Annotated in this window: 106 protein-coding genes, 3 tRNA genes and 3 pseudogenes (2 of these 112 running past the window's edge); 50 read left to right on the top strand and 62 right to left on the bottom strand. The window is 72.3% G+C overall.

The features are described from left to right. Both AB0C87_RS03985 and AB0C87_RS03990 read right to left on the bottom strand, forming a co-directional pair. On the bottom strand, positions 1-582 hold the 5' portion of the coding sequence (locus tag AB0C87_RS03985; protein WP_345171468.1) for an SDR family oxidoreductase. It extends 168 nt beyond the left edge of the window; 582 of the gene's 750 nt are visible here — the first part of the coding sequence; its start codon is at positions 580-582; its stop codon lies off the left edge, out of view. Between the two features lie 20 nt (positions 583-602). Further along, positions 603-1,517 carry an alcohol dehydrogenase catalytic domain-containing protein gene (locus AB0C87_RS03990; protein ID WP_360576428.1) on the bottom strand — a complete coding sequence of 305 codons (915 nt, stop codon included), beginning with the start codon at positions 1,515-1,517 and terminating at the stop codon, positions 603-605. Between the two features lie 120 nt (positions 1,518-1,637). On the opposite strand from AB0C87_RS03990, the gene AB0C87_RS03995 reads away from it, so the two are divergent. Beyond that, positions 1,638-2,183, top strand: coding sequence for a MarR family transcriptional regulator (locus AB0C87_RS03995; RefSeq protein ID WP_353831582.1), 546 nt, complete (start codon positions 1,638-1,640; stop codon positions 2,181-2,183). Positions 2,184-2,268: 85 nt separating this feature from the next. Here the strand turns inward: AB0C87_RS03995 and AB0C87_RS04000 are convergent. After that, positions 2,269-2,341 (bottom strand) — tRNA-Arg (locus tag AB0C87_RS04000). 188 nt (positions 2,342-2,529) lie between these two features. Here AB0C87_RS04000 and AB0C87_RS04005 point away from each other — a divergent pair. Both AB0C87_RS04005 and AB0C87_RS04010 read left to right on the top strand, forming a co-directional pair. Then, positions 2,530-2,961: a hypothetical protein gene (locus tag AB0C87_RS04005; RefSeq protein ID WP_345171474.1), complete on the top strand. Its 432-nt coding sequence runs from the start codon at positions 2,530-2,532 to the stop codon at positions 2,959-2,961. Positions 2,962-3,098: 137 nt separating this feature from the next. Further along, positions 3,099-3,190: transfer RNA gene (locus AB0C87_RS04010), tRNA-Ser, on the top strand. Positions 3,191-3,302: 112 nt separating this feature from the next. Here the strand turns inward: AB0C87_RS04010 and AB0C87_RS04015 are convergent. Further along, a complete protein-coding gene (locus AB0C87_RS04015; RefSeq protein WP_360576430.1) occupies positions 3,303-3,620 on the bottom strand; it encodes a hypothetical protein in 318 nt (105 codons plus the stop codon). 120 nt (positions 3,621-3,740) lie between these two features. Here AB0C87_RS04015 and AB0C87_RS04020 point away from each other — a divergent pair, with 120 nt between their 5' ends. After that, a complete protein-coding gene (locus AB0C87_RS04020) occupies positions 3,741-4,937 on the top strand; it encodes an MFS transporter (protein WP_360576432.1) in 1,197 nt (398 codons plus the stop codon). Here AB0C87_RS04020 and AB0C87_RS04025 read toward each other — a convergent pair. From AB0C87_RS04025 to AB0C87_RS04035, 3 genes are all read right to left on the bottom strand, one after another. Continuing rightward, on the bottom strand, positions 4,824-5,735 hold the full coding sequence (locus AB0C87_RS04025; RefSeq protein WP_360576434.1) for an AraC family transcriptional regulator: 912 nt from the start codon (positions 5,733-5,735) through the stop codon (positions 4,824-4,826). The two genes, AB0C87_RS04020 and AB0C87_RS04025, sit on opposite strands and share 114 nt — an antisense overlap. Positions 5,736-6,214: 479 nt before the next feature. Then, complete coding sequence (locus AB0C87_RS04030; protein ID WP_360576436.1) at positions 6,215-6,889, bottom strand: hypothetical protein; 675 nt, start codon at positions 6,887-6,889, stop codon at positions 6,215-6,217. Positions 6,890-7,077: 188 nt separating this feature from the next. Continuing rightward, positions 7,078-7,647 (bottom strand): hypothetical protein, encoded by a 570-nt coding sequence (locus AB0C87_RS04035; protein WP_353831612.1) that lies wholly within the window; start codon positions 7,645-7,647, stop codon positions 7,078-7,080. A 786-nt stretch (positions 7,648-8,433) separates the two neighbouring features. Between AB0C87_RS04035 and AB0C87_RS04040 the strand changes: the two genes are divergently transcribed. Beyond that, positions 8,434-9,783, top strand: a complete 1,350-nt coding sequence (locus tag AB0C87_RS04040; RefSeq protein ID WP_360576438.1) for a pentapeptide repeat-containing protein — start codon at positions 8,434-8,436, stop codon at positions 9,781-9,783. 263 nt (positions 9,784-10,046) lie between these two features. Then, entirely contained in the window at positions 10,047-11,246 is a 1,200-nt protein-coding gene (locus AB0C87_RS04045; RefSeq protein WP_360576440.1) for a glycoside hydrolase family 6 protein, read from the top strand. 96 nt (positions 11,247-11,342) lie between these two features. Here the strand turns inward: AB0C87_RS04045 and AB0C87_RS04050 are convergent, their stop codons facing one another. After that, positions 11,343-11,675, bottom strand: coding sequence for an alkyl sulfatase C-terminal domain-containing protein (locus AB0C87_RS04050; RefSeq protein ID WP_353831615.1), 333 nt, complete (start codon positions 11,673-11,675; stop codon positions 11,343-11,345). Between the two features lie 42 nt (positions 11,676-11,717). Further along, on the bottom strand, positions 11,718-12,077 hold the full coding sequence (locus tag AB0C87_RS04055) for a hypothetical protein (protein ID WP_360576443.1): 360 nt from the start codon (positions 12,075-12,077) through the stop codon (positions 11,718-11,720). A gap of 317 nt (positions 12,078-12,394) precedes the next feature. On the opposite strand from AB0C87_RS04055, the gene AB0C87_RS04060 reads away from it, so the two are divergent. The 4 genes from AB0C87_RS04060 to AB0C87_RS04075 all read left to right on the top strand — a co-directional run bounded on the left by AB0C87_RS04060 (position 12,395) and on the right by AB0C87_RS04075 (position 15,565). Beyond that, complete coding sequence (locus tag AB0C87_RS04060; protein ID WP_360576445.1) at positions 12,395-12,988, top strand: hypothetical protein; 594 nt, start codon at positions 12,395-12,397, stop codon at positions 12,986-12,988. A 164-nt stretch (positions 12,989-13,152) separates the two neighbouring features. After that, positions 13,153-13,635, top strand: coding sequence for a hypothetical protein (locus AB0C87_RS04065; protein ID WP_360576447.1), 483 nt, complete (start codon positions 13,153-13,155; stop codon positions 13,633-13,635). After that, positions 13,632-14,912: a sensor domain-containing protein gene (locus tag AB0C87_RS04070; RefSeq protein ID WP_360576449.1), complete on the top strand. Its 1,281-nt coding sequence runs from the start codon at positions 13,632-13,634 to the stop codon at positions 14,910-14,912. The genes AB0C87_RS04065 and AB0C87_RS04070 overlap by 4 nt, the downstream gene beginning before the upstream one ends. Positions 14,913-14,917: 5 nt before the next feature. Beyond that, positions 14,918-15,565 carry a response regulator transcription factor gene (locus AB0C87_RS04075; protein WP_258940348.1) on the top strand — a complete coding sequence of 216 codons (648 nt, stop codon included), beginning with the start codon at positions 14,918-14,920 and terminating at the stop codon, positions 15,563-15,565. Between the two features lie 79 nt (positions 15,566-15,644). On the opposite strand, the gene AB0C87_RS04080 is transcribed toward AB0C87_RS04075, so the two are convergent. Beyond that, the gene (locus AB0C87_RS04080; protein WP_360576451.1) at positions 15,645-17,087 is read right to left on the bottom strand and encodes a non-reducing end alpha-L-arabinofuranosidase family hydrolase; all 1,443 of its coding nucleotides are present in this window, start codon (positions 17,085-17,087) and stop codon (positions 15,645-15,647) included. A 344-nt stretch (positions 17,088-17,431) separates the two neighbouring features. Here AB0C87_RS04080 and AB0C87_RS04085 point away from each other — a divergent pair, with 344 nt between their 5' ends. Further along, positions 17,432-18,841: an endo-1,4-beta-xylanase gene (locus tag AB0C87_RS04085; protein WP_360576453.1), complete on the top strand. Its 1,410-nt coding sequence runs from the start codon at positions 17,432-17,434 to the stop codon at positions 18,839-18,841. Positions 18,842-18,902: 61 nt separating this feature from the next. Here the strand turns inward: AB0C87_RS04085 and AB0C87_RS04090 are convergent, their stop codons facing one another. The 4 genes and pseudogenes from AB0C87_RS04090 to AB0C87_RS04105 form a co-directional block, all read right to left on the bottom strand. Then, on the bottom strand, positions 18,903-19,667 hold the full coding sequence (locus tag AB0C87_RS04090) for an alpha/beta hydrolase (protein WP_360576455.1): 765 nt from the start codon (positions 19,665-19,667) through the stop codon (positions 18,903-18,905). Positions 19,668-19,670: 3 nt separating this feature from the next. Continuing rightward, positions 19,671-20,615 (bottom strand): annotated as a pseudogene (locus AB0C87_RS04095) (RNA polymerase subunit sigma-70); the annotation flags it as partial. A gap of 30 nt (positions 20,616-20,645) precedes the next feature. Then, positions 20,646-21,392, bottom strand: a complete 747-nt coding sequence (locus AB0C87_RS04100) for a phosphotransferase (RefSeq protein ID WP_353831621.1) — start codon at positions 21,390-21,392, stop codon at positions 20,646-20,648. A 94-nt stretch (positions 21,393-21,486) separates the two neighbouring features. After that, positions 21,487-22,314 carry a maleylpyruvate isomerase family mycothiol-dependent enzyme gene (locus AB0C87_RS04105; protein WP_360576457.1) on the bottom strand — a complete coding sequence of 276 codons (828 nt, stop codon included), beginning with the start codon at positions 22,312-22,314 and terminating at the stop codon, positions 21,487-21,489. 513 nt (positions 22,315-22,827) lie between these two features. Between AB0C87_RS04105 and AB0C87_RS04110 the strand changes: the two genes are divergently transcribed. After that, positions 22,828-23,100, top strand: a complete 273-nt coding sequence (locus AB0C87_RS04110; RefSeq protein ID WP_345171509.1) for a hypothetical protein — start codon at positions 22,828-22,830, stop codon at positions 23,098-23,100. Between the two features lie 47 nt (positions 23,101-23,147). Here the strand turns inward: AB0C87_RS04110 and AB0C87_RS04115 are convergent, their stop codons facing one another. Continuing rightward, on the bottom strand, positions 23,148-25,007 hold the full coding sequence (locus AB0C87_RS04115) for an ABC transporter ATP-binding protein (RefSeq protein ID WP_360576459.1): 1,860 nt from the start codon (positions 25,005-25,007) through the stop codon (positions 23,148-23,150). A gap of 318 nt (positions 25,008-25,325) precedes the next feature. Between AB0C87_RS04115 and AB0C87_RS04120 the strand changes: the two genes are divergently transcribed. The 6 genes from AB0C87_RS04120 (at position 25,326) to AB0C87_RS04145 (ending at position 30,784) form a co-directional block, all read left to right on the top strand. Continuing rightward, on the top strand, positions 25,326-26,159 hold the full coding sequence (locus AB0C87_RS04120; RefSeq protein ID WP_345171513.1) for a CPBP family intramembrane glutamic endopeptidase: 834 nt from the start codon (positions 25,326-25,328) through the stop codon (positions 26,157-26,159). After that, positions 26,156-27,310, top strand: a complete 1,155-nt coding sequence (locus tag AB0C87_RS04125; protein WP_360576461.1) for a histidine kinase — start codon at positions 26,156-26,158, stop codon at positions 27,308-27,310. The genes AB0C87_RS04120 and AB0C87_RS04125 overlap by 4 nt, the downstream gene beginning before the upstream one ends. Continuing rightward, a complete protein-coding gene (locus AB0C87_RS04130) occupies positions 27,307-27,966 on the top strand; it encodes a response regulator transcription factor (protein ID WP_345171517.1) in 660 nt (219 codons plus the stop codon). The genes AB0C87_RS04125 and AB0C87_RS04130 overlap by 4 nt, the downstream gene beginning before the upstream one ends. 235 nt (positions 27,967-28,201) lie before the next feature. Further along, positions 28,202-28,834 carry a hypothetical protein gene (locus AB0C87_RS04135; RefSeq protein ID WP_360576463.1) on the top strand — a complete coding sequence of 211 codons (633 nt, stop codon included), beginning with the start codon at positions 28,202-28,204 and terminating at the stop codon, positions 28,832-28,834. A gap of 16 nt (positions 28,835-28,850) precedes the next feature. Continuing rightward, positions 28,851-30,056: a histidine kinase gene (locus tag AB0C87_RS04140; protein WP_360352186.1), complete on the top strand. Its 1,206-nt coding sequence runs from the start codon at positions 28,851-28,853 to the stop codon at positions 30,054-30,056. Then, positions 30,053-30,784, top strand: coding sequence for a response regulator transcription factor (locus AB0C87_RS04145; RefSeq protein WP_360576465.1), 732 nt, complete (start codon positions 30,053-30,055; stop codon positions 30,782-30,784). The genes AB0C87_RS04140 and AB0C87_RS04145 overlap by 4 nt, the downstream gene beginning before the upstream one ends. Here AB0C87_RS04145 and AB0C87_RS04150 read toward each other — a convergent pair. Then, positions 30,700-31,659 (bottom strand): AraC family transcriptional regulator, encoded by a 960-nt coding sequence (locus AB0C87_RS04150; RefSeq protein WP_360576467.1) that lies wholly within the window; start codon positions 31,657-31,659, stop codon positions 30,700-30,702. The two genes, AB0C87_RS04145 and AB0C87_RS04150, sit on opposite strands and share 85 nt — an antisense overlap. Before the next feature lie 220 nt (positions 31,660-31,879). On the opposite strand from AB0C87_RS04150, the gene AB0C87_RS04155 reads away from it, so the two are divergent. The 13 genes and pseudogenes from AB0C87_RS04155 to AB0C87_RS04215 all read left to right on the top strand — a co-directional run bounded on the left by AB0C87_RS04155 (position 31,880) and on the right by AB0C87_RS04215 (position 46,426). Then, positions 31,880-33,094, top strand: a complete 1,215-nt coding sequence (locus AB0C87_RS04155) for a cytochrome P450 (RefSeq protein ID WP_360576469.1) — start codon at positions 31,880-31,882, stop codon at positions 33,092-33,094. A gap of 157 nt (positions 33,095-33,251) precedes the next feature. Further along, positions 33,252-34,277, top strand: coding sequence for a hypothetical protein (locus AB0C87_RS04160; RefSeq protein WP_360576471.1), 1,026 nt, complete (start codon positions 33,252-33,254; stop codon positions 34,275-34,277). A gap of 151 nt (positions 34,278-34,428) precedes the next feature. Further along, positions 34,429-35,037 carry a M15 family metallopeptidase gene (locus AB0C87_RS04165; protein WP_360576473.1) on the top strand — a complete coding sequence of 203 codons (609 nt, stop codon included), beginning with the start codon at positions 34,429-34,431 and terminating at the stop codon, positions 35,035-35,037. A gap of 87 nt (positions 35,038-35,124) precedes the next feature. Beyond that, positions 35,125-35,658: a PadR family transcriptional regulator gene (locus tag AB0C87_RS04170; protein ID WP_345171531.1), complete on the top strand. Its 534-nt coding sequence runs from the start codon at positions 35,125-35,127 to the stop codon at positions 35,656-35,658. Then, positions 35,655-36,391: pseudogene (locus AB0C87_RS04175) on the top strand (ABC transporter ATP-binding protein). Before AB0C87_RS04170 ends, AB0C87_RS04175 begins: the two are co-directional and overlap by 4 nt. 5 nt (positions 36,392-36,396) lie before the next feature. Continuing rightward, a complete protein-coding gene (locus AB0C87_RS04180; RefSeq protein WP_345171535.1) occupies positions 36,397-38,190 on the top strand; it encodes an FtsX-like permease family protein in 1,794 nt (597 codons plus the stop codon). A 73-nt stretch (positions 38,191-38,263) separates the two neighbouring features. Then, a complete protein-coding gene (locus AB0C87_RS04185; RefSeq protein WP_360576475.1) occupies positions 38,264-38,956 on the top strand; it encodes a methyltransferase domain-containing protein in 693 nt (230 codons plus the stop codon). 31 nt (positions 38,957-38,987) lie between these two features. Then, positions 38,988-39,323 (top strand): MmcQ/YjbR family DNA-binding protein, encoded by a 336-nt coding sequence (locus AB0C87_RS04190; RefSeq protein ID WP_353831630.1) that lies wholly within the window; start codon positions 38,988-38,990, stop codon positions 39,321-39,323. Positions 39,324-39,453: 130 nt separating this feature from the next. Next, positions 39,454-40,314: an SGNH/GDSL hydrolase family protein gene (locus tag AB0C87_RS04195; protein ID WP_360576477.1), complete on the top strand. Its 861-nt coding sequence runs from the start codon at positions 39,454-39,456 to the stop codon at positions 40,312-40,314. 88 nt (positions 40,315-40,402) lie between these two features. Beyond that, on the top strand, positions 40,403-41,128 hold the full coding sequence (locus AB0C87_RS04200) for a WHG domain-containing protein (protein ID WP_353831632.1): 726 nt from the start codon (positions 40,403-40,405) through the stop codon (positions 41,126-41,128). 86 nt (positions 41,129-41,214) lie between these two features. Beyond that, positions 41,215-43,176, top strand: coding sequence for a BTAD domain-containing putative transcriptional regulator (locus AB0C87_RS04205; protein WP_360576478.1), 1,962 nt, complete (start codon positions 41,215-41,217; stop codon positions 43,174-43,176). Between the two features lie 194 nt (positions 43,177-43,370). Next, positions 43,371-44,543 (top strand): serine hydrolase domain-containing protein, encoded by a 1,173-nt coding sequence (locus AB0C87_RS04210; RefSeq protein ID WP_345171542.1) that lies wholly within the window; start codon positions 43,371-43,373, stop codon positions 44,541-44,543. Further along, the gene (locus tag AB0C87_RS04215; protein ID WP_360576480.1) at positions 44,540-46,426 is read left to right on the top strand and encodes a cutinase family protein; all 1,887 of its coding nucleotides are present in this window, start codon (positions 44,540-44,542) and stop codon (positions 46,424-46,426) included. The genes AB0C87_RS04210 and AB0C87_RS04215 overlap by 4 nt, the downstream gene beginning before the upstream one ends. Before the next feature lie 164 nt (positions 46,427-46,590). Here the strand turns inward: AB0C87_RS04215 and AB0C87_RS04220 are convergent, their stop codons facing one another. Continuing rightward, complete coding sequence (locus AB0C87_RS04220) at positions 46,591-47,757, bottom strand: DUF4185 domain-containing protein (protein WP_353831635.1); 1,167 nt, start codon at positions 47,755-47,757, stop codon at positions 46,591-46,593. 255 nt (positions 47,758-48,012) lie between these two features. Next, on the bottom strand, positions 48,013-49,068 hold the full coding sequence (locus AB0C87_RS04225; protein ID WP_360576482.1) for a hypothetical protein: 1,056 nt from the start codon (positions 49,066-49,068) through the stop codon (positions 48,013-48,015). 81 nt (positions 49,069-49,149) lie between these two features. Between AB0C87_RS04225 and AB0C87_RS04230 the strand changes: the two genes are divergently transcribed. Then, positions 49,150-49,740: a TetR/AcrR family transcriptional regulator gene (locus AB0C87_RS04230; RefSeq protein WP_345171550.1), complete on the top strand. Its 591-nt coding sequence runs from the start codon at positions 49,150-49,152 to the stop codon at positions 49,738-49,740. Between the two features lie 36 nt (positions 49,741-49,776). Here AB0C87_RS04230 and AB0C87_RS04235 read toward each other — a convergent pair whose 3' ends face one another. Beyond that, positions 49,777-50,778 carry an ATP-dependent DNA ligase gene (locus tag AB0C87_RS04235; protein WP_360576484.1) on the bottom strand — a complete coding sequence of 334 codons (1,002 nt, stop codon included), beginning with the start codon at positions 50,776-50,778 and terminating at the stop codon, positions 49,777-49,779. A gap of 197 nt (positions 50,779-50,975) precedes the next feature. Between AB0C87_RS04235 and AB0C87_RS04240 the strand changes: the two genes are divergently transcribed. The 6 genes from AB0C87_RS04240 (at position 50,976) to AB0C87_RS04265 (ending at position 56,936) form a co-directional block, all read left to right on the top strand. Beyond that, complete coding sequence (locus tag AB0C87_RS04240) at positions 50,976-53,075, top strand: N-acetylmuramoyl-L-alanine amidase (protein WP_353831638.1); 2,100 nt, start codon at positions 50,976-50,978, stop codon at positions 53,073-53,075. 49 nt (positions 53,076-53,124) lie between these two features. Continuing rightward, positions 53,125-53,484 (top strand): MmcQ/YjbR family DNA-binding protein, encoded by a 360-nt coding sequence (locus AB0C87_RS04245; RefSeq protein WP_360576486.1) that lies wholly within the window; start codon positions 53,125-53,127, stop codon positions 53,482-53,484. 224 nt (positions 53,485-53,708) lie between these two features. Continuing rightward, positions 53,709-54,950: an amidohydrolase gene (locus AB0C87_RS04250; protein WP_360576488.1), complete on the top strand. Its 1,242-nt coding sequence runs from the start codon at positions 53,709-53,711 to the stop codon at positions 54,948-54,950. A 166-nt stretch (positions 54,951-55,116) separates the two neighbouring features. Continuing rightward, the gene (locus AB0C87_RS04255; protein WP_345171560.1) at positions 55,117-55,500 is read left to right on the top strand and encodes an SgcJ/EcaC family oxidoreductase; all 384 of its coding nucleotides are present in this window, start codon (positions 55,117-55,119) and stop codon (positions 55,498-55,500) included. Positions 55,501-55,513: 13 nt separating this feature from the next. Next, a complete protein-coding gene (locus AB0C87_RS04260; RefSeq protein ID WP_345171562.1) occupies positions 55,514-56,446 on the top strand; it encodes a sigma-70 family RNA polymerase sigma factor in 933 nt (310 codons plus the stop codon). 58 nt (positions 56,447-56,504) lie between these two features. Then, a complete protein-coding gene (locus AB0C87_RS04265) occupies positions 56,505-56,936 on the top strand; it encodes a DUF6069 family protein (protein ID WP_360361892.1) in 432 nt (143 codons plus the stop codon). Between the two features lie 320 nt (positions 56,937-57,256). On the opposite strand, the gene AB0C87_RS04270 is transcribed toward AB0C87_RS04265, so the two are convergent. The 14 genes from AB0C87_RS04270 to AB0C87_RS04335 form a co-directional block, all read right to left on the bottom strand. Beyond that, entirely contained in the window at positions 57,257-58,408 is a 1,152-nt protein-coding gene (locus AB0C87_RS04270; protein WP_360576491.1) for a hypothetical protein, read from the bottom strand. Further along, a complete protein-coding gene (locus AB0C87_RS04275) occupies positions 58,408-58,791 on the bottom strand; it encodes a Rid family detoxifying hydrolase (protein WP_258940161.1) in 384 nt (127 codons plus the stop codon). Before AB0C87_RS04275 ends, AB0C87_RS04270 begins: the two co-directional genes overlap by 1 nt. 10 nt (positions 58,792-58,801) lie before the next feature. Continuing rightward, positions 58,802-59,752, bottom strand: coding sequence for a sugar kinase (locus tag AB0C87_RS04280; protein WP_360576493.1), 951 nt, complete (start codon positions 59,750-59,752; stop codon positions 58,802-58,804). Next, a complete protein-coding gene (locus AB0C87_RS04285) occupies positions 59,749-60,414 on the bottom strand; it encodes a bifunctional 4-hydroxy-2-oxoglutarate aldolase/2-dehydro-3-deoxy-phosphogluconate aldolase (RefSeq protein ID WP_345171572.1) in 666 nt (221 codons plus the stop codon). Before AB0C87_RS04285 ends, AB0C87_RS04280 begins: the two co-directional genes overlap by 4 nt. Positions 60,415-60,440: 26 nt before the next feature. Continuing rightward, positions 60,441-61,655: an alanine racemase gene (locus AB0C87_RS04290; RefSeq protein ID WP_360576495.1), complete on the bottom strand. Its 1,215-nt coding sequence runs from the start codon at positions 61,653-61,655 to the stop codon at positions 60,441-60,443. Further along, positions 61,652-62,494 carry an IclR family transcriptional regulator gene (locus tag AB0C87_RS04295; protein WP_345171576.1) on the bottom strand — a complete coding sequence of 281 codons (843 nt, stop codon included), beginning with the start codon at positions 62,492-62,494 and terminating at the stop codon, positions 61,652-61,654. The genes AB0C87_RS04290 and AB0C87_RS04295 overlap by 4 nt, the downstream gene beginning before the upstream one ends. Then, complete coding sequence (locus tag AB0C87_RS04300) at positions 62,491-63,234, bottom strand: MBL fold metallo-hydrolase (protein ID WP_360576497.1); 744 nt, start codon at positions 63,232-63,234, stop codon at positions 62,491-62,493. The genes AB0C87_RS04295 and AB0C87_RS04300 overlap by 4 nt, the downstream gene beginning before the upstream one ends. Beyond that, complete coding sequence (locus AB0C87_RS04305) at positions 63,231-64,370, bottom strand: M20 family metallopeptidase (protein WP_360576499.1); 1,140 nt, start codon at positions 64,368-64,370, stop codon at positions 63,231-63,233. Before AB0C87_RS04305 ends, AB0C87_RS04300 begins: the two co-directional genes overlap by 4 nt. After that, complete coding sequence (locus tag AB0C87_RS04310) at positions 64,370-65,335, bottom strand: ABC transporter permease (RefSeq protein ID WP_345171582.1); 966 nt, start codon at positions 65,333-65,335, stop codon at positions 64,370-64,372. The genes AB0C87_RS04305 and AB0C87_RS04310 overlap by 1 nt, the downstream gene beginning before the upstream one ends. After that, positions 65,335-66,279, bottom strand: coding sequence for an ABC transporter permease (locus AB0C87_RS04315; RefSeq protein ID WP_345171584.1), 945 nt, complete (start codon positions 66,277-66,279; stop codon positions 65,335-65,337). The genes AB0C87_RS04310 and AB0C87_RS04315 overlap by 1 nt, the downstream gene beginning before the upstream one ends. After that, the gene (locus AB0C87_RS04320) at positions 66,272-67,882 is read right to left on the bottom strand and encodes a sugar ABC transporter ATP-binding protein (protein ID WP_360576501.1); all 1,611 of its coding nucleotides are present in this window, start codon (positions 67,880-67,882) and stop codon (positions 66,272-66,274) included. Before AB0C87_RS04320 ends, AB0C87_RS04315 begins: the two co-directional genes overlap by 8 nt. 2 nt (positions 67,883-67,884) lie before the next feature. Then, positions 67,885-68,937 carry an ABC transporter substrate-binding protein gene (locus tag AB0C87_RS04325; protein ID WP_360576503.1) on the bottom strand — a complete coding sequence of 351 codons (1,053 nt, stop codon included), beginning with the start codon at positions 68,935-68,937 and terminating at the stop codon, positions 67,885-67,887. Positions 68,938-69,009: 72 nt separating this feature from the next. Then, on the bottom strand, positions 69,010-70,572 hold the full coding sequence (locus tag AB0C87_RS04330; RefSeq protein ID WP_360576505.1) for an amidohydrolase family protein: 1,563 nt from the start codon (positions 70,570-70,572) through the stop codon (positions 69,010-69,012). Positions 70,573-70,760: 188 nt separating this feature from the next. Next, on the bottom strand, positions 70,761-71,753 hold the full coding sequence (locus AB0C87_RS04335; RefSeq protein ID WP_345171593.1) for an adenylate/guanylate cyclase domain-containing protein: 993 nt from the start codon (positions 71,751-71,753) through the stop codon (positions 70,761-70,763). A gap of 88 nt (positions 71,754-71,841) precedes the next feature. Between AB0C87_RS04335 and AB0C87_RS04340 the strand changes: the two genes are divergently transcribed. Beyond that, complete coding sequence (locus AB0C87_RS04340; RefSeq protein WP_345171595.1) at positions 71,842-72,612, top strand: MerR family transcriptional regulator; 771 nt, start codon at positions 71,842-71,844, stop codon at positions 72,610-72,612. Positions 72,613-72,616: 4 nt separating this feature from the next. On the opposite strand, the gene AB0C87_RS04345 is transcribed toward AB0C87_RS04340, so the two are convergent. The 3 genes from AB0C87_RS04345 to AB0C87_RS04355 all read right to left on the bottom strand — a co-directional run bounded on the left by AB0C87_RS04345 (position 72,617) and on the right by AB0C87_RS04355 (position 76,597). Continuing rightward, entirely contained in the window at positions 72,617-74,221 is a 1,605-nt protein-coding gene (locus AB0C87_RS04345; protein ID WP_360576507.1) for a sigma-70 family RNA polymerase sigma factor, read from the bottom strand. Between the two features lie 203 nt (positions 74,222-74,424). Continuing rightward, positions 74,425-76,035, bottom strand: coding sequence for a long-chain fatty acid--CoA ligase (locus AB0C87_RS04350; RefSeq protein WP_345171599.1), 1,611 nt, complete (start codon positions 76,033-76,035; stop codon positions 74,425-74,427). Between the two features lie 82 nt (positions 76,036-76,117). Beyond that, on the bottom strand, positions 76,118-76,597 hold the full coding sequence (locus AB0C87_RS04355) for a SigE family RNA polymerase sigma factor (protein WP_345171601.1): 480 nt from the start codon (positions 76,595-76,597) through the stop codon (positions 76,118-76,120). A 263-nt stretch (positions 76,598-76,860) separates the two neighbouring features. On the opposite strand from AB0C87_RS04355, the gene AB0C87_RS04360 reads away from it, so the two are divergent. Together AB0C87_RS04360 and AB0C87_RS04365 are read left to right on the top strand one after the other, a co-directional pair. Beyond that, positions 76,861-77,817 carry a hypothetical protein gene (locus AB0C87_RS04360; protein ID WP_360576510.1) on the top strand — a complete coding sequence of 319 codons (957 nt, stop codon included), beginning with the start codon at positions 76,861-76,863 and terminating at the stop codon, positions 77,815-77,817. Then, positions 77,811-78,629 (top strand): MauE/DoxX family redox-associated membrane protein, encoded by an 819-nt coding sequence (locus tag AB0C87_RS04365; protein WP_360576512.1) that lies wholly within the window; start codon positions 77,811-77,813, stop codon positions 78,627-78,629. Before AB0C87_RS04360 ends, AB0C87_RS04365 begins: the two co-directional genes overlap by 7 nt. 35 nt (positions 78,630-78,664) lie before the next feature. On the opposite strand, the gene AB0C87_RS04370 is transcribed toward AB0C87_RS04365, so the two are convergent. The 3 genes from AB0C87_RS04370 to AB0C87_RS04380 form a co-directional block, all read right to left on the bottom strand. Further along, positions 78,665-78,901 carry a hypothetical protein gene (locus AB0C87_RS04370; protein ID WP_345171607.1) on the bottom strand — a complete coding sequence of 79 codons (237 nt, stop codon included), beginning with the start codon at positions 78,899-78,901 and terminating at the stop codon, positions 78,665-78,667. Positions 78,902-79,228: 327 nt separating this feature from the next. After that, on the bottom strand, positions 79,229-80,422 hold the full coding sequence (locus AB0C87_RS04375; RefSeq protein WP_345171610.1) for an ATP-binding protein: 1,194 nt from the start codon (positions 80,420-80,422) through the stop codon (positions 79,229-79,231). A gap of 327 nt (positions 80,423-80,749) precedes the next feature. Next, entirely contained in the window at positions 80,750-81,760 is a 1,011-nt protein-coding gene (locus AB0C87_RS04380; RefSeq protein ID WP_360357760.1) for a pirin family protein, read from the bottom strand. A 162-nt stretch (positions 81,761-81,922) separates the two neighbouring features. Between AB0C87_RS04380 and AB0C87_RS04385 the strand changes: the two genes are divergently transcribed. After that, a complete protein-coding gene (locus tag AB0C87_RS04385; protein WP_345171614.1) occupies positions 81,923-82,384 on the top strand; it encodes a MarR family transcriptional regulator in 462 nt (153 codons plus the stop codon). On the opposite strand, the gene AB0C87_RS04390 is transcribed toward AB0C87_RS04385, so the two are convergent. Then, positions 82,381-82,803, bottom strand: coding sequence for a hypothetical protein (locus tag AB0C87_RS04390; protein ID WP_345171616.1), 423 nt, complete (start codon positions 82,801-82,803; stop codon positions 82,381-82,383). The genes AB0C87_RS04385 and AB0C87_RS04390 overlap by 4 nt on opposite strands. Before the next feature lie 162 nt (positions 82,804-82,965). Between AB0C87_RS04390 and AB0C87_RS04395 the strand changes: the two genes are divergently transcribed. Further along, a complete protein-coding gene (locus AB0C87_RS04395) occupies positions 82,966-83,706 on the top strand; it encodes a M15 family metallopeptidase (RefSeq protein ID WP_360576514.1) in 741 nt (246 codons plus the stop codon). 3 nt (positions 83,707-83,709) lie between these two features. On the opposite strand, the gene AB0C87_RS04400 is transcribed toward AB0C87_RS04395, so the two are convergent. The 4 genes from AB0C87_RS04400 to AB0C87_RS04415 all read right to left on the bottom strand — a co-directional run bounded on the left by AB0C87_RS04400 (position 83,710) and on the right by AB0C87_RS04415 (position 86,939). Further along, positions 83,710-83,874 (bottom strand): hypothetical protein, encoded by a 165-nt coding sequence (locus AB0C87_RS04400; protein ID WP_345171619.1) that lies wholly within the window; start codon positions 83,872-83,874, stop codon positions 83,710-83,712. Between the two features lie 90 nt (positions 83,875-83,964). After that, positions 83,965-84,053, bottom strand: a tRNA-Ser gene (locus AB0C87_RS04405). Positions 84,054-84,131: 78 nt separating this feature from the next. Further along, a complete protein-coding gene (locus tag AB0C87_RS04410; RefSeq protein WP_360576516.1) occupies positions 84,132-84,500 on the bottom strand; it encodes a signal peptidase I in 369 nt (122 codons plus the stop codon). Positions 84,501-84,521: 21 nt separating this feature from the next. Further along, positions 84,522-86,939, bottom strand: a complete 2,418-nt coding sequence (locus AB0C87_RS04415; RefSeq protein WP_360576518.1) for an AAA family ATPase — start codon at positions 86,937-86,939, stop codon at positions 84,522-84,524. 172 nt (positions 86,940-87,111) lie between these two features. On the opposite strand from AB0C87_RS04415, the gene AB0C87_RS04420 reads away from it, so the two are divergent. Together AB0C87_RS04420 and AB0C87_RS04425 are read left to right on the top strand one after the other, a co-directional pair. Continuing rightward, complete coding sequence (locus tag AB0C87_RS04420) at positions 87,112-88,068, top strand: NAD(P)H-quinone oxidoreductase (RefSeq protein WP_345171625.1); 957 nt, start codon at positions 87,112-87,114, stop codon at positions 88,066-88,068. 13 nt (positions 88,069-88,081) lie between these two features. Then, complete coding sequence (locus AB0C87_RS04425) at positions 88,082-88,621, top strand: bacterial proteasome activator family protein (RefSeq protein WP_345171627.1); 540 nt, start codon at positions 88,082-88,084, stop codon at positions 88,619-88,621. A gap of 42 nt (positions 88,622-88,663) precedes the next feature. Here the strand turns inward: AB0C87_RS04425 and AB0C87_RS04430 are convergent, their stop codons facing one another. From AB0C87_RS04430 to AB0C87_RS04470, 9 genes are all read right to left on the bottom strand, one after another. Beyond that, a complete protein-coding gene (locus AB0C87_RS04430) occupies positions 88,664-89,467 on the bottom strand; it encodes a Cof-type HAD-IIB family hydrolase (protein ID WP_345171629.1) in 804 nt (267 codons plus the stop codon). Between the two features lie 133 nt (positions 89,468-89,600). Then, a complete protein-coding gene (serS, locus tag AB0C87_RS04435) occupies positions 89,601-90,860 on the bottom strand; it encodes a serine--tRNA ligase (protein ID WP_353833011.1) in 1,260 nt (419 codons plus the stop codon). Positions 90,861-90,960: 100 nt separating this feature from the next. Then, a complete protein-coding gene (locus tag AB0C87_RS04440; protein WP_360576521.1) occupies positions 90,961-91,767 on the bottom strand; it encodes a methyltransferase domain-containing protein in 807 nt (268 codons plus the stop codon). A 15-nt stretch (positions 91,768-91,782) separates the two neighbouring features. Then, positions 91,783-92,847 carry a hypothetical protein gene (locus tag AB0C87_RS04445; protein WP_360576523.1) on the bottom strand — a complete coding sequence of 355 codons (1,065 nt, stop codon included), beginning with the start codon at positions 92,845-92,847 and terminating at the stop codon, positions 91,783-91,785. An 87-nt stretch (positions 92,848-92,934) separates the two neighbouring features. After that, positions 92,935-94,041, bottom strand: a complete 1,107-nt coding sequence (locus tag AB0C87_RS04450) for a hypothetical protein (protein ID WP_360576525.1) — start codon at positions 94,039-94,041, stop codon at positions 92,935-92,937. A gap of 116 nt (positions 94,042-94,157) precedes the next feature. Beyond that, positions 94,158-94,799 (bottom strand): DsbA family oxidoreductase, encoded by a 642-nt coding sequence (locus AB0C87_RS04455; protein WP_360576527.1) that lies wholly within the window; start codon positions 94,797-94,799, stop codon positions 94,158-94,160. 71 nt (positions 94,800-94,870) lie between these two features. Further along, positions 94,871-95,809, bottom strand: a complete 939-nt coding sequence (gene pheA / locus AB0C87_RS04460) for a prephenate dehydratase (protein WP_345171641.1) — start codon at positions 95,807-95,809, stop codon at positions 94,871-94,873. 110 nt (positions 95,810-95,919) lie between these two features. Then, positions 95,920-96,378, bottom strand: coding sequence for a DUF4446 family protein (locus AB0C87_RS04465; RefSeq protein ID WP_345171835.1), 459 nt, complete (start codon positions 96,376-96,378; stop codon positions 95,920-95,922). After that, complete coding sequence (locus AB0C87_RS04470; protein ID WP_360576529.1) at positions 96,378-97,709, bottom strand: glycosyltransferase 87 family protein; 1,332 nt, start codon at positions 97,707-97,709, stop codon at positions 96,378-96,380. The genes AB0C87_RS04465 and AB0C87_RS04470 overlap by 1 nt, the downstream gene beginning before the upstream one ends. Before the next feature lie 54 nt (positions 97,710-97,763). Between AB0C87_RS04470 and AB0C87_RS04475 the strand changes: the two genes are divergently transcribed. Next, positions 97,764-100,004: a hypothetical protein gene (locus tag AB0C87_RS04475; protein WP_360576531.1), complete on the top strand. Its 2,241-nt coding sequence runs from the start codon at positions 97,764-97,766 to the stop codon at positions 100,002-100,004. 658 nt (positions 100,005-100,662) lie between these two features. Here the strand turns inward: AB0C87_RS04475 and mptB are convergent. The 3 genes and pseudogenes from mptB to AB0C87_RS04490 form a co-directional block, all read right to left on the bottom strand. After that, positions 100,663-101,370: pseudogene (mptB, locus tag AB0C87_RS04480) on the bottom strand (polyprenol phosphomannose-dependent alpha 1,6 mannosyltransferase MptB); the annotation flags it as partial. Further along, the gene (locus tag AB0C87_RS04485) at positions 101,367-102,098 is read right to left on the bottom strand and encodes a glycosyltransferase family 2 protein (protein ID WP_345171647.1); all 732 of its coding nucleotides are present in this window, start codon (positions 102,096-102,098) and stop codon (positions 101,367-101,369) included. The pseudogene mptB and the gene AB0C87_RS04485, both read right to left, overlap by 4 nt. 139 nt (positions 102,099-102,237) lie before the next feature. Next, a complete protein-coding gene (locus tag AB0C87_RS04490; protein WP_179831569.1) occupies positions 102,238-102,573 on the bottom strand; it encodes an STAS domain-containing protein in 336 nt (111 codons plus the stop codon). Between the two features lie 220 nt (positions 102,574-102,793). On the opposite strand from AB0C87_RS04490, the gene AB0C87_RS04495 reads away from it, so the two are divergent. Beyond that, positions 102,794-103,147 (top strand): hypothetical protein, encoded by a 354-nt coding sequence (locus AB0C87_RS04495; RefSeq protein ID WP_345171650.1) that lies wholly within the window; start codon positions 102,794-102,796, stop codon positions 103,145-103,147. Positions 103,148-103,504: 357 nt separating this feature from the next. Here AB0C87_RS04495 and AB0C87_RS04500 read toward each other — a convergent pair whose 3' ends face one another. Both AB0C87_RS04500 and AB0C87_RS04505 read right to left on the bottom strand, forming a co-directional pair. Then, a complete protein-coding gene (locus AB0C87_RS04500; protein ID WP_345171652.1) occupies positions 103,505-104,614 on the bottom strand; it encodes a HAMP domain-containing sensor histidine kinase in 1,110 nt (369 codons plus the stop codon). Further along, a complete protein-coding gene (locus tag AB0C87_RS04505) occupies positions 104,611-105,327 on the bottom strand; it encodes a response regulator (protein WP_353833018.1) in 717 nt (238 codons plus the stop codon). Before AB0C87_RS04505 ends, AB0C87_RS04500 begins: the two co-directional genes overlap by 4 nt. A 120-nt stretch (positions 105,328-105,447) precedes the next feature. Here AB0C87_RS04505 and AB0C87_RS04510 point away from each other — a divergent pair, with 120 nt between their 5' ends. From AB0C87_RS04510 to AB0C87_RS04520, 3 genes are all read left to right on the top strand, one after another. Then, positions 105,448-106,074: a hypothetical protein gene (locus AB0C87_RS04510; protein ID WP_345171656.1), complete on the top strand. Its 627-nt coding sequence runs from the start codon at positions 105,448-105,450 to the stop codon at positions 106,072-106,074. A 51-nt stretch (positions 106,075-106,125) separates the two neighbouring features. Further along, a complete protein-coding gene (locus AB0C87_RS04515) occupies positions 106,126-106,296 on the top strand; it encodes a hypothetical protein (RefSeq protein WP_345171658.1) in 171 nt (56 codons plus the stop codon). A gap of 87 nt (positions 106,297-106,383) precedes the next feature. Beyond that, entirely contained in the window at positions 106,384-107,940 is a 1,557-nt protein-coding gene (locus AB0C87_RS04520; protein WP_360576534.1) for a long-chain-fatty-acid--CoA ligase, read from the top strand. A gap of 178 nt (positions 107,941-108,118) precedes the next feature. Here the strand turns inward: AB0C87_RS04520 and AB0C87_RS04525 are convergent, their stop codons facing one another. The 4 genes from AB0C87_RS04525 to AB0C87_RS04540 all read right to left on the bottom strand — a co-directional run. Next, positions 108,119-108,991 carry an endonuclease/exonuclease/phosphatase family protein gene (locus AB0C87_RS04525; RefSeq protein WP_345171661.1) on the bottom strand — a complete coding sequence of 291 codons (873 nt, stop codon included), beginning with the start codon at positions 108,989-108,991 and terminating at the stop codon, positions 108,119-108,121. A gap of 155 nt (positions 108,992-109,146) precedes the next feature. After that, positions 109,147-110,328, bottom strand: coding sequence for an elongation factor Tu (gene tuf / locus AB0C87_RS04530; protein WP_360576537.1), 1,182 nt, complete (start codon positions 110,326-110,328; stop codon positions 109,147-109,149). A 328-nt stretch (positions 110,329-110,656) separates the two neighbouring features. Next, on the bottom strand, positions 110,657-111,577 hold the full coding sequence (locus AB0C87_RS04535; protein ID WP_345171665.1) for a CU044_5270 family protein: 921 nt from the start codon (positions 111,575-111,577) through the stop codon (positions 110,657-110,659). Further along, positions 111,570-111,876 carry the 3' portion of an RNA polymerase sigma factor gene (locus AB0C87_RS04540; RefSeq protein ID WP_345171667.1) on the bottom strand. 299 nt of this gene lie beyond the right edge of the window, so 307 of the gene's 606 nt are visible here — the last part of the coding sequence; its start codon lies off the right edge, out of view; its stop codon occupies positions 111,570-111,572. The genes AB0C87_RS04535 and AB0C87_RS04540 overlap by 8 nt, the downstream gene beginning before the upstream one ends.

Here is a 111,876-nt window from a genome sequence, read left to right on the forward strand (position 1 = left end):
GTCGGGCGCCAGGCCGCGCAGCCCCTCGGTGTCGATCGGCCCCGGCACGATCGCGTTCACCCGGACGCCCCGGTCGGCGAGCTCGACCGCCCAGGTGCGGGCGAACGACCGGATCGCGGCCTTGCTCGCCGCGTAGACCCCGAACGCCGCGGTGCCGCTGGTGGCCGCGGTCGAGCCGGCCAGGATGACCGACGCGCCCGGGTTGAGCAGCGGAAGAGCCTTCTGCACCGTGAACAGCGTGCCGCGCACGTTGATCGAGAACGTCTCGTCGAAATGCTCCGGGGTGACGTCGGCCAGGGTCGCGAACGTCCCGCCGCCGGCATTGGCGAACAGCACGTCGAGACCGCGCCCCTCCCCGCGGATCTGCGCATAGAGCTCGTCGAGGTCCTCGGCGCTCGACACATCCGCGCGAACTCCCCGGCCTCGATCACCGAGTGCCTTGACCGTCGCATCGAGTTCCGCCTGCCTGCGGCCGGTGACGAAGACGAACGCGCCCTCGTCCGCGAACCGCTGCGCCGTCGCCCTTCCGATGCCCGACGTGCCCCCGGTGACCAGGGCCACCTTGTTGTCCAGCTGTCCCATGACTACTCCTGTTCCAGATATCAGACCTGCGTGGAAAGCAGGACCTTGGTCCGCAGCCCACCGTTTTCCATGCCGCGGTGGACCTGCGCGGCGTCCATCAGCGGGGCGACGCTCTGCGAGCGCAGCGTCAGCCGCCCGGCGGCCAGCAGTTCCATGACGGCTTCCAACCGCGACGTGATGCGTGGCCCGTCCGGCCCGGACAGCCGGACGGCGAAGTCGGCGGCGTGCGGATCCGAAAGAGTGACCACCCGGCCAGGTCCGCCGGCCAGCTCGACCGCGGCACCGAGGACACCTGCACCGGAGACGTCGATGACCGCGTCCACCGACGGCACGACGGCCCGGACGTTCGCCACCAGCTCGGGCCCGTAAGCCACCGGAGCGGCGCCCACACTCGCCACGAGGTCGAAGTCCCCGGGACGGACCGCGGCGATCACCTCCGCCCCGCGCGCGACGGCGAGTTGGCTTGCGATCAGCCCGACCGACCCCGCCGCGCCGACGATCAGCACGGTCTCGCCCGCCGCGACGCCGACCTCGTCCACGACCCGCGCCGCCGCCTCCCCAGAGGCCAGCAGCGCCGCGGCCGCCTGCGCGCCGACCGACCGCGGAACCCGCACCCAGTAACGGGCCAGCACCTGCCCGGCGTAACCGCCGAGTTCGGGCAGGAAGACCGCGACCGCATCACCTGCCCGCACGTCGATCACCGAGGAGCCGACCGCGTCCACCACACCGGCCGCCTCGAACCCGAGCACCGAACCCGGACGGGCACCGAACGCGCCCTTCAGGCGGCCCGACCTGATGGCCAGGTCCGTCGGCCCGACCCCGGCGAACTCGACGTTCACGCGGATCTGCTCCGCCCCCGGCGGACCGATCTCGACCTCACCCGGAACCAGCCCGTCCGGGGAGCCGTAGTCGCTGAGCACGACTGCCTTAGTCACATCTACCTCCTTGATTTACGTGACATGTCACGCATCGCGGTTAACACGGCTCGTCACGCACTTGTTCCTGGAGATGCGGCATCGGCTAGCCTGAGCGCCGCGCCACGTAGAGGAGCCCGCATGCCGAACGACCTGGGGGACAGCGCGGACGAGCCGGCCCACAGCGGACTGACCGCCGAGCAGGAGGCGACCTGGTTCGCCTACATGCGGGTGGCGCTCCGGCTCAACTACGAGATCAATCGCGAGCTGCAGGCCGACGGCGGCCTCTCCCACCAGGACTTCCACGTCCTGAACGCCCTGGCCGACTCCGCCGACCAGCGGCTGCAGCTCAGCGACCTGGCGGTCCGCATCGGCTGGGAGCGGAGCCGGCTCTCCCACCAGGTGCTGCGCATGGAAGCACGCGGCCTGGTCGCGCGCCGCCCGTCGAGCACCGACGCCCGAGGGACCGACGCGGTCCTCACCTCACAGGGCCGGGACGCGCTGCGCCGGGCCACCCCGGGCCACGCCGCCCTGGTGAAGCAGATGTTCTTCGACGGACTCGACCCGACCCTGCTCGGACCGCTCCACACCGCCCTGGACCAGATCCACGAACAGATCCTCGCCCACGGCACACTCCCGCGCCCCTCAGGCCACCAAACCCGCTGGACCACCACCAACAAGGCCTGACCCACACAGAGACGACCACACGCCCCCTACCAGGCACAGCACACAAAAGGCCCCTTCCGAAACCGGAAGGGGCCTCTAAGCCATGTGCACCCGAAGGGATTCGAACCCCTAACCTTCTGATCCGTAGTCAGATGCTCTATCCGTTGAGCTACGGGTGCCTGCCGGAAGTACTGTACCGGCTCTGGGGACCTGACCGCGAATCGGTTCACGGATGCACGGAGCCCGCAGTGTGACTTGAGTCACGGAACCCTTGGTGGGGTAGCTACGCCAAAGGGGTGATTAGGGCGGGTGTGACCTGGGAGGGTGTAGCCCGTTCGCAAGCCCAACCCCCTGAAGGAGAATCCCCATGCGCATGTCCGCCACCAAGCTGGTCGGCGTCCTCGCCGTCGGTGGACTGATGCTCGGTTCCACGGGCTGTGGCGCGGTCGACGCCATCGCCGGCGGGAAGAAGAAGACTGCCTGCAAGAACATCGAGACCGAGCTGCGGAGCTTCTCCACCGGCGGCATGTCGATGACGACGCCGGGCGGCGCCTCGGCCACCGCGCAGAAGTTCTCGGACACGGCCTCCAAGGTGCGGTCCGAGGGCCAGAGCGCCGGCGGCGACGTCGAGACCGCCGCGACCGCGTTCGCGGGCGACCTGGACGAGACCGCCTCGATGCTGCGCCAGGTGCAGTCCGGCAGCACGACCCCGCGCCAGCCCGACCTGGCCGGCATGCGGCAGCACGGCAACGACCTCGCCGAGGCCTGCGGGTTCACCGGGTTCCGGCTCGGCGGCTGACGCCCGGCGCGACCCGCTCCCGCGGCCCCGGGAGCGCGGCGCCGGGACGTGTTTCCGACTATGCTGTCGGAGCCGAGGGTCAGGCTTTGCCGGTTGGCTCGCCGAACCGGTAACCTGTCCTGGGCCTGACGGCTCCTGGAGGATTCGCCTAGTCCGGTCTATGGCGCCGCACTGCTAATGCGGTTTGGGTGCAAGCCCATCCGGGGTTCAAATCCCCGATCCTCCGCCACACTGACCAGGGACTTCGTCCAAGATCTAGATCTTGAGCGAAGTCCCTGTCGCGTTTCGGATGCCCGTTCTTCCTGGCCTGGTGTGCACGGGATGTCGTCGGAGTGCTTTCGTCACCGGACGATGCGGATGCCGGCCGTCTCGTCTTTGATTACCCTGCGTGTTGACCGCGCCGGTTGCGTCGGTCCGCAGGTGAGAACCTTGGCGACGTCAGGTGTGCTCTGCCTCGTCCAACGAGGGACGACCGCAGCCACCGCCTCGGCGGCTGCCCTGGACACCTCGGGAAGTACCGAGGTGTAGGTGTCGGCGGTGAACGAGTGGCGGGCGTGGCCGAGAGTCTCGCTGATCAGTTTCATGTTGACGCCGACCGCGACCCCGTCCACGCCCGGCTCGCCCCGCATGTCCGAGCACATGCACAGTGGCATCGTCATCCACCCCCGCGGCGACCACGACTCCACCGGGAGCCCGGCCGGTCACAGACCGGTCAGACGGTCAACTGTGCGCGTCACGCGATCAACTGCGGCGGCGCGGTGGAGGCGAGACTGGAAGGCATGTCCACGCCTCAGTCCTCGCCGCCGTCCGCAGACACTTCGCCGCCCAAGTCCTCGGCGCGGTCCGGCGGCTCGACGAACTGGTCACCGATCGTCGCGCTCGCTGCCGGGATCGCGGTGCTCGTCGGTAGCGAGTTCCTGCCGGCGAGCGTGCTGCCCGCGATGGCCGGCGACCTCGGGGTCAGCGAGGGCACCGCCGGGCTGGCGGTCGCGGCGACCGCGGTCGCGGGCGCGATCACCGCCCCCAGCATCGCGGTGCTGCTGCCGCGGACCGACCGGCGCACGGTCCTGACCGGGCTGCTGGTCGCGGCGGCCGTCTCGAACCTGGCGGTGGCGGTCGCCCCCGGTTTCGCCGTCCTGCTCCTCGGCCGGCTCGTCCTCGGCGTCGCCATCGCCGGGTACTGGTCGTTCGCGTTCGGCGCCGGAACCCGCGCCGTGCCGGGACGCGACAGCGTGGTGTCAACGTCCATCGCGCTGGGCGTAACCCTCGCGACGATCGGCGGCGTCCCGTTGGCGTCCCTGCTCGGCGACGCGGTCGGCTGGCGGTTGGTGTTCGGCATCGCGGCGGCCCTCGGCATTGCCGCTGCCCTGGCCGTGGCCCTGACGTTGCCGCCGGTACCCCCGCACCCGGCCGCCGGAATGGCGATGCTGCGGGCGGCGCTCGCCAACCGGTGGCTGATGGCCGGGGTGCTGGGCGTGGTCCTGGTCGCGTTCGGCAACTTCGCCGCCTACCCCTACATCCGGGTCGCGATCGAGGGCATCGACGCAGGCGCCACGGTATGGCTGCTGCTGGCCTGGGGCGTGGGCGGGATGGCGGGCAACCTCGCCGCCGGGCGGTTCGCGGGACGGCTGCGCGCTGTGGTCGCCGCGGCCCCGCTTCTGCTGGCCGGCGGCCTGCTGGTCACCGCGACCGCGCCATCCCTGCCGGTGCTGGCCGCGGGGGTCGTCGTGTGGGGCCTGGCCTTCAACATGGTCCCGGTCGCCACCCAGCTATGGGTGACCCGCGTCGAGCCCGAACGCGCCGAGTCGGCCCTCTCGTTGCAGGTCACCGCGTTCCAGGTGGCGATCACGCTGGGGTCGGCGTCAGGAGGCGCGCTCCTGGACGCCCGCGGCATGCAGGCGGCCTTCCTGCTCGGGACGGGGTTCGCCGCGGCGGCCGGGCTGCTTTTCGCCGCGCTGCGCGTCCCGCGCGGGTGACGGCTCCCGCCAGGCCTGCGGCGCGACGCCGTGGTGGGACGAGAACGCCCGGCTGAAGGCAGCGGTGGAGCCGTACCCGACGGCGGACGCGATGTACTCCACCGGACGCGAGGGGTCCGCGAGCAGTCGGCGCGCCTCCCGCATCCGGATCTCCCGGAGCACCTCCGCGGGTCCGCGGCCGAGGGCGCGGCGGAACCGCTCGCCCAGGGCGGAACGCGACAGATGGACCAGGCGGGCCATCCCCTCGACGGTCCACGGCTCGGCCGGGCGGGCGGTCACAGCGGCCACCACCGCGGTGACGGCCTCGTCGGGAGGTCCGGCATCGCCGCCCTCGTCCTCCTGCCAAGAGGTGGTCATCGCCGCGCCGATCAGGTTGCCGTAGCTGGCGGCGAACAGGGTCGGCCGGCACGCACGTTCGAGCGGGCACTGCGTGACGAGCGCCATGACGCCGCCATGCCGGCTGCCGAAGCCGCGGACCACCAGCGGGCTGGGCAGCCGACGGACCGGGACGGCCATGCGCAGGTCCGCTACAACCAAGGCGGACTCCTCGTGCCGCTCCGACGCGGTGAGCCGGTAAGCGGTGCGGGCGTCGATGAGGACGGCGTCCCCCTCCGCGAGCGACTGCGCCTCGAACGCCACCTCAAGCGTGAGTTCGCCCTCCAGCACCAACGCCCACAGCGGGACCGGCCGTTCGGTGTGCACCGCGCCCGCCGGCAGCTGGACATGGTCCATGCCCGACATCTCCCACGCCGGTTCCGGGGAGGAGGTGCCGACGTCGTCTGCCCGTGAGATATCCACGATGTTCGCCACGTGAGCTGAAGCAGAGACAAGACGGCGGCCTATTCCCGCGCGTCCCGGTAGGCGAGCCTCGACTGGCTACGGGAGTCGACCTGGTGATTACAGTGAGTGCTCGGATGGCGAGGTCTACCTTCGGCTCCATCGACGGTCGGTGAGCACAAGGTGCGCACGAACTGTAATGGATCACGGTGGATGAGGCTGCATCATGTGGTCGCTGACCTGCGGGAACGCGAATTCGCCGGGATGGAATCATCACATAGCACGCCAAAAATGGCTCTGCTCATGCGGTTTGGGTGCAAGCCCATCCGGGGTTCACATCCCCGATCCTCCGCCACTCTGACCAGAGACTTCGTCCAAGATCGAGATTTTGAACGAAGTCCCTGTCGCGTTCCAGAGGTGCCAGTGGGCCAACCCGACAGGAGGACCGGAGAGCCCGGGCTTGGACGCTCCGGGCGTCCTGTGGCTTCAGCCCCGCGTCATCACTGCTGGGGTGGCTGCGGCATGTCGGCTTTCGACGGCACCGCTAGGTCTTTGTGGACGACGGTGAACCCGCCGGACAGGACGGGGGAGAACGGGGCCGGTGCCATCGCGGTGCCGACCTGCTCGGGTTCGTAGGTCTCACCCTGGGGGTTGACGAGCATGTTGGCGTACTCCCAGGACATCCCGATCCTGTCTTTGGACCGGCCTGGCTTGCCACCGTGGTCCCGGCCGGCGTCGTAGACGCTGAAACCCTTGGTCATACCGACCCATGGCGGGCCCTCGCAGCCCTCGGGGGTCGGGGTGTCCTCCACGCACCACGTCTTGACGATCTCGGCGGTGATCGTGGCGTAGCCCGGGGAGGTGATCAGCGAGTCGGCCCGGCCGATCGCGTAGAAAGTCCGCTTCCCCGGAGCGAAGTGGTGCTTGATCTTCACCGTGCCGGTCGCATCGTTCGGCGACCCGGTGATCGTCGCCCCGCCGGGGAGAACGCGGTGGTGAGTGAACGGAGCCTGACGGACGTCGAAGGTGAAGAAGCGGCGGTCCTTGTCGTCCTTCGGCAGGAACGTCATCCGGAACTCGCCGGACCCGGTGACGCCGGCGACCTTGGGCTTGTTCGGCTTGATCTTGGCCTGGACCGCACCTGTGGTCGCGGTGACCACGGCCGCAGCGGCCACGCCCGCACCGAGAACAAGGACAGCGGCCTTACGTGCGCGCTTCACGATCATCTGGGAGTTCTCCTTCTATCTGATGTTTCGTCGCCGAGCGGTGATGCAGGGGAGGTGATCGAGTCCGCGGACACAGCCAGAGCTGGGCGGTGGCGTCGAAGCTCCTGGGCGTGGGCCCGGTCCATGCTGAGAGCCGGTCAGGCCGCGCGGCGTCGCCGGTAGTAGTGGACGGTGACCGCGATCAGCAGCGGGCCCCAGAACACGACCGGTGCGAACGAGGCGTTCATCAGCCACGCCCATGCGCCGGTCGGGGAACCGGAGCTGCGATGCGTCCAGGTGTAGAAGTAGCCGGCGGCGTACAGCAGCACCGCCATCGCCCCCAACGTCGCGGTGGTGACCGCGAACCGCACCGACACGCGCTTGCCGCCGACGAACCCCATCCAGCGGGGGAACCGCTCCCCCCACGGCTGGATCAGACCGAGGGTGGCGAACGATGCGACCTCACTCAGCAGGATCAGGGCGAGCACGTACGCCGAGCCCCAGCCGGGGACGTGCAGTTCCACCATCGCCTCGTCGGTGAAGCCCATCCCGAACCCCCACGCCATCGGCAGCCGCCACAACGCCGACGGCAGCGTCGTCAGGGCCGCCGCGTGCGCCGCCCAGCGCGCCCATCTGGGCACACCAGGCACGGTGCGGAACCCCGCTTTCCAGCCGCCCCGCTGGACTTGGACGCCAGCGGACGCCGTTTCGATAAGGGTCGTGGTCATCGTGGCTCCTTGAGAGTGGCGCTCCGGCTCCCGATCCCGGCATGAACGACTTTGCTGGGATCGGGGGCCGGATCCCTCCCCCAGCCGGGTGGGCCGTGCCGTCCCGTCTCCCCCGTGAGAGCTACAGCCGCACGCCCCGCCTGACCAGGGATGACAAGGGGCCAAGAAGACCAGCTCGCCGCGCCACGCGGACGCGGGCGTCGTCGCCGGCCGGGTCAGCCGGGCGGCCATCTGCTGCCAGGCCGCGTCCAGCGCCACGAAACCCCACTCCACATGCGAACCTGGACAAGCGGTCTGAACGTAGTGGCAGCGCCTCCGAAGGCGATCAACGCCCCTCCCTCAACCCCAGTTCAGGGGCGTATCCGACGGAAATTCCTACAGGGGGAGGCGGACGGGCGTGGGGTCTTCCCTGTGAGGTCGGTGGGGTGCGGCGGATCGCCGGGTCCTTGCTGTCCCCCACCGCCACCACCGTGCCGCCCACGTCCGTGAAAGAACTACCCACGGGTTCAGGGGCAGGCGGTGTCACCGGGATGGTTCGGTGGCTGCCCGGGACACCTCGGGAAGCACCTAGGTGTAGGTGTCTGCGGTGGATGAGGGATGCGAGGGCCCCCGCGTTTCGCTGATCATCTTTAGGCCGATCTTGGCGAGCGGCGCCAGCGTGGCCGCTCCGTTGAAGCGGATCGGCGGCAAGGCGCTTCTTTCTCGGTCTCTGCGTTGCTGGACTGGGCTGGAGGCGCCTTGGCTTGGGCCCTGGTTGCGTGTCGTGTGCCGTGATAGGGAGCGAGTATGGCGCTACCTCGCCCGTTCAACACTGAGATCTATGTCCACCCGGACATTGCCGGCCTGGAAATCACACAGCTGGCCGAACGGCTGCCCGAGTGGGCGGGACGGCAAGCCACCGAGCCGGCCGACCGGCCTGCCGCCGAGGCGGCGATCCGCGGGTTGTACGAACTGGTCGACGCACCGCAGCCTCAGCTCATGTGGATCGATTCACCTCGCGGGGATCCCGATTGGAACTGGAGTGAGTCCGGTACGCCGAAGCCCCAGGCGATCGCGGCCGCCCATGGTGTGCCGGAACCGGGCGAGTTCCTCCTGACCCTGCTCAGCGGTCATCGGGGAAAGAGGGGCGGATGGTTTTTCCGTAAACGGCGACGGGAGGTCTGGAAACGGAGGCTGGCGCTGTGGAAGGAACTCATCGAGTCCTGCGGCGGCTGGTGGCCCTTCGAGGAGGTCTGCCTGGTGTGCGAGCGGCCCGCTCAGATCCGTCTCGCCAAGGCGCCAAGGTCCTTGGAAGGCCCTTTGGTGCTGCACTGCCGCACAGGTCCGGCTTTAAGTTACCGCGACGGCTTCCACCTGTACGCGCTGCACGGAAGGGTCGTCCGCGATGACGCCATCAGCGGCGAGCGGACAGGGGTTGGTCGGCCGTCCGGCTTACCGGACAACCTGGCGGAATTGATCGATGACAGCAGTGCCGAGGCCGTCGCCCGGCTCGTCGGCAAGGACTTGCGTGGGGCCGACCTGCGGGGCGTCCGGTTCCCCGAGGGGACCGACCTCATAGGCGCCGACCTCAGCGGAGCCGATCTGCGCCATGCCGATCTCTCCTGCGCCGATCCGGGCGGGGCCCCTGTCCTGGGAGCCCGGTTCGCTCGCGCCAAACTCGTCGGAGCGGATCTACGCGACGCCGACTTCGGCATCGTCGGCGATTTCGTCGGTGCCGACCTGACCGATGCCGACATGACCGGCGCCTACTTCGGCGGCGCCCCCGAGATCGGCACCTCGTGCTTCAATGACGCCAAGCTCGTGCGGACCAAGTTCATCGGCGCCCACCTGGTAGGAGCCTATTTCAGCGGCGCCGACCTCACCGGGACGGATTTCACCGGCGCCCGCCTACACTACTCTTCTGGATCGATAGACTCGAGCTACATACTGTCGCGCTTCGCTCAGTGCACCTGGGACTCCACGACGAGATGGCCGGACGACGAGATGGCCGAGGCCGTCCGCCGGGTATCCGGCCCCATCGACCAGGACACCTTTCGAGTACGCAAAGAGCCACCAACTCCACCCGGACGACGGGAACCCCTCCCTCAACCACACCCCCTTCCGGAGGGCGACCCCTTCTTCGACATCGGCCACTAATTGGCAGTCGTCAACATCCTGGGTGGATGAACTCACCTGGCCGCTTGCTGTTGCGCTAACCACTGAGCCATACACGCGCCGGCAGTGTGACGACCGCGCATGGACGATCTTCGGGTTTTGGGTCTTGACGGATCTTCACAGGATGCTCAGACTCCTGCATGGGAGCGCTCCCACACTCCGGCTCACTCGTCCCGCTTGGCCGGATCACTCAGCGATTCTCATGGGTGCGCCTCCTCCACCACCCCGAGATTCTGGAGTACCGGATGAGACGCGGCATCGGGATCCTCGCCACGGCCGCGACGAGCATCGTCGCGCTTCTCGCCCCGCCGGCGCAGGCGTTGGAGCACGTCGACCCGCTGGCCGGGAAGGCCAGGTTCTACGTCGAGCCCTCGACGAACGCCGAGCGACAGGCTGACGTTTGGGCGGCCGCGGGGCGCGATGCCGACGCGGCGCACATGCGGGCCCCGTCCAAGGTCTCGCAGGCGATCTGGTTCACCAGCGGCACCCCCGCTGAGGTGCGGACGGCGGTGCGGCAGACGATGGTCAGAGCCGCCAAGCAGCACGCCGTTCCGGTGCTGGTCGCGTACTACGTACCGGGCCGGGACTGCTCGCAGTACTCAGCGGGTGGCGCTCCGACCGAGGCCGCCTACCGCGCCTGGATCGACGCCTTCGCCAAGGCAATCGGCGGTGGCCGGGCCGTGGTGATCGTGGAGCCCGACGGGCTGGCGCTGCTGTCCAGCGAGCCGTGGTGCAACGAGGGCGGCGGCGGTACCACTGGAACGCCGGAGGACACCGCCCGGGTCGACGAACGCTTCCGCGAGATCAACTACGCGGTCGGCGCCCTGCAGCGGCTGCCGCGCACCGGCGTCTACGTGGACTCCGGACACTCGGACTGGCAGCCCCTCAACGACTACGACGCCGGATACGGCGAACCGCGCGCCCAGCTCGGCATGGCCAGCCGCCTGCTGAAGGGCGGCGTCGCCAAGGCCGACGGCTTCGCGCTGAACGTCTCCAACTACCGCAGTGACGAGGAGTTGGTCTCGTACGGCACCAGGCTGTCCAAGTGCCTGCGCTTCCGTCAGGAGACGGGCGCGACCAGTTGCTCCGACACCGACCTGGCCACCGTCCCGGACGATCCGCGCGAGCTCACACACTTCGTCCTGGACACCAGCCGCAACGGCCAGGGGCCGTGGACGCCTCCGGCAGGCAAGTACACCGACCCTCAGGTCTGGTGCAACCCGCCGGGCCGCGGCCTGGGCGCCCGGCCCTCGACCCGCACCGGTGATCCCCTGGTCGACGCGTTCCTCTGGATCAAGCGTCCCGGCGAATCCGACGGCCAGTGCACCCGCGGCACCGCCGGTCCGGAGGACCCCGAGTACGGCGTGGTCGATCCTGCGGCCGGCGCCTGGTGGCCCGAGTACGCCTTGGGCCTCGCCCAGCGAGCCGTACCTCCTCTCCGCTGACCGGCCCCAACCGGACCTGCGTGACGCGGTCAAGGCCGCCCGAGTTCCGCAACCCGCCTGCCCCTTCCGGAGCACGGGCGGCCTGCGCTCAGGGCGTCACGACGGGGAAGTTCGGCTCGGGTCCTCGATGACGGCGAGCAGCCGGCGCAGCGCGGCACCGTCGCCGGTGGTGGTGACGCCGGCGGCGTCCTGGCCGCCGGCCAGGGCGAGCAGCATCGGCTTGGTCAGCGAAAGGGTCAGGTCGGCGCCGCCCGCACCGTCGGGGATCTTCCGGTGCATGAGCGCCCCGTTGGACAGCGACATGCGGTACCGGTCACCGGAATCGGTGAACTCCCAATCGATGGTCAGGTGCTCGTTCCAGGCTTTGGGGCCGTTGACGCGGATGGCGAGCGAGTCGAAGACCTGCTCGACGCCGAGGCCCGCCGCCATCCCACCGGAGATGCTGGTCGGAACCGGCGGGACGCCGCTGAATCAGAACGAGAAAGAATGGGCGCTGTGGTAAACGGCCACGCCGTAACCGATTGCGGTGATCACTACCAGGCCGAGCGCTCCGAGAAGGAACCCGGCCACGGTACATGAGACCGGACGCTTGGCGGGGGCCCACAATGGTCCCCACACCCAACCGAGCACAGCACCGAGCGGGGGGAGCCCGAACACGGCGACCGCCCGTAGCAGCACGCCCGACTTGGTCCGGTGATTGCCGCGCCAGTCGGTCCCACTGAGATGATGTGCAGCCGATGAGGCCGCCTCGCACCATGCCACGATGAAGACGAGCCAGATGATCAGGGCGATGACCAGCATACCGATCATGTCCTTGCGCCAGGTCTCCACGGTTGGCTCCCGGATGTAGCACAAGATCGCCCACGCCATGCTCGTGCGGCGCGGCACGCTGACTCATCTTGGCGCGAACGTCTCACGCGCATACCGCATCAACGGTAGGAGATTCGTGAACTGATCCGAAAGGTCGTCCAGGAAAAATTGACCTGACAAAGGCCAAGTGGCGCAGGAGCAGCTACAGCGGTGCCGTCCGGTCCGCCGCCGACGCGCACTGACCACCTGTCGCCCACCCTTGCTGGCCGCCCGTTCCGCCGAGGAGCGGCGAGTCGTAGAAGATTGCAGGAGGAGAGGCGCGTTACCTGGGAGGGGCGATGCTGTTCAGGCGGGAGGTCCTTGAGGGGATCGCGGGCGGGCGGATCGACCGGGTGTTCCGGGTGTGGGCCAAGCCCCCGGTCCGTGCGGGGAGCACGCAGCGCACCTGGGCGGGGATCATCGTCGTCGACTCGGTCACGGCCGTCACCCCCGAGGAGATCACCGAGGAGGACGCGCTGCGTTCGGGCTTCGACAGCCGCGCGGCGCTGCTCACCGCCCTGTCCAAGAGCACCAAGCAGGGCGGCTACCACCGCGTCATGCTCCGTCTGGGCGGGCCCGACCCCCGAGCGGAACTGGCCGGGAACGCCGACCTGACCGACCAGGAACTGGCCGGCCTCAAAGCCTCCCTCGACGCCATCGACACCCGCAGCCGCCGCGCCCCCTGGACCCGCGAAGTCCTCCGCCTCATCGAGGAGCACCCCGGCCTGCGCGCCCTGGACCTGGCCGAACGCCTCGGCCGCGACAGACTCCCTTTCAAGGCCGACGTCCGCCGCCTCAAAGCCCTCGCCCTCACCGAAAGCCTGGAGACCGGGTACCGCCTCACTCCGCGTGGCAGGGCTTTCATGGCCTACCTACGGTCTTTGGCCGAATGATCTGATCCCGGGTTCTGCGAGACGCTGCGCGGCCTTGCCGCCTCCCTGCGGCGGGCAGGGGTGTGGTTAACCGAACCTCCGGTCCGCCTGCTTCCACGATCGACCCGGCGGCGCCCCCGGGACGAGTCTGGAGACATCCGTTCACGCAGTTCGGAAGGTGTCTCATGGCGATTCTCGTTTCCCGCGTCACGCGCCGGTCCCGCTTCGGCTCGTCGCTCTGGCGGCGTTCCGCTTACGCGCTCGCGGCCCTGCCTGCGGGGCTTGCCTCGCTCACGGGGGCGCGGGTGCAGCCTGCACTCGCGCACCGCCTGCTGGACGTGCCGTCCGGGCGTCCCGGACGGTTCCGAACGATCCTGCACGCCCTCCTCTCGCTGCCGCTCGGCGTCCTGTCGCTCCTGGCAGGCGCGTACGGGTGGGGGATCGTCGTGCTCAATCTGTTCTACCCGGCCCGCTGGCTCATCGGGATGGGCGGTTCACTGAAGGACGCATGGGGCGGCCCGACGCTGGTCGGCGCCTGGGCCGTCCACGCGACGGGCGGGCTGGTGATGCTGCTGCTGATGCCCGCCCTGATGAAGGGCATCACGACGTTGCAGGCCCGCCTGATGGTCCGCGTCCTCGGCAGGGCGGACGGGACAATGGTGCGATGACACAGGTGCTGAGGGCCCCGGCCGTCCACCGGGCCTGGTCGGAGGCGCTCTACCTGCTCGCCGGCGCTCCGATCGCCCTGGCCGGGGTGTACTACGCGGTGTTCTCGGGCGCGTTCGGCATCGTCATGTCGGTCACGCGGCTGGGCGCGGCCGCGACGGCGGCGGTGCTGCGCGGCGCCTGCCGGTTCGGGGAGTTGCACCGCCGGCTCGCGGCCGTCCTGCTGGACGAGCGGGTTCCGGCGCCGGGCCAGCCGCGGTCGCGGGCCGGGCTGCGGGCCTGGGTGCGGGACGCGCACGACGCCACGGGGTACCGCGCGTTCCTGCATCTGCTCGTCCGGTTCCCGCTGGCCGTCCTCGGCGTCGTCGTGGTGCTCGTGACCTGGGTGTATGGATTCCTCCTGCTGACGTATCCGATCCAGCTCCCCCTGCATCTGAACGAGATCACCACCCGCGACTCGGGCGGCAGGGTCCGGCACGGCCTGGTCGTCGGCGGGTTCTACTTCGACACCTGGCAGCGCAGTCTGCTGGTGGCTCTGGCCGGCGCCGTCCTGCTGGCGTTGGCGCCGCGGGCCGTGCGGCTGGCCGTGCGTCTCGACCTGGCGGTACTGCGGTCGCTGCTCGGTCCGCGGCCGGACGACGCGCGCATCCGCGACCTGGAGCTGAGCCGGTCGTACGCGGTCGAGGACGCGGCGGCGACGCTCCGCCGGATCGAGCGGGACCTGCACGACGGCGCCCAGGTGCGGCTCGTCTCGCTGACCATGACCCTGACCGCGCTGCAGGAGACCCTCCCGGCCGACACCCCCGAGCCCGCCCGCGAGCTGGTCGCCGCCGCGCGCACCGGCGCGCGGGAGGCGATCGCCGAGCTGCGCGAACTGGTGCGCGGCATCCACCCGCCCGTCCTGGACCAGGGGCTGGACGCGGCGCTGGCGACGCTCGCCGCCCGCAGCCCCGTCCCGGCGGAGCTGGAGACGGACCTGCCGGTCCGGCCGTCCGCGGCGATCGAGTCGATCGCCTACTTCTGCACCGCCGAGCTGCTGGCCAACGCGGGACGGCACGCGGTGGCCCGCCGGGTCGCCGTGTCCGCCGTCCAGCCGGGGGACGGCACGCTGCGGCTGTCGGTCACCGACGACGGGAAGGGCGGCGCGCGGGCGCGTCCCGGCGGCGGGCTCGCCGGGCTGGCCGAGCGGGTGCGTACGGTGGACGGCGAGCTGTCCGTGCTGAGCCCGCCGGGAGGACCGACCACCGTGACCGTCACGCTCCCTCTCACCACCTCATGACCGGTCTGCGCGTGGTGATCGCCGAGGACGCGGCGATCCTGCGGGACGGCCTCGCCCACCTGCTCGGGCTGCGCGGCCACTCGGTGGTCGCGGCGGTCGGCGACGCGCCGGCGCTGCACGCGGCCGTGGCCGAGCACGGGCCGGACGTCGCAGTGGTCGACATCCGGATGCCGCCGACGCACACCGACGAGGGGCTGCACGCCGCGATCGAGCTGCGCCGCGTCCGTCCCGGGCTCGGCATCCTGCTGTTCTCGCAGTACGTGGAGACGCGGTACGCGGCCGAGCTGCTGGCGGGCTCGCCCGCGGGCGTCGGCTACCTGTTGAAGGAGCGGGTGTCCGACCTCGACGACTTCGTGGACGCGCTGAACCGCGTCGCCGCCGGGGGCACCGCGCTCGACCCGGAGGTCGTGGCGCACCTGCTCGGCGCCGCCCGGCGCGACGACGGGCTCGCGTCCCTCACCCCGCGCGAGCGGGAGGTCCTCGGCCTGATGGCGGAAGGCCGGACGAACGCGGCGATCGCCGCGTCCCTCGTGGTCACCGAGCGGGCCGTGGAGAAGCACATCGCGAACATCTTCACCAAGCTCGGCCTCGCGCCCACGGGCACCGACCACCGCCGTGTCCTGGCCGTCCTGCGCTATCTGGGAGCGTCCTGATCGTCCGTTGAGGGGCGTCCTGCGGCCAGGCGGGCCCGGCTTTTCGCCGAGCCCGCGTTGTCGGGTCCGCTTCCGTGTGTCAGCGCTGGAGAGTCAGCAGACCCGGCCGGTAGGGCAGGAGACCGTAGTCGCCGCCGGAGCTGGGGCTGCGCCCCTGGTAGAGCAACTGCAGGTTGCAGGGGTCGACGGTGAAGGTCTGGTCGGCGCCGGTGCGGATCAGTTCGCCGTGGCTGATGTCGTTGGTCCACGTAGCGCCGCTGTTGGCCTTGCCGGCGAAGGGGTTGCTCTCGGTCGCGGCCTGCGGGGTCCACGAACCGTTCAGGCTGGTGGCCGTGAACGAGCGGAAGTAGCGCCCCTGCGAGCCGATCGCCTCGACGAGCATGAGGTAGCGGCTCTGGCCCTGGAGCTTGTAGACCTGGACGGCCTCGAACAGGTTGTTCGTCGAATCGCTCATGACCACTGTCGAGGTCGTGCCGAAACTGCCCGGGAAGTTCCCGATCGGCATACTGGCCCGGTAGATCTTGCCGTTGTCACCGGCGAAGAAAAGGTACATGTTCGTGCCGTCGCCGATAAGCGTCTGATCGATCGGGCCCGTTCCGGAGCCGCTGATGCTTCCGGAGAAGAGCACCTGCTGCGATGACCACCCATTCGGGTTGGTGGGGTCGCTCGACGTCCGGTAGGAGAAGGCGGTCCCGCCCCACTGGTAGGCGAGTACCCAGACGTTCTTCGGCGCGAAGTAGAAGAGCGTGGGAGCGACGGTGGAATTCGACATCGTATTCTGACTGGCCGAGGCCATCTCCGACCAGTTGGTGAAGGGGCTGAAGTTCATCGAACCCCATCTCGTCCCCGTGTCGTGCGTCGTCGCATAGACGAGATGCCGGCCGTTGTAGGGGGCGACGGTGAAGTCCTTGAGCGAGACCCACCCCGACTTGGGCTGCGCCAGCGGGCCGGTCGACGTCCAGCGGTAGGCCGACGGGAGATCGCACGCGGGAGTGGAGCCGCCGCCGACCGGGACGAGCTGCCACTGCTGGTTGTCGCCGCCCCAGTCGTCGTACTGGACGATGTTCGCGTTGTCGGCGGTGGAGCCGCCTTGCACTTCGAGGGCCTTGCCGCTGTGGCGCGACACGAACCTCACGTAGCCGCCAGGGCTGTCGGCCAGCCGCCACTGCTGGTTGGCGCCGTTCAGGTCGGACCACTGGACGATCGAGCCGCCGTTGGCGGTGGAGAAGTTGTAGACGTCCAGCACCTTGCCGGAGTGGCGGGACCTGATGCGGTAGTAGCCGTCGCCGGAGTCGACGAACTGCCACTGCTGCTGGTTCTGATCGTTTCTCGTCCACTGGGTGATGCGGGCGCCGTCGCCGGTCGCCAGGTTGTAGACGTCCAGAGCCTTGCCGCTGTTGCGGTTGACCAGGACGTACCACGTGTTCACATCCACTGTCGCGGCCTGGGCGGGCTGTGGGTTCGTCACGCACATGAGCACCGAAAGCAGGAGCGATGCCAGCACCGCGCCGGTCCTCACCATGACCTTCTTCCTTTCGTTGGGCGTGGATGTTAGCGCTAACAATTTCTGTCGGACGGGACCTTCTCTCCATCGGCGGCCAGGGGTGGCGGTGGCCGGAGTAAATAACAGGCAGAAAGGCATCGTCAAGGGCCCGGGAACTTCGAAAAGTTTCGAGCGCCGGCCAGCCGAAAGATCACGCATACGGCGCCATGAAAGATATGGAAACTATTGACGGAATCTGCGGGGGCTCACACACTGAGTCCGCGACGCCCTGGTGGTGTGTGCGTTCCTGTGAAGGAGCGCGGCGTCTTTTACACGGCTGTGTTCCGTGCTCCCACCCCTCGTTCATTCATGGAGGAACAGACGTGCGTACGAACGCCATGCTCAGGCCCGGGATCCGTAAGCGGGCCCTTCTCGCGGGCACCCTCGGGGTGCTCGCAGCCGCTCCGGTGGCGCCGCCCCCGGCCACCGCCGCTGAGAGCACGCTGGGTGCCGCGGCGGCGCAGAGCGGCCGCTACTTCGGCACCGCCATCGCCTCGGGCAGGCTCAACGACTCGGCGTACACCACGATCGCGAGCCGCGAGTTCAACATGGTGACCGCCGAGAACGAGATGAAGATCGACGCCACCGAGCCCCAGCGGGGCCAGTTCAACTTCAGCTCCGGCGACCGGGTCTACAACTGGGCCGTCCAGAACGGCAAGCGGGTACGCGGCCACACCCTGGCCTGGCACTCCCAGCAGCCCGGCTGGATGCAGAGCCTCAGCGGCGGCACGCTGCGCCAGGCGATGATCGACCACATCAACGGGGTCATGGCCCACTACAAGGGCAAGATCGCCCAGTGGGACGTCGTGAACGAGGCCTTCTCCGACGACGGCTCGGGAGGCCGCCGCGACTCCAACCTGCAGCGCACCGGCAACGACTGGATCGAGGTCGCCTTCCGCACCGCGCGCGCCGCCGACCCGGCCGCCAAGCTCTGCTACAACGACTACAACATCGAGAACTGGTCCTGGGCCAAGACCCAGGGCGTGTACGCCATGGTCCGCGACTTCAAGCAGCGCGGCGTGCCCATCGACTGCGTCGGCTTCCAGTCCCACTTCAACAGCGGCAGCCCCTACAACAGCAACTTCCGCACCACCCTGCAGAACTTCGCCGCCCTCGGCGTCGACGTGGCCATCACCGAACTGGACATCCAGGGCGCCTCGGCCACGACCTACGCCAACGTGACGAACGACTGCCTGGCCGTCTCGCGCTGCCTCGGCATCACCGTCTGGGGCGTGCGCGACACCGACTCGTGGCGCTCGGAGCAGACCCCGCTGCTGTTCGACGGCAACGGCAACAAGAAGGCCGCCTACACCTCGGTCCTCAACGCCCTCAACGGCACCTCGTCTCCCCCCACCGGCTCCGGCAAGACGATCAAGGGCGTCGGTTCGGGCCGCTGCCTGGACGTGCCGAACGCGAGCACCACCGACGGCACCCAGCTCCAGCTGTGGGACTGCCACAGCGGAACCAACCAGCAGTGGACCTCCACCGACGCGGGCGAGCTCAGGGTCTACGGCGACAAGTGCCTCGACGCCGCCGGGACCGGCAACGGCGCCAAGGTCCAGATCTACAGCTGCTGGGGCGGCGACAACCAGAAGTGGCGCCTCAACTCCGACGGATCGATCGTCGGTGTCCAGTCCGGCCTCTGCCTGGACGCCGCCGGCAGCGCCAACGGCGCCCCGATCCAGCTCTACTCCTGCTGGAACGGCAGCAACCAGCTCTGGAGCCGCGCCTGACCTACCGCACGACGGAGTGGAGCCAGGAGTGTCCTGGCTCCACTCCGTCGCCTTTCTGCGGCTACCCCCCTTCGGGGACGCTGTGCTGGGCGCGCGCGATGGGCATGTAGGTCGGGGACGCGTCAGTGGTCAGGAACGCCAGGACCATGGCGCGCACCGCTTCGGCGTGCTCCATCAGCAGCAGGTGGCTGGCGTTGGGCAGCACGGCCAGCTCGGCGGTGGGCAGCGCGCGGTAGAGCGCCACGGTGTGGTCGAGCGTGACCAGATCGTCGTCGCCGGACAGGACGAGAGTCCTGGCCGTCACCGCGCGCAGCTCGGCCGGGTCGAGCCGCGGCTCGGTCGCGGCCGCGTGCGCGATCTTGCCGAGGACGACCGGGAAGTGGTCGCGGCCGTCGGGCGACACCTCGGCGTAGGCGTCGACGACCGCGGCGGGCGTCTCGCCGTCCGCCGACGGCTTGAAGATCAGTCCGTCCAGGTCACAGGCCGTGCTGATGAGGACGAGGCGCTCGACCAGGTCGGGGCGGCGCATCGCCACCCACAGCGCCACCGTCCCGCCGGCGCTGTAGCCCACCAGCCGGGCCGGGCCGCCCACCACCCGCTCCAGGAACGCGATCGTGTCCCGGGCCATGAGCTCCATGGTGATCGGACCGGGGGCGTCGGGCGTGCGGCCGTGGCCGCGGCGGTCGGGCAGGTAGATCTCGAACGTGTCGGCGAGCCCGTCGAGGTTGCCGGTGAAGCAGCGGCCGTCGGTCAGCCCGCCGTGCAGGAGCACCACGGGGTCGCCCTTGCCGCGCTGGTCATGCCACATGGGAACGATGTCGGTCATGCACTACATACGGGACGGCGCCTCAGGAGTCATCGGCAATCCGAACAACGCGAACAGGGACGGATCCAGGTAGGTCGTCGTGTTGACGATCAGTCCGTCGCGGACGTCGATGACGGACAGGCCGAACGCCTTCCCGTCCCGGTACTGCGCGAAGGCCGGCGACCCGTTGGCCGCCGTGCGGACCAGCCGGTCATCGGCGCAGGCGCCGGCCGCACCCGCCAGGGCGGCCCGGATCGCCTCCCGGCCCCTGAGCCACCAGGCGAACGGCGGCATCGACATGGTGGCGTCCCGGTGGAGCAGCGACACCAGGCCGTCGACGTCGTAGGAGGTGAACGCCTTGACGTACCGTCCGAGCAGGTCCTCGTCGACCTCGCCGCTCCCGCCCGGCGTGCGACGCGCGGACATGGCGGCACGTGCTCGTTGCAGGGCACTGTTGACCGCGGCGGGGCTGCTGTCGAGCAGCCCGGCCACCTCCTCCGCCGTCCAGCAGAGCACCTCACGCAGGATGAGGACGGCCCGCTGGCGCGGCGGCAGAACTTGCAGGGCGGCGACGAACGCCAGCCGGATCGTCTCGCGCCCCTCGGCCAGCTCGGCCGGATCACCGTCAACGGGCAGCGCGAGCCGGTCGGGGATCGGCTGCACGAAGGCGGCGGCTCCCAGCGGCGCGCCGAGAGAAGCACCGGCGGGTGAGGACGGGCCGAGATCCATCGCGAGCGCGCGCCGCTGGACGCTACGGGTCATGTCGAGGCAGACGTTGGTGGCGATCCTGTGCAGCCAGGTGCGCAGACCGGCTCTGCTCTCATCGAAGCGATCGGCGTTCTTCCAGGCGCGGAAGAAGGTCTCCTGGACGGCGTCCTCGGCCTCGGCGGCGCAGGCGAGCATGCGGTAGCAGAAGCCGGTGAGGTCGACCCGGTGCGCTTCCAACCGCTCCTCGAAGGCCACGTGCCCACCATATTCAGGGCTTTGGCCCGCGCTGCCTCACATCCGGGACCTCAGCACGTCGACCTCGCAGCCCGGCGCGAAGGGGTCGAAGCCGTGCTCGCTCAGCCAGCGGACGATCAGCAGGCTTCGCAGCGACCACCACGCGCGGATCACGTCGAGGTCGACGTCGACGCCATAGCCGGTGAGGACGTCGTCGAGGTGCTCCTCGTGTCCGAGCGTGAAGGTGGCGAGGTCGTACAGGGCATCGCCCCGGCCCGCCTCGGACCAGTCGATGATGCCCGTGACCTCGTCGCCGTCGACGAAGACGTGCGCGATCTGCAGGTCGCCGTGCGTGAACGCCGGAGTCCACGGCCGGAGCGCGGCCTCGGCGACCCGGCGGTTGCGGCTGACGAGGTCGGCGGGCAGGAGGCCGCCGGTCACGAGCAGCTCGCACTCGGCGTCGAGCTCCGCCTCCAGCGCGGCGATGCTCCGGCCGGCCTGGCCCGGCCAGGACGGCGGCGGCGCGTCGTGCAGCGTCCGGATGGCGGCGCCCGCCGCGGCCCACGCCGACGGCGACCCGGTCGACGGCCCGCCGAGGCGTCCGAGCGTCGTCCCCGGGAGTGCGGCGATCGCGAGCACGGGCGGCTTGCGCCAGAGGACCTCCGGGGTCGGGACCGGCGCGAGGGACATCGCCTCAAGCTCGACATCGATGCGCGTCTGGTCGGCGTCCATCTTCAGGAACACGTCGCCGACGCGCAGAGTCGCACGCTCGGAATGGGCGACGACGACCTCGACCTCATCCACGGGCGACCAGTATCCCGGGGATGATCGCCGGCGTCGCCGGGTTTTTCGCCTGTGATGACGCGGCTGACCGCGTCCCCCTACCCAGCGGCCTTCCTCAGGCGACGACCGCGAGGAGGGCTGTGACGGCCTTGGTGAGCTCCGCGTCGCCGCTCACCGTCGATCGCTGACGGGCCTGCTCCACGGTGATGCCTCGGGTCGCCAGGCGCCAGAAGGTGTCCTGGTCCATCGCGACGTGTGCGGTCGGCTCTCCCTGGGGCTGGGTCATCTGCCATCGTCCGTCCTGCCGGACCGCGCCCCACCGGCCGCCCGCCGGGCCGAGCACTTCCAGGTGAGCGGTGTGGCCTTCGGGACGGTCGTGCATCCGCAAGGCGTGCGGCAGGCCGCGCGCGAAGATGTCCAGCACCGGGGCCATGAGATCGGGTTCTTCGGCGCCCGGGACGGAGACGGCGTCGCGCACCTGCTGCTGGTGGACCCAGAACTCGGTGAAGTCGCGTCCGATGTCCAGCCAGGCGGGACTGTCGATGTCGGTGGCGGCCCAGGAGACGTTCAGGTCGGCGGCTGCCTGGAGGTCTTGTGCCGCCCACACGGCGTCGAGACGTGGGCCCAGGTGATCCAGCAGTTCGATCAGCAGCCGGGGACTGAGCTGGCGGGACGCCCGGACGAACTCCTCGTTGGTGCGGGCCAGGTACGAAGGAAGCGTCTCGTCATTCGCGAACACCGCGCCGCCGTACCCGTCGCGGCTGCCCGACAGGCGCCGCATGTAGTCGTTGAGCACGTGAGCGACGACGTCGTGCACGTCCCAGCCGGGACAGACCGTGGGGGCGGCCCAGTCGGCGGGGCTCAGGGTGCGGAGCAGGTCGAGCAGGGCCTGCCGCTCGCGCGGGAACAGCGGACGAACGTCGACGATGGGACCAAAAATCATGATCACCTGATCCTACCGACTGCCGTCCCGTCCTCCACAGGATTTTCCGCCGGCCGGGCGTTCGAACGATGTGGCGGGCATTCATGCAGCGTGCCGGGGATGAACCGGCCTGTGGCGGATTCGGCCGGGTGCATCCGCGCCGACCGCGACTAGTGTTGCCGACTGATGGGTGATGACGCGACGGACGACCGGCCGCCGTCGCCCTTTGCCGGAAACGGCCAACGGCGCACAATGGTCCCCGGACACACGAGAGGATCGGACAATGGCTCGACGGTGACGGGACGACCCGATGGCGCGGGCGCGGTAGGCGCTGCCGCCGCCCGGCACGGTCGCCGAGGACGCGGGCGAACACGTCATCACGAGCACCCGATCGCGGCCCGAGACCCCGCCTGGCGGCCGCGCGGCAAGGCTCTGTCGAGCGCCGAAGGACAACGCGGACCCGGTTGCGCGGTGGGACCCATGGCCGCGTGAGATGGTAGCGATCACAGGAGCCGGGCAGGGAGCAGAGACGACATGATGCAAGGCGTGACGGCGGCCGTGGTACTGGCCGCGAAAGACCCGAACACCCAGCAGCTGGCCGACTGGCTGCGCAATATCTTCGGGCCGCTGTTCCTGGTCATCATCGGGATCGTGGCCCTGTTCTTCCTGTTCACCCGGGAGATCACGCGGTTCATTCAGTTCATCGTGCTCAGCATCGTGATCGCGGTCGTCTTCTACTACCCCGGGATCATCACGTCGGTGGCCGACGGAATCGTGCGAGCGCTCGGCGTCAAGGAGTCCGGCTAGGCCCGCGCGTCCACCGCGCTCGGCGCCGACCGCCGGGGCGGGACCACTCAGCCGGTCACCGGTTGGGAGTCCTGGTCTCGGTGGACCGCGGGCGAGGTGCCTGGGGTGGCTTCGGTGGTGAGGAAGCCGCCGGACTGGTGGTGCCAGAGGCGGGCATAGGGACCCTCGGACTGGAGGAGTTCCCGGTGGGATCCCTCTTCGAGGACGCGGCCGCGGTCGAGGACGACCAGGCGGTCCATGCGGACGACCGTGCTCAGACGGTGCGCGACGACCAGGGCGGTGCGGTCGCGCATCAGGCGCCACAGAGCTTCCTGGATGAGGAGTTCGCTTTCGGAGTCCAGTGCGCTGGTCGCCTCGTCCAGGAGCAGGATCGGGGTGTCTCGCAGGATGGCGCGGGCGAGGGCGAGGCGCTGCCGCTGGCCGCCGGAGAGCTTGACGCCTCGCTCGCCGACCAGCGTGTCGAACCCGTCCGGCAGGTTCTCGACGAACTCGGTGACGTGGGCCGCCCGCGCGGCCCGCAGGATCTCGGCCTCGGTGGCGCCCGGCCGGGCGAAGGCGATGTTGTCGCGCACCGACCGGTGGAACATCGCGGGCTCCTGGGGAACGTACGCGATCATGTTGCGCAGGTCGCTCTGGCGCAGCCGCGCGATGTCCTGGCCGCCGATGAGGATGCGGCCGCCGTCGACGTCCATGAGACGCAGCAGCAGCCGGGAGAGGGTGGTCTTGCCGCCGCCCGACCGCCCCACCAGGCCGATCTTGGCGCCGCTGGGGATCTCCAGCTCCAGGCCCTCGAACAGGGGCGGCCCGTCGCCGTGGGCGAAGCGCACCCGCTCGAAGCGGACCGAGGCGTCGACCGGACGCAGCGGCTGCGGGTCGGGCGGGTCCACGACGGTCGGCGGCGTCAGGAGCAGCTCGGTGAACTGGGCGCTCTCGGTGAGCGTGCTCTCCATCCGCCGGTAGATCTGGTTGAACTCGAACATGATCCGCGTCGCGTTGGTGTAGTAGGAGAACGTCACCACGATGGCCTCCACCCCGAGGCCGCCGCGAAGCGCCACCGCGACGAGCAGCCCCAGGGCGCTGGTCAGGATCGACATCGGAGCGACGATCGTGTCGACCCGCAGGTTGGCGTAGTCCCAGGAGCGCAGTGCCAGGCGGTTCTGCTCGGCGACCCGGCCGCGGAGCTCGGCGGCCTCCCGCTCCTCGGCGGCGAACGCGCGGACCGTCTCCATGTTGGTCAGCACGTCGGCGATGTGGCCCGACACCCTCACCTTCGCCGCCTCGCGCCTGTCCACGAGCGCCTGCCTGCGGCGGATGAACGGGATGACGAGGAAGCCGGTGAAGACGATCAGGCCCAGGAGGACGACGACCAGCAGCGGGTGGTACCGCCACAGGATCACCGAGGCGAAGGACAACGGGATCACGTTGGCCACGACCGCGAAAGTGAGGGTGTCGGCGAAATTTTCGAAGCCGCCGCAGAAGCTCAGTATCCGTTTGGTCAGCGAACCGGCGAAGTTGTCATGGAAGAACGCGGCGTCTTTCGCGAGCAAGTCGTCCATGCCGGTGTTGGCGAGCCATTCGATGCCCCGGCTGTTCGTCCGGTTGAGGAAGTGCAGGCCCACTCTCCACAGCGCCTCGCCCGCGAACATCAGGCCGGCGAATCCGAGGACGTAGGGCAGGAGGGCGGAGAGATCGCTTTCCCCGCCTTCGGCCAGGTGCCCCACCAGGGCGGCGACCATCAGCGGAGTCAGGTAGAACAGGCACGTATTGCCCAGCGCCGGCAAAGTCAGCGCCGGAAGCGAGATGCGCCACTGGCGGCGCAGCACATCGCAGTAAAAGCGCAGGGCCAGCAGAACCGCGCGTTGCCGGACCGACTTGCCGCCTCTGGACCTGCCTCGTAGCACTGCCACCCCGCCCTCCACGCCGCCGCCCATCCATGCTGCCTCAGACGGCCGGGGCAAAGCGAACGCATTTTTCCATCACTCAAAACGATCACCAGATTTCAGAAAAAGCGGCGTCCGCGGGGGAACACCGATGACGTTTCATAAGGACGGCGTCCACTGGCGCGACCCTGTCCCCGTGGCGGCGCGACCGATCCGGGGGCCTGTCCCCCGTGCGAGCTACCCGCAGATGTCCACCGCACGGTGAAGATCCGGCGGGGGGCGAATCCTTAGCGTTTCGGGCGACGCCGCGGCGCCATGGCCGCGGAACCCCCTGAAGGAGTCAGCATGCGACTGCTGAAGCAGCTCGTCGTCGTCGTGGTGGTCGCCGCCGCCGGCGGCGCGGGCGTCAACGGCGTGGTGTGGAACCCGGCCCTCACGCTCGTCCTCGGCGCCGCGGCGGCGCTGGTCAGCCTGTACACGTACCGCTGGGTGGTGCGGCGGACCGAGCGCCGCGAGCCGGCGGAGCTGGCGCTGAAGGGCGCCGCGGGCGGCCTCACCCGCGGGATGCTGATCGGTTTCGCGATGTTCGGCGCCGTCATCGTGAACATCGCGTTCCTCGGCCACTACCGGATCGACGGGTTCGGCTCCGCGACCGGCCCGGTCGCCCTTCTCGGCTTCATGGCCGCCGCGGCGGTGTCCGAGGAGGTGATGTTCCGCGGCGTCCTGTTCCGGATCATCGAGGAGCGCACCGGCACCTGGGCGGCGCTGGCGCTGACCGGCCTGGCGTTCGGCCTGATGCACCTGCCCAACCCGAACGCCGACCTGTGGAGCGCGCTCGCCATCGCCATCGAGGCCGGCGGCATGCTCGCCGCCGCCTACGTGGCCACCCGCACCCTCTGGGTGCCGATCGGCCTGCACTTCGCCTGGAACTTCGCCGGCGCCGGGATCTTCGGCACCGACGTCTCCGGCAAGGACGCCCCGGACGGCCTGCTCGACGGCGCGACCTCTGGCCCGACCCTCCTCAGCGGCGGCGAATTCGGCCCGGAGGCGAGCCTGTACGCGGTCGGCGCGGGAGCGGCCCTGACGATCGTGTTCATGTGGCTGGCACGCCGGCGCGGCACCATCGTCCGCCGGAACCGGGCCTCCCGGACCCCCGCCGCCGCTACGCTCGCCCAGTGATCGACATCCGGCGGGGCCGGGAGGCGTGGCGGCGGCTGGACGTCACGGTGCGGGACCTCCCGTTCCCGCTGCTGCTGGCGGCCGGGTCGTTCGTCCCGGCGCTCCAGGCCCACGGGACGCAGGTCGGCGATCTCCCGGCCCGCCCGTTCGACGCGCTGGCCGTCCCGGTGATGCTCCTGACCTGCCTCCCGCTCGCCGTGCGCCGGCGCTGGCCGGCCCTCAGCGTCGTCCTCGTGTCGCTCGGGTTCGCGGCCGACCAGCTCCGCGCCTACCACTCGTTCACGGGCAGCGCCCTGGCGTTCGCGCTGGTGAGCGCGGGCGCCCACCTGGAGCGCCGCCGGTACGCCGTCGCGGCCGGCCTCTCCGCGGCGTACGTGCCGCTGGCGGTGGCGCTCGACCGGATCGGCTCCCCCGAAGGCCTGGACGGCTTCGTCACGTTCTACCTGGGGGCCGTCTTCGCGTGGGGCGTCGGGGCGTGGCTGCGCTCCACCCGGGCCGTCGAGTCGGAACGCCGCCGCCGCGTCGCCGAGGCCACCCGCGCGGCCGAACGCACCCGCATCGCCCGCGAGCTCCACGACGTCGTGACCCATCACGTGACGGCGATGGTCGTCCAGGCGGAGGCGGCGAAGTACCTGACCGCCGCCCCCGACCGCCTCGACGAGACGCTGAGCGCCGTCGGCGACACCGGCAGGCGGGCCATCGCCGATCTGCGGCACCTGCTCGACCTGCTCAACCCCGACCACGGGACGGACGCGAGGATGCCGTCCGTCGGGGAGCTCCCCGCGCTCGTGGAGCAGACGCGCCGAGCCGGGCAGCCGATCGAGTTCACCGCGGCGGGCGAGCCGGCGGAGACGACCGGCAGCGCCGAGGTCGTGGCCTACCGGGTCGTTCAGGAGTCCCTGACGAACGCCCTCAAGTACGCCCGGGGCAGCCGTACCGTGGTCCGGGTGCAGTACCGCGACAAGGAGATCAGCGTGGAGGTCGGCACCGACCCTTCCGGGGCGCCGACCGCGCCCCCGGGCGGGAGCGGGCGGGGGCTCGCCGGGCTCCGTGACCGGGTCGGCGCCCTCGGCGGCGACTTCACCGCGGACCCGCGGCCGGACGGCGGCTTCGTCGTGCGGGCCCGCATCCCTTCGGGGAGCCCTTCGTGAGCGCGCCGGTGCGGGTCCTGGTCGCCGACGACCAGGCGCTGATCCGCACCGGGTTCGCGACCATCATCGACGCGCAGCCCGACCTGGAGGTGGTGGGCGAGTGCGGCGACGGCCGCGCCGCCGTCGACCTCGCCCGCCGGCTCGCCCCGGACATGGTGGTGATGGACGTCCGGATGCCGGTCCTCGACGGCATCGAGGCGACCCGCATGCTGGCAGGCGCCGGGGTGACCGACCCCGTCAAGGTGCTCGTGGTGACCACGTTCAACCTGGACGAGTACGTGTACCAGGCGCTGCGCGCGGGGGCGAGCGGCTTCCTGCTCAAGGACGCCCCGCCGGCGCAGTTGCTGCACGGCATCCGGACCGTCGCCGCCGGCGCCGCGCTGCTGGCCCCCGAGGTGACGCGGCAGCTGGTCGGCAGGTACGCGGCGCGGATCCGTCCCGCCGAGGAGACGCCGGCGGACGGCGCGCTGACGCCGCGCGAGATGGAGGTGCTGCGCCTCATGGCCGACGGCATGTCCAACAGCGAGATCGCCGCGACTCTCGTGCTCAGCCAGGAGACCGTCAAGACGTACGTCTCCCGCATCCTCACCAAGCTCGACCTGCGCGACCGCGTCCAAGCGGTCGTCTACGCCTACCGCCGTGGCCTGGTGACCTGAACCGGGCGTCCCGGCCCTCGGCCGCGGGAGCGCAGGCGGCCGGCCCGGGAGCCGACGGTGCGGGCCGTGGGCTCGGGACGGCGGTGCGGCCGGTTCAGGACCGGTAGATCCCTCGCTCGACGGAGGGTGAAGACCGCTCGCTCCGGCGATTCGCCGGAAGACCGGGCGCCTCAGGATGAGTGACGTCCCGCCGGGCAGGCCGAAGCCCCGGCGATCACTCTGGAGTTGGGGATTCATGATGAACCGTCTTGCGGCCATGCTCGCGGTGCCCGCGCTCACCTTCACCTACGGCCTGTTCCGGATCGCGGACGGGTCGGACGGCGAGCGAGGCCCCGGCGTCGCCTGGACCCTCGGTCATCTGGCGTTCTGCTCGGCGCTGGTGCTGTTCGCGGTGGTGTTCCGCTGGCTCGGGGGACTCGCCCCGTCGGGCGACCGCGTCGCGGCGGGGGCGCGGTGGACGGCGACTGCCGGAGCGGCCGTCCTTCTGGTGCAGTTCGCGATCGACCTGGTGGCGGGGGCGGTGTCCGCGAACCACCTGGAGATGTCCCGGTTCACGGAGCGGGTTTCGCAAGTGCCCGGCGTGGCACCGGTCGTCTACGACTTCGGCCCGTACCTCTTCTACGTGGGGATGCTCGCCCTCATCGTCCGGCTGGCCGCGGTCCGGGTGATCAAGCCGTGGACGGTGCTCCTCGTCCTCGCCGACCTGGTGATGCCGCTGGCCGACAAGGACCTGATCCCGGTCGGGGCGCTGCTACTGTCCGTCTCCTTCGCGCAGATCGCGCGGGTGATGGAGTCGCGGCAGGCCGCCTCCGGGACGGCGGACGGCCGCGACGCGGGGCCGTCCCCGGCGGTGGCCGGTGCGCGCTGACGCGTCCGGAGGAGTTGTGACCTGGAGAGACGTGGGCGCGCGGGCGGTCCGGGTACGGGGGCGGTTTCGCTCCCTGCCCCCACGCGCCGTCGACGGCGGGCTCGCGGTCCTCGTGGCCGCCGCCCAGCTCTGGCCCTTCGCCGCGCGGGCCGGCGTAGGCGGGCCGTGGAGCGGGTGGGGCGTCCTGGTCGTACTGGGCTCGGCGGCGCCGCTGTACTGGCGGCGGAAGCACCCGGTGCCGGTACTGATGGTGAGCCTCGCGGCGACCAGCGGCTACGACTATGTCAGCCACGTGCCGTCCCAGCCGGTCTGGTACGCCGCCCTGGTAGCGATCCACTCGGTCGCCGAGCGGTCGGGGCGGTGGGTCCGTCATACGGTGGTCGTGACGACCGTACTCGGCAGCTTCGTCCTCGCGTCCTCCGAATCCGGGCTGCGGATGAGCGTGCTGTGCGTCGCCGCCTACGCGCTGGGCAGGGCGGCCGCCTCCGGCCGGGTCCACGCCGAACGGCTGGAGCGTGAGCGTCAGGCGGAGGCCGAGAAGGCCGCGCTCGCCGAACGCGCCAGGATCGCCCGGGACATGCACGACATCCTGTCCCATGCGGTGAGCCTGATGGTCGTCCAAGCCGAGGCCGGACCGGTGGTCCTGGCCACGGACCCGGCTCGCGCCGAGCGCGCCTTCGACGCCATCGCGGGTGCGGGACGCGACGCGATGGCGCAGCTCAGAGGGATCCTAGAGGTGCTCGATCCGGACCGGGCCCCGGGGCCCGAGCGCGCCCCTCAGCCCACCCTCGCCGACCTGCCGGTGCTGACCGCCGGCTCGGGCCTCACGGTCGAGTTCACGCAGACCGACGGCTCGGGGCCGACCGTCGGGTATCCGCTGCCCGGCGGGGCCGGCCAACGTCCGCTCGCCCCGCACGTGGAGACCGCCGCCTTCCGCATCGCCCAGGAGGCGTTGACCAATATCGTCAGGCATGCAGGCACCGACCGTGCCCGGCTTCACCTCCACTGGCAGGAAGACCGAGGCATCGTGCAGCTCGACATCACCGACGACGGCGCGGCCGCCGGGCGGCGGCCCGCCCGCTCCCTGCCGTCCGGCGGCCACGGCCTGATCAACATCCGGGAGCGCGCGCGTTCGTGCGGCGGAACCGCCGAATGCGGGCCCCGGACCGACGGCCCCGGCTTCCGGGTCCGCGCCCGCCTGCCGCTCCTGCCTCCGTCGTGAGCGGCGGTACGGCGGCGGAGCCGCTGCGCGTGGTCGTCGCCGACGACCAGGAACTGGTCCGGGCCGGTTTCGCGATGATCCTGGACGCCCAGCCGGACATCGAGGTTGTCGCGGAGGCCGCCGACGGCTCGGAGGCGATCACGGCGGTACGCGCCCACGCCCCGGACGTCGCGCTGCTCGACATCCGCATGCCGGGCATGGACGGCCTCACCGCCACCGCCGAGGTCTGCGCCGGCACCGCCACCCGCGTGATCATCCTGACCACCTTCGACCTCGACGCGTACGTGTTCGAGGCGCTGCGCGCGGGTGCGAGCGGCTTCCTCCTCAAGGACGTCCGGCGCGACGATCTCGCCCACGCCGTCCGGGTCGTCGCGGGCGGCGAGTCCCTCCTCTCGCCGTCCGTCACCAGCAGGCTCATCGCCCACTGCACCAGCGCGTCCGCGGCGGTGCCGCCGCTTCCCGACCCGCGCTTCGACTCCCTGACCTCACGCGAGGCCGAGACCCTGCGCCTGCTCGCCCGCGGCCTCACCAATCCGGAGATCGCCGCGACCATGGTCATCAGCGAGCACACCGTGAAGACCCACGTCAGCAGCGTCCTCGCCAAGCTCGGCCTCCGTGACCGCATCCAGGCGGTGATCGCAGCCTATGAGGCGGGCCTGGTGGTACCGGGCCGAGCGGAGTCCTCGGCGAGTCTGCGGCGGCGGAATTCTCGCGGGGTTTCGCCGTAGCGGCGTTTGAAGGCCGAAGAAAACCACGTGGACGTGAGGCCGGCGCGGGCGGCGATGTCGCTGATGCCGACGTCGCTCTGGGCCGGGTCCTGGAGGGCGTCCCGGGCGGCTCGGAGCGTTTCCTCGTTGCGCAGGTCGCGGTAGGTGGTGCCGGTCTGGTGGAGGGCGTTGCGCAGGTGGCGTGGCGACCAGCCGAGCGCCTGGGCCACGGCGGTGAGCGGGAGCTTCCCGGTGCCGAGACGGTTCCGCACGTGCTCGCGGACGAGTTGCGCGACATCGGTGAGGTGGGCGTCCGGCGGGCGCGCGTCCCTGAGAGCGATCATGCAGAACAGTTCGGTCATCCGATCGCACACCGCGTGGAACTCGTGGGCGGACAGGTTGTCCTGTTCGGCGTGCGTGCTCTCGATCAGGGTGCTGAGGATGCGGCCGAGACCGGTGTTCAGGTCGAGGACGAGCCGCAGCGGTGCCGGCGAGCTGATGTGGTTGTCGAGTTCGGAGCGGGGGACCTGGAACGCGTACGCACGGGACTGCGGGACGGAGAGCCAGCAGGACTCGTCCATGCCCATCACGGAGGCGTGCCCCGGCGGGGTCCGCGTTTCCTCCTGGCCGTGCCTCACCGTGTAGACGCCGCTGCGCGGCACCACGATCCAGTACTGCTCGTCGCCAGGGACGTTGCGGACGTGTGAGGGCGTCCGGACGGCGATCCGGTCCCCGTGTTGGTCCCAGTGCAGCAGCCGGTAGCCGCCGCTCTCCTGGGCGGTGAGGTCCGCGCGCCAGCTCCCCGGATTCCGGAAGCGGTGGTCCATCGGCAGGATGCTGTCGCTGAGGTCGCGCCAGGCGTCGGTGTCGTCGGTGGTCCAGGAGTGGAACTGCATGGGCCTACCTCCGCTGTGAGCCCGCACATGCCCGGTAACCCAACGTCCCCGCACGGTCGCTGTCAAGCCCTCTCGGCGCCCGCCGAACCTCTGTTTTCATGCCGTCCGACTTCTGGTTGGAGGCAGGATCCGCCTGCGGATCTGTCCGGTGGACCCGCGCCCGGAGATACTCGGGGCCCGGCCGCTGACGGCGGGTGTCAGACGAAGGGATCCGTTGACGATGAGCCTGCCCGCGTTCCCTGCTCTGGACGAGAGCCCGCTCGACACCTGCATCCGGCTCCGGGAGATCGCGCCTGTGGTCGAGGTGGCGTTCCCCGGCGGCGTGCCGGCCTACCTGGCGCTGACCCACAGGGCCGCGCGCCAGATCCTCGCCGGGGACAACAGGACCTTCGCGCGCGACCCCAAGCACTGGCCGGCCCTGCACGACGGATCGATCCCCGAGGACTGGCCGCTGCGCGCCATCGTCCAGGGCGACCACCTGTCCACCAAGGACGGTGACGATCACCGGCGGCTGCGGGGCCTGGTCGGCAAGGCGTTCACCCCCGGCCGGGTGCGGGAGATGGAGCCGCGGATCCAGGAGCTCATCGACTCGCTGCTGGACGACGTGGTGGCGGCCGGGGACGGCGTCGACCTGGTGCCCGCCTTCACCGAGGCGCTGCCGATGGCGGTGATCTGCGAGCTGTTCGGCGTGCCGGAGCCGGACCGGGCCCGGCTGCGCGGGTGGACGGCCGCCCTGCTGGCGCACACCACCCCTCCGGAGGAGGCGTTCGAGACCCAGAAGGCGCTCATGGCGTACCTGTACGGACTGGCGGAGCGCAAGAGGCTGGACCCTGGCGACGATCTCACCTCCGGCCTGGTCAAGGCCCGTGACCGGGACGACAGGCTCACCACCGACGAACTGGTCGCCGTGCTGTGGCTGATGCTGGTCGCCGGCCACGAGACCACGGTCCACCTGCTGGGGCACGCCATCGCCGCGCTGTCCGCGCATCCCGACCAGCTGGCGTCGGCCGCGGCCGGGGACCGCTGGGGCGACGTGGTCGAGGAGACCCTGCGGTACCGCCACTCGGTGATGATGACCAGCTTCCGCTTCACGCTCACCGACGTGGTGATCGCGGACGTGGCCATCCCCAAGGGCAGCGCGGTCGGCGTCGTGTACCAGGCGAGCGGCCTCGATCCTGAGCGGTACGGAGAGACCGCGGACCGGTTCGACATCGACCGCGAGCAGGGCGACGGCCTCGGCTTCGGGCATGGCCCCCGCTACTGCATCGGCGCCCCGCTGGCCCGCCTGGAGAGCAGGCTCGCGCTGGCCTCGCTGTACCGGCGGCTGCCGGACCTCACCCTGGCGATCGACCCGGACGACATCCCCTACTCGCCGTCCTTCTTCACCGTGGGCCCGCTGTCGCTGCCCATCAACCTCGGCGCCGGCCCTCGCTGACCTTTCTGCCCCATCGCGAAACCGGGGCAGCCGAGCCGTGGGAACGAGCGCGCGGCGTTCGTGATGCCTGAGAGACGCCGCGAGCGCCGTTGGCGCGGACTCCGTTCGCTCCGCCCGGACGCACCACCTCAAGCTTGGAGAACCTGGAGTGACATCCGTGAAGTCGACCGTGCACCTGTGCGGCAGCGTGCCGCTGGCCAATTCGGAGACCGTGTTCCGCGCGGTGGCGACCAAGCTCAACGGCCGTGTGCGGCGGATCCCGGACGGCGAGCCGGGTGAGCGGGACAACTGGGTCGTCTGGCAGCTGGCGAAACTCTCCGCGCACCCGGACCTGGAGACGGTGCCGCCGCCCGGCTCGGAGTACGGGCCCTCCCTGCGCGTACGGCCGAAGCCCGGCGTCGACCCGGCGTCGGTGGCCTTCGGGCCGCTCGGGTACTCGGCGGCCGCGCTCGACTCGTGGCGGGTGTTCGCCCGCCTGCGCGCGGAGGGCGTCATCGCGCCGGACGTGCGTTTCCAGGTCAGCCTGCCGACACCGATCGCCGTGGTCGCCGCGTTCATCGGTGCGCGTCACGCGGAACTCGAAGCCGCGTACGAGGCCCGGCTGCTGGCCGAACTGGAGGAGATCCTGGCCGTGGTCCCGCCCGCGGACCTGGCCGTCCAGTGGGACACCGCGGTCGAGTTCGCCGTCTTCGAAGGGGTCTATCCGGCCTGGTACGGCACGGACTATCCGTCCCGCCTGGCCGAGACCCTGACGCGCCTGGTCCGGCTCGGAAACGCCGTGCCGGACGAGGTCGAGCTGGGATACCACCTCTGCTACGGCGACTTCGAGCACAAGCACTTCGTCGAGCCCGCCGACACGTCCAAGCTCGTGGCCGTCGCCGACGGCCTCGCCGGGGGCCTCGGGCGGCGCTTGGACTGGGTGCACATGCCGGTGCCGCGCGACCGTGCCGATGAGGCGTACTTCGCGCCGCTGTCGGGCTTGTCGCTGCCGGCGGAGACCACCCTGTTCCTCGGGCTCGTGCACGCCACGGACGGACTCGACGGCGCCCGCGCGAGGATCGACGCGGCGCGCGGGGCGGTGAAGACGTTCGGCGTCGCCACCGAATGCGGCATGGGCCGGCGTCCGTCCGAACAGATCCCCGCCCTTCTCGACCTGCACGCGGCGGTGGCCGACCTCCTCTGACGGCATATCGTCGGCATATCGAAAACCCCATACGGCATGGCAACACCCCGCTGCCTTGACTGGCAGAATGCCATCACTACCACTCTCGACGCGAAAAGAAGCCCGCGCACTTCTCCGGTACATCGGCATCGCCCTGGCAGTCGCCCTAGCCATGATCGCACCGGCGCTCGCCTATCAGTGGCAGAATTCCTCGTCCTCCTCTGCCCGGTCATTTCCGCCGTCCGCCGCCCCCTCCCCGGACGGCCATCGCGACGACCGGAGAACCACGCCCGGCAAGATGCCCGCGCGCCGCGGACTCCCTGGGGCGATCGGCGAGGCCGACGGCGTCGTCCCGGACGGCGTGACCGTCTTCAACGACGCGTTCCCGGCCGTGACCAACCTGGATCCAGAACTCCTCAAGGCCCTTCGGCGGGCCGCGACGGACGCCGCGGGCGAGAGGACCACGTTCTACGTCAACAGCGGCTGGCGCTCCCCGGCGTACCAGAATCGACTTCTCCGCGAAGCGGTCTCCAAATACGGATCCGAGGAGGCGGCCGCCCGTTGGGTGGCCACCGCGGCGAAATCGCTTCACGTGAAAGGAAAGGCCGTCGACATCGGGCGGTCCGACGCCGCGAAATGGCTGTCGAGACACGGGGCGCAGTATGGACTGTGCCAGGTCTACGCCAACGAACCCTGGCACTACGAACTGCGCGCCGATGCGGCCGAGCGCGGGTGCCCGCGGATGTACGCCGACCCCACCCAGGACCCGCGGACCCGGTAGCGACCGAGGTTGCTTCCACAGGCGCGCTCCCGGTTGACGTCCGCAACGAATAACCGCTATCTATTGGCTAGCCGTTAGGGGTGATGCATGCAGGACGCGGTGCTGGCGCTGCTCGCGAAGGAACCGTCGCACGGGTACCGCCTGCGCGAACGGCTGCGGCGCGCGCTCGGACCGCTCGGCGAGTCGATGAACGCGGGCCAGATCTACGTGACCCTGGCACGGCTGGAGAAGGCGGGACTGGTCGTCTGCGAACGGACCGGCGGGGCGCCGGACCGACCGGACCGCAAGATCTACGCGCTGACGCCGGACGGGCAGCGGCGCGTGGCCGCCTGGGTGGCCGAGGTGAGCTGGCCCAAGCCGAATCTCGCCGAGTTCCATCTCAAGCTCGCCGCCGCCGCGGCGGCGCGGCTCGCCGATCCGGTGGAGCTGGTGGACGCCCATCGCCGCGAGCTGCTGCGGCGCCTGGGCGACGTGCAGCGCGCGGCGCTGGCCGAGCCGGACGGCTCGACCTCCGGCCTGCTCCTGGAGGGGGTCGCGCTGCGGTTGCAGGCGGACCTGCGCTGGCTGGCGGCCTGCGAGCGCGTCTGGTCGAGAACCGAGAACGAATCCGGGGATGCATGAACGAGTGCGGCGCCGTGGTGCGGGTCCGCGGCCTCAGCAAGGAGCACGGACAGGGGCCGGGCCTTGTCCGGGCTGTCGATGAAGTCGACCTGGACGTCCCGGCGGGGCAGGCGCTGGCGGTGACGGGGCCGAGTGGCTGCGGGAAGTCCACACTCCTGCACATTCTGGGCGGCCTGGAGCGGCCGACCCGCGGGGAGGCGTGGCTGGCCGGGCGGCGGATCGACGTGCTGAGCGAGCGGGCCCTGGCCCGGCTGCGCGCCGGTCGGTGGGCTTCGTCTTCCAGGCCTTCCACCTGGTGGAGGAGCTGTCCGCGGCGGAGAACGTGGAGCTGCCCGCACTCCTGGCCGGGCACTCGCCGCGCGCGGCCCGGCGCCGCGCGGCCGCCCTGCTGGAGCAGATGGGGCTCGCAGACCGCGCCCGGCATCTGCCCTGGCAGCTGTCGGGCGGGCAGCGCCAGCGGGTGGCCATCGCCCGCGCGTTGGCGAACGACCCGCTGGTCCTGCTGGCCGACGAGCCGACCGGGAACCTGGACACCACGGCGACGCTCGACGTGCTGAGGCTGTTCGACGACCTGCGCGCCGCGGGCCAGACGCTGGTGATCGTCACGCACGACGAGCGGGTCGCGGCCACCGCGGACCGGCTCATCTCGATGCGGGACGGGACGTTCGTCGACGACACCCGGCTGGCGGGGCGCGGCGGGCGCCTCGGCGGGCTGATCGAACTGGGGGACTGAACGCCGTGGGGCGCATCCTCCTCGTCGTCCGCCTCGTCGTGGCCGACGTCCGCCGCAATCCCGCGCAGGCCGCGATCCTCCTCGTCTCGATCATCGCCGCCACCGCCGCGCTGAGCCTGGGCCGATCGGTGGACGGCGCAACGGAGACCCTCTACCGGCAGACACGGGCGGCCACGGCCGGACCGGACGTGGTCGCGTATTCACCGGACACCAGCCCGACCACCATCGACGCCCTGAAGTCGTTGGAGGACGCGCCCGGCGTGGTCGCGCACAGCGGGCCGTACCGCGAGTACTACACGAAGCTCACGGCGCACGGCTCCACGGGAGCCGCGGTGGTGCAGGTCGCGGATCCGACGCCGGGCCCGATCGACCGTCCGCTGGTGACATCGGGCGGTTGGGTCCGTCCCGGCGGCGTCGTCGTCGAACGCGGCTTCGCCACCGCTCTGGGCGTCCGCGTGGGTGACGACGCCACCGTCGCCGGCCGCTCGCTGCCCATCGTCGGGATCGCCGTGACCGCGTCCCACGCGGTGTACCCGTGGGCGCCGGGGATCGGTCCGGGCGGGGGGCCGAGCGACGGCGGCGGTCTGGTCTGGATGACCGAACGGGACGCCCGTCCCCTGGCGTCGCCCGAGGTGCCGGTGACCTCCCTCATCAACCTGAGGCTGCGGGATCCCGGCTCGGCCTGGACGTTCACCAGGCACGACCCCGCCGTAGGTCCGGCGCCCACCGACACCTTGGTGAACATCAGGGCCTGGCAGCACATAGCCGAGCAGGACTCGGTCATGCTGCGGGACAGCCAGCCGATCCTGGTCATCGGGAGCTGGCTGCTCAGCTTCCTGGCCATCGGCGGCGTGGCCACGCTGGCCGCGGGACGCGCCGCCGAACAGATCCGCCGCGTCGGGCTGCTCAAGGCGGTCGGCGCCACACCCGGCCTCATCGCCGCCGTCCTGTTCGCCGAGTACCTGTCCCTGGCGCTCCTCGCCGACGTCCTGGGCCTGGTCGTCGCACGGCTGATCGAGCCCGCCATCGTCAATCCCAGCGCCAGCCTGCTCACCGCCGCCACCGGGCCGGCCGGTGACACCATCGCGCTCACGACCATCGTCGCCCTGGCCGTGGCGGGTCTCACCACCCTCGGTCCGACCGTGCGGGCCCTGCGCACCGAGACCGTCGCCGCACTCGCCGACAGCGCCCGCCCGCCCCGGCACCGGGGCCTGCTGACCAGGGTGTCCGCGCTGCTGCCGACCCCGCTCCTGCTCGGGCTGCGCCTGGTCGCCCGCCGCCCGCGCCGCGCCGTCCTGCATGCCTGCAGCACCGCGGCCACCCTGGTCATGATCACAGGCCTGCTGGTGATCTACGCCCAGCCCGCGAAGGACCACCCGGGCTCCTCCATGGCGAACGATCTGCGGAACGCCCAGGAGCACCACGTGATCCTGGGGGTCACCGCCGCGCTGATCGTCCTCGCCGCCGTCAACGCCGTCACCATCACCTGGACCACGGCGCAGGAAGCCAGGCACACCATGGCCGTCGCGCGCACCCTCGGCGCCACGCCCGGGCAGATCACCGCCGGACTGTCCACCGCGCAGCTGCTGCCGACCCTGCCCGGCGCCCTAGCGGGCATCCTTATGGGCCTCCTGCTGTGCCTGCCCTTCAGCGCCCCGAACACGGTCTGGCCGCCCACGTGGTCGCTGCTCACCGCCGCGCTCGCCGCCCTCCCCGCGACGGCCGCGCTGACGGCCGTCCCCGCCCGCATCGCGGCCCGGCGATCGATAACGAGAACCCTCAACCCCGAAACGACATGACCCTCGGCACGTTCCGCCTATGCCGCAACTGAGTCCCGACCACGGCACGACGCCAGTGGGCCACAATGCCGGTGTGACGCGGCTGCTCGATGATGGCGAACTGGCGAGATCGTCGGTCGTGGCGAACTGCACGATGAATCGCGAGCGGTCCCTCAGCGGCTCCAACGGTTACGGCAGAGAGCTCGGCATGGACGTCCTGACCGAGATCAGCGCCCGCGCCAGGGCCTCGCAACCCGTGCGGTGGCTGGACCTGTGCTGCGGGAGCGGACGGGCACCCGTCGAGGCGGCCTCCCTCCTGGCCGGTCGCGGCATGACCGGACAGGTCGAGATCACCGGTCTCGACCTCGTGGACCATTTCGTCCCGGGCTCCGTCCCCGCGATGCTGCGCCTGGTCAGCGGCTCGGTGGCCGACTGGGTCCCCGGCTGCCGCTTCGACCTGATCACGTGCGTGCACGGGCTGCACTACGTGGGCGACAAGCTCGGTGTCCTGAGCCGTATCGCGTCGTGGCTCACCGATCACGGCCGGTTCGTCGCCAACTTCGACGCCCGCTCCGTCCGCCGTGAGGACGGCGCTCCGGCAGGCCGTCGCCTCACGGCCCAGTTGCGCGCGCAGGGGTTCGCCTACGACTCCGTCCGCCGCCGCATCTCCCGCGACGGGTACGGGCAGGTGCGGTTCCCCTACCGGTACCTCGGAGCCGATGACCAGGCCGGTCCGAACTACACCGGTCAAGCCGCCGTCGACTCCTTCTACGAGCCTCTGCGATGAAGCGTCCTACCCGGCTGGTACATCTTCGGGCATGCGTGCTGAGGAGTTCCTGCGTACGGTGCTCGCCTTGCCGGAGGTCACCGAGCGCGAGGCGTTCTCGGATCTGACCGGCTTCCGGGTCCGCGGCAAGGGATTCTGCTACCTTAACGAGAACGACGGCTTCGTCCTGCTCAAAGCCACCCGGGAGGAGCAGGCCGCCCTCGTCGCCGAAGCCCCCGGCACCTTCGCCCCGTCCTGGGCCAGCGGACGCTTCGGGTGGGTCGAGGTCCAGTTGGCCACCGTCGACCCCGAGGAGCTGCGCGAACTGGTCACCGAAGCCTGGCGGCTCTCAGCCCCCAAACGCCTCGCCGCCACACTCCACACCTGAGCGCAAGCCCGTCCCCTGGTCGCCTCGCCGGGGGCGGTCGTTCGTCCCTTCAAATAGACATTGATGTCTGTTAGCGTGGTCACGCGCGCGCCGGGTGGGGTGCGCTCAAGCCGAGGTCGCTGGAGCGGGGATGGGGCTGGTCAGATCGATCGCCGTCGTGGTCGCCGCTGTGGTGGGGACGGGCCTGGTGGGGCCCGTCGCCTCGGCGAGCGGTCCGGAGTACTACCTCGCGCTCGGCGACTCGCTGTCCGTGGGCGTTCAGGCCGGGGCGGGGCCGACCGATCAGGGCTACACCGACCGGCTCCATGCCGCGCTGAAGGCACGGAATCCTCGGCTCCAACTGGTGAAGCTCGGGTGTCCCGGGGAGACCACCACGACGATGCTTCAGGGCGGTATCTGCCGATACGCGGAGGGCTCCCAACTGAAGGCCGCCGAGGCCTTCCTGACGACGCACGCCGGCCGCGTCCGGTACGTCACTCTCGACATCGGGGCCAACGACACCAACGGCTGCCTGCCCGGCGGGAGCGTCGACGCGGGTTGCGCGGTGCGGGGCGTCGGCTCGCTGGTCGCCAACCTGCCGCAGATCACCGCGCGTTTGCGGGGCGCGGGAGGCGGCGGGCCCGCCTACGCCGCCATGAACTACTACAACCCCGGCCTGGCGTCCTGGGTGTCGGGCGGCAAGGCCGCCGCCCTCGCCTCCGTACCGGTCGTCGACACCTTCAACGCCTACGAGCACGGCGTCTACCTCGCCGCCGGATTCCGGGTCGCGGACGTCAACGGCGCCTTCGCCGGGCACGACCTCACCGAGGTGACGGCCCCTCCGTACGGCGCCGTCCCCCGGGGCGTGGCCCGGATCTGCACGTGGACGTACCAGTGCAGCGACGGCGACGGCCACGCGACCGCGGCGGGGTACCAGGAGATCGCCAATGCCTTTCTCAAGGTCGTTCCGGCAGTGCCCACCGAGCGGGCCGGCGTTCCCGGCACCGCCTGACCCCGCGGGGAGCGTCGATACCGCCACACCAGAAAGACATGGCCGTTCAGGTGAATGCGGACCGTTCCCGGCGCGCTATAACATTGTCATGCCCAAAACGTCGGGGACGCGCGAGAAGCTGGTCGGGGCCGGGATGCGGCTGCTGGAGGAGCGGGGGCCGGAGGCTCTGAACGCCCGGGGGGTCGCCGCGGAGATCGGGGCGTCCACGATGGCCGTCTACACGCACTTCGGCGGGATGACCGGGTTGTACGAGGCGCTCGGCCGGGAGGCGTTCGCGCGCTTCGAGCGGCACCTGCGGCAGGTGCCCGACACCGACGACCCGGTGACCGACCTGCTGGTCCTCGGGCTGGCCTACCGGGAGTTCGCGGCGGCCAGCCCGCAGCGCTACCGGCTGATGTTCGGGCTCGCCTCGCCGGGGGCGCTGCCGTCGTTCGGGCACGACCTGACCGCCGAGGGCACGCCGGCGACCGCCGCCGAGCTGAACGACGCCTTCGCGCTGCTCCCCCGGCAGGTGCGGCGGGCGATGAACGCGGGGCGGATCCGCCGGGACGACCCGGTCCTGGTGGCCGGGCAGATCTGGTGCATGATCCACGGCTACGTGCTGCTGGAGACCACGGGGGTGTTCGGCCAGGAGGGCCGGGGCGTGCTGCACGTGCTGGGCCCGCATGTGATCAATCTGCTGGTCGGGCTCGGAGACGAGCGCGAGGCCGCCGAGCGCTCCGCCGGGCAGGCGCTGCTCGACGCCGAGACGGCCGGGGTCGTCGCGCGGGAGCCGGCGCCCCGCCGGGGTCGGCGGCCGCGCCCCGCGCGGTGACGTGACGATCGCCACGCGGGCGGTCCGAACCAATCGCCGCACCGCGCCATCCCATAGTAATAACCTACCCATTACAAAGTTATGCCATGGTCCGCGATGCTCCCTCACACGCGCGGACCGTCCCTGATCAGCAGTTCGAAGAGATCGGTCTGATGATGGCGATGGCGATGACCTCGGGCACGATGCCGGACCCGGCCCCCCGCCTGCTCGAATTCACCGTGCTGGGCCCGGTCCGGGCCTGGCGCGGCGGGACCCGGCTCGACCTCGGCCCCCTCAGGCAGCAGGCCCTCCTGGCCGCGCTCCTGCTGCGCCCGGACATGACCGTGAGCCGGCGGGAGCTGCTCGACGGCGTCTGGGGCGTCGATCCGCCCGGCTCCGGCGACAAGATCGTGCCGGTGTACGTCCACCGGCTCCGCCGCAGCCTGGGCACGCTCGGCGAGGACGCGCAGGAGTCGGTGATCGCGCGGGAGCGGGGCGGCTACCGCTTCGTCAGCCGGGGGACGGCGGTCGACGTGCTGCGCCTCGACGAGGCCGCGGACGCGGCGGCCGCCGCGAGGAGGTCCGGCGATCTCGCGGCCGCGGCGAGCGCCTGCGACGCGGCCCTCGGGCTGTTCCAGGGCCAACCGCTGGCCGGGCTGCCCGGGCCGTTCGCGGAGGCGGAGCGCCTGCGGCTGGAGGAGCGCAGGCTCACCCTTCTGCAGGAGAAGGTCGAGTGCCAGTTCCAGCTCGGCAGGTTCGTGGACGCGGTCGGCGAGTTGCACGCCCTGATCCCCAAGCACCCCCACAGCGAGGCCCTGACCTCGCTGCTCATGCGGGCGCTGTACGGGAGCGGCCGCCAGGCCGACGCGCTGGCCGTCTACTCGCACCTGCGCCGCCGGCTCGTGGAGGACCTCGGGGTGGAGCCGGGCGACCGGCTTCGGCGCGTGCATCAGGCGGTGCTGCGGGGTGACGACGCGGCCCTGGACCTCGCTCCGCGGGACGAAGCGGGAGACGAGGGGCGTGGGCGGGTCGCCTCCGCGCGGCGCGTCCCCGACGAGCTGCCCGCGGAGGTCGGGGAGCTCGTCGGACGAGAGGACGAGCTGGCGCTGCTCACCGGCGGCGGCCTCGCGGTGGCCGCGGTGGACGGGGTCGCGGGGGCGGGCAAGACCGCGCTCGCGGTGCGCGCCGCGCGGGCGCTGCGCGGCGAGCACCCGGACGGCTGCCTGTTCGTCGAGCTGCACGGGCACAGCGACCGGCGGGAGGCGGTGCCGCCGGAACGCGCGCTGCGCCGGCTGCTGCGGGCCGTCGGCGCCGGGCCCGCGGGCGGTGACCTGGACGAGCTCGCGGCGTCCTGGCGGAGCGCGACCGCCGGGCTGCGCCTGCTGCTGGTCCTCGACGACGCGTCCGGCGCCGACCAGGTGCGTCCGCTGCTCCCCGCGGGGGCGGGCAGCAGGGTGCTGGTCACCAGCCGCCGGCGGCTGGTCGGGCTGGACGTGGACCGCCGGGTCTCGCTGGGGGCGCTCACCCGGACGGCGGCGGAGGCGCTGCTGACCCGGATCGTGGGCGCCGAGCGCGCCGCGGCCGAGCCGGTCGCCGTGCGGGAGCTGGCGGCCATGTGCGACCGGTTGCCCCTGGCGGTGTGCATCGCGGGCGCGCGCCTGCAGAGCCGCCCGTCCTGGGCGATCGGGCATCTGGTGCACAGGATGGCCGATGCCCGGCGCCGCCTGGACGAGCTGACGGCGGAGGACCGGAGCGTGGAAGGGGCTTTCCGGCTTTCCTACGAACGGCTTCCTGCCGCCGAGCGCCGAGCGTTCCGCGCATTGGGGGCGGCGCCTGAGGGGCGATCCGGCCATCGGGCTTTGGCGGCCGCCCTCGGCTGGGGCGCGCGAGGGGCCGAGCAGGCGCTTGAGAACCTGGTGGACGCCAACCTCGTGCAGCAGCCGTCCGTCCACCAGTACCGGCTGAACGGGCTGCTCGCGCTGTTCGCGCGAGAACTCGCCGCGGAGGACCCGCCGGCCCTGGGCAGAGCCGGTCTGGTCGCCGTCGCAGGGGCGCCTTCACTCCTTTAGCCGCCGTTCACCGTCCATTTCTCCGGAACCACGCGCCGAACGAATCCGAGAAGCGTTCGGCGCGTTTTCGGCATGCCCGTGAAAGTGTGGTCGAAAATAACAGGACGAGCCGCCTCGATATTCGCCTGTCATCGTAATTTCAACGGGTCTCACTAGCGTCGCAGACACGATCGTCGAATTGTCTGGGAGACCGAATGCGAAGTCGGAAGTTCCTTGTCCGCGCCGGCGCGACGCTGGTCGCGGCGGCCGCCACCGTGACGGCGGTGACGATGGGCGTCCAGGACCGGGAGGCCACGGTCGCCTCGGCCGGCGCGAAGACCGAGGCCGGTAACGATGTGCGGGCCGCCGGCCTCCAGGAGCGCGTGGCCAGGCTCCAGTCGGAGCACCATCTGCCCGGGGTGATCGGGATGGCCCGCAGCGGCGCCGACACCCAGTACGCCGCAGCCGGTCACGGCGACATGTTCATGCGCGTGCCCGCCGACCCGAAGGCGAAGGTCCGCATCGGCAGCAACACCAAGGCGTTCGTGTCCACGGTCCTGCTGCAGCTGGAGGCCGAGGGCAAGCTGTCGCTGAACGACACCGTGGACCGGTGGCTGCCCGGTCTGGTCGCGGCGAACGGCAACGACGGCCGCAAGATCACGATCCGGCAGCTGCTCAACCACACCAGCGGGCTCCCCGACTACATCCACGACCTGCGGATCTCGGGGTCCTACGTCGCCGACATCAATCCCTACCGGAAGTGGGACCCCCGCGAGCTGGTAAAGGCCGCCACGGCCAACAAGCCGCTGTCGGCGCCCGGCGCCAAGTTCAACTACGCCAACACCAACTACGTCCTCGGCGGATTGATCATCCAGGCCGCGACCGGGCACCACCCGGCCGTCGAGGTGACCAACCGGATCATCAAGCCGCTCGGCCTCAGCGACACCACGTTCCCCGAGGCCGACCCCAAGCTGTACGGGAACTGGCTGCACGGCTACTTCACCATCCGGGACATCTCGTTCTCCAACGTCCAGATGTTCGGCGCTGCGGGCGCCATGGTCTCCACCCAGGAGGACCTCGCCGACTTCACCCGCGCGCTCGCCTCGGGCCGCCTGCTGCCTCCCGCGCAGCAGCGGGAGCTCCAACAGGTCGCGTCCCCGGACAAGCCCTACGGCCTCGGCGTGATCATGATGAAGACCCCGTGCGGCACCGCGTACTCGCACAACGGCGCCGTGATCGGCTACTTCAGCCAGTGGTTGACGAGCCCGGACGGCAAGGACCAGGTCGTCATGGCCACCAACCGCTACAACATGATCCCCGACAAGGCGGGCACCGCGGTCGTCACGGCGGCCCAGGACGCCTACTGCGCGCTGAGGGGCCGGCGGTGAGCGCCGGACTGCACGCCAGGAGGCCGCAGTGGCGGCGCTACCGCAGGCCGGCCGTCGCGGTCGCGGTGGCCGGAGCGGTCGCGGCCGCCGCCGCGGTGCCGCTGCTGAACACGGACGGGCCGGTCAACGCCGCGCGGACGTCCGGGGCCATGTCCTGCACCCCGATCAAGCTGATCGTCGTGCCCGGCACCTGGGAGACCACGTCGGCCGCCGACCCCGACACGCCGGTCGGCATGCTCCGCGGCATCACCGAGCCGCTGGAACGGCGGTTCGGCGACCGGATCTCCTCGTACTGGGTCGGCTACAACGCGACCGCGTTCGACCAGGGCAAGACCTACAACGACTCCAAGCAGACCGGGATCGACGCCGCCCGCAAGGCGATGACGGACATCTCCCGGGACTGCCCCGGCACCCGGTTCGTCGGGCTCGGCTTCAGCCAGGGCGCGGACGTCAACGGCGACATCGCCGCCCAGATCGGGGCCGGGAAGGGTCCGGTCCCGGCCGCCTCCTACGTCGCGGGCGGAGGCGTGGCCGACCCCGGCAGGGGGACGAAGGGCGAGGTGAACCTCGGCGATCCGCTCCCCGGCACCCGGGGTCTCGCCGGGCCGCGGCCGGGGGGCTTCGGCGAGCTGTCCGGACGGGTCGCGAACGTGTGCCTCAAGGGCGACCTGTACTGCGCCCTGCCGGAGGAGAACGAGCTCACCGCCACCCTCGGCACCGTGCTGAGCCGTGTCGGCATCGCCAACCTGCAGGGCTCGGCGGAGCGTGAACTCTCCACCGACCTCGGCACCGTCAACGGCAGGCCCGCCGACCTCACCGCCGTCCCCAACGGCGTGAAGACGCTGACCGGCCAGGCGCGCGGCAAGGACACCACCGGGGCGGCCCGCACGGCCGGCGACCTCGCGAGGCTCGTCGGCCCGCTGCAGGCGCTCACCCGCGCGGTCGCGAACCCCGTCGTGGTGAACACGCTGCTGAACTCCCCGCCGGGCTCGCAGAACCAGATCGCGGGCCAGGTGCTCCAGGCGCTGGCCAACACCGACCTGGTGGGGCTGGCCAACGAGCTCGACGCGGTGCAGGCCGCCGCGAAGGCGGGGGACACGGCCGCGCTGGCGCGGGCGGCCCTCGCCGCCGCCGCCAAGGCCGCGCCGCTGACCGGGCTGCCCGCCGACCAGGTGGCCAAGGTCACCAAGGTCATCCAGGGGCTCCAGCCCGTCGCGCTGCTGGCCCAGGCGAGCAACGTCATCGGCGGGATCAGCAGGATCGACTACCGCGGGATCGAGCGCGCCGCGCGGGCCGTCCCCGCGTACGCCCAGCGGGGCGACACGCGCGGGGTCTACCGTTCCCTGGTCGCGATCGAGGACCGGCTGATGCCGCTGGCCGAGACGGCCAACCGGGTCGACCTCACCCCGCTCGCCGCGCTGCTGGCGATGTGGCCGCCCGGCTCCCCCGAGCGGGCCGTCGGGGAGGCCCTGGCCATCCTCGACCGCGTCGACTGGGTCCGGATCACCCGCGACCTGCGCGCCATCCAGAACAAGCTGGACGACTTCGACCCGAAGCACCCTCCGAAGATCGACCCGGCCGACCCGGTGAAGTCGCTCAACGCCTTCTTCGGCGTCGACCTGCTCTCCCTGGTCCCCCAGATCACCGACCTGACCGAGCACGGTCTGGACGTGGCCGGCGTGCCGCTGCCGAAGGGCACGCTCAACCGGTTGCTGAAGACCCGGCTCAACCCGAGCAACCTGGTCAAGGAGGGCGTCGACGCGGCGGTGTTCTACGGCACGCGGCGGCACGTGATGTACGGCACGGAGCCCGTCGACGACAGCGGGCGCCCTGCCCTGGAGGTCCTTGAGGCCTGGCTCGCCCAGCGCATCGAGGCCGCCTGACCCTCGTCGTCCCTCCAGGGACTCCGACCGCCGGCAGGCCGGGTGACGCCCGGCCTGCCGGCGGTCGCGTGACAAGAAGAAACCGCCCTCGGACGGGCCGCCGGCCTCGTCTGGGGGCGGTCGGGCGAGCCGGGCGCCGCCGGGGGACGGCGCCCGGTCCTCGCTCAGGAGAGCATGTTGATCTTGTACTGCATGATCCGGTAGTTCCGCGGGTCGTACCACTGGCTGACGATGATGTGGAAGTTGCCGAACGTCGAGCCGGGGACGACGAAGCCGCCGTAGGGGCTGGCGACGAGGTTGGCCGCTTCGGCCCGGGGGTCGGACGGCAGGATCAGCGTCTGCTCCAGCGTCCGCGTCAGGTCCGAGGTCGGGAGCGGGAAGACCATCGCCCGGATCGAGAGCGGGTTCATGTTCAACCAGGTCAGGACGTACTTGCCGTCCATGGCGCGGAAGCAGATCTCGCCCCACTTGCGGACGCCGAAGACCGTCGTCGGGGGCGCTCCCCAGCGCCAGTCCCCGTCGGCGTACCCCCAGGGCTCGTAGGCGTTCGGGTCGCCGAGCCGCTCCTTGCGCACCCGGTGGAGCAGCATCCCCGAGTCCCGGTCGCGGTTGAAGACCGTCGACAGGACGTAGCACCAGCCGTCGGCGGCCACCGCGTAGGTCTTCTGCTGGAACTGGCCGCCGTGCAGGTCGCCCGGCCACTGGCACAGGTACTCCCAGGTCTCGCCGTTGTCGGTCGAGCGCCAGAAGTCGGTGTGGTGGGTGTCGTAGATGACCCCGCGCATGAGGTGCATGTACATGACGCCGTCCACGACGAAGGCGTCGGACGGGATCGCCGTCGTGGCCTTGTCGCCGACCGGGTTGTGCGGCTCGTCGACGAGGGCCCTCGCGTGGCCTCCGCCGACGCTTCCGTCGATGCGCAGGTTGTTCACGTCGCCGTTGCTGGAGCGCAGGCCCACCGGGGCGCGCCAGTCGTCGGCGGGCTCGCCCGGGTTCGGCACGTGGTCGCCGTTGAAGGTGTCGCCGCAGACGAAGAGCATGGTGCCGTCCGGGCACTGCACGGGGATGCCGAGGTCGGTCCACGGCGAGGCGAACGGGCCGGTCTCGACCGGGCCGCTCAGGTTCTTGATCTTGGTCGCGAGGGTCGGGCTGGACGGGTCGCCCGGTCCGCCGGCCGTCCGCACCGTCGCCTGCCGCCCGTCCTGGCTGAAGCCGACCCACCCCGCGCCGACGGCGCCCGCGCCGAGGGCGACGCCGGCGCCCACCCTGAGGAGCTTGCGGCGGGAGAGACCGCCGGCGTCCGTGCCCTTGTCGTCCGATGGACGTGTCATCTGGCGATGCCTTTCAGGTCGACTCTCGTGCATGGAGATGCCCTTGGCGCCGCGGCCCTTGGCGAGGATCGGCAGATCCCGGTCGTCCGGCGACAAGCTCAGAAGAACATCAGTGTCTGTTTTACCGTATATACGGGGAGAGTCGCCAGGGAATCACGATCAGTAATCCGATTTATCCGGCGCCGGGTCGCCGAGCGTCCGGCGGTCGAGCGGTTCCGCGAGGTGCCGCCGCGGGATCGGAGCCTCCCGCCTGGATCACCGGTGGATGCCGAAGGTATGCGCGACGTGGGGTGTGTCGACCAGGGTGTGGGGCGCCAGGGCGTGGTAGGCCCAGACGTGCACCCACGCGTTGCCGGTGCGCACGGTCAGCCAGGCCTTCACCATGCCGGGGCCGAAGTAGGTGAGCAGCAGGAAGGCGATCGAGACGGCGGCCGCCCGGGGGGAGCCGTACTCCGCCCAGGAGTCGGACACGTGCAGGGCCGCGTAGACCACTCCGCCGAAGATCACGGTGGTCGCGGTCGAGCCGGTCAGCCTGGCGAAGCGCGGGATCAGGATCGCGTGGACGAAGACCATCGTCGGCAGGACCGTCCCGGCCATGTAGAGGACGAAGGTGAGCGGCGCGCCGAGCAGGAGCTGCCTGGCGCCGAGGTCGAAGATCTCCGGTCGCAGCGCGGCGGTCTGCACGGCCGCCTCGACCAGCAGCACGACGACGATCAGGCGGAGGTCGCCGCGCCGGTCGGCGGAGACCAGGTTGAGCGCCCGGGCGGAGTAGCGGCGCCGGAAGTACACCAGCGGCGCGATCGCGAACACCACCAGGTTGTACCCCGCCCAGACGATCGCCTCGGCCCGCGTGACGTGGTCGTTCGTCTCGTTCATCGAGCCGGCCAGGTGCAGGCCGAACGGGTGCCAGCCGAACGCCCGCCCCACCGCGAACCCGAGGGCGAGCCCGCCCGCGCCGTAGGCGAGGAGCAGCAGGGTCTCGCGGAGCGCGGTGGCGCGCTCGGGGGCGCGGGCCGCAAGGTCGGGCCTGGTCCGGCGCCGGGTGAGGAGGAAGACCAGGGCCATGAGGAGGACGACCTCGGCGAGCCGCACGTTGAGGTCCACCAGATAGGCGGACGTGGTGCGCTCCCCGGCGTCGTGGAGGTCGAGCGGGAGCCTGCGACCGGCCAGGACCAGCGTCAGCGCGTTCGCCGACACCCATCCCAGGGCGGTCAGCCATACGGCGCGGTTACGGAGCAGCGATGAGGCCGTGCCGCCGCCTGTCGACGGACCGGTGCCGGACGGGCGGCGCGAAGGGGACCTCAGGCACATCGGGCGATCTCCGTTCGACGTGTACTAGCACAACTGTGCTACTTCCTGCGGATAGTAGCACGACTGTGCTAGTAATGGGCGATGCCTAGAGTGGTGGACGGTGAGCAACGGCGCCTGGACGTGGCGGCGGCGGTGTTGCGGGTGGTCCTGCGCGACGGACTGGAACGGGCCTCGGTCCGCAACGTGGCGAGCGAGGCCGGTCTGTCGATGGGGTCGCTGCGGCACTACTTCGCGACGCAGTCCGAGCTGCTGGCGTTCACCCTGCGCGCGATCATCGAGCGGATCCAGCGACGCATGGCGGCGCTGCCCCCCGAACCCGATCAGCGGCGCCGCGCCGAGCTGGTGCTGGCCGAGCTGCTGCCGATGGACGAGGAGCGGGCCGTCGAGAACCGGGTATGGCTGGCCTTCACCGCCCGCGCGATGGTCGATCCGACGCTGCGTGCCCTGCAGAGCGAGGGGTACGGCCTCCTGCGCGAGGGCTGCCGCTCCCTCGTGCGCTCCCTGGACGTCCCCGAACCCGCCGTGGAGTACGAGACCGACCGGCTGCACGCCCTCGTCGACGGCCTGGCCGTCCACGCCGCCACCCATCCCCACCTGACCACCCCGGCGCGGATGCGCGAGGTCATCGCCGTCCACCTCGCCGGGCTCGGCCGTCCCGCCGGTGCCGCCTGACCGGGCCCGCGGCCCCGTTACCGAGCGTTTCCCGGATCACTCCAGGTTCAGGTCCTGGGGGACGTCGCCGGGGGTCAGGTCCTGTCTCAGGCGGAGGAAGCGGACGGCGTGGCGCCAGCGGCCGTGTTCCACAGCGGCGTCCACGCTGATCTCCACGACGGCGTCCGGGGCCACCCGGGTGTAGTGGATCGGGTCTCTGGTGGAGGGGAGGCCGCCGGCCCAGCCCGCGGGCAGGGGCTCCGGCCAGGGGTGGCCGGGGCCGGCCTCCGAGAGGGCGCCGGCCAGTGCGGTGCGCGCTCGGGGAGTGAGAGGTGTGGTGCGGGCGACCACGCGGAGCACCCCGGCCGTCGTGTATCTGCCCAGGAGAAGGGTCTGCGGTTGTTCGATGCTGCCGGTCACTCCGCCGATGAGCGCCTCGGTCGTCGTGCGGTGCTTGACCTTCCACCAGCCGCGCCTGCCCTCCTTGTAGGGGTCGCCCGCGGCCTTCACGACCAGGCCCTCGATGCCCTGCGCGACGAGGATCTCGAACCACAGGCGGGCCTCGCCCACGTCGCGGAGCTGCGGGCAGAGAACGATGCGGGAGGTGCCGGGGAGGCCGCGCAGGAGGCGCTCCAGCTCGGCGCGGCGGGCGGAGAGGGGGGCGGGGCGGTGGTCCGTTCCGCCGGCCTCCAGGACGTCGAAGACGACGTAGTGGCACGGCTCGGTGATCGGGGAGCCGGTGCGGCGGGTGACGTGGCGGCGCTGGAGGGCGGCGAAGTCCAGGCGGCCGTCGCCTCCCCAGCGGACGATCTCCCCGTCCACCACCGTGCCGGGCGGGAGGGTTCCGGAGACGGCGGAGACGATCTCGGGGAAGGCCGCGTCCAGCCGCTTGAGACGGCGTGACCAGAGCTGGACATCGCCGTCCTCGCCCACCCGGGCGACGCAGCGGAACCCGTCGAACTTGGGCTCGTAGCGACAGCCGCCTGAGCAGGCCCTTTCCTGGGGGATGCGGTCGATCGCGGTCGCGGCCATGGGGGCGACGGGTCCCTGGATGCGCACGCCCACCCCCGATCGCGCTCGTGTCCGAGGTACCCCGCCGGTGGCGCGGCGAGTGCCCTCCGGCCCGGCTTTGGACAGGTCATTGCCTCGCGCAGGCCCTGTCGAGGGCACCGGTCGAACCGAGTCGGACGAGATGTAACGTTCTGAACGACCCCGGCGCTGAATGATCACCTGGGTCGGAATGTGAACGGGGAAGCATGCTCAAGCGCACAGTGATCGGGACGTCGCTCGCCGCCGTGGCGGTGGCGGGAACGGTGGTCTGGACGGTCTCGTCGACGTCGACCTCGACGGCGACCACGGCGTCCGCGACCCGGCCGGGGCCCGGACGGGTCCACGCCCGCGCCCTCGGCGACATCGCCGCCGCGGCCGCCGCGGGCCAGAAGGCCAAGGGGCTGGCCGCCACGGAGACCGAGCCGTTCAGCCTCGTCGGCGTCACCTGGAACAAGCCGCGCGAGGAGCTCAGGGGAACCGTGCGGATCCGCACGCGGGACGCGAAGACCGGCCGCTGGTCGGGGTGGCGCGCCCTGGAGCCCGAGCTGGCCGATGCCCCTGACCGGGGCGGACGCGGAGGGACGAACGGGCTGTGGGTCGGCCCGTCCAACGGTGTCGACGTGCGCGTGACCGGGCAGAAGGGCCGCACGCTGCCGGAGGGCCTGCGCGTCGACCTGATCGACCCGGGCGCCTCCGCCGCGACGGCGACGCCGCGGGCGGCGGGGCCGGACGGCGGCACCGGGATGAGGCTGGTGGCGGCGACCACGCCCCTCGCCGGGCCCGTCACCGCTCCGAAGCCGGCGATCGTGGCGCGGGCCGGGTGGGGCGCGGACGAGTCCCTCGTCAAGGAGCCGCCGGAGTACGACGCTTCGGTCAAGGCCGCGTTCGTCCACCACACCGACACGGGCAACGAGTACTCCTGCACCCAGTCGCCGTCGGTGATCAAGTCGGTGTTCCTGTACCACGTGCAGAGCCAGGGCTGGAACGACATCGGCTACAACTTCCTCGTCGACAAGTGCGGCACGGTCTTCGAGGGGCGGGCCGGGGGCGTCGACCGCCCCGTCCACGGCGCCCACACCTACGGGTTCAACACCGACACCACCGGGATCGCCGTCCTCGGCACCTACACGGCGGCGAACGACCCGGACGTCCCGGGCGTCGCCCCCACCAAGGCCGCCCTGGACGGCGTCGCGAAGATCGCCGCGTGGAAGCTCGGGCTGACCGGGGTCGACCCGACGGCGAAGACGACGCTGACGTCGGCCGCCCCCAACGGGACGGGCGGGAAGTACCCCTACGGGCAGCAGGTCGAGTTCAACACGATCTCCGGTCACCGCGACGGGTTCGCGACCGCGTGCCCTGGCGCGCAGCTCTACTCCGCGCTTCCGGCCGTCCGGACGGCCGCCAAGCAGATCACCGTCCCGGCCCTGAGCGCCACCGTGAGCGGCGCCACAGCCGCGGGGGGCCGCTACTACACCAAGAGCACGGCCACGCTGAACTGGACGCCGGCCGAGGGCGCGACCTACACCGTCAGCGTGGACGGCGCGACGGCCGCGACACCGGCCGCCGGGGCCACGTCCGCCACGGTGACCCTCACGCCCGGGACGCACTCGGTCCAGCTGAACGCCGCCTTCGCCGACGGGACGACCTCGGCGTCCCCCGTCTTCACGATCGTCGCGGACACGACGCCTCCCGTCATCTCGTCCCAGGCGCTCTCCCTGCGCAAGGCGACGGTCAACAGCGGCGCGTGGCCCGTCTCGCTCACCTGGAAGGCCGCCGACAACGGCTTCCTCAGCTCGCTGAAGGCCACCTCGCCCGCGGCCAAGACGTTCTCCACCACGACGACCCAGTGGGCCGCGGTGTCCAAGCCGGGCACGACCCAGACCTGGACGCTGGCCGGCACCGACGCCGCGGGCAACACCGGAACCTCCAGCCTGAGCCGCTACACCGGCGGCCAGACCGAGGGCGCCGCGCGCCGCACCGGCACCTGGGGCGTCAGCACGACCAGTTCCTACCTGGGCGGGCGCGGCATGTACAGCAAGTACCGGGGCGCGAGCGCGAGCTGGACGTTCACCGGGCGCACCGCGGGCCTGATCTTCAAGCGCGCCTCCAACCTCGGCGCCGTGTACGTCTACGTGGACGGCGTCAAGATCGGCACGCTGGACACCCGGGCGTCGACCACGGCCTACCGCCAGCTGATGTGGACGCGCGCCTGGAGCACCAGCGGCACGCACACCATCAAGATCGTCGTGGCGGGCACCTCGGGCCGTCCCATGGTCGGCATCGACGGCCTCGCCTACCTCCGCTGACGCCCGCGGGTCGGCCCCGGCGCGCCGGGGCCGACCTAGGGTGTGTGGAGTGACAGAGGAGTCGTGGCGTGATCGCGTGATCGCGGAGTGCCTGGCCAAGCCGGGCGCGCTGGAGGACTATCCGTTCGGCGACGAGGTGGCCGTCTTCAAGGTCGCCGGACGGATGTTCGCGCTGGTTCCGCTGGGTGCGTCGCCGCCCACCGTCAGTCTGAAGTGCGATCCGGGTCTCGCGGAGGAGTTCCGCGCCCGGCACGCCGCGGTCACGCCCGGCTACCACCTCAACAAGCGGCACTGGAACACCGTCGTCCTCGACGGCTCGGTGCCCGAAGAGGACGTGTGGGAGCTGGTCGACCACTCCTACGACCTCGTGGTCGCGAAGCTCACCCGCGCCCAGCGTTCCCGGCTCTGAGCGTCTCAGCCGATCAAGGACGGAATCGGCCTTTCCCCACCTAGGGCCTTTTGCGCGAATAAGGCCCGATTCTGAACGGTCTTCCCTTTTCTCCCATTTAGGAAATCCTCAAAGGTCGCTCCTTGCCGAGGCCGGCATATGTTGCGCAATCCCGTATTCCGTGTACGGTATTCCCGTGGCGATCATCAGACGCCGCGAACAAACGAAACAGAAAAGGGAAAGCCATGTCCAGGATCTGGACCCCGGGCGCGGACGCGTCCGGTTTCGACCCCCGCAGCATCAGGCGCGGGCTCGACGAGTACCTCCCCCGCTGCGAGCAGGAGCTGATCGGCATCCGCCGTGACCTCCACGCGCACCCGGAGGTCGCGTTCAAGGAATTCCGCACGACCCAGATCATCGTCGACTTCCTGTCGGCGATCGGCCTCCGGCCGTGGGTCCTGCCCAACGGCACCGGCGTCATCTGCGACATCCGCGGGGGCGACGGACCGATCATCGCGCTGCGCGCGGACATCGACGCGCTGCCCCAGAAGGACACCAAGCTCGTCTCCTACCGCTCGACGGTGGAGGACGCGGCGCACAACTGCGGCCACGACGTGCACACCGTCATGTTGCTGGGCGCGGGGCGCTTCCTGGCGATGCTGGCCGAGGCCGGCCTGCTCCGCGGCACGGTCAGGCTCATCTTCCAGCCCGCCGAGGAACTCCCCGGCGGCGCGCGGAACGTGATCGCGGCCGGCGCGCTGGACGGGGTGCGGCGCATCTTCGCGCTGCACTGCGACCCGGCGCAGGAGGTCGGCTTCCTCGGTCTGCGGACCGGAGCGATCACGGCGTCCTACGACAAGATCCTCATCCGGGCCACCGGGGCGGGCGGCCACACCGCACGGCCGCACCTGACCGGCAGCCCCATCCGGGCCCTGGCGGCCATGGTGGGCGAGCTGTCGGCGGTGCTCGACCAGAGGTTCGACGCGCGTTCCGGCCACGAGCTGGAATGGGGTCGCATCCAGTCGGGCCTGGCGGCGAACTCGATCCCCATCGTGGGAGAGCTCGAAGGGACGCTGCGCTGCCTGGACCCGCAGCACCGGCGGTCGGCGCTCGACGCGCTGCCGGCGCTGGTCGGCCTGGTGGCCGAGCTGCACAGGGTCGAGGCGGAGCTGATCACCACGCTCGGCCTGCCGCCCACGGTGAACGAGGCGACGAGCGTGGAGATCTTCCGGCACGCCGGTGGTCTCGCGCTCGGCGAGGACAAGATCGGCCCCACGGGGCAGAGCATGGGTGGGGAGGACTTCTCCCTCTACCTCGAACTGGTCGACGGCGCCCTCGGGCGCTACGGCGTGCGCAAGCCCGGCACGCCGAAGTACGACCTGCACCAGGGAGGTTTCGACGTCGACGAGAGCTGCATCGCGCGCGGCGTCGACCTGGAGGTGCACATGGCGCTGACGGCTCTGGACCACGCGTGGTCTGAGGCCTGACGCACCGGCCGGCCGTGATCGACCACGCGTCGGTCACGGCCAGGGGGCCCGGCTCACGCCGGGCCCCTGCTGCTCTTCTCCGAGATTTCTCCCGGAGGAGCGATGAATCGATGAGCTCCCCGCGGTACACACCTCGACCGATCGAAGTCGAGAAGGGGATCATGCGATGAACAGCGACGAGAAGGCCGTCCACGAGGTGTTCGAGCGGCTGTACCAGGCGTGGGGCGACGGCGACGCCGACGCGTTCGCCGACCTCTACGTCGAGGACGCGACCGTGGTGATGCCCGGCGTGTTCAACCGGGGCCGCGAGGCCGTGCGCGGCTTCATGGCCGCCGCCTTCGAGGGGCCGCTCAAGGGCTCCCGGGGAGTGGACGAGCCGCGGGACGTCCGCGTGTACGGCGACACCGCGATCGTCGTCAGCAGGGCGGGCATCATCATGGCCGGGGAGCAGGAGTTCCCGCCCGAGCGCGAGCGGCTCGCCACGTGGGTGCTGTCGCGCCGGGACGGACGCTGGCTCGTCGCCGCCTACGCCAACGCGCCCGCACGCTGACAGGGAGACCACCATGGACGAGGATCTCGACTCCTACCGGCGCGAGCTGCTGGTGCACTGCTACCGGATGGTCGGCTCGGTGCACGAGGCGGAGGACCTCGTCCAGGAGACGATGCTGCGCGCGTGGCGGTCCCGGGACCGCTACGAGCCGCGCCTGGCGTCCGTCCGCACCTGGCTCTACAAGATCGCGACGAACGTGTGCCTGACGGCGCTGCGGGGGCGGGCCCGGCGCCCGCTCCCGTCCGGGCTCGGGGCGCCGAGCGAGGACCCGGACGCGCCGCTGAGCCCGGCGTTCGAGGTGCCGTGGTTGCAGCCGTTCCCGGACGCGCTGCTCGACGACCCGGCCTCGCGCGTCGTGCGACGCGGCAGCCTGCGGCTGGCGCTGGTGGCGGCGATGCAGGCACTGCCGCCGAGGCAGCGCGCCGTGCTGATCCTGCGGGACGTCCTGGAGTTCGGCGCGGCCGAGGCGGCGGAGCTGCTGGAGACGTCCCCGGCCGCGGTGAACAGCGCCCTGCAGCGCGCCCGGGCGGGGGTGGCGGGCGTCGCGGAGGAGGAGGTCACCGAGCCGGACGACGCGGAGGTCGGCGCCGTCCTCGACCGGTACGTGAGGTCGTTCGAGGCGGCCGACGTCGACGGGCTGGTGGCGCTGCTGACCGACGACGCCGTCATGGAGATGCCGCCCGTGCCGCTCTGGTACCGGGGGCGGCGCGACTACGGGCGGTTCATGGCGCGGGTGTTCGCGACGGCCGGCACCGACTGGCGGATGGCGCGGACGTCCGCCAACGGGCAGCCGGCCCTTGTCGCGTACCAGCGGTCGGAGGGCGCGTACCGGCTGCACACCCTGCAGGTCTTCACCGTGACGCCGGGGGGTGTGGCGCGCAACGTCGTCTTCCAGGACGCGCGGGTGTTCGCCGCGTTCGATCTGCCGGAGATGTTCGGCGGATGATGTCGATTTCGGCGGCGCGGGTTCGACCTCCTTTCAGAAGCCCTGAAAGGAGCACCTCATGGACATCGCTCAGACGCTCACCAGCGGCGCCCGCCCGATCTGGCTGACCGGGGCCGCCGCGGCGCTGGCGGGGTCGGTCGCCACCGAGCTGTTCGGCCTGGCCGCCCGCGCGGCCGGCGTCCCGATGGAGGCCGGCGGCGTCGGCGCCGACGCCGCCGATCCGATCATGGTCGGGATGTTCGCGATGGGGACGGTCATCAGCACCTTCTGGGGGACGCTCCTCGCGATGCTCCTCGCGCGGTTCGCCCGGAGGCCGTCCCGGACGTTCGTCTGGGCCGCCGTGGCGCTGACGGTCCTGTCGTTCACGACGCCCGTCGCCGCGGGCGCCACGGCGACCTCGACGAAGGTGATGCTGTGCGCCGCGCACGTCCTGGCCGCGGCGATCATCATCCCGATGTTCGCCCGCCGTCTCCCGGCCTCCCGGGACTGAGCCGCCCCGAGTGCGCCGCGCGCTCCGCGGCGGCGTGCCACCAGGCCGGAGGGGAGGGACCGGCGGGCCGGGACGCGGGCTGGTCGGGGTGCAGGCCGAGGGGCCGGAGGGCCTCGGCCCGCACCTGGACGCTGTACCAGCCGCGCGGGCGCCCGTCGTCGTCGCGCCCGCAGGCGAGCCCTATCGTGACGTCGTCGGCCCGGAACGGCATCCAGTCGATGCCGCGGTCACGCAGTCAACGCCGGAGCGCGGCGGCGGGCGGCGGGCAGCCCTTGACGTTCTCGTAGGCGGCGACGGTGATCCACGCGTTCATGCGCCCATCATGCCCCGGCGGACCGGATGCGGTCGAGGACGGGCAGCGGGGACAGGCCGTAGGCGTAGTAGTCGACCGTGCCGGCGCCGGAGGCGCGGGCGGCGGCGGCCTTGGCGGACAGGTGGTCGGCCGAGGTCGTGTCGGGATGGCCGGGGCGCAGGACGGCGCGGAGCGTGGTGTCCGGCCCCAGGGCGGCCCGGTAGGCGGCCACGTCCTCGGCCACGCGGGCGGTGTCGTGGGCGTAGCAGAGGACGGCGTAGGACGGGACGGCCGAGCCGAGCGCCGCGGGGTCGACGCCGATCCGCCAGGCGGACGCGGCCGCCGGGGCGCCGGAGGGACGTCCGTCCGCGTAGCCCAGGACGGCGCCGGTGAGGTCGAGGAACGTCAGCCGGGAGCCCTCGGCGGTGACGGCCGCGGCGACCTCCGCGGCCAGCGACGTCACGATCGGCGAGCGGGCACGGGCGTACTCGGTGAGGACGTCGGGGAGTTCGGCGGCGGGCGGGCCGCCGTCCAGCACCTCCCCGACCAATCGCGCGGCGACTTCGCGGGCCTTTTCGGCGTCCGGGAGAAGGGCCAGGCAGTGCGGGCAGAAGCACAGGCCCAAGGCGAACTCGGCGGCAGGGCCGAGGTCCACGAAAGAGCGTTCGTGGTGGTAGCCGTGGCCGAACGTCCCGAAGTGGAGGGATTCCGCGACCACGGAGTCCACGCCTTGACGGGCGATGGCGCGGCCCAACGCGATGGCATATGCGCGGACGTCCGGGTGAGACGGGCATAGGTCGGCCGGCGCTGCACGGTCGCCGAAGCAGTTCTCCTGCGTGACGTCCGGGAAGGCCAGGCCGAGCGTGGTGTTGTGCAGGAAGACGCCCCAGCCGTGCAGTGCGATCCCAAGCGCGCGGGTCTCTTCTCTGAGCGCCCTTATGGGCTCCTGGTCGGCGCCCTTCTGCACCGGCGGCACCAGCCGGAGCCCGTCGAAGACATCACCCAGGGGAAAATGGACCCCGTCGTGGCGGAACGTGACGCGCGTCGTGCCATGCGGTGTCACGTCACGGGCGCGGTGGTAGGCGGCGCCGATCGTGATGGCCGAGACCCCGTGGGAGAGGATCCGCGCGGCGCCGGCGCCGCGCAGATCCTCCACCATGGCGAAGAGGGACGAGTCCATCAGCTCTTCTTGTAGGCCACGAAGTCGATCTCGACGAGGATGTTCATCAGCTGCGATCCCACGGTGGTGCGCACCGGGTAGGGCTTGGTGAAGTGCTCCCGGTAGACCTCGTCGTAGGCGGCGAAGTCGCGGTGGAGGTCCTGGAGGTGGACGGTCGACTTCACCACGTCGTCCAGGCCGAGGCCGTGCTCGGCCAGGATCGCGGCCAGGTTGGCGAGGGTCTGCCGGGTCTGCGTGGCGACGTCCGTGCCGACGATCTCGCCGGTCTTCGGGTCGAGCGGCCCCATCCCGGACGTGTACACGAAGTCGCCGACCACGAGCCCCTGCGAGTAGGTGCCGACGGGCGGGGCGGAGTCCGCGCTGCGAATCTCGCGCTTGCTCATATCTGTCTCCTTATCGGGTGACGTCGTTTTCCGCGGTCTTCAAGAGTTCCAAATCGGCCCGGCTGGGGAGGCCCTCCCAGTCGCCGCGGACGGTGACGGCGTAGGCGCCCGCGGCCGTGGCGGTGGCCAGGCGGGCGGCGACGGGCAGGCCGCGGACGAACTCGGCGAGGTAGCCGGCGGCGAACGCGTCCCCGGCGCCGACCGGGTCCACGACCGGGACCCGGTGGGCGGGCTGGACGTGCAGCCGCCCCTCGCAGAACGCGACCGCCCCGGCCGCGCCCCGCTTGACGAGGACGTCGCGGGGGCCGAGCGCCGCCAGGGCGGTGGCGAGCGCGGCCGGATCGCCGCCGGACACGACGAGGCGGGCCTCCTGCTCGGTCGCGAACACCAGGTCGGCGCGCTTGACCAGGGGGTGCAGGCGTTCCCCCGCCTCGGCGGGCGTCCACAGCGCCGACCGGTAGTTGAGGTCGAGGGAGACGGGGACGCCGGCGTTCCGCGCGGTCTCGACGGCGTCGTCCAGGGCCTGCCGGGCGGTGTCGCTGATGGCGGCGGTGATGCCGGTGACGTGCAGGACGCGCGCGGCCCGGATCAGGTCGTGCGGGACGTCGGACGGGCGGAGCCGGGAGCCCGCGCTGCCCGTCCGGTAGTACTGGACGCGGGTGAGCGTGCCCGAGCGGCGCTCCTTGAACAGCAGCGCGGTGGGCGCGGTCCCGTCCACCACCGCGTGGTCGAGCCGGACGCCCTCCCCGGCCAGCGCCGTGGTGATCAGCCGGCCGAACTCGTCGTCGCCGACGCGGCCGAACCAGGCCGCGCTGCCGCCGAGCCGCGCCAGCCCGATCGCCGTGTTCGACTCGGCGCCGCCGATGCCGAGGTCGAGCGAGCGGGCGTGCCGCATCGGCCCGACGGCCGGGTTCTCCAGCCGCGCCATGGTCTCGCCGAACGTGACGAGGTCGGGGCTCATCGGGGGGCCTCCTCCGGGGCGCGCCGCCCCGGGGCCGCCGCGGCGAGCAGCGCCCGCGCCCGGTCGGCCAGGGCGGTGAGGGAGCCGCCGTCGAGGGCGTCGCCGATGAGGGAGCCCCCGGCGCCGACCGCGACCGCCCCGGCCGCGATGTAGCCGGCGGCGGTGTCCGGGCCGATGCCGCCCGTCGGCAGCAGCCGCACGTCGCGGAACGGCTCGGCGAGGTCGCGCAGGTAGCGCGGCCCGAACGCGTTCGCCGGGAAGATCTTCACGGCGGTGGCGCCGAGGTCCCAGGCGCGGGCGACCTCGTTCGGGGTGAGGGCGCCCGGGTAGTAGCGCAGGCCCCGGTCGCGGGCCGCCTCGGCGACCTCCGCGCGGGTGTCCGGAGCGACGAGGAAGGACGCGCCGGCGTCCGCCGCGGCCTCCGCCTCCGCGCGGGTGCGGACCGTTCCGGCGCCGACCTCGACGCCCGCGGGCAGCCGGTCGCGGGCCGCGCGCAGGCCGTCCAGCGCGCCCGGGGTGTTGAGGGTGACCTCCAGGCAGCGGACGCCTGCGGCGACCAGCGCGTCCAGGACGTCGGCGACGCGGTCGGCGCGGCGGCCGCGCACGACCGCGACCACGCCGGTGGCGGTCAGCGCGGGTCCCGGCGCCAGGCGGGGGATCATGGGGTTCCCTTCTCGGAGGTACCGGTTCAGAAGTACGTGCGGATCAGGTCGACCACCGTGTGGTCGTCGTCCACGACGGGGATGACCTGCCATTTGTCGAAGGCCGTGCACGGGTGGGAGATGCCGAAGCAGATCAGGTCGCCCGGGCGCACGGAGGCGTCCCCCGTCGCGACGTAGGCGTGGTGGTCGTTGGTGTCGGTGACGCGCATGCCGTCCGCCGGGGCGATCGTCCCGTCCGGCCTGCGGATCCGCAGCGGGACGGGCAGGCCCGCGTCGTAGGGCGCCTCCCGCTTGCCCATCCCGGCGATCGCGAGACCGGGCTCCGGGACGGACGTGACCTGCGCCCAGATCTCCAGCGCGGCGTCCAGCGAGCCGGGGACGCGGGTGAACGGCGTCCGCTCGGTGTAGATGCCGTCGTCGTGGGAGACGTAGGCGCCGCTGCGCAGCACCACGGTGAGGTCGTGACCGGGCAGCCAGTCGCCCGCGAGCCTCTCGGCGACCTGGTCGAAGTAGGCGCTGCCGCCCGCGGTGACGACGACGTCGCGGGGGAGCAGCGGGGACAGCTCGACCGTCGCGTCGCGCAGCGCGCCGAGGTAGGCGCCGGCCGTCGCGACGTCCGGCAGCCCGCCCTCGTACCCGGCGACGCCGGCGAGTGCGGTGCCGGGGGCGCCGGCGACGGCGCGGGCGACGGCGGCCAGCTCCTCCACGGTGCGGCAGCCCGTGCGGCCGTTCGGGTGCCCGAGCTCGACGAGCACCCGGAACGGGCGCTCACCGGCCGCCGCGGAGATCGCCGCGACGCCCTCGGCGGAGTCGGCGTACAGCAGGAACTCCATGCCGCGGTCGACCTCGCCGCCGAGCCAGCGCAGCGCGGTCGGGTCGAGCAGCTCGTTGGCCAGCAGGATGCGGGGGACGCCGAACGTCCGGTAGGCGAGCACCTGGTTGGCGGTCGCGGCGGTGATGCCCCAGGCGCCCGCGTCCAGCTGGGCCTGGAACAGCGTCGGCGCCATGGACGTCTTGCCGTGCGGCGCGAACGCGAGCCCGTGCTCACGGCAGAACGCGGCGAGCGCCGCGATGTTGTGGTCCAGCGCCGACCGGCGCGCCACCATCAGCGGCCAGGTGAACGGGCCGTCGAACAGCGGGTGCCGCGCGGCGGCGAACTCCTCCAGGGGGACGGGCGGACCGGGCAGCCAGAAGCCCTTGGTCCGCCAGTCGACGTGCTCGCCGGGAATGGTGAGGCTCACGGCTGGTTCCCTTCGTGCGGGTCGTGGCGCGTTCTGTCGGGGCGGCGGCGGGACGGCCGGGACGAGCCCAGCACGCGGGAGATCTCCAGGCCCGCACGCTCGACCATCGGACCGACCTCCCGGACCCGCGCCGGCGTCATCCGGGACGTCAGCCCGGAGACGCTGAGCGCCCCCACGGCCCGGTCGGTGTGGTCGAAGATCGGCGCGGCGACGCAGCGGACCTCGGGCTCGTTCTCCCGGTCGTCCACGGCGTACCCGGAAAGCCGCACCCGCTCCAGCTCGGCGGCCAGCCGCGCCGGGTCGGTGATCGTCCGTTCGGTGCGCGCGGGCATCCCGGCCGCGACGACCGTCTGGAAGTCGTCCTCGCCGAGCCAGGCGAGGATGGCCTTGCCGACGGCCGTCCGGTAGGCGGGCATCCGCAGCCCGACGCGGGACGCCATCCGGACGTTGTGCTCGTTCTCGACCTTGTCGATGTAGACGACGTCGGGGGCCTCGTAGACGACCAGGTGGCACGTCTCCCCCACGAGGTGCTGGAGGCGGCGCAGCGGGTCGGCGGCGACCGACCGCATGTCGAGCGTCGACAGGTACGCCTGGCCGAGCCGCAGCGCGCCGTGCCCGAGCCGGAACCAGCCGGTCTCGCGGTCGCGGGTGAGCAGGTCGCCGTCGATGAGCGGCTGCGCGAGCCGCAGCACGGTGCTCTTGCTGATGCCGAGGTCGTCGGCGATGCGGGTCAGCGACACCCCGCGCGCGTCGGCGTGGTCGCGGACGTGGTCGAGGACGGCGAGAGCGCGCCGCAGCGACGACGACTGGTTCCTCGGTTTCGCCTGGTCGGTCGTCATGTGGTGCTCCCCGGAAGCAGGCCCCGGCGCAGGACGTCCCGCGCGGCGCGCAGGTGCCGCCCGGCGCGGGCGAGCGAGATCTCGTGGTGGCCCGGCAGCAGCATGTCGACCTCCAGCCCGGCGAGCCGCTCCAGGCTGGCGGCGTAGTCGGGGACGCGCGAGTCGTGCAGGTTCTGCAGCGAGATCCGCCCGCCGGTGAAGACGCAGTCCCCCGAGAACAGCGCGCGGCCCTCGGGCGCGTCGAGCAGGTAGCAGGTGTGCCCGTCGGCGTGCCCGGGGGTGGCGACGGCCTGGAGGGCGACGCCTCCGCCGAGGTCGACGCGCTCGCCGTCCGCGATGGGCCGGACCTGCGGGCACGCCGGGAACGTGTAGCCGTCCGGGTAGACCCCGGCGGCCTTGCCGCGGTCGACGCTGAGCTTCCGCTCGTCGCCCGAGGCGATCCAGTCGCTCGCCGGTGCCCCCGCGCGAACGGCGAGCCCCTCCACGCCGCGCGCCAGCCCCGCGGCCCCGCCCGCGTGGTCGGCGTGCCCGTGGGTGAGCAGCAGGTGCCGCTCACCCGTCGGCCCGGCCGCCGCGAGCATCCGCCGGGCGAACAGCCCGGCGGACACCCCGGCGCCCGCGTCGACCAGCGCCGCGCCCTGCGACCCCCGCACGAGGTAGACGTGGCAGTCGAGCGGGTCGGTGAGGTCGAACCCCGCGGCGCCGCTGCCGACGAGTTCGACGTGCTTCGTCAGCCTCATGACCGGCCCTCGCCGAGCGAGCGGACGGTGTCGGCGACGATTCGGGCGGCGAGGTCCACGTCCGCCAGCGCGACCGACTCGTCGGCGGAGTGGGCGTCGGCGATGGAGCCGGGGCCGAAGACGACGGAGGGGATGCCGGCGCGGGCGAGCTTGCTGGCGTCGGTCCCGAACGGCATGCCCTGGACGGCCGCGGGACGTCCCGCCGCTTCCAGGGCGCGGCGGAGAGCGGCCGGGACCGGGCTGGAGGCGGGCGTGTCGAGGGCGTAGTCGACGGTGAACGGCTCGTCGACCTCGATGCGGCCCGGGATGAGCGCGGCCAGCTCGGCGCGGTCGCGGCGCCACACGTCCAGGGGGTCCTCGCCGGGCAGGGTGCGGCGGTCGACGTCGATCTCGCAGCGGCCCGGCACGGTGTTCGGGCCCTCGCCGCCCCGGATCCGGGTGACGCAGCGGGTCGCCGTCCCGAGCAGCGGGTGCGGCGGGACGTCCGGCGCCGCCGCGCCGATGTGGTCGATCACGCGGGTCATGAGGGCGACCGCGTTGACGGCCTCGTCCGGCCGGGAGCTGTGCCCGGCCGTCCCGAGCGCGCGGACGGTGTAGCGGACGCAGCCCTTGTGCGCGGTGGCGGGGACGAGCCCGGTCGGCTCCCCCACGACGGCGCCGGCGATCGGCGCGTCCCCGAGGTCGGAGATCAGGCCGAGGACGCCCTGGTAGGCGTGCTCCTCGTCCACGACCCCGGCGAGGACGACCCCGAACGGCGGCGGGTCGCCGGCCGCCAGCTCGGCCGCCGCCAGCATGAACGCCGCGAGCGGGCCCTTGGCGTCGCAGGCGCCGCGGCCGTAGAGGCGGCCGTCCCGGATCGTCCCGGCGAACGGGTCGACGGTCATCCCGGTGGTCTCGACGGTGTCGAGGTGCGACTCCAGCAGCACCATGCGGGGATCGCGTCCCGGCACGGTCGCGACGACGTTGGGACGTCCCGGCAGCACCTCCCGGAGCTCCGCCTTCACGCCGTGCGCTTCAAGCCAACCGCGCACGTACCCGGCGACCGCGGCCTCCCCGAACCCGGGTCCGGACCCGGCGCGCGGGTTGACGCTGGCGATGCCGACCATCGCCTTGAGCAGCTCCCCCGAGCGCGTCATCAGGACCGCCGTTCCCGCGCGTAGGCGAGCAGCAGCGCGATGATCAGCAGGCCGAGGACGATCTGCCGGACGCCCTCCGAGACGTTCCACGCCGCCAGCAGCGCGGTCAGCAGCGTCAGCAGCAGCGCGCCCGCGACCGTGCCGAGGACGTGCCCGCGCCCCCCGAGGATGGACGTCCCGCCGAGCACGACCGACGCGATCGACAGGAGCTGGTACGGGTTGCCCATGGTGAGGGAGCTGGTGGAGGTGAACCCGAGCAGCACCAGCCCCGACACCCCCGCGAGCAGCGCGCACGCGCCGTAGGCGATGAACGCGGTGCGGGCGAGCGGCACGCCGGACGCGCGCGACGCGCGCTCCCCGTTGCCGAGCGCGAAGACCCACCGCCCGGCGCGGGAGGCGTGCAGCAGCCACGCGGCGACGGCGGTGATGCCGAGCCACAGGACGAACGCGAGCGGGACGCCCGCGACGCGGTCGTTGGCGAGGGACGCCAGCATCGGCACCTTCGCCGACTTCGGCGACCCGTTCGTGTAGACCAGCAGCGCGCCGGCGACGATCGTTCCGGTGGCCAGCGTCATCACCATCGGCGGCACCCGCAGCCAGGTCACCCCGGCGGCGTTGGCGAGCCCGACCAGCAGGCTCGCGGCGAGCGCGACGGCGACGCCCGCGGGCCCGCCCGAGCCGGACGCGACCTGCGCGCACACCACCGCCGACAGCGCGACGACGCCCGACACCGACAGGTCGATGCCGCTCATCATGATCACGAGGGTCTGGCCGACGGCGACGATGCCGAGGAACGCGGCCGTCTGCACCAGGTAGCGGACGCTGGAGACGCTGTCGAACCCCTTGGCGAACAGGATCGCGGCGAGCCAGGTCACGAGCAGCACGCCGAACGCCCAGGCGGCGCGGTTGTCCCGCAGCGCCGCCACCGGCCCGCGGGCGCCCGCGGTGCGCGAAAGCGCGGCCATCAGTCCGTCCTCTCTCTGGTCGCGAAGGTCTTGACGGCGATCGCCACGATCAGCACCGCGCCCTGCATGATCAGCTGGTAGAACGGCGAGAGGCCGGTGAACAGCAGCAGGTTGGTCAGCAGGCCGATGAGCAGCGCGGCCAGCACGGTCGCGCGCATCTGCCCGACGCCGCCGAAGAAGCTGACCCCGGCGAGCACCGACGCGGCGATCGAGTTGAGCGTGTACGGGGCGCCGATCGTGGCGTCCCCGGAGCCGGTCTGGATCGCGAGGCCGATGCCCGCGAGGCCGACGAAGACACCCGCGAGCGCGTAGGCCGAGATCTTCACCTTGCGGGTCCCGATGCCGCTGGCGTAGGCGCCGTGCTCGTTGCCGCCGACCGCGTACAGCGACAGGCCGAAGCGGGTCGTCCGCACGAGCTTCCAGAGCAGCAGCACCAGGGCAAGCGCCACGAACGGCAGCGCGAGGCCGTTCCAGCCGTTGTTGTACGCCTTGACCAGGCCGGACGGGACGCTCCCGCCGGGCTGGGGGAGGACCACCAGCGTGACGCCGCCCCACAGGAACGACGCCGCCAGCGTCACGATGATCGGCGGCAGCCCGGCGTAGGCGACGAGCACGCCGTTCGCTGCGCCGGTCGCGGCGGCGGCGGCCAGGGCCAGGCCCGCGGCGACCAGCACGCCGTCCTCGGCGCGGACGGCGAACACCGCCATCGCCAGCGACAGCACCGCGCCGAGCGACAGGTCGATGCCGCCGGCCAGCATGACGGTGCTCTGCCCCATCGCCGCCAGGATCAGCGGCAGGAACTGCGCCGACAGGATCGTGATCGACGCGGGGGTGAACACCTGCGAGTCGTAGTGGCTGTAGACGGCCAGCAGCACGACCAGCAGCGCGCCGAGGCCCGTCACGTCCAGGTTGCCGCGCAGCGCGGCGGAGAGGCGGTCAGGCATGCGCCACCGCCCCGGTGACGGAGGCGCGGACGAGCCGCTCCTCGGTGAGGTCGCCGCCGGAGAGCCGGTCCACGACCGCGCCCTCGTACATGACGGCGACCTCGTCGCACAGGCCGACGAGTTCCATGGTGTCTCCCGAGGTGACGAGGACCGCCACGCCGCTGTCGGCCAGCCGGCGGAGCAGGTGGTAGATCTCGCGCTTGGTGCCGACGTCGATGCCGCGCGTCGGCTCGGCCAGCAGCAGCACCCGCGGCTCCGAGGGCAGCCAGCGGGCCAGTGCGACCTTCTGCTGGTTGCCGCCCGACAGCCGGCGCGCCTCCTGCTCCGGGCCCGTCACCTTGATCCGCATCCGTTCGACGAGGTCGGCGACGAGCCGGTCCTCGGCCCGGCGGTCGACGGTGGTGAGCCGGCGGCCGGGCGTCACGACGCCCAGGTTGGTGAGGGACAGGTTCGCCCGGACGGTCTGCGCGACGTGCAGGCCCTCGACCTTGCGGTCCTCCGGGACGTAGGCGATGCGGCGGCGGATCGCCTCGCGCGGGGACGCCAGGCGCGCGGGGCGTCCGTCCAGGTCGACCCGGCCGGTGTGCCGGACGAGCCCGAACAGGGCGCGCAGCACCGCGCGCTGCCCCTGCCCCTGGAGGCCGCCGAGGCCGATGATCCGGCCGGGTTCGAGGTCGAGGTCGACGCCGGCGCAGGCGCCGGGGACGGTCAGCCCCCGCACGCTCAGCACCGGCCCGCCCGCGGGGACCGGGGTCGCGTCCCCCGCGGAGTCCTCGGCCGCGGTCCTCTCCGCGGCGATCTCCCGCTCGGAGGGGACGGCCGCGGCGTCGCCGGCCGCCGGGGCGGCGGTCCCCGCCCCGGCCTTCGGCGGGAACAGGTCGGACAGCTCCCGGCCGATCATCAGGTGCACGATGTCGTCGTGGTCCGTCTCGGCGCGCTCGCGGGTGGCCATGACCTCGCCGTCCTTGAGCACGGTCAGCCGGTCGGCGACGGCGAACAGCTCGCCCATCCGGTGGCTGACCATGATCACCGACGAGCCGGCGGCGCGCAGCTCGTCCACGACCTTGAACACGCAGGCCACCTGGTCGTCGTCCAGGGCGGACGTCGCCTCGTCCAGGATCAGCAGGCGCGGGGACGAGGCGAGCGCCTTGGCCAGCTCGACGAGCTGCTGCTGGCCGAGCGGGAGGCGTCCCGCCCGGGTCAGCGGGTCGGCGTGCAGGCCGACCCGCTCCAGCAGCGGCCGGGCGCGCCGGACCAGGTCGCGGCGCAGGACGAGCCCGCGCCGCGCCGGCCACTGGCCGAGGAACACGTTCTCGGCGACGGTCTGGTGCGGGTTGAGGCTGAGCTCCTGGTGCACCGAGCCGATCCCCGCGGCCCGCGCGCGGTGCGGGGACCAGTCGCCGGCCGGCGCGCCGTCGAAGACCACGCGTCCGGAGTCGGGCGACAGCAGACCCGTGACCAGCGAGAGCACGGTGCTCTTGCCCGCGCCGTTCTCGCCCACCAGGGCGAGGACCTCACCGGCGCGGACGTCGAAGCTCACCTCGTTCAGCACGCGGTTGCCCGCGAAGGACTTGGAGACCCGCTCGACGGCCAGGAGTGTCATGGCTACTTGCCGATCAGCTTGTCGATCTCGGACTGCGGCAGCGCCTGGATCGGGTAGGAGTCGTCGGGCTGGTCGGCCTTGACGTACTCGTCCAGGTTCTCGTCCGTGATCTTGGGCAGCGGGACCGTGATCTGGTTCGGCACCGTCGCGCCGCCGGCCTTGGCGACCGCCGCGCGCAGCGCGATCACGCCGAGGTAGTTCGGCTGGGCGGTGGACAGCGAGGAGAACCCGCCGGCCTTGTTGTCCTTCCAGAGCTTGAGGAACCCGTTGTAGTTCTCGCCGGTGATCGGGACGAGCTTCTTCTTCTGCTTGACGAGGGTCTGGAGCGCGGCGGCCGACAGCGCGCCGCCCTGCGAGAAGACGCCGTCGATGTCGGGGTTGGCGGAGTAGGCGGAGGCGAACGCCTGCGCGGCCGGCGCGAGGTTGTACTCGCTGTGCACGTTGGAGACGACCTTGACGCCCGGGTACTGCTTGAGGCCCTCCTGGGCGCCCTGCCAGCGCTCCTCGCTGACCGCGACCCCGGCCGGGCCGTTGAACGCGATGATCTTGCCCTTGCCGCCCAGCTTCTCGCCGAGCCACCGGCCCATCATCCGGCCCCACTCCTTCTGGTCCGTGCCGACGCGCACGACCTTGTCGGAGGTGACCAGGCTGTCGAAGTTGGCGACCGTGATACCGGCGTTCGCGGCCTGCTCCAGCGCCGGGTTCAGCGCGGTGGACGACCCGGCGTCCACGAGGATCACGTCGTACTTCTGCTGGATCATCGCCCGGATCTGGGCGATCTGCTGGGAGGTGTCGCCGTTGGCGTTGAAGACCTGGTAGTCGGCGACCTTGCCGTCCTTCTTCAGCTGGGCGACGTCGTCCTTCAGCATCTTGTCGGTCTGCTGCATCCACGACGGGGTCAGGTAGATCGTGGACCAGCCCACCTTGAGGGCCTTGGACTTCCCGGCGGAGGCGGACGACCCGCCGTCGCCGGAATCGACGCCGCACGCGGCGGTGGCGGCCAGCGTGCCCAGCGCCGTGACGGCCACGGCGGCGCGCGTGAACCTACCGATCATGAGGGACTCCTTGTGAAGGTCCGGGCCCGGACGGGCCTCGGCGAACTGGGCGGGGGGGGTGGCTCTGGCAGATCAGGCGGGGGTGAGGGCCCGCCCCGGCGGTCTCGCGGTCTCGGCGAGGACGCCTCCGGACAGGACGGGGACGCCGTTGACCACGACGTGCTCGACGCCCTCGGCGGGCACCCTGGGTCTTTCGTAGGTGGCGAGGTCGGTGACGGCGGACGGGTCGACCACGGCGAGGTCGGCGGCGCGTCCGGTCTCGACGCGGCCCCGGTCGGCGAGCCGGAACCGGTCGGCGGCCCGTCCGGCCAGGTGCACGGCGGCCTGCTCCCACGTCCAGTCGCCGAGCTCGCGGACGTGCCGGCCGAGCAGCCGGGCGAAGGCGCCCCACCCGCGCGGGTGCGGGTGCCCGCCCTGGTAGATGGCGTCCGATCCGGTGGTCTGGGCGGGGTGCCGCAGCAGCGCCCGCACCGACTCCTCGCTGTTGGTCGGCGGCTGCCCGAACACGCATCCGGCCTCCAGCCGGGTCGCGACGAGCAGGTCGCAGCAGAACGCCCCGGGGCCCGAACCGGCCCGCTCGGCCGCGTCCGGCAGGCTCATGCCCTCCGCCCACCGGAACGCGTCGGCGGGGACGTGCGAGAGCGTGATGCGGGGCCACACCTCGGGCCGGTGCGCGAACCAGTCGCGCTCCAGCCTCTCCCGGACGGACGGGTCGGCGAGCGCGTCGAGCGTGGCGTCCAGGTCGGCGATGGGGAGCCAGTCCGGCAGCGTGACGAGCGTCAGCGTGCTGGACCCCCGCAGGTAGGGGTAGTTGTCGAAGGTCAGGTCGATGCCCTCGGCGCGGGCTCCGTCCACGAGCCCGACCAGCTCGTCGCCGGGGCCGTGGTAGTGCGAGACGTGCGGGGCGACGCGTCCGGCCCGCGCGATCTCCAGCACCTCCGCCATCGCCGCGCCGGCGGCGGACTCGTACCCGCGCATGTGCGTGACGTAGGGGAGCCCGGCCGCGCCGACCGGCGCGCACAGCGCGGCGATCTCGGCGGTGGCGGCGTAGGCCCCGGGCACGTACTCCAGCCCGGTGGACAGCCCGGCCGCGCCTTCGGAGAGCCCGCGCTCGACCCGGGCCCGCATGGCCGCCAGCTCGCCGGGCTCCGGAGCCCGCCGGGCGGTCCCCATGACGCCGTGCCGGATCGTGCCGTGCGGCAGCAGGTAGACGGTGTTTAGCGGGGTGCGCCGGTCGTAGGAGGCGAGCAGTTCCGCGACGGTCACCGGTCCGCCGTCCAGACCGGGGTGCGTGCCGTTGACCGGCGCGAAGTAGCGGCTCACGTAGCGGAGCGTCTCGGCGCCGGCCGGCGCGTAGGAGACGCCGTCCTGCCCGAGGACGAACGTGGTGACGCCCTGCCGCAGCGCGGCGAGCTGCACCTCGGGGTCGAACACGGCCGCGTCGCCGTGGACGTGGGTGTCGATGAAGCCCGGCATGACGTACCGGCCGGTCGCGTCGATCTCGGCCGACGCCCGCGCGCCGTCGAGGACGCCGACCGCGGCGATCCGGCCCGCGGTGACGGCCACGTCCGCGCGGCGCCCCGGGGCCCCGGTGCCGTCCAGCACCGTCCCCCCGCGAACCAGCAGATCGTACATTGGACCTCATTCACCCCAACGAGCACGTAACCGGGCTTCAGTGCCGGTAGTCGTGGAGGTTATGGGGCGCACCAAGCGCGGCACCAGATTTGCAACACATGATTTTGCATTGCACAACCACGCGTTGACCTGCGACGTTACCCGAAGCCGGAGGGTTCGGCGCCGGTCAAGGGGGGAGCGTGGGCCGCCTAGGTCGAGCGGCTCGCCTTGGGCCGGCGCAGCAGGAACGGCCGCACGCGGCCCAGGCCCTGCAGCGGGCGCGGACGCAGACCGGAGGCTTCGCAGGGCCCGGACGGCAGCGCCGAGACCAGGGCGGCGTCGGCCAGGACCGTCCCCGGGTAGGCGGTGGACGTCAGGCGCGCGGCCATGTTGACGGGCGTGCCGAACACGTCGCCCAGCCGCTGGATGACCTCGCCGTAGGCGAGACCGACGCGGACCTTGGGGAAGTCGGGGTCCTCGTTGAACCGCTCCGCGACCCGCAGCCCGATCTCCGCGGCGGGACCGGCGGCGGGCGCGACGAACAGGACCTCGTCGCCGAGCGTCTTGACCACGCGGCCCCCGCACTCGGCGACGATGTGCGTGACGTCCCACTCGAAGCGCTCGACGAAGCCGGCCAGGGCGTCGCCGTCGAGGCTGCGGCTCAGCCGGGTGAACGACACGACGTCGGCGAACCCGACCGCGAGGAGCGCGACGCCCGCGGCGGGGTCGGCCCGCGCGGCGGCGGTGGACGCGGCGGCGCGCATCCCGGCGGCGGTGAGCTGGCGGCGCCAGCCGTGCAGCAGCAGCCGCTCGAACGAGGGCCGCAGCTCCTCGGTGGCGACCAGGGCCGCGGTGACCAGGTCGGACGTCACCGGCTCGTCGGACGGCAGCGCGCCCAGGCGCTGGAGCCACACGTCGCCGAGCCAGCTGGCCAGCCGCCCCATCGTCTGGCCGACCGCGCGGACGAGCTGGAGCACCGTCTCCTCGTCCACCAGCTCGTGGGACAGCACCTCGCGGATCTCGACGAGCGCGGCCACGTCGCCGTCGGTGAAGGCGACCTCGTCGTCCGGTGGGACGGGGAAGCCGAGCGCCTGCCAGATGCGCCGCGCGAAGTCGTCCGAGACGCCCGCCCGGGCCTCGACCTCCCTGCGCGTGTAGCGCAGGGGGCCGCCGAGGAGGGTCTCCTCGATGTCGTCCGCCATGCGGCAACCCTATGTGCCATCGATCGATGTAACAATGAGGTACGGGTAAGATCACGGCGGTCAGACGACACGAGCCGGCGGACGGGGCATGGCCGAGTACCGAATCGACGAGCTGGCGCGGCTGGCGGGCAGCACGGTGCGCAACATCCGCGCCTACCAGGACCGCGGCCTGCTGCCGCCGCCCCGCCTCGAAGGCCGCGTCGGCATGTACGACGACACGCACCTGGCGCGGCTGCGGCTGATCGGCAAGCTGCTGGCCCGGGGCTACACCTTCGCGATCATCAAGGACCTGATCGGCGCCTGGGAGACCGGCAAGGACGTCGCCGAGGTGCTCGGGCTGGAGAAGGTCCTCACCGACCCGTGGTCGGACGAGATCCCCGGCACCGCCACCTACGAGGAGCTCGTGGCGAAGTTCGGCTCCGGCCTGGACGACGACCAGGTCGCCCGCACCCTGGAGCGGACGGTCGAGCTCGGCCTGATCGAACCGGACGGGGACAAGTACCGGGTGCCGAGCCCGCGGCTGCTGCACGTCGGCGCCGAACTCGTCGCCGCCGGCATCCCGCTGGAGTCCGTCCTGGACATCGCCGGGCAGATCCGCGCCGACTGCGATGTGATCGCCGGTCGGTTCGTGAACCTCGTCCAGGAGCACGTGTTCTCCCGGCTGGAGCGCCAGCCCGTCCCGGACGGCGACGAGGTGGGCGAGGTCGCCGCCGTCGTCCGCCGGATGCGCCCGCTGGTGAAGATGGTCGTCGACCCGTTCATCGCCCGGGCCATGGAGGCCCGCGTCCAGGCGGCGCTCGGCGACCACCTCGAAATGATCAGAAGCCATCTCGGGGAGCGCCCCGCCCCCGGCGGCTGAGCCGCTACAGCAGCGTCGCGCCCCAGACGACCTTCACCTCGTGCGGCGCGCCCTCGGAGTCGGTGAAGGTCAGCGTGCCCTGCCCCGGCAGGCCGATGAGCGCCGTCCGCAGCGTGACCGTCAGACGCGTCGTGCCGTCCTCGGGCATGCCGCCCTGCATCTGCGACAGGATCAGCTGGTTCGAGGACGTCATCGCCGTCCACGACACCGGGCCGCTCTTCGCCGCGAGGCTGACCTGGGCGGTCTTCGTCCCGTACATCTCGACCTTGGCGGGGTTCACCACGAGGACGCCCGGCGGCGCGGGCGACGGGGACGGCGGCGCCGGGTGCTGCGGCGTCGGCCGCGGACCCTCCGGGCTCTCCTGGCTCTTCTCGTGGGTCTGCGGTTCGGGCGGCGGCTGGCCGGGGCGGGCCTGCGCGCCCCCGCCGGGCCCCTGCGGCGCCTTCCCGCCGTGCCCCTGGCCCTCCGGCCTCTCGTGCGTGATCGACGGTGCCGGATGCGTGCGGAACGGCGGCCACGACAGCGTCCCCCCGCCGATCCCGGGGCCCATCACGAGCGCGGCGGCGAGGGCCGCGACCAGCGCGCCCACCATGCCGCCCCCGGTGAACAGCCACCGGCGCGTGAACGGCGACGGCACGTCCGGCTGGCTCGGCAGGCCGGACGGTGTCAGCGTCCCGCCGCGCGCCGCGATGTCGGCGCGGTAGCCCGCCAGCTCGGGGTCCGTCGCGGTGTGCATGACGCGGTGCCGCAGCGCCGCGGGCAGCACCGGCGCGGGCGCCCGCCCCAGCAGTTCGGCCGCGGTCACCCGGGACCGGGCACGGCAGTCCTCGCAGCCGGCGGCGTGCGACGCGGTCGCGGGATCGACCGGGGAGATCTCGCCGCGACGGCGGAACCGCCACCACGGCCCCCGGACCGGCTCCGGCGGAGGGGCCTCCTCCCGGCGGTCCGGCGCCCGCGCCGCCAGGACGGGGATCGCCGCGGACCGGGACTCCTCGGCCGCGCCCGCGGCGGCCGCGCACTCCCGTCCCGCGCGGTCGATCTCCCGCCGCAGGGCGGCGTCGAGCTCGGCGCGCGCCCTGCGCACCCGCGCGGCGGCCCGCCGCGCCGACAGGCCGAGCGTCGCCCCGAGGCGGGCCGGGCGCAGGCCGTGCCGGTCCGTCAGGAGCATCACCTCCTGGTCGACGGGCTCCAGCCGGGACAGGCACGCGCGCAGAAGGTCGTGCAGCTCGTCCGAGCGCGGCCGGGCCGGCGCCGGGTCGCCGGCCTCGGCACGGTCCAGGAACGGCGCGTCGGAGAACTCGCCGTCCCGGTCCCAGAACAGCACCCTGGGGCGGCCGCGGCGGATGCAGCGGCGCCGCGCCGCGCCGTACAGCCAGGAACTCAGATACAGGTGGTCGCGCATTCGCGGAGCGCGGCGGCAGGCGTCGATGAAAGCGTCGTGGACGATGTCGGCGGCCGCTTTCCCGTCCCCCGACATGGACAGCGCGTAATCGTAAAGGCGCTCACCGTACTCGTCGTAGAGCGCGGCCAGGGCCGCCTCGTCACCCTCGTTCAGTCCCTTGACGAGCTTGCGGTCGGCTGTGGGGGCGGAGGTCGACAACCTGGGCATTCACGCTCCCGGCAGCGGAGTGTGGAAGTTGCCCCCATGGGGGCCATCCGGACATTCGGCCCACCTTGCATACACCCCCGAACCCCGCCCGCACCACTTGATCGACTGAAATCACCGCTAACGTGACCCCGGGTGATTGGCCGCGTCTCTGAGTGACCACCCGATCTGTGACTCGGCGTCAGAATCCAGTAATCAATGCGGTGTCAATCAGCGCGGCGCACCTCCAGATCACCGTCCGCGTAGCGCCGCCGAAGCACTTTTTTATCGAACTTGCCCACGCTGGTCTTCGGGACCTCGGTGATGAAAGCCCAGCGCTCGGGAACCTGCCATCCGGCGACCCTGCCGGCGAGGAACTCGCGCAGTTCCGCCGGCGTGACCGCGGCCCCGTCCCGCACGACGACGGACGCGAGCGGGCGCTCCTGCCAGCGGTCGTCGGGCACGCCCACCACGGCCGCCTCCACGACGTCCGGGTGGGCCATGAGGTGATTCTCCAGCTCCACCGACGAGATCCACTCCCCTCCCGACTTGATGACGTCCTTCGCCCGGTCGGTGAGGACGAGGTACCCGTCCGGCGACAGCGTCCCGACGTCCCCGGTGCGCAGCCAGCCGTCGTGGAACCTGCCGGGGTCCTCGTCCAGGTGGTAGGCGCCGGTGATCCACGGACCGCGGATCTCGACCTCCCCCACGGCCTCCCCGTCGCTGGGCAGCACCGCGTCGCCGTCCCCCACGATCCGCATCTCCAGCCCCGCGAGGACGCGCCCCTGGCTCACCCGCGCCCGCCACGCGTCCTCGCCCGCCGCCCCGGGCGGCGGGTGCGCGACCGACGCGACCGGCGAGGTCTCCGTCATCCCCCACGCCTGCACGATCCGGACGCCGATCTCCTCGAACCCCCGCATCAGCGACTCCGGCACCGCCGACCCGCCGCACGGCACGAGCCGCAGGGAGGTCAGGTCCGACCCGTGCTCCTTCGCGTACCGCAGCACGTCCGACCAGATGGTCGGCACCGCGCCCGCGACCGTCGGCCGCTCGGCCTCGATGAGCCGGACGAGCGGCTCCGCCTGCAGGAACCGGTCCGGCATGACCAGCGGCGCGCCCGCCATCACCGCCGCGTAGGGCAGCCCCCAGGCGTTCGCGTGGAACATCGGCACCACCGGCAGGACCACGTCGGACGCGCTCAGCCCCATCGCGTTCCCCGTGCACGTCGACATCGAGTGCAGGTACGCCGACCGGTGCGAGTAGACGACGCCCTTCGGGTGGCCCGTGGTCCCGCTCGTGTAGCACATCGCGGCGGCCGACCGCTCGTCGATCTCCGGCCACGCGAACGTCGCCGGCGCCGCCGCGAGCAGCTCCTCGTAGCCGTGCAGCTCCTTGCCGGCGCCCTCCAGCGGCGCGGTGTCGCCCTCCCCGACCACCACCACGTGCCGGACGGTCTCGAACCGCGCCAGCACCGGCGCGAGCAGCGGGATCAGCGACGCGTCCACGATGACGACCCGGTCCTCGGCGTGGTTCGCGATGTAGACGAGCTGGTCGGGGAACAGCCGCAGGTTGAGCGTGTGCAGCACGGCGCCCATCGACGGCACCGCCAGGTACGCCTCCAGGTGCTCGGTGTTGTTCCACAGGAACGTGGCGACCCGCTGGTCCCCGTCCACGCCGAGTCCCCGCAGCGCCCCCGCCAGCCGCGCGGCGCGCTCGCCCACCTCCGCGTACGTGCGGCGCCGCGTCCCGTCGCCCGTCCACGTGGAGACCTCGGCCTCCCCGAAGACCCCGGCCCCGCAGCGCATGATCGTCGTAATGGTCAGCGGAAAGTCCTGCATCGTGCTCCACACGGCAAGCCTCCAGCGCTCGCAGCGGCTCTAGAACCGGATTCTGCCAGCGTCCCCCTCCCCTGGCGACCCCCTAGTACAGCTCGCGCAGGCGGGCCATGGCACGGGAGACGGTGGACTTGACCGTGCCGACGCTGACGCCCAGGACTTCGGCGATCTCACGTTCGGACATGTCCTCGTAGTAGCGGAGCATCACGGCCAGGCGCTGGCGTTCGGGGAGGCGGGCGAGGGCGCGGCCCAGGGCGTCGCGCATCTCGCTGCGGTCGGTGTGGTCCTCCACCGGGCGCTCGGGGAGCTGGTCGGTGGGGTAGACGTCCAGCTTGCGGCGGCGCCACCAGGAGATCTGGGTGTTGACCATGGCGCGGCGGACGTAGCCGTCCAGGGCGGAGCGGTCCTCGATGCGGTCCCAGGCGAGGTAGGTCTTGGCGAGGGCGGCCTGGAGGAGGTCCTCGGCCTCGGTGCGGTCGCTGGTGAGCTGGGTGGCGGCCCGGAGCAGGACGGGGCCGCGTTCCACCACGTATGCGCGGAACTCCTCGTGCCGCGTCGCGCTCACACCCACCACCGGACCAGGGGCTGGGGAGCCGCACCGACTCCCGGTACGACGACGATCGCATGCGCGGCGTAATTACGGGCCTACTGGAACAATATTTCCGGGTCAACCAGTTTATAAATTTCCACCGAGGTAGATCAAAGCTCCTCCGGCCGTTGACTTATCGCGACAAATCCGTCGACAGCGAGGTCACGGCGCGTGACTCTTGACTCACTGTCCTAACAGCTCTCGCCGTACGTCACGACGATCGATGCCGGAGTGCCGCGATGCCGACGACCCACCTCCGCCGGGCGGCGCACCGCCGGGCGCTGTTCGCGGCTCCCGAGGCCCCGGAGGCCGACCGGCGCGCGCGTGCGATCAGCGGGATCCTCCTGGACGCGAGCCCGCACCTGCTGGTGGTGGCCGAGGCCGCGGCGCGGGGCGCCGAGACCCGCATCCCGATGAGCGAGGACACCGCGATCTGGCACGGCGGGCGCGGGGGCCCCGCCGCGCTCCGGCCGGGCCGGTCCGTGGTCGTCCGGCGCGCGGGCGGCGGCCGCGCCGAGCGGATCTGGGTCGACATCGGCCGGGTCAGCGGGACGATCCTCGCGTGCGGACGCGGCGCCGTGGAGGTGGACATGGGGCCGCACCGCGGGCGCGCCCACGTGGTCATCCCGCCGTCCGTCCTCGGCCCGGTGCTGGTCCGGCATCCGCGCCTGGAGCCCGGCTACCTGCTCGACGTGGTCTGCGTGGGGTCCCCCGGCGGACCGCAGGCGGTGCGCCCGGGCACGTCGCAGCCCGGATACCGGGTGGCCGACCTCGCCGCGCCGGCGGCGGCCGCGCCGGTGCCGCGGGAACTGCGCGGGACGGCCACCTGGTTCGGCGGCGTGGAGGGGGAGTGGCGGGACGGGGCGTCCTACCCCGCGGTCGACTCCGAGGGGGACGCCGGGGGCTGCGCGGACGCCCCGTCCGGATGCGCGCCGATGCCGTACCTGTCGATCGGCAGCGAGATCACCGTGCGCAACGAGTGCGGGGGGCGGGCGGCGGCGGTCCCGGTGATCGAGTGCGGCTGCACGGCGGCCCGGTTCTGCGACCGGTGCGTGGAGTGCGACGCGTCGCCGCGGGGGCGGATCGTCGAGCTGACCCCGGCCGCCTTCGCCGGGCTCGGCGGCGACCTGGCGGCCGGCTGCTTCAACGCGACCGTCCGGCCGGGCGCGCCGGGGGGGATGGAGGGGCCATGGTGACGGCGATCCAGAACACGCAGGTCCTGCTGCTGGCATCGGTGCTGCTGGTGGCGTGCCTGGCGAAGCTGACGATCCGGGAGCGGGCGGCGGGCGCGCCCGACCATGTGCACGGCGTCCCGGTGCCGGCCAGGCTCGCGCGGCTGTCGGCGCTGCGCCGCAGCCGCGGCATGACGGTCGGGCTCGGCATCGGCGAGGGCCTGCTCGGACTCGCGCTGCTGGTGACCTCGCACCTGTCGGTGCGGCTGGCCACGACCGTGGCGTTCGCCGCCGCGACCTGGGTGGTCGGGGAGCTGCGGGTGCACCGGCCCGACGCGGGGTGCGGCTGTTTCGGCGCGCTCAGCGCCAAGAAGGTGGACCGGCGCAGCGTGCTGCGGGCGATGCTGTTCACCTGCGCGGCCGTCGTCTCGCTCGGCGCGCCGCACGCGGGCGTGGACGTGCTGCGGGACGTCCCCGCGCAGGTGGGGCTCATGTTCGCGGTCGAGGTCGCGCTGTTCGTGGCGCTGTCCCCCGAGCTCGCGGAGCTGGCCGGGCGGCACCGGCTGCCGCGCGCCGCCGTCCCGTGCGAGCGGCGCCGCAGCCCGATGCCGGAGACGTACGCGAGGCTGTACGAGAGCCCGGCGTGGGCCGAGCACGAGAACGCGATCAGGAGCGCCGTGCCGCTGGACGTGTGGCGGGAGGGCTGCTGGCGGTTCGTGGCCTTCCCCGGACGCCTGAGCGAGCGCGACGTGGAGATCGTGTTCGCGGTGTCGACGTCGGAGCGGGACCGGGCCGTCCGGTCGGCGGTGGTGGCGCCCGCCGGTTGCGCCGGATAGCCGCCGGGGCCGGCCCCTGGGCCGCAGGGACGCCGTCAGAACTGCTGGGCGCCCCCGCGCGAGCGCCGGTACAGGAGGCGCCGGGTGCGGGCGTGCAGCGCCGCGCGCAGCCGGACCATGTACCGGTTCTCCGACCCGATCTCCGGCGGGCGGCCGCCCTGGTCCTGGCGCATCGCCGACTCGTCGTAGCCGAGGATCGAGGCCGCTATGTCGTCCTCCCCCGAGAGTTCCTCGTCGGTCTCGTGTCCGTCGGGCCGGCGTCGCACTTCCATGTCTTCCCCTGGCATCGCCCAGATGCCCGCCGCGGGTCGCCAGTGATCTCCTACCCCGCTGACCTGGCACGACAACATGCGGGCGGGGCCGGTCGACCGGCCCCGCCCGCATCGTCAGGGCGGCGCCCGATCGCCTCTCTGCAACTCTCTAGCGCTCTATAAGGGGAGATCTAGAAAGGGTTAGAAGAAGCCAGAGGGAGGACGAGCGAAATCTACGGCCCTCTACCTCTGTCGCTAGAGAGCCGGATATTCGTCCGGCAAGCCGGCTCGATGCGGCCTTCTACCGCTCTCTACCGTCAGCACTAGAGAGCCGGATAGGCGGATAGGTCAGGCGGGCTGGGAGCGGAGGAACTTGCCGAAATGCGGGACGGTGAACGCGACCATGCCGCGTTCGGCGCTGTAGATGAGGCCCTTCTTGATGAGCCCGTCGCGCGCGGGCGACAGGCTGGACGGTTTGCGGCCCAGCTCGTCGGCGACCGACGCGGTGGGCACCGGGTCGTCGCCGAGCATGGCCATGGCGCGCATGTAGTCGCGCTCGGCGGGGGTGGCGCGCTCGTAGCGGCTGCCGAAGAAGCCGACGGCGAGCTCGCTCTCCGCCTCGGGCGCGGCGACCTTGATGTCGTCGACGGTGATGGGGCTGTCGGGCGCGACGTCCCAGACGACCTTGGCGTACGCCTGGACGAAGTAGGGGTAGCCGTCGGCCGCGCCGTACAGCGCGTCGAGGGCCTCCGGGGTGAAGGTGACGTCCTCGCGCTCGGCGGGGGCCAGCAGCGCGACGTCGGCCGACTCGCGGTCGAGCCGGTCGATGCGGGCGTACCGGAAGAGCCGCTCGGAGTAGGACTTGCTCGCCGACAGGACGGCGGGCAGGTGCGGCAGGCCCGCGCCCACCACGATCAGCGGTCCGCCGACCTGCGACAGCTCGTGGCACGCGGCGCACAGCGCGGACACGTCGTCGGCGGGGATGTCCTGCATCTCGTCGACGAACAGGGCGATGCCGACGCCGACGTCGGTCGCGACGGAGGCGGCGTCCACGAACAGCTCGGTGAGGTCGATCTCCAGGTCGCCGGAGTCGGCGCGGCCGCGCGCGGCGGGCACGTCGATGCCGGGCTGCCAGCGGTGCGCCCGGGCCTTGGCCTTGCCGGACGGCTCGGGGCCCGCCTGCGCGAACGCCTTGAGCACGCCGAGGAACTCCTCGATGCGGTCGGGCGCGCGGTGCCGGGGCGCCAGCTCCCGGACGGCCCGGTGCAGCGCGGACGCCACCGGGCGGCGGATCGACTGGTCGGGCCGGGCCTCGATCTTCCCCGTCCCCCACAGCCGCTGGATCGCCTGCGACCGGAAGGCGTTGAGCAGCACGGTCTTGCCCACCCCGCGCAGCCCGGTGACGATCATGCTGCGCTCGGGGCGGCCGCGGGCCACGCGTTCGAGCACCACCTCGAACTGCCGGAGCTCGCGGTCGCGGCCGGCCAGCTCGGGCGGGCGCTGCCCGGCGCCGGGGGCATAGGGATTCCGCACGGGGTCCACGCTCTCGGACTCTATGAGGCGATATAGCTGCGGCCGTAGATTTGCGTAGAGAACGCCGCGGCGTGTCGCGTGGTCACGCCGCCGCCCGCAGCGCGCGGAGCCGTCGGGCCCCCGTGTGGCCATGGTCGCCACCATGTCGCCTCCCGGGCGAGCGCGATCGAACAGGGCGGTCGAACTTCTGTTCGACCATTCGAACACAGTAGCGCATGCCGTCGCCCTCGTCCCGTGGAACACGGGGACACGGAACGCGGGACGAGGGCGACGGCGGCCGGACCCCGGCCGCGGGCACCACCCCCGCGGCCGGGGAGCTCGGAGGCCGGACCGGAGTCAGGCCAGGGAATCGTCCGCCTCGGACCGGTGGGGCACCTTCTCGGCGGGGACGGTGCCCATCCGCCCGGCCTGGAAGTCCTCGAACGCCTGGACGATCTCGTCGCGGGTGTTCATCACGAACGGACCGTACCGGGCGATCGGCTCCCGGATCGGCAGACCGCCGAGGACGAGGATCTCCCACCCCTCGGCACTGGCGTTCGGCTGCGCGTCGGCGGCGCGGACGACGAGTCCGTCCCCGTCGCCCTTGTGGTGCGAGCCGGCGAAGACCGCGAGTTGCCCCTCGTCCAGCGCGACCTCCTCGACGCCGGCCGTCCCGCGTCCCGACAGGACGTACACCAGCGCGTTGAAGTCTCGCGGCCACGGCAGCGCCAGGCGCGCGCCGGGTGCCACGGTCGCGTGCAGGTAGTTGATCGGCGTGTAGGTGGTGCCGGGGCCGTCGTACCCGGCGAGCGACCCGGCGATGACGCGCACCAGGGACGAGCCGTCGTCCGCGGCGAGCAGCTTGACGTCGCGGGCCTCGATGTCCTGGTAGCGCGGCGGCACCCACTTCTGCGCGCGCGGCAGGTTGACCCAGAGCTGGACGCCGTGGAACAGGCCGCCCTTGGCGACCAGCTCGGGCGGCGGCTGCTCGATGTGCTGGATGCCGGACGCGGCCGTCATCCACTGCGTGGCGCCGTCGGAGATCAGGCCGCCGCCACCGGTGGTGTCCTGGTGCTGGAACGCTCCGTCGATGATGTAGGTGACGGTCTCGAACCCCCGGTGGGGGTGCCACGGGGTTCCCTTCGCCTCACCCGGCGCGTACTCGACGGCGCCCATGTGGTCGAGGAGGAGGAACGGGTCGGCCAGGGACAGGTCGATGCCCGGGAACGGGCGCCTGACCTGGAAGCCCTCGCCCTCCAGGTGGCGCTTGGCGGTCACGACCTTCGCGACGCGGCGCCAGTCGGTGCCCTCCTGCGGCAGCAGCGGCAGGCGGGGCAGGGTCAGCGGGTCGGCCATCACGGCAGGCATCGGGTTCTCCCTCGTCCGGGTGTCCGTCCGCGATCGGGCGGCGCATGGTCCCTGCAACGTAGTTGATGCTTCAACTATTTCCTCGGACGGGGGCGCCCGTCCTGTTAGGCTGAAAATAGCGAGAGTTAGTTGAATCTTCAATGTGTGAGCTATAATCGGGACATGACCGAACCTCGCTGGCTCGACGCCGCCCAGCAGCGCGACTGGCGGGCATACGTGGACGGCAGCGTCCGGCTCGCCGAGGTCATGGACCGCGATCTCAAGACCAAGCACGGGCTGTCGAACTCCGAGTACGAGATCCTCGTCCGGCTGTCGGAGGCGCCCGACCGGCGGCTGCGGATGGCGGAGCTGGCCGACAACGCCAGCCAGTCGCGCAGCCGGCTCTCCCACACCTGCTCCCGCCTGGAGACCAAGGGCCTGGTCAAGCGGGACAGCTGCCCGAACGACAAGCGCGGCGTCTACGCCCACCTGACCGACGAGGGCTTCGCCGCGCTGGACCGCGCCGCGCGCGACCACGTCGAGGTCGTCCGGACGTTCTTCGTCGACGTGGTCGAGCCCCAGGACCTGGAGGCCATCGGGCGCGCGTTCAGCGTCGTCCTCAAGCGGCTCGGCGGCGCGTCCTAGAGCGGGGCGGTCACCCCGGTCAGGAACCCGACGGACAGCAGGGTCAGCAGGCCCCAGGCGAGCATCATCCCGATGCCGAACGTCCGCCACCGCCCGCCGACCCTCCAGACGAGCAGGCCGCCGAGCCCGAACGCCAGCACCAGCAGCGTCACGAACTGCGGCATCAGGCTGGGCCGGCGGCTCATCATCAGCGGCGGATACATCATCACGGCGTCGACGAACACGAACGCCGCCATGCCCGCCGCCAGCGCCTTGACGTCCCGGACGAGGAACGCCCGCGCGCGCTCCGCGGCGACCTGCGCCCTCTCCGTCTGCAGCAGGGGATGCGCATGCGCAGCCTGCTCGACCTCCACGCTGTGCGCGACCGCGAAGATCTCGTCTTCGAGGCTTGGGAGGTCCCTCTCCTGAGGTTCCGCCATCCCGGCTCCCTGGGGCCGGCGCCCGCCGGGCGACATGCCCGGCGGAAGGTTGAGGATCACGGCCCGTCCGTCCCGGCCCTTTCCGGCGAGCGCGCCTTCAAACGCACCGTAGCGAATACCCGGCCCGGCGTGCGCACCCCATGACCTGCGTATGCTGCAAAGATGCCAGCTAGGAGGGCCATAGGAACCGCGACTTTCCTCGCCACGCTGCTCACCGTGCCGCTCGCCGCGGCCGGATGTGGCCGCGGCGGCGGCGACACGGGCGAGTCGGCGCCCCCGGCGACCCCGCCGACGGCGTCCGCTCCGGGCTCCCCGTCGCCGTCCCCGACCCGCCAGGGCTTCCAGTCCACGATCAAGAAAGTGACGGCCGGGGACCTCAAGTACTCGTGGCGGCGCGGCTGCCCCGTGTCGCCCTCCGGGCTCCGGATGATCGAGATGACCTACTGGGGGATGGACGACGAGCCGCACACCGGCGGGCGGCTCGTCGTCAACGCGAAGGCGGCCGGCGACCTGGTGAAGGTGTTCAGGAAGCTGTACGCCATGCGGTACCCCATCGAGCGCATGGAGCCGGTCGACAAGTACAAGGGCAGCGACTTCGACTCGATCGAGGCGAACAACACCTCGGCGTTCAACTGCCGCCAGGCGACCGGGTCGAGTTCGTTCTCCAACCACGCCTACGGTCTCGCGGTCGACATCAACCCGTGCCAGAACCCGTACGTCTACGCGGACGGGCGGGTCGCGCACAAGGACTGCGTCAAGTACAAGAACCGCAAGAACGACGACCCGGGCGTCATCCACGCCGGCGACAAGGTCGTCAAGGCGTTCGCCTCGATCGGCTGGAGCTGGGGCGGCACCTGGAGCGGCGCCCGCGACTACCAGCACTTCTCCAGCTCGGGCCGCTGAGCGTCACATCATCATCAGGGCGATCACGAGGATCGCGACGACGGCCACCACGGCGACGATGCCGACGATCAGGCCGATGTTCGGGCCGGACTTCTCCGGCTGCCCCTGGCTGGCGAAGTTCTGGAACTGGTGCGTCGTGCCTGCAGGATCCTGCGGTGTCTGCGACATGCCGAAGAGGGTAACGAACCCTTCCGCCCGAGTCGGACGATTTCACCACGAGAGCATCCCGAGTCGCAGCGGGGGTTCCCGGCTCGTGAGCGGAGAGTGTGGGATTCGAACCCACGAGGACTGTCCCCAGCCCTGGGCGCTTTCAAGGCGCCTGCACTAGTCCACTATGCGAACTCTCCAGGTGACCGCCTCGCGGCGGTCATCGCCCACGATAGCGGGCGGGGGCGGTTGCGTTCGACCGCATATGGCGACCGCGCTCAGGGGACGCGGTAGCCGGGGATGGACGGCCAGCGCACCGTGAGCACCACCGACTCCTCCTCGGCCTCCCACGAGTGGTCGACGCCGCGTCCCCACACGACGTAGTCGCCCTGCTCGGCGAGGACGACGTCGCGGCCGGGGAACTCCAGCCGGAAGCGGCCGCTGATCAGCACGAGCAGGGCGGTGCGCTTCTCACCGTCCGTCCACGCGGCGCGGCGCTCGCCCTCGGGGTGCACGCCCCACTTGATCTCGACCTCGGCGCTGTGCCGCAGGTCGCCGGGCGCCTTGAAGTGCCCGAGCAGCCACCCGCGGTCGGCGGCCGCGTCCGGCGCCGCCTTCCCCACGTACACACCGTCGTCGTCCGTCACAGATGGCAACGGTAGTCCAGGTCAGAGCTGCGGGCGCTGGAAGGCGAAGCCGTCGCCCACCACGGCGGCGAGCGTCAGGTAGGCCTCGCGGGTCCCGGGGGCGAGCTGCTCCAGCTCGACCTCGGCGCCCTCCTCCAGGTGGTCGTCGTAGGGGATGCGGACGACGGCGCGGCAGCGGCTCTCGAAGTGGGCCTGGAGCTTGTCCAGGTCGACCTGGCTGCGGGTGCGGTTGCGGACCATCGACAGGACGACGACGCCGTTGCGGACCAGGTGGCCGTGGTCGTGCGCCTCCAGCCAGTCGAGGGTGGCGCTCGCGGACCGGGCGCCGTCCACCGACGGGGAGCTGACCAGGACGAGCTGGTCGGCCAGGCTCAGCACGCCCGCCATCGCCGAGTGCAGCAGCCCGGTGCCGCAGTCGGTGATGCAGACCGAGTAGTACTGCTCCAGGACGACGGCGACGGCCGCGTAGTCCTCGGCGCTGAACGCCTCGCTGACCGCCGGGTCGCGGTCGGACGCGAGGATCTCCAGGCGCGCCTCGTTCTGCGAGGTGAACGCGCGGACGTCGGCGTACCGGTGGATCTGGTCGCGGTTGTTGAGCAGGTCGCGGACGGTCGCGGCGGTCTCCAGCCTGACCTTGTCCGACAGCGTCCCGCGGTCGGGGTTCGCGTCCACCGCGATGACGCGGTCGCCGCGCAGCGACCCCAGCATCGAGCCGAGGCCGGTGGTCGTGGTCGTCTTGCCGACGCCGCCCTTCAGCGACATGACGGCCACCCGGTGGTGGCCGCCCGCCACGGCGGTGCGCGCCCGCCCGATCAGGTCCTTGCGGCGCAGGTCGCCCTGCGACTCGCCCGGGTGGATGCTGCCCGCGGTCGCCTTGTAGACCGCGCGCCGCCAGCCGGACGAGGGCGCGATGCGGCGCTCGCCGAGCAGGTTCTCGGAGCTGAGGCTGTCGGCGCTCTGCGGCTGCTGCTGCTGGGCGGGGTGGCCCGGCCCCGTCATCTGTCCGGGCGCCTGCGGGTACTGCCCCTCCCCCTGCGGGGGCCCGGCCGGATACCCGTAGCCCTGCGGCGGGTACGGCTGCCCGGTGGCCGGGTCGACGGGAGGCCCGTAGGGCCGGCCGGTGTTCGGGTCGACGGGCGGGTACGGCTGCCCGGCGTTCGGGTCGGGCGCGTAGGGCTGGCCGGTGGCGGGATCCATCGGGGGATACGGCTGGCCCGGCGCGGGCGGGCCCGGCGGGAACGGCTGACCAGCGGCGTTGGGGTCCATCGGCGGGTACGGCTGCCCGGCGTTCGGGTCAGGCGCGAACGGCTGCCCCGCGTTCGGGTCCACCTGCGGGAACTGCTGACCCGCGGCATTCGGGTCCATCGGCGGGTACGGCTGACCCGCGGCGTTGGGGTCCATCGGCGGGAACTGCTGGCCACCCGCATTCGGGTCAGGCGCGAACGGCTGCCCGGCGTTCGGGTCCATCGGCGGGAACTGCTGGCCGCCCGCGTTGGGATCAGGCAGGAACGGCTGACCAGCGGCGGTGGGGTCCACCTGGGGGAAGGGGAAGGACTGCCCGCCGACGTTGGGGTCAGGCGCGAACGAGTGCCCCGCGTTCGGGTCGACCGGCGGGTACGGCTGCCCCGCGTTCGGGTCAGGCGCGAACGGCTGCCCCGCGTTCGGGTCGACCGGCGGGTACGGCTGGCCGCCCGCGTTCGGGTCAGGCGCGAACGGCTGCCCGGCGTTCGGGTCCGGCGGGGGGAACTGCTGGCCTTCCGCGTTCGGGCCGAACAGGATGGGGTCCTGCAAGCTCGGGTCAGGCGGGTAGGGCTGGCCGGGAGCGGGCGGGCCCGGCTGGAACGGCTGACCGGTGCTCGGGTCGACGGGCGGGAACTGCTGCCCCTCCGCACTCGGCTCGGGGGCGAGGGGGAGGCCCGTGGCCGGGTCGAGGGGGACGTACGGGCGGCCCGAGTCGTCGGTGTCCTGCGGGTAGGGCTGGCCCGTGGCGGGGTCGACGGGCTGGTACGCCTGGCCGGGCGCGTCCTGGCGGCCGAACTGGTCGGCCGGGTAGGGCGGCAGCTGGTCGAGGGGCGGGGCCGCGTTGCCGTTGGTGTCGTACGGGGACGGCTGGGACTGGTAGCCGCCCGTCGCGTACGGGGGCGGGAGCATCCCGCCGTCGAAGGGCTGCGGCATCGGGCCGCCCTCGTAGGGCGCCGGCTGCGGCGGGCCGAAGTTCTCGGGGGACTCCTGGAAGGCGGGGGGCGCCGCGAGCCAGGGCTCGTCGTTCAGGGCGGCGGGCTCGGCGGGGGCGGGCTGCGCGTCCTGCTCCTCGGGCTCCTGGGCCGGGGGCTGCGCGCCCTCGGGGGCGGGGGACGGACCCGCCGCGTCGCCGCTCATCGCGTCCAGAGAGGCCAGTCGCTCCTCCAGGGAGCGCCCGTCGTGCTCGTTCCTCGCCACCGTTTTCCCCCTCGGGCACGCCTCTGATGATCCACACGGTGCAGGCGGGCAAAAAGACCCCCACGCAGGATACCGGTGCGTCAATACCGGGCATCCCGCGCGTAGATCGGCCTTGCCGGGGCCGGGCCCGGGGGCCGGGGGCGTCTTGGACCCGCCCGGTAGCGTGACCGGTATGCATGCGATCGTGATTCGCGAACCGGGCGAAGCCGACGTCCTCGAATGGACTCCGGTGCCGGATCCGGCGCCGGGACCGGGCGAGGTGCTGATCGACGTGGCGGCGAGCGCCGTCAACCGCGCCGACGTCATGCAGCGCCTGGGCTTCTATCCCCCGCCGGACGGCGCTCCCCCGTACCCGGGCCTTGAGGTGTCCGGACGGATCGCCGGGCTGGGCGAGGGCGTGACCGGGCCGAAGGTCGGCGACGAGGTGTGCGCGCTGCTCAGCGGCGGCGGCTACGCCGAACGGGTCGCCGTCCCCGCCTCGCAGGTGCTGCCCGTGCCGCGCGGCGTGGACGTCGTGGAGGCGGCCGGGCTCCCGGAGGTCGCCTGCACGGTGTGGTCGAACGTGTTCATGCTGGCCGGGCTGCGCGAGGGCGAGACGCTGCTCGTCCACGGCGGCGGCAGCGGCATCGGGACGTTCGCCATCCAGCTCGCCAAGGCGCGCGGGGCGCGCGTGGTGACGACGGTCGGCAGCCCGGAGAAGGCCGAGCGGTGCCGGGAGCTCGGCGCGGACGTCACCGTGAACTACCGCGAGGACGACTTCGTCGAGAGCGGCCCCTACGACGTGATCCTCGATCTCATCGGCGCCAAGTACCTCGGCCGCAACGTGGAGGCCCTCGCCACCGGCGGGCGGCTCATGGTGATCGGGCTCCAGGGCGGCGCGAAGGCGGAGCTGGACATCGGCATGCTGCTGCGCAAGCGGGCGCTGGTGCACGCCACGACTTTGCGGGCCCGTCCGTTGGACGAGAAGGCGGAGATCGTGGCCGGCGTCCGGGAGCATGTGTGGCCGCTCCTGGAGTCGGGACGGATCCGGACGGTCGTCGACCGGCGGATCCCCATGGCCGAAGCGTCGCGCGCGCACGAACTGATGGAAGAGAGCGGTCACGTCGGCAAGATCCTGCTGACCGTGTGAGGATGTGGAGTTTATGAGCGAGGCTTCGAAGAGGCAGTCGGAAGAGCCCCAGGTGCTCGTCCTGGGCCCGGGCGGCATCACCGTCGAGGGCGGCGGCGAGGGCGAGTCCGAGGGCAAGTCGGTGACCGAGATGGTCGAGCAGCCGGCGAAGGTCATGCGGATCGGCGGGATGATCCGCCAGCTGCTGGAGGAGGTCAAGGCCGCCCCGCTGGACGAGGCGAGCCGGGCCCGGCTGCGGGAGATCCACCAGTCGTCCATCAAGGAGCTGGAGGACGGTCTCGCGCCCGAGCTGGTCGCGGAGCTGGAGCGGCTGTCGCTGCCGTTCACCGAGGGCACGGTGCCGAGCGACGCGGAGCTGCGGATCGCGCAGGCGCAGCTCGTCGGCTGGCTGGAGGGCCTGTTCCACGGCATCCAGACGACGCTGTTCGCCCAGCAGATGGCGGCGCGGGCGCAGCTGGAGCAGATGCGGCGCGCCCTGCCCGCGGGAATGATGCCCCCCGGCGTCGAGGAGGAGCCGAAGCCCGGTCCGCGCTCGTCCGGCCCCTACCTGTAGGACGCACGACTCCGGCCGCACCCCGCAGCGGGTGCGGCCGCGCTATGGGAAGAGCCGCTCCAGGACCTCGGCCACGCCGTCGTCGTCGTTGCGGGACGTCTTGTGCGCCACGGCGGCCAGCACGAGCGGGTGCGCGTTCGCGACCCCGTAGGACGTGCCCGCCCAGGTCAGCATCGGCAGGTCGTTGGGCATGTCGCCGAACGCGGTGACGTCCCGCGCGGTGATGCCGTGCTCGGTGCACAGGGCCGCCAGGGCGCTGGCCTTGGTGACGCCGAGCGCGCTCATCTCCAGCAGCCCCCGCCCGGAGGAGTGCGTCACGGTCACGAGGTCGCCGACGGCCCGCACCGCCTTCGCCGAGAGCGCGTCGGGGTCGGCGGCCGGGTGGAAGGCGAGCAGCTTGGTCCCGCCCCGGCTGACCAGCTCGGCGTCGTCGACGGGACGGCCGCCGAGCGCCGCCGCGTCCCACCGGCCGAGGTCGTAGCTGGCCTCGAACACGAACCCGGTCGGGTACTCCACCGCGAAGCGCAGCTCGGGCACGACGCCGCGCAGCCGCCCGATCACCTCGGCGAGCACGTCCGGCGCGATCTCGTTGGCCTGCAGGACGGTCTCGGTGTGCAGGTCGTAGAGGACGGCGCCGTTGGCGCAGATCGCGACGCCGCGGTGGTCGACGGCCGCGGCGATCTCCGTCATCCAGCGCGGCGGCCGCCCGGTGACCATGACGAGCATCGCCCCGGCCCGCTCGACCCGGGCGAGGGCGGCGACGGTCCGGGCGGAGATCGTGCCGTCGGAGCGCACGATCGTGCCGTCGAGGTCGGTGGCGATCACACGCGGCGAGGACTCAGTCATGTCACCTTCCTGGGCAGATGGGACACACCCTAGGCCAGGGCCCTGACACGCCCGGCTCCCGGCATCGCCCCAAGGCCTGCGGAGACGCGAACGGGGCCCGTCCCGGTCAGGACGGGCCCCGCTCCACGCGCGTTCAGCGCTTGACCGGCTCCAGGACCTCCAGGCCCAGGAACTTCTGCAGCGCCTTCGGAACTCGCACCGAGCCGTCGGCCTGCTGGTGGTTCTCCAGGATCGCGACCATCCAGCGCGTCGTCGCCAGCGTCCCGTTCAGGGTCGCCACCGGCTGGTTCTTGCCGTCGGCGTCGCGGTGCCGCACCGCCAGGCGCCGCGCCTGGAACTCGGTGCAGTTCGACGTCGAGGTGACCTCGCGGTAGGTGTTCTGCGTCGGCACCCACGCCTCGCAGTCGTACTTGCGGGCGGCGCTGGCGCCGAGGTCGCCCGCCGCGACGTCGATCACCCGGTACGGGATCTCGACCTTGCCGAGCATCTCCTTCTCCCACTCCAGCAGCCGCAGGTGCTCGGCGTGGGAGTCGGCCGGGTCGCAGTAGGAGAACATCTCCACCTTGTCGAACTGGTGGACGCGGATGATGCCGCGCGTGTCCTTGCCGTAGGAGCCGGCCTCGCGGCGGAAGCAGGACGACCAGGCCACGTACCGGCGCGGCAGCTCGTCGACGATCTCGTTCATGTGGAACGCGGCGAGCGGCACCTCCGACGTGCCGACCAGGTACAGCTCGTCCTGCGGGAGCTGGTAGACCTCGGCGGCGTGCGCGCCGAGGAACCCGGTGCCCTCCATCGCCTCCGGCTTCACCAGGACCGGCGGGTACATCGGCACGAACCCGCTCGCGACGGCCTGCTCCATGGCGAGGTTCAGCAGCGCGTACTGGAGCCGCGCGCCCACGCCCGTCAGGTAGTAGAACCGCGCGCCCGACACCTTCGCGCCGCGCTCCATGTCGATGGCGCCGAGGCTCTCGCCGAGCTCCAGGTGGTCCTTCGGCTCGAAGTCGAACGCGGTCGGCTCGCCGACGTGCTCCAGGACGACGTAGTCCTGCTCGCCGCCGGGCGGGGCGCCCTCCTCGATGAGGTTCGGGACGCCCTTGAGCAGCGCGTCGAGCTCCTCGCCGAGGCGGTCGGCCTCGGCCTCGCGCTCCTTCACCTGCTGCGCCAGCTCCTTGGCGCGGGCCAGCAGCGCCTGCCGCTCGTCGCCCTGCGCCTTGGACACCGACTTGCCGAAACTCTTCTGCTCCGCCCTGAGCTGCTCGAACGAGGTCAGCGCGGAGCGGCGCCTCCCGTCCAGGTCGAGCAGCCGGTCGACGACGCCGTCATCCTCACCGCGGGCGCGCTGCGAGGCGCGCAGCCGCTCGGGATCCTCTCGAAGAGCTCGCAGGTCAATCACAGACCCGAGGCTACCGGCCCGACGCCCCCGTCCGCGCGCGAGTATCGGCGGTTCGCGTCCGCCGGCCGCCGCCGCCGGGGGAGGCCGCCGACCGCCGCCGCTAGCGGACGCCGCCGGCCAGCAGCGCGTGCGCGGGCAGGGCCACCTTCCCGTCGCCGGCCGCGTAGTCCGCGACGATCTCGTCGTAGGCGGCCTTGACGCGGGCGACGGTCGGCGCGTCCTGCCGTCCGACGACCACGCCGTTCGTGCCGACCCGGGCCAGCGCGCCCGTCTCCCACCACTCCTCGGGGTCGACGACGTGCTCCCAGGTCACCTCCTCGACCGCGACGTCGGCGAACCCGGCCTCGGCGACGAGCCGACCGAACGCCGCCGGCTCGCCGTACTCCAGGAACGGCGGCTCGGGGATGTCGTCCGGCCACGGCACGCCCGCCGCCTCGATCGCCTCACGGACGACCGCGAGGGCCCCGCTGCCCGGCATCATCCAGCAGGTCATCGCCAGGCGCCCGCCCTCGCGCAGGACGCGCCGCAGCCGGGCCAGCGCCACGTCGGGGGCGCCCACGTGGTTGATGACGAAGTTGCCCGCGACCGCGTCGAACGCCGCGTCCTCGAACGGGACCTCGGGCAGGACGGCGACCCGCACGTCCAGCCCGGGGACGTTCCGGCGCGCCGTCTCCGCCATGCCCGGCTCGGCGTCCATGGCCCACACCAGCGCGCCGCGCCGCGCCGCCTCCCGCGAGACGAACCCGGGCCCCGTGCCGACGTCGAGCAGCCGCGTCCCGCCGGTCACCCCGGCCGCGTCCAGCAGCGGCTCGATCATGTACCGGGTGACGTGGGCGAATCCCCGCTCGTACGCGGGGGCCCGCCCGGCCCACAGCTCCCGCTCGTAGAGGTCGAAGTCCTTCGCCACGCCCCGCAGCCTACGTCAGCGGACGTCCACGGTGTCGGCCGGCGAGGTCGAGCCGATGTACCCGGAGGACTCCTTGTAGACCGCCTTCCAGGTGCCGTCCGCGGACGCCTTGAACTTCTTGGAGAACCAGCCGTAGACGTTGGTCTTCGTCGCCGCCATCCGGACCCACTTCGCGGTGCCGGCACGCCGGAAGTACACGTACACGGGCGCGTTCGGGGCCGGGCCCGCCAGGTCCCGGAACCGGAAGAGCTGCCCCTTGACCGTGAGGGTCCCGCCCTTCCTCACCGGCTCGGGCGAGGCGTTGAAGACGTACCACTCCGTCCGGTACTTGACGTCGACGAAGTCGACGGAGCTGACGGCCGGCATGGTCAGGAGGCTGCCCGGGTAGCGGACGCGCCAGTACGCGTCCTTCGTCACCAGCTTGGGATCGTTGAAAGTGAAGTACACGGGCCGCGCCAGGGTCTGGCTCGCCCAGGCCTTCCACTTCTTGCCGTCCAGGGAGTACTCCAGGTACACCGGCAGGTCCGTGGCGCCGGTGTCGCCGGGCCGGACGTACAGTCGCCCGTCCGCGACGATCGGTTCGCGGTAGGCGTGCGGCTCGGGGATGGCGTTGAAGCCGTCGATCTCGGAGTAGTTCTGGATCTTCACCGTCCCGAGGTCGACCTGGCTGCCGGTGAGGGACTCGTTCCCCTCGAAGCGCGCCGTCACGGTGCCCGACTTCCCGACCTGCCGTCCGACGGTGAAGGCGGCGCGGAAGGTGCCGTCCGCGAGCGTCCGGGTCGTCTTGATGCTTCCGGCCTCAAGGAGGTCGGGCGGCACATCGAGCTGGATCTCCAGCCCCTCCACGGGCTCGGGACGCGTGCCCTGCCGGAGGACTCTGCCGTGCACGGTCATCACCGAGCCCGGACTCACGGGCGATTCCGGCCGCATCTGACCGGTGATGACCGTGGCCTGCTTGTCGACGGTGAGGGAGGCGGCCCGGGGCGTGACATCGGTCGCGCCGGCGTGGGCGGCGCCGGGCACGAGGAAGAGGGACGAGGTGAGGGCGGTGGTGGCGAGCAGTGCGGATGAGCGACGCAAGGCGAAACCTCTCCACTGAATACTGGTATGGAGTTGACGTCCGAAGCTGACGGGCGGTTGACAGCCGGTGATCACGCTTCCCTCACGTCAGCGCACGTCCACGTAGTCGGCCGGCTGGTTGGAGCGCAGGTACGTGGAGCCGCCCTTGTAGACCGCCGTCCAGTAACCGTCCTTGGACGCCTTGAACTTCTTGCCGAACCAACCGTTGCTCGCCGTCCTCACCACCGCGACGCCGGTCCAGGTGGACGACCCCTTGGCCTTGAAGTAGATGGAGACCGGCGCCCCCGGGCCCGGCTTCCCCGCGGGCATGTAGCGGTACAGCAGGCCCTTGACGGTGATCGCCGCGCCCTGCCTCACCGGCTCCGGCGAGGCGTTGAACTGGTGGATGTACGTCCGGTACCGCACGTCGACGTAGTCGGCGCCGCTGACGGAGGGCACCACGAGGTAGCCGTCGTCGTCGGGGACCCTGGCTCGCCAGTAGCCGTCACGCTCGGCTTTCACGTCGACGGCGAACCGGCCGTCACCGCCCGGCGACTGCGCGGCCTTGTCCTTCCAGGCCTTCCCGTCGGTCGAGAACTGGAGCCGCACGGTGGCGCCGCCCGCGGGTCTCTTCGTCCCGTCGGCCATCGTGAACATCACGGTGCCGGACGCCCGCATGGTGCCGCCCAGACCTACCGGCTCGGGCGTCGCGTTGAAACCGCTGATGGAAGTCCGGTGCGTGACCTGGCGGACGCCGGTGTGGGCATACGCCGTCTCGTAGCTGGAGTAGTCGTCCGGCAGGTTGACCGGATCGTTCGCGAAATCGATCGCCCAGGCACCGTTCTCGACCACCAGGACCCGGACGCTGTAGTAACCGTCAGCGTCGGTGACCGGAGCGGCGATCGTGTTCCAGTCCGGGCTCGACGACCGGTTGAACCGGAGATCGAGCCGTTTGCCCGCGAGCGGGCCCCATGTGCCGTCGAGGTCCTGACTTTCGAGCCGGCCCGTCACGGGAACCCGTTCACCGACGAGCAGGCGGTCCGGGACGTTCATCGTCAACCGGGTCTTGAGCCGCTGCTCGGCGATCAGCGGCGAGCCCGTCGGCGCCGGTGCGCGGTCACCGGGCACCCGCAGGGGTGCCGCCGCGTGTGCGGGGGCCGCGGTGACGGGGGAAGCCACGGCAAGGGCCGCGACGAGGGCGAGCATTCGGCGCACGGAACGACCTCTCCACTGTTCACTGGTGTGAAGAGGACGCCCAAGATCGACAACCGGTTGCCGCCGGGACGCGCCGTGATGATCTCGGTTGCGTCACGGCGGGGAGGCGGCGGGCGCTACTGGTGCGCGTCCGCCCACGCCTGGTCGAGGACCTGCGCGAACGTCTCGGCGGGCTGGGCGCCCGAGACGCCGTAGCGGCGGTCGATGACGAAGAAGGGCACGCCGGTCGCGCCGATGTCCCGCGCCGCGCGCTGCTCGGCGTCCACCTCCGAGGCGAACGCGTCGGACGCGAGCACGTCGCGCGCCTCGGCGGCGTCCAGGCCCGCCTCCGCCACCACGTCCACGAGGGTGTCCCGGTCGAACACCGGGCGCTCGTCGGTGAAGTAGGCCTTGAACAGGGCCTCCACGACCGCGCCCTGCACGCCGCGCTGACCCGCGAGGTAGACGAGCCGGTGCGCGTCGGCGGTGTTGCCCGCCTGGCGGCCTTCGAGGTGGTACTCCAGGCCGGCCGCGGCGGCGCGCTGCTCCATCTCCCGGTTCTTCTCGACGGCCTCGTCGCGCGTCATGCCGTACTTCTCGGCCAGCATGTCGGCCACGTCGACCGTCTCGCCCGGCGGGAAGGAGGAGTCGAGCTGGAACGCGCGGTAGACGACCTCGACCTGGTCCCGGTGCTCGAAACCCTCCAGGGCGCGCTCGAAATGCCGCTTGCCGAGATAGCACCAGGGGCACACGACGTCGGCCCAGATCTCAATACGCACGAAGACACCTTTCTCAGGACGGTCTACCGTGCCAACACGTCCCCGGCGCCGTTGATTTCCGGCGCGCGGGGTCAGGCGCGGCCGGTGCGGATGCCGGTGATCCAGGCGGCGGCCTCGGTGAAGTCGGCGTCGTGGGTGCCGCGGCGGATCTCGGGACGGACCTGGTCGGCGCGGGTGTAGGAGCCGACGAAGCGGACGTCGGCGCAGACGCGGCGCAGCCCCATCATGGCCTCGCCGACGCGGGCGTCGGCGACATGGCCCTCGAAGTCCATCCAGAACAGGTAGGAGCCGAGGCCCGCACCGGTCGGGCGGGACTGGATCAGCGTGAGGTTGATGCCGCGGACCGAGAACTCGGTGAGGATCTCCAGCAGGGCGCCCGGGTGGTCCTCGCCGATGAACGCGACGACGGTCGTCCTGTCCATGCCGGTGGGTGCCGGCGGGGGGCACGGGCGGCTCAGGACGACGAAGCGGGTGACGGCGTCGGCGACGTCGTGGATGTCCTCCGCGAGGACCGACAGGCCGTAGCGGGCGGCGGCGAACGAGCCGGCGAGCGCGGCGTCGTAGTGGCCGTCGGCGACGTGCTGGGCGGCCTCGGCGTTGGAGGTCGCGGCGCGCCACTCGGCGTCCGGGACGTTCTCCTGGAGCCAGCGGCGGCACTGCGGCTGCGCGATCGGGTGGGACGCGACGGTCTTGATGTCGTCCAGCGCCGTGCCGGGACGGACGAGGAGGGCGAAGGACACCGGCAGGTGGATCTCGCCGACGATCTGGAGCGGCTCCCCGGTCGCCAGCTCGTCCAGCGTGGTGGGGACCGAACCCTCGACGGAGTTCTCCAGCGCGACGACGGCGGTGTCGACCTCGCCGCGGCGCAGCGCTTCGAGGGCCGCCGGGACGGTGGCGTACGGGATGTGCTCGGCCCCGGCGGCGCCGGGGAGGGTGAGCAGCGCCGCCTCGGTGAAGGTGCCCCGCGGACCCAGGTAGGCGTAGCGCGCTTGCCTGTCGTCTGCGGTCACTGGGGTCCCCCGGGGCGTGTTTCGGCTGTGCGGCAGCCGTCTAGAGGCATGGTGAGAAAGCCGAGTCTACCGTCCGGAGCCCGGGCCCCTCAGGCGCGGCGGGCTCCGCCTCAGGCGCGCGCCGTGGGGGTGCGGGCGCCGTTGCCGAAGTCGGGCAGCGGGTCGTCCATCGAGACGATGGGGCCCTTGCCGAGCCGGGCGGCCCGCAGGGCCTGGTTCTCCTCGGGGGAGAGCGTCTCGACGGCGTGCCCGCCCTGGACGGCCTTGGCGTACGTCCGCGTCTCGGTGCGCCCGTTGATCGAGCTCACCACCACCCCGTCGCCGACCGCGTTGATCAGCGCGAGGGAGAAGGAACGGTGCCCGGACATCTCCTTGAGCGCGTCGTAGTGCACGATCGCGAGATCGCGCAGAGCGCGCTCGTCCACCTCGCCGCTCGCGACCTGGAGCTGGCGCCTCAGCATTTCCCCGCACTCGTCGACGACCTGGTTGACCCGGTTGTGCGCGACCACCGCGATGGAGAGCCCCGCAACCCCGGCGACCAGGCCGGCGACGGCCACTGCGACGAGCATCACGCGCCGAGCGTACCCATGCCGACCTGCCGTTGCGAAGGATCTCGGGGGTGGTTGTCCGGATCGAGCCGTTTCACCAGCCATGTTCCGAGGACCAGGATCGAGGCCAGCGCGGCGAGCCCGAACGAGTCGCGCAGCACCTGGCCCGCGAAAACCGTTACAGGGGAATGATCCGGGCCGATCAGCCCGCGCGCCCACCACGGGACCGGGAACAGGAACAGCAGCCACAGGGCGCACGCGACCAGACATCTTCGCGTGTCACGCCCATCTCCCACCAAAGCCCCCAGTACCGCGATCATCCACACAAGATGATGAATCCACCCCACAGGGGACAGGACGACGGACAGCAGCCCGACGATCGCGACCCCGGCGAGCAGGAGGCTGGAGGCGTCGGCGCCGGTCGCGGCGTCCGCGGCGAGCGTCGCCCGGCGGGCCCACCCGAAGCCGAACCAGGCGACGACCAGCGCCAGGGCCAGCCACACCAGCGTCCGGGCCGGCCCCTCGTCCAGGATGCGGGCCACGATCCCGTGGATCGCCTGGTTGGTGGTGCCGTCGACCGCGCCCGTCCGGTCGCCGCCCTCCAGCAGCGCGCCGAACCAGTACGCGGACGAGTCGGACGGCAGCAGCGCGAACCCGCCCAGCGTGGCGACGACCGCGGTCAGCACGGCGTTGACCAGCGCGTCCCGCCGCCCGGTGACCAGGAAGTAGATCAGGAAGACGCCCGGCACCAGCTTGATCGCCAGGGCGAGGCCGACGAGCATGCCGCGCGGCCAGCGCGCGGTGCGGGCGCAGCAGTCGGCCAGGCACATGGCCAGCAGGAACAGCCCGACCTGCCCGAACCTGACCTGGTCGCGGACGGGGTCGAGCCACGCCGTCGCCGCGACCAGGACGCCCGCGGTGAGCGGCGCCCAGCGCCCCGTCCGGCGGATGAGGTCGCGGAAGGCGTAGCAGACGACGACCACGAGCGACAGGTAGATCAGCACCGTCCACGTCCACTGCGCCGCGCGCCACGGCAGGAGCGTGAACGGGACCGCCAGGGCGGCGGCGATCGGCGGATAGGTGAAGGGGAGCAGCTGCGGCGGCTGCGTGAGGAAGTCGTACAGGGGCGCGCCGCGCAGCACCGCCAGCCCGCCCTCCCGGTAGACCTCCAGGTCGACGAGCCGCTGGTCGGGCTGGTTGCCGAGCCACTGCTGGACGATCGGCGCGGCCGCGACCACGGCGACGGCGATCCCGGCGAGCAGGACGAGAAGGTCGCGGGCGCCCCACCGGGCGGGGTCGCCGGCCGCCTCACCGGGGGTTTCGCGGGCATCCCGCGCCATCAGACCGTCCACAGCCCGCAGGATATGGCCCCTGCCCGGTGGTAGGGCTCTTGTAACCTGAACGCCATGACGTCCCGGGGAACGAAGATCGCCATGTTCCTCGCGGCCCTCGCGGCGGCGCTCGCGGCGGTCCTCGGGCCCGCGGCGGCGCACGCCTCCCCCTCGGCCCCCGCCGAGCGGGCCGTCACCGGCCGCGTGGTGATCATCGGGGTGCCCGCGCTGATGTGGAGCGACGTCACCCGCGAGAACACGCCCGCGCTGTGGGGGCTGACCGCGCAGGGCTCCGCCGCGGGCCTCAGCGTCCGCACGACCCGCGTCATCACCTGCCCGACCGACGGCTGGCTGACGCTGTCGGCGGGGCAGCGGTCGCGGCTCCCGCACGGCGACTGCGCGCTGCCGTCCACGCCGGTCCTGCCCGGCCAGGCCTCCCCCGCCGGCCCGCCGCCCGCCGGCGGGGCCGTCGCCGCCGGCTGGCCCACGATCAAGAGCGACAACGCCGGCACCAACTACCACGCGCGGATCGGGCTGCTCGGCGACGAGGTCCACCGGGCGGGCGGCTGCACGACGGCCGTCGGGCCCGGCGCGGTGTTCGGCGCCGCCGACGGCGCCGGCCGGGTCGACCGGTACGTCGCCTCGCCCGACAAGGCCACCGCCGCCGACTGGGCGCGCTGCCCCCTCGCCGCGGTCGACGTCGACGACCTCTTCCGCGCCTACATCACCGCGGGCGTCGACCCGCACGGCGACCAGGTCCCGCTGTCGGACGAGGTCCGCGCCGCCGCCGCGAAGGCCGCCGACCGCCGGGTCGCGCAGGTCGTGGCGGGGCTCCCCGGGGGGACGACCGTCCTGGTCGCGGGCCTGTCCGACACCGGCGTCAACCCGCACCTGCGCGTGGCCGTCGCCAAGGGCCCCGCCTACGGGCCCGGCTACATGACCTCCAGCGCCACCCGCCAGGACGGGCTGGTCACGCTGACCGACCTCACCGCGACGACGATGAAGCTGCTCGGGGTGAAGCAGCCCAAGGAGGCCGTCGGGTCCGCGTGGCGGTCGCAGCCGTCCACGTCGTCCACGCACGAGCGGGTCGACGCGCTCATGGACGAGGACGTCGCGGCGCAGGCGATCCGGGCCGTCCAGACGTCGTTCTACTGGGTGCTGTTCGCGGTGCAGCTCGTCCTGTACGGGATCGCGGTGGTCGCGCTGCGGCGCCTCGGCGGCGACCGCCGCTCGCGGGCGCGGATCCTCGGCGGCACCCGGGTGACGGCGCTGCTCGGCGGCGCGGCGCCCGGCGCGTCCTTCCTCGCCGGGCTGCTGCCGTGGTGGCGGGCCGAGCACCCGACGCCCGTCCTGATCTGCACCGTGCTGGGCTTCGCCGGGCTGCTGACGGGCGTGGCGCTCGCCGGGCCGTGGCGCCGCTCCACCGTCGTCCCCGGCCTGGTGATCACGGGGGTGACGGCGCTCGTCCTCGCGCTGGACGTGATGACGGGCTCCTCTCTCCAGCTCAACACGCTGATGGGCTACACCGCCCTCGTCGCCGGACGGTTCTACGGCTTCGGCAACCAGGCGTTCTCACTGTTCGCCGTCGCCGCGATCCTGACGGCGGCGTGGCTGACGGAGTACCCGCTGCGCCGGGGCAACCGGGCGCTCGCCGTCGCGATCGTGGCGGTGATCGGCGCGTTCACGGTCGCGGTGGACGGCCTGCCCGCGTTCGGCAGCGACTTCGGCGGCGTGCTGGCGATCGTCCCGGCGTTCGCGATGCTCGGCCTGATGGTCGCGGGCAAGCGCATATCGGCGCTCAAGCTCGGCCTGTTCTTCCTGGCCGGCATGGTCCTCGTGCTGGCCATCTCCTACGTCAACGCCCAGTCGGCCAACCCGACCCATCTCGGCCGGTTCTGGCAGGACCTCGTGGCCGGGGACGCGTGGGACGTCGTCACCCGCAAGTTCGACGCGATGCTGAACAGCCTCGGGTACTGGCCGTACACGCTCGCGCTGGCCGCCGCCGTCGTCTTCCTGTTCTTCGTCCTGGCGCGGCCCACGCGGTGGCGGGTGTCGCTGCTGCAGGGCGCCTACGAGAAGAGCCTCACGATGCGCCCGGCGGTGATCTGCGCGCTCGCGGTCGGCGTCATCGGCACGCTGGTGAACGACTCGGGCGTGGTGATCCTGTCGGTGGCGTTCAGCCTGGCGACCCCGCTGATGCTCGCCGCGGGGCTCCGGGCGCTGGAGCTCGACCTGAGGAACGCAGACACGCCGCCACCAGAGCCGTCAGGATCGCCAGAAGCGTCCACGGGACCACGGTCGGCCGAACGACGGTGAACAGCCACTCCAGGTCGTCCGGCAGCCGGATGCGGGCGGGCGCGCGGGCCGGCAGGTAGGCGAGGCTGAGCGCGGTGGTGTGGGCGAGCAGGATCCAGTCGATCCGCGTCCAGGGCAGCAGCGCCAGCAGCGCCCACCCGAACCCGTCGTACCAGGGCAGCGCGTAGGGCGCGGCCAGGAGCCACGCGAGGGCGATCGCGGCGGCGACGCGGCGCTCCTCCCCGCCGGGGACGAGGGGGTCCTCCCTGGGCAGGGCACGGGCGAGCAGCACGAGCAGCGCCAGGCCGAGCAGCATCGCGCCCAGCTTGATGACCTCGCGCTGCGAGCCGCGGCCGAGCGACTCGTCCAGCAGGTGCCAGGGGGTCGCGAAGGAGACCATGTTGCTGGCCTCGCGGACCTGGTCGAGGGCGTGCGGCCCGGCGAGGGCGTAGGACAGCGCCGTGACGGCCGCGGCCCCGCCGAGCAGCGCGGCCAGATGGCCGATCGGCCACGTGCGGCGTTCCGTCCGGGTGCGGCGCAGCAGAACCCAGGCGGGCCCTCCGGCGACGAGCGCGGCGGGCAGCTTGATCGCCGTCCCGAGCCCGGCGAGCGCCCCGGCCGCCAGGGAGCGCGCCCAGCCCGCCCGGCCCGCGGCCGCGCCGCCGAAGACGGCGAGCGCGGCCACCATCGGCGCGATCGCGAGGACGTCGTTGTGCGCCCCCGCCACCAGGTGGAACAGCACGAGCGGGTTGCACGTCCACAGCAGCGCCGTGCGGAGCCGCCGCTCCTCCGTCCGGGACATCCGGTAGAGGACGAGGGCCGTCACCGCGAACGCGAGCACGTTCAGCACCGACAGGACGAAGACGGTCAGCCGCACCGAACCGCTGCCGATCCACGCGGCGAACGCCTGCCCGCCCGTGGCGACCGGCCCGTACACCGACGGCGTCGTCCGCCACTCCTCGGGCGCCCCGGCGACCGGGTCCTTCGGCAGGTCGACGGCGCTCGTGCGGTACGGGTCGTGCCCCGTCGCGGCCATCCGCCCGTAGGAGGCGTAGTTCAGGTGGTCGGTGGACCCGACCGGCGGCATGAACATGAACGCGACCGCCGCCAGCAGGCCCGCGGCGACCAGCGGCAGGGCCCGCACGCGCCAGCCCCTGCGGACGGCGGCGAAGCACAGGCCGAGCCCCAGCGCGCTCACGACGATCCCCGCGACGACGAGGCCGATCACCAGGTACGGCGACGGGTGGACGTCCAGCGCGTACGGCGGCTCCGAGCGCGGACCCTCCAGCTCCGGCTCGAACACCGACGGCCCGAGCAGCGCGGTGGCGGCGAAGCAGGCGACGCCGGCTCCGATCCCCCACAGCCCGCCCGTGCCGAGACGGGTCACGGGCGGCTGCCGCGCAGGCGGTCGAGCCCTCTGGCCACCGCCGGTTCGCGCGCGGCGAGCGCTCGCGCCACGTCCCGGAACTGCCGGGCGCGGTGCATCTGGGAGCGCCAGTCGGTGCCGGTGGCGCGGTGCGCGAGCGGCACCTCCACCTCCGTCACCCGGAACCCGGCACGCAGCAGGTCGATGGTGAGCGCGGTCTCGACCCCGAACCCGGCGGCGAGCGGGAGCGCGGCGTCGAACGCGGCGCGGGTCAGGCAGCGCTGCCCGTTCAGGGGCGCGGTGGCCTCCCAGCCGGTGGCGCGGCGGATCCCGTCGCGGGACAGCCGGACCACGAACCCGTGCCCGCCGAGCTTCACGGTCGTGGTGAACACGGCGATCGTCATGTCGGCCTCACCGGACCTGACCGGCTCGACCAGCGGCGCGGCCTCGCGCGCGGTCTCGGCGAGGTCGGCGTCCAGGAACAGCAGGTGGCGGGGCTGGTCGCGGCCCTCGTCCAGCAGCCGGACGGCCTCGGCCCCGCTCTCCATCGCGGCGCCCTTGCCCCGGTTCCGGCTGTGCCGCACGACCCGTGCCCCGGCCTCGCGGGCCACCCGCCCGGTGCCGTCGGAGGAGCCGTCGTCGATCACCACGACCAGGTCGGCCCCGGGAAGCTCCTGGGCGGCCTTGACCGTGGCCGCGATGCGGTCGGCTTCGTCCTTGGCCGGGATGCATACCGCTACGTCCTGCATAACCGCGATCGTAGTCGGGGACGGGCGCGCGGTGCCGCAGGGCACGAGGTAACGGACCAAGCCATTACCCGCGGGACAGGTCGGCGACCCGCGGGGTTCACCCGCGGCGCCGGCGGTCGAGGACGACGGGCCGGAAAGGTCAGCCGGCGTCCAGGACCGGCGCCGCCTCCGTCACGGTGAAGACGGTGTCGAGCCCGGTCACCTGCAGGATCCGCTTCACGGCGGGGCGCGGCGCGGCCAGTTCCAGCGCGCCGCCCTGCTCCTTCAGCCGCTTCATGGCCGAGAGCAGCACGTTCATGCCCGTCGAGTCGCAGAACTCCACGCCGCTCATGTCGACCACGATGTGGTCGGCCTGGTCGCGCAGCAGGCCCGCGAGGGCCGCCTGCAACCGTGGCGCGGTGTACAGGTCGAGCTCACCGGTCGCCGTGACAACGGCGTGACCCCCCTGAGACGCGGTCGAGACGTTTAGCTCCACGTCCGGCACACTATCTCGCGAACGGCCCGGGAGCCAGGCGGTTCGCCAAGTCCCCTGCGCCGTGGGTGTTTCCGGGGCGTGTCGCCGCCTTGCCAGTCCCGCACGCTTTGAGTACTACGCACCGTAATGTAACGATTTCAGCGTTCCGAGGCGCCGATCCGGTCCGCCGATATCGCGGGTTCTTCCCGCACGATCGTCCGGAGTAGGGGAACCTGAACGGGTGCAACAGCGGCATGGTCGACTGCGCGAGCGCCTGGAGACGATCCGGGCGCGGGCGGCGAAGTCCAGCACGTGGCGAACGTCCACCCAGGTCCTGTTCCGCCTGGTGAACAAGGACGGCTTCGTCCCGGTCCGGACGCGTCTGTCCCGCGAGGACCTCGCCTTCCTCGCCGGCGCCCGCGAGGAGGTCATCGCCTTCGCCGACCTCACCCTGCGCCTGGTCGACCTGCACCGCCCGCAGGAGGCCGGCGGCATCACCAGCGACCCCGACCGCCCCATCCGCCGCTGCCGCGCCTGCATGTCCCGCTGGCCCTGCGCCACCTACCGCACCGTCACCGAGGCCCTGGACCCCTGACCCACCCGGACGCGCGAACCCACGCAACACCTCAATGCTTGCGATCGCGCCCAAAGGCAGTTCCCAGCGAACCCGATCCCGCAAGGCGAGCCAAAGCGAAGCGAAGCGAGCAATCGCCCCGAGTGTCAGGGCGGCGGAGAGCCGACAGCGACAAATGCCGTCTACTACGCCAACCGCGGCCTTGGGAGCAACCACCCAACAACCTGAGAAGTCGCGATCGCGTCCAAAGGCAGATTCGAGCGAAGCAAGAATCTGATCGCGCAGCGAGCCGCAAGGCGAGACGAAGCGATGCCAGCGATCGCCCGCTTTTATCGCCGATGGAGGGCCGCCAGGCCCGAAGGAGAAGATAAAAGCAAGCTAACACGGAAGGCGGACTTCGAAGCGGCAGCCGGGGCCGGTGTTGGCGACGCCGATCTCGCCCGCGTGGGCCTCGACGATGCCGCGGGCGATGGCGAGGCCGAGGCCGGCGCCGCCGCCCGGGGTCCGGGCGGCCTCGCCGCGGAACGCGACGTCGAACACGCGCGGCAGGTCGCCTTCCGGGATGCCGCCGCAGGCGTCGGCCACCGTCACCCGGGCCTCGCCGCCGCGGACCTCGCCGGTGATCTCCACCGCGCCGTCGCCCGGGGTGTGCCGGATCGCGTTCACGACGAGGTTGCGCAGCGCACGGCCGAGTTCTCCCGCGTCCACCTGGACGGGCAGCCCCTCCCGGACCTCGCCGCGCAGCCGGACGCCCTTGGCGCGGGCCAGCGCCTCGGTGCCGGCGACCGCCTCGGCGACCAGGTCCGCGAGGCCGACGCGCTCACGGGACAGGCGCAGGGCGCCCGCGTGGATGCGGGACAGCTCGAACAGGTCGTCCACCATCTCGGTGAGCCGTTCCACCTCGACGCGGATGCGGCCGTGGTAGCGGCGGGTCGTCTCCTCGTCGGCGACGACCTCGTCCTCCAGGGCCTCGGCCATCGCACGGAGCCCGGCCAGCGGGGTGCGCAGGTCGTGGCTCACCCAGGCGACCAGCTCGCGGCGGCTCGCCTCCAGGGCCTTCTCGCGCTCGTGCGCGGCGGCCAGCCGGTCGTAGGCGGCCTCCAGCTCGCGGGACAGCTCCGCCAGTTCGGCCGGGAGGTGCGCCGAGGGGGGACGGAAGCGGTCCGCGCGGACGGCCTCGACCAGGGTCCGGTTCGCGGCCACCAGACGGCGGCCGAGCAGGACCGACACCGCCATCGCGACCAGTCCGGCGGAGGTCACGACGGCGAGCACCACCGAGCGGTCGTGGTCGTTCAGCAGCATCATGAACGAGATCACGAGGATGCCGGAGATGGTCGCCAGCACCGTGGCGGCGCCGACGACGACCAGCTGCGTGGCGACCGAGCGGGCGCGCAGCGCGTGCAGCGCGGCGAGGGCGACCGCCGCGACGGCGAACGCGGCCAGCGCCGCGTAGAAGACCACCCAGAGCAGGTCCTCGAACGGGATCATCGGCCGGTCTCCGCGGGCTCGTAGCGGTAGCCGACGCCCCACACGGTGACGATGCGGCGCGGCGCGGTCGGGTCGTCCTCGATCTTCTCGCGCAGCCGCCGGACGTGGACGGTCACCGTGGAGGAGTCGCCGAACGTCCAGTCCCAGACGCGTTCGAGCAGCTCGTCGCGGGTGAAGGCCTGCCGCGGATGGCGCAGCAGGAACGCCAGCAGGTCGAACTCGCGGGAGGTGAGCGCGAGCCGCTCGCCGCGCAGTTCCGCCTCGTGCGCGCCGACGTCCACGACGAGGCCGCCGTCGCGGAGCGGGCCGGACGGGCCGGTCGGGACGAGCGCGCCCCGCGCCCGCCGCAGCACCGAGCGGACGCGCAGCGCCAGCTCGCGGGGGCTGAACGGCTTCGTGACGTAGTCGTCGGCGCCGGTCTCCAGCCCGACGAGCCGGTCGGTCTCCGTGCCGAGCGCCGTCAGCATCACGATCGGGACGGTCGAGGTCTCGCGGAGCCGCCGGCACACCTCCAGGCCGTCCATCCCGGGCAGCATGAGGTCGAGGACGACGAGGTCCGGGGGCTCGTCGAGGGCCCTGCGCAGGGCGGTCCGGCCGTCGGCGACGCACACGACCTCGTGTCCGTCGCGGGCCAGGTAGCGGGCGACGACCTCGGCGACCGTCGGGTCGTCGTCGACCACCAGGACGCGTCCGGCATGGGGGGCGCTGTTCACCCCTCAAAGTTAGGGCCCCCGCCGCGGGACCCGTCCGGCACGTCACCACCCCGTAAGGAGTCGATCATGCTTTCACCTGGGCGGCCTGCGAAATCGGACGAACATCGCTTTAATGGCGCGATGCCGCAGAATCGCTCCGCGACCTCCAACGGCGGGGTCATCGCCCTGATCCTGGTCGGGGGCGCGGTCGCCACCGGCGTCGCCGCGCTGTTCATGACCGTGCGGTCGTACGCGTCGCCGGCCATGCTGGGGTTCCGCACGTCCCCGGCCTACTTCCTGATCGCGTGCCTGTTCGCCGGGGTGGTGGTCGGCGCGGCCGTCCTGCTGACGCGGCCCCGCGGGCCGCTGGCGCCGATCGCGGCAGGGCTGTCGGCGTACGTGGCGATGGAGGTCGGCGGACGGATGGGCGTGTTCCTCGGCGTCGTGCTGTCCGATCAGGGGCTGCCGAGCGGCCACTTCGTCACGGCGCTGCTGAAGCCCGCCTTCGGGCGGTACCAGGCGTACGAGCTCCTGGCGCTGGTGGTGGCGGCGGGGCTCGCGGGGCTGCGCGTGCTGACGGCCAAGACCGGCGGCGCGTCCCAGCCCTGGAACGCGGGCGCCCCCGGCGGGCCGCCGATGCCGGGCGGGGCGCCGTTCCCCGGCCAACCCATGCAGCCGCCGTCCTACCAGCAGCCTTTCCCCGGCCCGGGTCAGGGTCCGGTCCCCGGGGGTCCTCAGGGTCCTCCTCCGCCGCACGGCGGTGCCTAGGTCGTTCCCGAGGCTGATGACCCCCGGGGAGCGAGCGCATACGGTGGAGCCATGGGTAAGACGATCCTGACCGTCCTCGGTGTGGTCCTCGCGGTGTGGCTGGTGGTCACCGTCATCGGCGCGATCTTCTCGATGCTGAAGTTCTTCTTCTTCATCGGACTCGTCGCCGTCGCGGTGGTACTCGCCGTGACCGCGGTCTCCAAGTTGTCGAAAAGCCGCTAGGCGAGCGGCCCGATCCCCTTGCCGCGATGTCGCCGGTGACCGCATGATGCCGGAATAACCAGGCGGTCATCGGCGAAGGAGACCCTCGTGCCAGGTCTTGACGGAGTGCTGCGCGAACGAGCGCTCGCCTATCCCGACCGTGTCGCGTACATCGCGGGCGACACCGAGATCTCCTACGGCGACTTCGACCGGCGCGTCGACCGGGTGGCCGCGGCGCTCGCCGCCGCCGGGCTCGGCCCCGGCGACCGGGTCGCGGTCCTCGACAAGAACTCCCTCGAATACGCCGAGCTGCTCTTCGGCGCGACCCGGATCGGCGCCGCGCAGGTCCCGGTGAACTACCGGCTGGCGCCCGACGAGGTCGCCTACATCGTCAACAACGCCCAGGCGAAGGTCTTCGTCGTCGGCCCCGAGTTCCTCCCCGTCCTGGACGCGATCGCCGGCAAGCTCGAGCACACCGACCTGACGGTCGTCGTCTCCGGCGCCGGCCACGCCCACCAGGACTACGCCGCCTGGATCGACGCGGCCCCCGCCGAGCCCCCGGCGTACGAGCCCGACAGCGGGGACGTGTTCGTCCAGCTCTACTCGTCCGGCACGACGGGCCTGCCCAAGGGCGTCATGCTGACGCACGACAACTTCCTGTCGGCGCTCGCGGTGACCAACGACGTGTGGGACATCGACGCGTCGTCCGTGCTGATGATCGCGATGCCGATGTACCACGTGGCCGGCAACGTGCTCACCGTCTCCGCCGTCTACAACGGCCTCACCGGGGTCGTCACGCGCGAGCCCGACCCGACGGCGATCGCGCGGGGCATCGAGCGGCACCGCGTCACGCACATCTTCCTCGTCCCGGTGCTGCTCCAGTTCATGCCGCTGATCCCCGAGGTCACGGCCGCCGACATGTCCAGCCTGCGGCTCATGCTGTACGGCGCGTCCCCGATCAGCGAGGACGTCCTGCGCACCGCCATGGCGATGCTGCCGACGACCGACTTCCGGCAGGTGTACGGCCTGACGGAGGTCACCGGCGCGATCACCTCGCTGCCGCCCGAGGACCACGACCCGGACGGCCCGAACGCGCACCGGCTGCGCAGCGCCGGCCTCCCGAACGACAACACCGAGCTCCGGATCGTGGACCCGGCCACCGGGGACGAGCTGCCGACCGGGCAGGTGGGCGAGATCATCTGCCGGACGCCGCAGAACATGAAGGGCTACTGGGGCATGCCGGACGCGACGGCGAGCGCGCTGTCGGAGGACAACTGGTTCCGGACGGGCGACGCCGGCTACCTCGACGAGGACGGCTACCTCTACATCCACGACCGCGTCAAGGACATGATCATTTCCGGCGGGGAGAACATCTACCCCGCCGAGGTGGAGAACGTCCTGATGGGCCACCCCGCCGTCAGCGACTGCGCGGTCATCGGCGTCCCCGACGAGCGCTGGGGCGAGACGCCGAAGGCGATCGTGGTGGCGGCCGAGGACGTCTCCGACCAGGAGATCATCGACTACTGCCGCGAGCGCCTGGCCCACTTCAAGTGCCCCACCTCGGTCGAGCGCCGCGAGGCGATCCCCCGCAACCCCACCGGCAAGATCCTCAAGCGCGACCTCCGCGCCCCCTACTGGCAGAACACCGACCGCGGGGTTAATTGAATCTCCCCTCACCCGCGACAACCCGAAGAGCCGCGATCGCGTCCGAAGGCAGGTTCGAGCGGAGCGAGAACCTGATCGCGCAGCGAGCCGCAAGGCGAGACGGAGCGATGCCAGCGATCGCCCGCGTTTGTCGACGATGGAGGGCCGCCAAGGCCCGAAGGAGGAGAAAAACGCAGAACTACTGGTATCGGACGACTGCGGAGAGGGGGCGGTGGTCCGAGGCCTTGACGGGGGCCGCCGGGACGCTGCAGGAGACGGCGGCCGACTTGCCGATGAACAGGTAGTCGGTCTTGTCCAGCGCGGTGCCCTGCCAGTTCTGCCGCGTGTTCGCCCCCGCCCTGGATGCCCCGGTCTGGTCGCACTCGTCGTAGGCGGCGTAGAGGGGGTCGAGGGCCGTGCTCTCCGGGACGTCGGCGAGGTCGCCGCCGACGAGAACGCGGTCCGTGCCCGCGAGGGTGGCGAGGGCGCCGGCCTCCTTGCGGCGCCACTGGCCGCTCTCAGCGGCGCTGAACTGGGTGACGCAGACGCGGGTCGTCCAGGACGGGACCTCGCCGCACAGGGCGATGCGGCTGACTCCGTCGGACGCGGGCAGCTTGACCTGCCGCTGCGCGGTGAGCGGGGCGTCGGTGCCGATGGCGACGCCGGCGCGGCCCTGCCCGGCCGCGCACGTCCCGTCGCCGGGCGCGAACGCCCAGCTCCACCTGGGCAGGGACGTCTTGAACGAGCGGACCTGACCCTCGCAGACCTCCTGGAGCAGGGCGGCGTTGGGGCGCACCGTGCGCCCGCCGACCTCGGTCTCCCGCATCCGCTGGACGATCTCCTTGGTGAGCTTGGCGGGCGCGGTGCCGGTGGGGCAGTCGGAGCCGCCGCAGACGTTCCAGCTCACCGCGTTGATCGTCACGGCGGCGGGGCGGGGTGCGGCCCCGTCGGCGTGGGCGGGACCACCCCCGCCCGGCAGGCCCTCGATGCTGGCTCCGGTGGCGGCGGCGGTCACGACCGCGGCGGCCGCACAGACCGAGAGCAGGGGAATCAGGGCGCGGGGGGATCGCACACGTGCTCCAGACGGGGGGATCTGCGGGGGTGATGTCGGAATCTCACCACATCAAGATCGCATCCGCCAGCCGTTCGCGACCACTCGGTGGCGGGAGGCCGGGGGCTGCCCGATCAAGGTTAGGGGCCCCGGCGAGTGCCGGGGCCCCTCTGCCGCTAGTCGAGCAGCGCGGTGACGGTGCCCGCGCCGACCGTCCGGCCGCCCTCGCGGACGGCGAAGCCGAGCCCCTCGGTCATCGCGACCGGCTTGCCCAGCTCGACGGCCATCTCGACCGAGTCGCCGGGCAGCGCCATGCCGCCCTCGCCGAGGTCCACGGCGCCGACCACGTCCGTGGTGCGGAAGTGGAACTGCGGCCGGTAGCCGTGGAGGAACGGCCTGCTCCGCCCGCCCTCGTCGGCGGCGAGCACCCGGACCAGGGCCCGGAACCGCAGGTGCGGGCGGATCGCGCCCGGCGCGCTGACCACCTGGCCGCGCCGCACCTGGTCCCGCTTGACGCCGCGCAGCAGCATGGCGGTGTTGTCGCCCGCCTCGGCGTACTCCATCGTCCGCCCGAACGTCTCCAGCCCCGTCGCGACGGAGCCGAACGTGTCGCCGAGCCCGACGACCTCGACCGCGTCCCCGCTCCGTATCGCGCCCTGCGCCACGACGCCGGTCACGACGGTGCCGCGGCCGGTGATCGTGAACACGCTCTCGACCGGCATCAGGAACGGCTCGTCGAGCGCCCTGCGCGGCACGGGCACGTACGCGTCGATCGCGTCGAGCAGGTCGACGATCCGGGCCGTCCAGTACGGGTCGCCCTCCAGCGCCCGGAGCCCGGACACGCGCACGATCGGGACCTCCTCGCCCGGGAAGCCGTACTCGGTGAGCAACTCCCTGACCTCCAGCTCGACGAGGTCGAGGAGTTCGGTGTCCTCGACCATGTCGGCCTTGTTCAGCGCCACCACGATGTGCCCGACGCCGACCTGCCGCGCCAGCACGACGTGCTCGCGCGTCTGCGGCATGGCGCCGTCCTGGGCGGACACGACCAGCACGGCCCCGTCCACCTGGGCGGCACCGGAGATCATGTTCTTCACGTAGTCGGCGTGGCCGGGCATGTCGACGTGGGCGTAGTGCCGGGTCGCGGTCGCGTACTCGACGTGCGCGACGTTGATGGTGATGCCCCGGTCGCGCTCCTCGGGCGCGCGGTCGATGCGGTCGAACGGCACCGGGGACGCCAGCCCGCGGTCGGCGAGCACCTTGGTGATCGCCGCGGTCAGCGTGGTCTTGCCGTGGTCGACGTGCCCCATCGTGCCGATGTTCAGGTGCGGCTTGTCGCGCTCGTAGAGCTGCTTGGCCATCGTCTCGTCCTCACTGGTGGATCCGGTGAGAACCGACCGCGCGCACTCGGGCGCCGGTCCGGTGACGACCCCCCTCCGCTGGTTCTCCGGAGGGTGGGACGGAGAGGGGTCAGCTTCGCAGGCCGTCGAAGACGACCGCGTCGGCTGCCGCCGAGAAGGCAGCCGGCACCGCGCTCAGCAGGGCGATGCCTGCGAGCGTCCGGGTGCCGGCTGCGAGGAACATGCCCCGGACATTACGGCCGCCTCCGGCGGAAGTCGACAGGTTTTCCGATGCTTCACGGCAGCCGGCCCCGCCGTCGGGGCAGGGCCGGTCACCGGGTGCCGGGGTTCAGCAGCCGGACGGGGTCGCGTCAGGGCCGGGGAGCGGGGCACGGTCGACGATCGCGGTGTCCAGAAGGGCGCTGGACTGGGTCGTGGTGCCCGGCACACCGAACGGGCCGCCCTTGCCCGCGACGACGTCGCGGGTGCCCAGGAAGCGGTGGCTCGCCCGGTCGAAGACGAGCTCGTCGCGGACGCCGTCCCGGGTGCGGGTGACCGCGACCCCGTGGCGTCCCGCGGCGTCGACACCGTCGTCCCTCAGCCGGACCCCGGGGATCTCGGCGATCGCGCGGTACAGCGCCGCGCGCACCCGGGGCGGCGCGGGCCGGTCGATCAGGTCGGACGCGGCCGCCCACTGCCGGTCGCCCCGGTCGCCCTCGCCCTGGTCCGCCAGGAGGTCGAGCAGGGCGCCGGTGTCGGTGGGCAGGGCTCCGAGGTAGGGGCGCTCGATCGGCGGCGACGCCGGGCAGGGGCCGACCACGCTCTCGCCGTCCGGCGGGAGCTCCTCGCCCGGACGCGGCCGGACCGAGTTCTTCTCGATGACGAGGCCGCTCCCCGCGCCGCCGGCGGGGAGCCAGGTCCGGGTGCGGACCTCGTACCAGCGGCCCGTGCCGCCGACCCGCCGCCGCGTCACGGTCTCCTGGTAGACGATCTGGTCGGCGCGGGGCGCCGGGGCGGCCGCCGCCCGGTCGGCGGCCCGGTCGAGGACGGCGGCGACCTCGGCCGTCCGCCCGGGTTCCCGGTGACCGGCGAGGAACGTGGCCACCACACCCGCACAGGCCGCGGCGGCGACGCCGGACAGCAGCAGCGGGCGCCGCCGCCGGACGGGCCCGCCGTACGCCCGCCGCCGCCAGCGGTTCTCGGCCCCGGTCACGTCGATGTCCGCGGGGACCTCGGAGCGCAGCCGCTCCACCAGCTTGAGCTCATCCATCGTGGTCCTCCTCGGCGAGGGCTTCGCGCAGCTTGCGGCGGATCCTGTTCATGCGGGACCGGACCGTCCCGGCGGGCACGGCGAGGGCTTCGGCGACCTCGTCGTAGGTCAGCCCCGCCCACGTCACCAGCAGCAGCACTTCGCGCTGCGCCGCGGGCAGACCGGCGATGGCCGCGGCGACCGCCCGCGACCGGGCGCCCGCCTGGACGCGGTCCTCGACCGCGTCCGTGAAGGGCTCGGTGACCGGGTCGAGTCCGTTGCGCGCGAGGGCGCGCAGGGCCCGCACCTCGGCGCGGCGG

Origin of the sequence: Actinomadura sp. NPDC048021, assembly GCF_040653135.1 — a bacterium.
GTDB lineage: Bacteria > Actinomycetota > Actinomycetes > Streptosporangiales > Streptosporangiaceae > Spirillospora > Spirillospora verrucosospora.

Bases quoted from the DNA above. Each gene is read 5' to 3' on its own strand.
- AB0C87_RS04420 (WP_345171625.1), top strand. From the start codon at position 87,112: ATGCATGCGATCGTGATTCGCGAACCGGGCGAAGCCGACGTCCTCGAA.
- AB0C87_RS04390 (WP_345171616.1), bottom strand. From the start codon at position 82,803: ATGGCGGAACCTCAGGAGAGGGACCTCCCAAGCCTCGAAGACGAGATC.
- AB0C87_RS04165 (WP_360576473.1), top strand. From the start codon at position 34,429: ATGATCGCACCGGCGCTCGCCTATCAGTGGCAGAATTCCTCGTCCTCC.
- AB0C87_RS04210 (WP_345171542.1), top strand. From the start codon at position 43,371: ATGCGAAGTCGGAAGTTCCTTGTCCGCGCCGGCGCGACGCTGGTCGCG.
- AB0C87_RS04485 (WP_345171647.1), bottom strand. From the start codon at position 102,098: ATGCAGGACGTAGCGGTATGCATCCCGGCCAAGGACGAAGCCGACCGC.
- AB0C87_RS04135 (WP_360576463.1), top strand. From the start codon at position 28,202: ATGATGAACCGTCTTGCGGCCATGCTCGCGGTGCCCGCGCTCACCTTC.
- AB0C87_RS04255 (WP_345171560.1), top strand. From the start codon at position 55,117: ATGAACAGCGACGAGAAGGCCGTCCACGAGGTGTTCGAGCGGCTGTAC.
- AB0C87_RS04305 (WP_360576499.1), bottom strand. From the start codon at position 64,370: ATGACGCGCTCGGGGGAGCTGCTCAAGGCGATGGTCGGCATCGCCAGC.
- AB0C87_RS04365 (WP_360576512.1), top strand. From the start codon at position 77,811: ATGGTGACGGCGATCCAGAACACGCAGGTCCTGCTGCTGGCATCGGTG.
- AB0C87_RS04280 (WP_360576493.1), bottom strand. From the start codon at position 59,752: ATGAGCCCCGACCTCGTCACGTTCGGCGAGACCATGGCGCGGCTGGAG.
- AB0C87_RS04105 (WP_360576457.1), bottom strand. From the start codon at position 22,314: ATGATTTTTGGTCCCATCGTCGACGTTCGTCCGCTGTTCCCGCGCGAG.
- AB0C87_RS04035 (WP_353831612.1), bottom strand. From the start codon at position 7,647: ATGACCACGACCCTTATCGAAACGGCGTCCGCTGGCGTCCAAGTCCAG.
- AB0C87_RS04330 (WP_360576505.1), bottom strand. From the start codon at position 70,572: ATGTACGATCTGCTGGTTCGCGGGGGGACGGTGCTGGACGGCACCGGG.
- AB0C87_RS04225 (WP_360576482.1), bottom strand. From the start codon at position 49,068: ATGTGCCTGAGGTCCCCTTCGCGCCGCCCGTCCGGCACCGGTCCGTCG.
- AB0C87_RS04020 (WP_360576432.1), top strand. From the start codon at position 3,741: ATGTCCACGCCTCAGTCCTCGCCGCCGTCCGCAGACACTTCGCCGCCC.
- AB0C87_RS04300 (WP_360576497.1), bottom strand. From the start codon at position 63,234: ATGAGGCTGACGAAGCACGTCGAACTCGTCGGCAGCGGCGCCGCGGGG.
- AB0C87_RS04275 (WP_258940161.1), bottom strand. From the start codon at position 58,791: ATGAGCAAGCGCGAGATTCGCAGCGCGGACTCCGCCCCGCCCGTCGGC.
- AB0C87_RS04385 (WP_345171614.1), top strand. From the start codon at position 81,923: ATGACCGAACCTCGCTGGCTCGACGCCGCCCAGCAGCGCGACTGGCGG.
- AB0C87_RS04045 (WP_360576440.1), top strand. From the start codon at position 10,047: ATGAGACGCGGCATCGGGATCCTCGCCACGGCCGCGACGAGCATCGTC.
- AB0C87_RS04230 (WP_345171550.1), top strand. From the start codon at position 49,150: ATGCCTAGAGTGGTGGACGGTGAGCAACGGCGCCTGGACGTGGCGGCG.
- AB0C87_RS04080 (WP_360576451.1), bottom strand. From the start codon at position 17,087: ATGGTGAGGACCGGCGCGGTGCTGGCATCGCTCCTGCTTTCGGTGCTC.
- AB0C87_RS04190 (WP_353831630.1), top strand. From the start codon at position 38,988: ATGCGTGCTGAGGAGTTCCTGCGTACGGTGCTCGCCTTGCCGGAGGTC.
- AB0C87_RS04265 (WP_360361892.1), top strand. From the start codon at position 56,505: ATGGACATCGCTCAGACGCTCACCAGCGGCGCCCGCCCGATCTGGCTG.
- AB0C87_RS04395 (WP_360576514.1), top strand. From the start codon at position 82,966: ATGCCAGCTAGGAGGGCCATAGGAACCGCGACTTTCCTCGCCACGCTG.
- AB0C87_RS03995 (WP_353831582.1), top strand. From the start codon at position 1,638: ATGCCGAACGACCTGGGGGACAGCGCGGACGAGCCGGCCCACAGCGGA.
- AB0C87_RS04380 (WP_360357760.1), bottom strand. From the start codon at position 81,760: ATGCCTGCCGTGATGGCCGACCCGCTGACCCTGCCCCGCCTGCCGCTG.
- AB0C87_RS04195 (WP_360576477.1), top strand. From the start codon at position 39,454: ATGGGGCTGGTCAGATCGATCGCCGTCGTGGTCGCCGCTGTGGTGGGG.
- AB0C87_RS04345 (WP_360576507.1), bottom strand. From the start codon at position 74,221: ATGCCCAGGTTGTCGACCTCCGCCCCCACAGCCGACCGCAAGCTCGTC.
- tuf (WP_360576537.1), bottom strand. From the start codon at position 110,328: ATGGCCAAGCAGCTCTACGAGCGCGACAAGCCGCACCTGAACATCGGC.
- AB0C87_RS04340 (WP_345171595.1), top strand. From the start codon at position 71,842: ATGGCCGAGTACCGAATCGACGAGCTGGCGCGGCTGGCGGGCAGCACG.
- AB0C87_RS04425 (WP_345171627.1), top strand. From the start codon at position 88,082: ATGAGCGAGGCTTCGAAGAGGCAGTCGGAAGAGCCCCAGGTGCTCGTC.
- AB0C87_RS04120 (WP_345171513.1), top strand. From the start codon at position 25,326: ATGCGACTGCTGAAGCAGCTCGTCGTCGTCGTGGTGGTCGCCGCCGCC.
- AB0C87_RS04295 (WP_345171576.1), bottom strand. From the start codon at position 62,494: ATGACGACCGACCAGGCGAAACCGAGGAACCAGTCGTCGTCGCTGCGG.
- AB0C87_RS04325 (WP_360576503.1), bottom strand. From the start codon at position 68,937: ATGATCGGTAGGTTCACGCGCGCCGCCGTGGCCGTCACGGCGCTGGGC.
- AB0C87_RS04005 (WP_345171474.1), top strand. From the start codon at position 2,530: ATGCGCATGTCCGCCACCAAGCTGGTCGGCGTCCTCGCCGTCGGTGGA.
- AB0C87_RS04150 (WP_360576467.1), bottom strand. From the start codon at position 31,659: ATGCAGTTCCACTCCTGGACCACCGACGACACCGACGCCTGGCGCGAC.
- AB0C87_RS04065 (WP_360576447.1), top strand. From the start codon at position 13,153: ATGGCGATTCTCGTTTCCCGCGTCACGCGCCGGTCCCGCTTCGGCTCG.
- AB0C87_RS04465 (WP_345171835.1), bottom strand. From the start codon at position 96,378: ATGCTCGTCGCAGTGGCCGTCGCCGGCCTGGTCGCCGGGGTTGCGGGG.
- AB0C87_RS04250 (WP_360576488.1), top strand. From the start codon at position 53,709: ATGTCCAGGATCTGGACCCCGGGCGCGGACGCGTCCGGTTTCGACCCC.
- AB0C87_RS04315 (WP_345171584.1), bottom strand. From the start codon at position 66,279: ATGCCTGACCGCCTCTCCGCCGCGCTGCGCGGCAACCTGGACGTGACG.
- AB0C87_RS04370 (WP_345171607.1), bottom strand. From the start codon at position 78,901: ATGGAAGTGCGACGCCGGCCCGACGGACACGAGACCGACGAGGAACTC.
- AB0C87_RS04040 (WP_360576438.1), top strand. From the start codon at position 8,434: ATGGCGCTACCTCGCCCGTTCAACACTGAGATCTATGTCCACCCGGAC.
- AB0C87_RS04350 (WP_345171599.1), bottom strand. From the start codon at position 76,035: ATGCAGGACTTTCCGCTGACCATTACGACGATCATGCGCTGCGGGGCC.
- AB0C87_RS04240 (WP_353831638.1), top strand. From the start codon at position 50,976: ATGCTCAAGCGCACAGTGATCGGGACGTCGCTCGCCGCCGTGGCGGTG.
- AB0C87_RS04110 (WP_345171509.1), top strand. From the start codon at position 22,828: ATGATGCAAGGCGTGACGGCGGCCGTGGTACTGGCCGCGAAAGACCCG.
- AB0C87_RS04310 (WP_345171582.1), bottom strand. From the start codon at position 65,335: ATGGCCGCGCTTTCGCGCACCGCGGGCGCCCGCGGGCCGGTGGCGGCG.
- AB0C87_RS04475 (WP_360576531.1), top strand. From the start codon at position 97,764: ATGACGTCCCGGGGAACGAAGATCGCCATGTTCCTCGCGGCCCTCGCG.
- AB0C87_RS04320 (WP_360576501.1), bottom strand. From the start codon at position 67,882: ATGACACTCCTGGCCGTCGAGCGGGTCTCCAAGTCCTTCGCGGGCAAC.
- AB0C87_RS04060 (WP_360576445.1), top strand. From the start codon at position 12,395: ATGCTGTTCAGGCGGGAGGTCCTTGAGGGGATCGCGGGCGGGCGGATC.
- AB0C87_RS04510 (WP_345171656.1), top strand. From the start codon at position 105,448: ATGCCGCAGAATCGCTCCGCGACCTCCAACGGCGGGGTCATCGCCCTG.
- AB0C87_RS04170 (WP_345171531.1), top strand. From the start codon at position 35,125: ATGCAGGACGCGGTGCTGGCGCTGCTCGCGAAGGAACCGTCGCACGGG.
- AB0C87_RS04430 (WP_345171629.1), bottom strand. From the start codon at position 89,467: ATGACTGAGTCCTCGCCGCGTGTGATCGCCACCGACCTCGACGGCACG.
- AB0C87_RS04260 (WP_345171562.1), top strand. From the start codon at position 55,514: ATGGACGAGGATCTCGACTCCTACCGGCGCGAGCTGCTGGTGCACTGC.
- AB0C87_RS04200 (WP_353831632.1), top strand. From the start codon at position 40,403: ATGCCCAAAACGTCGGGGACGCGCGAGAAGCTGGTCGGGGCCGGGATG.
- AB0C87_RS04015 (WP_360576430.1), bottom strand. From the start codon at position 3,620: ATGACGATGCCACTGTGCATGTGCTCGGACATGCGGGGCGAGCCGGGC.
- AB0C87_RS04205 (WP_360576478.1), top strand. From the start codon at position 41,215: ATGGTCCGCGATGCTCCCTCACACGCGCGGACCGTCCCTGATCAGCAG.
- AB0C87_RS04535 (WP_345171665.1), bottom strand. From the start codon at position 111,577: ATGGATGAGCTCAAGCTGGTGGAGCGGCTGCGCTCCGAGGTCCCCGCG.
- AB0C87_RS04335 (WP_345171593.1), bottom strand. From the start codon at position 71,753: ATGGCGGACGACATCGAGGAGACCCTCCTCGGCGGCCCCCTGCGCTAC.
- AB0C87_RS04050 (WP_353831615.1), bottom strand. From the start codon at position 11,675: ATGGCGGCGGGCCTCGGCGTCGAGCAGGTCTTCGACTCGCTCGCCATC.
- AB0C87_RS04515 (WP_345171658.1), top strand. From the start codon at position 106,126: ATGGGTAAGACGATCCTGACCGTCCTCGGTGTGGTCCTCGCGGTGTGG.
- AB0C87_RS04070 (WP_360576449.1), top strand. From the start codon at position 13,632: ATGACACAGGTGCTGAGGGCCCCGGCCGTCCACCGGGCCTGGTCGGAG.
- AB0C87_RS04155 (WP_360576469.1), top strand. From the start codon at position 31,880: ATGAGCCTGCCCGCGTTCCCTGCTCTGGACGAGAGCCCGCTCGACACC.
- AB0C87_RS04090 (WP_360576455.1), bottom strand. From the start codon at position 19,667: ATGACCGACATCGTTCCCATGTGGCATGACCAGCGCGGCAAGGGCGAC.
- AB0C87_RS04500 (WP_345171652.1), bottom strand. From the start codon at position 104,614: ATGATCCCGTTCGAGGACCTGCTCTGGGTGGTCTTCTACGCGGCGCTG.
- AB0C87_RS04400 (WP_345171619.1), bottom strand. From the start codon at position 83,874: ATGTCGCAGACACCGCAGGATCCTGCAGGCACGACGCACCAGTTCCAG.
- AB0C87_RS04220 (WP_353831635.1), bottom strand. From the start codon at position 47,757: ATGACACGTCCATCGGACGACAAGGGCACGGACGCCGGCGGTCTCTCC.
- AB0C87_RS04360 (WP_360576510.1), top strand. From the start codon at position 76,861: ATGCCGACGACCCACCTCCGCCGGGCGGCGCACCGCCGGGCGCTGTTC.
- AB0C87_RS04270 (WP_360576491.1), bottom strand. From the start codon at position 58,408: ATGGACTCGTCCCTCTTCGCCATGGTGGAGGATCTGCGCGGCGCCGGC.
- AB0C87_RS04285 (WP_345171572.1), bottom strand. From the start codon at position 60,414: ATGATCCCCCGCCTGGCGCCGGGACCCGCGCTGACCGCCACCGGCGTG.